General features: G+C 40.3%; 118 protein-coding genes, 1 other RNA gene, 1 pseudogene and 3 other annotated features (1 of these 123 running past the window's edge). Of the genes and pseudogenes, 20 read left to right on the forward strand and 100 right to left on the reverse strand.

Annotation, left to right across the window (positions count from 1 at the left end; genetic code table 11):
- The 6 genes in view from AC0VYJ_RS14905 to mnhG are tightly spaced (at most 5 nt apart) and all read left to right on the forward strand, a layout consistent with a single transcriptional unit that may run on beyond the window.
- Positions 1-2087 carry the 3' portion of a Na+/H+ antiporter subunit A gene (locus tag AC0VYJ_RS14905; protein WP_475365527.1) on the forward strand. Its footprint begins 256 nt before the window's first position, so only the last 2087 of its 2343 coding nucleotides appear in the window; the start codon falls outside the window, past its left edge; it ends in the stop codon at positions 2085-2087.
- Positions 2087-2425, forward strand: a complete 339-nt coding sequence (locus tag AC0VYJ_RS14910; protein WP_194219477.1) for a Na(+)/H(+) antiporter subunit C — start codon at positions 2087-2089, stop codon at positions 2423-2425. Before AC0VYJ_RS14905 ends, AC0VYJ_RS14910 begins: the two co-directional genes overlap by 1 nt.
- On the forward strand, positions 2418-3899 hold the full coding sequence (locus AC0VYJ_RS14915; RefSeq protein ID WP_430244154.1) for a Na+/H+ antiporter subunit D: 1482 nt from the start codon (positions 2418-2420) through the stop codon (positions 3897-3899). The genes AC0VYJ_RS14910 and AC0VYJ_RS14915 overlap by 8 nt, the downstream gene beginning before the upstream one ends.
- Positions 3900-3904: 5 nt before the next feature.
- On the forward strand, positions 3905-4381 hold the full coding sequence (locus AC0VYJ_RS14920; protein WP_475365528.1) for a Na+/H+ antiporter subunit E: 477 nt from the start codon (positions 3905-3907) through the stop codon (positions 4379-4381).
- Complete coding sequence (locus AC0VYJ_RS14925; protein ID WP_194219474.1) at positions 4378-4668, forward strand: Na(+)/H(+) antiporter subunit F1; 291 nt, start codon at positions 4378-4380, stop codon at positions 4666-4668. Before AC0VYJ_RS14920 ends, AC0VYJ_RS14925 begins: the two co-directional genes overlap by 4 nt.
- Complete coding sequence (gene mnhG / locus AC0VYJ_RS14930; RefSeq protein WP_475365529.1) at positions 4640-5005, forward strand: monovalent cation/H(+) antiporter subunit G; 366 nt, start codon at positions 4640-4642, stop codon at positions 5003-5005. The genes AC0VYJ_RS14925 and mnhG overlap by 29 nt, the downstream gene beginning before the upstream one ends.
- Positions 5006-5072: 67 nt before the next feature.
- Here the strand turns inward: mnhG and AC0VYJ_RS14935 are convergent, their stop codons facing one another.
- Positions 5073-5240, reverse strand: coding sequence for a hypothetical protein (locus AC0VYJ_RS14935; RefSeq protein WP_194219472.1), 168 nt, complete (start codon positions 5238-5240; stop codon positions 5073-5075).
- 187 nt (positions 5241-5427) lie between these two features.
- Here AC0VYJ_RS14935 and yfkAB point away from each other — a divergent pair, with 187 nt between their 5' ends.
- Together yfkAB and AC0VYJ_RS14945 are read left to right on the forward strand one after the other, a co-directional pair.
- Positions 5428-6546 (forward strand): radical SAM/CxCxxxxC motif protein YfkAB, encoded by a 1119-nt coding sequence (gene yfkAB / locus AC0VYJ_RS14940; protein ID WP_430244150.1) that lies wholly within the window; start codon positions 5428-5430, stop codon positions 6544-6546.
- 113 nt (positions 6547-6659) lie between these two features.
- Positions 6660-7403 carry a GDSL-type esterase/lipase family protein gene (locus AC0VYJ_RS14945; RefSeq protein ID WP_430244148.1) on the forward strand — a complete coding sequence of 248 codons (744 nt, stop codon included), beginning with the start codon at positions 6660-6662 and terminating at the stop codon, positions 7401-7403.
- A gap of 494 nt (positions 7404-7897) precedes the next feature.
- Here AC0VYJ_RS14945 and sigK read toward each other — a convergent pair whose 3' ends face one another.
- The 3 genes from sigK to AC0VYJ_RS14960 all read right to left on the reverse strand — a co-directional run bounded on the left by sigK (position 7898) and on the right by AC0VYJ_RS14960 (position 9387).
- On the reverse strand, positions 7898-8611 hold the full coding sequence (gene sigK / locus AC0VYJ_RS14950; RefSeq protein WP_404681504.1) for an RNA polymerase sporulation sigma factor SigK: 714 nt from the start codon (positions 8609-8611) through the stop codon (positions 7898-7900).
- Positions 8612-8734: 123 nt separating this feature from the next.
- Positions 8735-8893, reverse strand: a complete 159-nt coding sequence (locus tag AC0VYJ_RS14955; RefSeq protein ID WP_194219468.1) for a hypothetical protein — start codon at positions 8891-8893, stop codon at positions 8735-8737.
- Between the two features lie 53 nt (positions 8894-8946).
- A complete protein-coding gene (locus AC0VYJ_RS14960; protein ID WP_194219467.1) occupies positions 8947-9387 on the reverse strand; it encodes an Rrf2 family transcriptional regulator in 441 nt (146 codons plus the stop codon).
- 197 nt (positions 9388-9584) lie between these two features.
- On the opposite strand from AC0VYJ_RS14960, the gene hmpA reads away from it, so the two are divergent.
- Positions 9585-10799: an NO-inducible flavohemoprotein gene (gene hmpA / locus AC0VYJ_RS14965; protein ID WP_194219466.1), complete on the forward strand. Its 1215-nt coding sequence runs from the start codon at positions 9585-9587 to the stop codon at positions 10797-10799.
- A gap of 42 nt (positions 10800-10841) precedes the next feature.
- Here hmpA and AC0VYJ_RS14970 read toward each other — a convergent pair whose 3' ends face one another.
- From AC0VYJ_RS14970 to AC0VYJ_RS14995, 6 genes are all read right to left on the reverse strand, one after another.
- Complete coding sequence (locus AC0VYJ_RS14970; RefSeq protein WP_475365530.1) at positions 10842-11288, reverse strand: hypothetical protein; 447 nt, start codon at positions 11286-11288, stop codon at positions 10842-10844.
- 107 nt (positions 11289-11395) lie between these two features.
- Complete coding sequence (locus AC0VYJ_RS14975; RefSeq protein WP_430244139.1) at positions 11396-11827, reverse strand: hypothetical protein; 432 nt, start codon at positions 11825-11827, stop codon at positions 11396-11398.
- Positions 11828-11919: 92 nt separating this feature from the next.
- A complete protein-coding gene (nadE, locus tag AC0VYJ_RS14980) occupies positions 11920-12741 on the reverse strand; it encodes an ammonia-dependent NAD(+) synthetase (RefSeq protein WP_194219463.1) in 822 nt (273 codons plus the stop codon).
- A 196-nt stretch (positions 12742-12937) separates the two neighbouring features.
- Positions 12938-13081, reverse strand: coding sequence for a YrzI family small protein (locus AC0VYJ_RS14985; protein ID WP_194219462.1), 144 nt, complete (start codon positions 13079-13081; stop codon positions 12938-12940).
- A gap of 121 nt (positions 13082-13202) precedes the next feature.
- Positions 13203-13337, reverse strand: coding sequence for a hypothetical protein (locus tag AC0VYJ_RS14990; RefSeq protein WP_276511805.1), 135 nt, complete (start codon positions 13335-13337; stop codon positions 13203-13205).
- Positions 13338-13364: 27 nt separating this feature from the next.
- Complete coding sequence (locus AC0VYJ_RS14995) at positions 13365-13511, reverse strand: hypothetical protein (protein WP_194219461.1); 147 nt, start codon at positions 13509-13511, stop codon at positions 13365-13367.
- A gap of 504 nt (positions 13512-14015) precedes the next feature.
- On the opposite strand from AC0VYJ_RS14995, the gene AC0VYJ_RS15000 reads away from it, so the two are divergent.
- A complete protein-coding gene (locus AC0VYJ_RS15000; RefSeq protein ID WP_475365531.1) occupies positions 14016-15557 on the forward strand; it encodes a hypothetical protein in 1542 nt (513 codons plus the stop codon).
- Entirely contained in the window at positions 15554-16243 is a 690-nt protein-coding gene (locus tag AC0VYJ_RS15005; protein ID WP_194219459.1) for an OmpA/MotB family protein, read from the forward strand. The genes AC0VYJ_RS15000 and AC0VYJ_RS15005 overlap by 4 nt, the downstream gene beginning before the upstream one ends.
- A gap of 71 nt (positions 16244-16314) precedes the next feature.
- Here AC0VYJ_RS15005 and AC0VYJ_RS15010 read toward each other — a convergent pair whose 3' ends face one another.
- From AC0VYJ_RS15010 to AC0VYJ_RS15035, 6 genes are all read right to left on the reverse strand, one after another.
- Positions 16315-16545, reverse strand: a complete 231-nt coding sequence (locus AC0VYJ_RS15010; RefSeq protein WP_303531811.1) for a YrhC family protein — start codon at positions 16543-16545, stop codon at positions 16315-16317.
- Between the two features lie 115 nt (positions 16546-16660).
- Positions 16661-17794, reverse strand: a complete 1134-nt coding sequence (locus AC0VYJ_RS15015) for a bifunctional cystathionine gamma-lyase/homocysteine desulfhydrase (RefSeq protein ID WP_194219457.1) — start codon at positions 17792-17794, stop codon at positions 16661-16663.
- Positions 17795-17797: 3 nt separating this feature from the next.
- Positions 17798-18721 (reverse strand): PLP-dependent cysteine synthase family protein, encoded by a 924-nt coding sequence (locus AC0VYJ_RS15020; RefSeq protein ID WP_194219456.1) that lies wholly within the window; start codon positions 18719-18721, stop codon positions 17798-17800.
- A gap of 15 nt (positions 18722-18736) precedes the next feature.
- Positions 18737-19204, reverse strand: a complete 468-nt coding sequence (locus AC0VYJ_RS15025) for an S-ribosylhomocysteine lyase (protein ID WP_194219455.1) — start codon at positions 19202-19204, stop codon at positions 18737-18739.
- Positions 19197-19901, reverse strand: coding sequence for a 5'-methylthioadenosine/S-adenosylhomocysteine nucleosidase (mtnN, locus tag AC0VYJ_RS15030; protein WP_194219454.1), 705 nt, complete (start codon positions 19899-19901; stop codon positions 19197-19199). Before mtnN ends, AC0VYJ_RS15025 begins: the two co-directional genes overlap by 8 nt.
- Before the next feature lie 19 nt (positions 19902-19920).
- Entirely contained in the window at positions 19921-20559 is a 639-nt protein-coding gene (locus AC0VYJ_RS15035) for a class I SAM-dependent DNA methyltransferase (protein ID WP_194219453.1), read from the reverse strand.
- 161 nt (positions 20560-20720) lie between these two features.
- Between AC0VYJ_RS15035 and AC0VYJ_RS15040 the strand changes: the two genes are divergently transcribed.
- Complete coding sequence (locus tag AC0VYJ_RS15040) at positions 20721-20927, forward strand: YrzA family protein (protein ID WP_194219452.1); 207 nt, start codon at positions 20721-20723, stop codon at positions 20925-20927.
- Between the two features lie 31 nt (positions 20928-20958).
- Here AC0VYJ_RS15040 and AC0VYJ_RS15045 read toward each other — a convergent pair whose 3' ends face one another.
- The 18 genes from AC0VYJ_RS15045 to AC0VYJ_RS15130 all read right to left on the reverse strand — a co-directional run bounded on the left by AC0VYJ_RS15045 (position 20959) and on the right by AC0VYJ_RS15130 (position 39025).
- Entirely contained in the window at positions 20959-21639 is a 681-nt protein-coding gene (locus AC0VYJ_RS15045) for a YrrS family protein (RefSeq protein WP_475365532.1), read from the reverse strand.
- A gap of 80 nt (positions 21640-21719) precedes the next feature.
- Positions 21720-23447: a peptidoglycan D,D-transpeptidase FtsI family protein gene (locus tag AC0VYJ_RS15050; RefSeq protein WP_475365533.1), complete on the reverse strand. Its 1728-nt coding sequence runs from the start codon at positions 23445-23447 to the stop codon at positions 21720-21722.
- Positions 23448-23595: 148 nt separating this feature from the next.
- Positions 23596-24072 carry a transcription elongation factor GreA gene (gene greA / locus AC0VYJ_RS15055; RefSeq protein ID WP_194219449.1) on the reverse strand — a complete coding sequence of 159 codons (477 nt, stop codon included), beginning with the start codon at positions 24070-24072 and terminating at the stop codon, positions 23596-23598.
- An 82-nt stretch (positions 24073-24154) separates the two neighbouring features.
- Positions 24155-24790, reverse strand: coding sequence for a uridine kinase (udk, locus tag AC0VYJ_RS15060; RefSeq protein ID WP_194219448.1), 636 nt, complete (start codon positions 24788-24790; stop codon positions 24155-24157).
- 60 nt (positions 24791-24850) lie between these two features.
- Positions 24851-25495 carry an O-methyltransferase gene (locus tag AC0VYJ_RS15065; protein WP_475365534.1) on the reverse strand — a complete coding sequence of 215 codons (645 nt, stop codon included), beginning with the start codon at positions 25493-25495 and terminating at the stop codon, positions 24851-24853.
- Between the two features lie 86 nt (positions 25496-25581).
- Positions 25582-26742, reverse strand: coding sequence for an endolytic transglycosylase MltG (gene mltG, locus AC0VYJ_RS15070; protein ID WP_242057264.1), 1161 nt, complete (start codon positions 26740-26742; stop codon positions 25582-25584).
- Between the two features lie 273 nt (positions 26743-27015).
- On the reverse strand, positions 27016-27306 hold the full coding sequence (locus AC0VYJ_RS15075; protein WP_475365535.1) for a DUF1292 domain-containing protein: 291 nt from the start codon (positions 27304-27306) through the stop codon (positions 27016-27018).
- A 12-nt stretch (positions 27307-27318) separates the two neighbouring features.
- A complete protein-coding gene (gene ruvX / locus AC0VYJ_RS15080) occupies positions 27319-27738 on the reverse strand; it encodes a Holliday junction resolvase RuvX (RefSeq protein ID WP_226614489.1) in 420 nt (139 codons plus the stop codon).
- A gap of 9 nt (positions 27739-27747) precedes the next feature.
- The gene (locus tag AC0VYJ_RS15085; protein WP_048312684.1) at positions 27748-28011 is read right to left on the reverse strand and encodes an IreB family regulatory phosphoprotein; all 264 of its coding nucleotides are present in this window, start codon (positions 28009-28011) and stop codon (positions 27748-27750) included.
- Positions 28012-28090: 79 nt separating this feature from the next.
- Positions 28091-30724: an alanine--tRNA ligase gene (gene alaS / locus AC0VYJ_RS15090; protein WP_475365536.1), complete on the reverse strand. Its 2634-nt coding sequence runs from the start codon at positions 30722-30724 to the stop codon at positions 28091-28093.
- Between the two features lie 375 nt (positions 30725-31099).
- On the reverse strand, positions 31100-32155 hold the full coding sequence (locus AC0VYJ_RS15095) for an AI-2E family transporter (protein ID WP_475365537.1): 1056 nt from the start codon (positions 32153-32155) through the stop codon (positions 31100-31102).
- A gap of 29 nt (positions 32156-32184) precedes the next feature.
- Positions 32185-32373 (reverse strand): hypothetical protein, encoded by a 189-nt coding sequence (locus tag AC0VYJ_RS15100; RefSeq protein ID WP_194219443.1) that lies wholly within the window; start codon positions 32371-32373, stop codon positions 32185-32187.
- A gap of 177 nt (positions 32374-32550) precedes the next feature.
- Positions 32551-34821 carry an SF1B family DNA helicase RecD2 gene (gene recD2 / locus AC0VYJ_RS15105; RefSeq protein WP_194219442.1) on the reverse strand — a complete coding sequence of 757 codons (2271 nt, stop codon included), beginning with the start codon at positions 34819-34821 and terminating at the stop codon, positions 32551-32553.
- Between the two features lie 27 nt (positions 34822-34848).
- Positions 34849-35517, reverse strand: a complete 669-nt coding sequence (locus AC0VYJ_RS15110) for a tetratricopeptide repeat protein (RefSeq protein WP_194219441.1) — start codon at positions 35515-35517, stop codon at positions 34849-34851.
- Between the two features lie 108 nt (positions 35518-35625).
- On the reverse strand, positions 35626-36741 hold the full coding sequence (gene mnmA, locus AC0VYJ_RS15115; RefSeq protein ID WP_194219440.1) for a tRNA 2-thiouridine(34) synthase MnmA: 1116 nt from the start codon (positions 36739-36741) through the stop codon (positions 35626-35628).
- A gap of 44 nt (positions 36742-36785) precedes the next feature.
- Complete coding sequence (locus AC0VYJ_RS15120) at positions 36786-37928, reverse strand: cysteine desulfurase family protein (protein WP_475365538.1); 1143 nt, start codon at positions 37926-37928, stop codon at positions 36786-36788.
- Between the two features lie 37 nt (positions 37929-37965).
- Entirely contained in the window at positions 37966-38385 is a 420-nt protein-coding gene (gene cymR / locus AC0VYJ_RS15125; RefSeq protein WP_160918687.1) for a cysteine metabolism transcriptional regulator CymR, read from the reverse strand.
- On the reverse strand, positions 38318-39025 hold the full coding sequence (locus AC0VYJ_RS15130; RefSeq protein WP_475365539.1) for a YczE/YyaS/YitT family protein: 708 nt from the start codon (positions 39023-39025) through the stop codon (positions 38318-38320). The genes cymR and AC0VYJ_RS15130 overlap by 68 nt, the downstream gene beginning before the upstream one ends.
- A 147-nt stretch (positions 39026-39172) precedes the next feature.
- Between AC0VYJ_RS15130 and AC0VYJ_RS15135 the strand changes: the two genes are divergently transcribed.
- Together AC0VYJ_RS15135 and AC0VYJ_RS15140 are read left to right on the forward strand one after the other, a co-directional pair.
- A complete protein-coding gene (locus tag AC0VYJ_RS15135) occupies positions 39173-40516 on the forward strand; it encodes an AAA family ATPase (protein WP_194219437.1) in 1344 nt (447 codons plus the stop codon).
- Positions 40517-40666: 150 nt separating this feature from the next.
- Positions 40667-41335, forward strand: a complete 669-nt coding sequence (locus AC0VYJ_RS15140) for an RsfA family transcriptional regulator (RefSeq protein WP_430244084.1) — start codon at positions 40667-40669, stop codon at positions 41333-41335.
- Positions 41336-41752: 417 nt separating this feature from the next.
- Here the strand turns inward: AC0VYJ_RS15140 and ssrS are convergent.
- The 4 genes from ssrS to AC0VYJ_RS15160 form a co-directional block, all read right to left on the reverse strand.
- Positions 41753-41936, reverse strand: a non-coding RNA gene (gene ssrS, locus AC0VYJ_RS15145) — 6S RNA.
- Positions 41937-42014: 78 nt separating this feature from the next.
- A complete protein-coding gene (gene aspS / locus AC0VYJ_RS15150; RefSeq protein ID WP_283153941.1) occupies positions 42015-43802 on the reverse strand; it encodes an aspartate--tRNA ligase in 1788 nt (595 codons plus the stop codon).
- Positions 43799-45085, reverse strand: coding sequence for a histidine--tRNA ligase (gene hisS, locus AC0VYJ_RS15155; protein WP_194219433.1), 1287 nt, complete (start codon positions 45083-45085; stop codon positions 43799-43801). Before hisS ends, aspS begins: the two co-directional genes overlap by 4 nt.
- A gap of 106 nt (positions 45086-45191) precedes the next feature.
- Positions 45192-45416, reverse strand: a binding site (T-box leader).
- A gap of 81 nt (positions 45417-45497) precedes the next feature.
- A complete protein-coding gene (locus AC0VYJ_RS15160) occupies positions 45498-45671 on the reverse strand; it encodes an RNA polymerase subunit sigma-70 (RefSeq protein WP_194219659.1) in 174 nt (57 codons plus the stop codon).
- Positions 45672-45820: 149 nt separating this feature from the next.
- Between AC0VYJ_RS15160 and AC0VYJ_RS15165 the strand changes: the two genes are divergently transcribed.
- A complete protein-coding gene (locus AC0VYJ_RS15165; RefSeq protein WP_475367499.1) occupies positions 45821-47242 on the forward strand; it encodes an N-acetylmuramoyl-L-alanine amidase in 1422 nt (473 codons plus the stop codon).
- 93 nt (positions 47243-47335) lie between these two features.
- Here the strand turns inward: AC0VYJ_RS15165 and dtd are convergent, their stop codons facing one another.
- From dtd to AC0VYJ_RS15210, 9 genes and pseudogenes are all read right to left on the reverse strand, one after another.
- The gene (gene dtd / locus AC0VYJ_RS15170) at positions 47336-47779 is read right to left on the reverse strand and encodes a D-aminoacyl-tRNA deacylase (RefSeq protein WP_194219431.1); all 444 of its coding nucleotides are present in this window, start codon (positions 47777-47779) and stop codon (positions 47336-47338) included.
- A 19-nt stretch (positions 47780-47798) separates the two neighbouring features.
- Entirely contained in the window at positions 47799-49961 is a 2163-nt protein-coding gene (locus AC0VYJ_RS15175) for a RelA/SpoT family protein (RefSeq protein WP_371018278.1), read from the reverse strand.
- Between the two features lie 187 nt (positions 49962-50148).
- Positions 50149-50661 (reverse strand): adenine phosphoribosyltransferase, encoded by a 513-nt coding sequence (locus AC0VYJ_RS15180; RefSeq protein WP_194219429.1) that lies wholly within the window; start codon positions 50659-50661, stop codon positions 50149-50151.
- Entirely contained in the window at positions 50662-53019 is a 2358-nt protein-coding gene (gene recJ, locus AC0VYJ_RS15185; RefSeq protein WP_194219428.1) for a single-stranded-DNA-specific exonuclease RecJ, read from the reverse strand.
- Between the two features lie 132 nt (positions 53020-53151).
- Positions 53152-53487, reverse strand: a complete 336-nt coding sequence (locus tag AC0VYJ_RS15190; RefSeq protein WP_430244078.1) for a LapA family protein — start codon at positions 53485-53487, stop codon at positions 53152-53154.
- 38 nt (positions 53488-53525) lie between these two features.
- Positions 53526-54434, reverse strand: a complete 909-nt coding sequence (locus tag AC0VYJ_RS15195) for a cation diffusion facilitator family transporter (RefSeq protein ID WP_475365540.1) — start codon at positions 54432-54434, stop codon at positions 53526-53528.
- Between the two features lie 134 nt (positions 54435-54568).
- Positions 54569-56783: pseudogene (secDF, locus tag AC0VYJ_RS15200) on the reverse strand (protein translocase subunit SecDF).
- 111 nt (positions 56784-56894) lie between these two features.
- Positions 56895-57152: a post-transcriptional regulator gene (locus AC0VYJ_RS15205; RefSeq protein WP_226614507.1), complete on the reverse strand. Its 258-nt coding sequence runs from the start codon at positions 57150-57152 to the stop codon at positions 56895-56897.
- Positions 57153-57241: 89 nt separating this feature from the next.
- On the reverse strand, positions 57242-57727 hold the full coding sequence (locus AC0VYJ_RS15210) for a COG2426 family protein (RefSeq protein ID WP_475365541.1): 486 nt from the start codon (positions 57725-57727) through the stop codon (positions 57242-57244).
- A gap of 120 nt (positions 57728-57847) precedes the next feature.
- On the opposite strand from AC0VYJ_RS15210, the gene spoVB reads away from it, so the two are divergent.
- Entirely contained in the window at positions 57848-59401 is a 1554-nt protein-coding gene (spoVB, locus tag AC0VYJ_RS15215) for a stage V sporulation protein B (RefSeq protein WP_475365542.1), read from the forward strand.
- A 29-nt stretch (positions 59402-59430) separates the two neighbouring features.
- Here spoVB and AC0VYJ_RS15220 read toward each other — a convergent pair whose 3' ends face one another.
- Positions 59431-60096, reverse strand: coding sequence for a YetF domain-containing protein (locus tag AC0VYJ_RS15220; RefSeq protein WP_430244073.1), 666 nt, complete (start codon positions 60094-60096; stop codon positions 59431-59433).
- Positions 60097-60250: 154 nt separating this feature from the next.
- Positions 60251-61600: an ArsB/NhaD family transporter gene (locus AC0VYJ_RS15225; RefSeq protein WP_430244071.1), complete on the reverse strand. Its 1350-nt coding sequence runs from the start codon at positions 61598-61600 to the stop codon at positions 60251-60253.
- A gap of 67 nt (positions 61601-61667) precedes the next feature.
- Between AC0VYJ_RS15225 and AC0VYJ_RS15230 the strand changes: the two genes are divergently transcribed.
- On the forward strand, positions 61668-62057 hold the full coding sequence (locus tag AC0VYJ_RS15230; protein WP_194219419.1) for a TIGR04086 family membrane protein: 390 nt from the start codon (positions 61668-61670) through the stop codon (positions 62055-62057).
- A 42-nt stretch (positions 62058-62099) separates the two neighbouring features.
- On the opposite strand, the gene yajC is transcribed toward AC0VYJ_RS15230, so the two are convergent.
- The 14 genes from yajC to nadB all read right to left on the reverse strand — a co-directional run bounded on the left by yajC (position 62100) and on the right by nadB (position 75289).
- Entirely contained in the window at positions 62100-62372 is a 273-nt protein-coding gene (gene yajC, locus AC0VYJ_RS15235) for a preprotein translocase subunit YajC (RefSeq protein ID WP_194219645.1), read from the reverse strand.
- A 40-nt stretch (positions 62373-62412) separates the two neighbouring features.
- Positions 62413-63555: a tRNA guanosine(34) transglycosylase Tgt gene (gene tgt / locus AC0VYJ_RS15240; RefSeq protein WP_194219418.1), complete on the reverse strand. Its 1143-nt coding sequence runs from the start codon at positions 63553-63555 to the stop codon at positions 62413-62415.
- Positions 63552-64598, reverse strand: a complete 1047-nt coding sequence (gene queA / locus AC0VYJ_RS15245; RefSeq protein ID WP_475365543.1) for a tRNA preQ1(34) S-adenosylmethionine ribosyltransferase-isomerase QueA — start codon at positions 64596-64598, stop codon at positions 63552-63554. Before queA ends, tgt begins: the two co-directional genes overlap by 4 nt.
- Before the next feature lie 127 nt (positions 64599-64725).
- The gene (locus tag AC0VYJ_RS15250) at positions 64726-64923 is read right to left on the reverse strand and encodes a DUF2905 domain-containing protein (protein ID WP_194219416.1); all 198 of its coding nucleotides are present in this window, start codon (positions 64921-64923) and stop codon (positions 64726-64728) included.
- Positions 64924-64925: 2 nt separating this feature from the next.
- Positions 64926-65924, reverse strand: coding sequence for a Holliday junction branch migration DNA helicase RuvB (ruvB, locus tag AC0VYJ_RS15255; protein WP_194219415.1), 999 nt, complete (start codon positions 65922-65924; stop codon positions 64926-64928).
- A gap of 12 nt (positions 65925-65936) precedes the next feature.
- Complete coding sequence (gene ruvA, locus AC0VYJ_RS15260; RefSeq protein ID WP_283153937.1) at positions 65937-66539, reverse strand: Holliday junction branch migration protein RuvA; 603 nt, start codon at positions 66537-66539, stop codon at positions 65937-65939.
- A 127-nt stretch (positions 66540-66666) separates the two neighbouring features.
- A complete protein-coding gene (locus tag AC0VYJ_RS15265) occupies positions 66667-67203 on the reverse strand; it encodes a BofC C-terminal domain-containing protein (protein WP_430244061.1) in 537 nt (178 codons plus the stop codon).
- Between the two features lie 102 nt (positions 67204-67305).
- The gene (locus AC0VYJ_RS15270) at positions 67306-68055 is read right to left on the reverse strand and encodes a YebC/PmpR family DNA-binding transcriptional regulator (protein WP_475365544.1); all 750 of its coding nucleotides are present in this window, start codon (positions 68053-68055) and stop codon (positions 67306-67308) included.
- A 114-nt stretch (positions 68056-68169) separates the two neighbouring features.
- Positions 68170-68796, reverse strand: coding sequence for a YhcN/YlaJ family sporulation lipoprotein (locus AC0VYJ_RS15275; protein ID WP_404681463.1), 627 nt, complete (start codon positions 68794-68796; stop codon positions 68170-68172).
- A gap of 77 nt (positions 68797-68873) precedes the next feature.
- Positions 68874-69785: a phosphotransferase gene (locus tag AC0VYJ_RS15280; protein ID WP_475365545.1), complete on the reverse strand. Its 912-nt coding sequence runs from the start codon at positions 69783-69785 to the stop codon at positions 68874-68876.
- Positions 69769-71655 (reverse strand): SafA/ExsA family spore coat assembly protein, encoded by a 1887-nt coding sequence (safA, locus tag AC0VYJ_RS15285; RefSeq protein WP_475365546.1) that lies wholly within the window; start codon positions 71653-71655, stop codon positions 69769-69771. Before safA ends, AC0VYJ_RS15280 begins: the two co-directional genes overlap by 17 nt.
- 187 nt (positions 71656-71842) lie before the next feature.
- Positions 71843-72946, reverse strand: a complete 1104-nt coding sequence (gene nadA, locus AC0VYJ_RS15290) for a quinolinate synthase NadA (protein ID WP_475365547.1) — start codon at positions 72944-72946, stop codon at positions 71843-71845.
- Positions 72943-73785: a carboxylating nicotinate-nucleotide diphosphorylase gene (gene nadC / locus AC0VYJ_RS15295; protein ID WP_430244046.1), complete on the reverse strand. Its 843-nt coding sequence runs from the start codon at positions 73783-73785 to the stop codon at positions 72943-72945. The genes nadA and nadC overlap by 4 nt, the downstream gene beginning before the upstream one ends.
- Positions 73739-75289: an L-aspartate oxidase gene (gene nadB / locus AC0VYJ_RS15300; protein ID WP_475365548.1), complete on the reverse strand. Its 1551-nt coding sequence runs from the start codon at positions 75287-75289 to the stop codon at positions 73739-73741. The genes nadC and nadB overlap by 47 nt, the downstream gene beginning before the upstream one ends.
- 123 nt (positions 75290-75412) lie before the next feature.
- Between nadB and AC0VYJ_RS15305 the strand changes: the two genes are divergently transcribed.
- Positions 75413-76537 (forward strand): IscS subfamily cysteine desulfurase, encoded by a 1125-nt coding sequence (locus AC0VYJ_RS15305; protein ID WP_475365549.1) that lies wholly within the window; start codon positions 75413-75415, stop codon positions 76535-76537.
- Positions 76538-76577: 40 nt separating this feature from the next.
- A complete protein-coding gene (locus AC0VYJ_RS15310; RefSeq protein WP_370314245.1) occupies positions 76578-77123 on the forward strand; it encodes a transcription repressor NadR in 546 nt (181 codons plus the stop codon).
- A gap of 70 nt (positions 77124-77193) precedes the next feature.
- On the opposite strand, the gene pheA is transcribed toward AC0VYJ_RS15310, so the two are convergent.
- From pheA to hemA, 32 genes are all read right to left on the reverse strand, one after another.
- Positions 77194-78057: a prephenate dehydratase gene (pheA, locus tag AC0VYJ_RS15315; RefSeq protein ID WP_194219405.1), complete on the reverse strand. Its 864-nt coding sequence runs from the start codon at positions 78055-78057 to the stop codon at positions 77194-77196.
- 9 nt (positions 78058-78066) lie between these two features.
- Positions 78067-78516, reverse strand: coding sequence for an ACT domain-containing protein (locus tag AC0VYJ_RS15320; protein ID WP_194219404.1), 450 nt, complete (start codon positions 78514-78516; stop codon positions 78067-78069).
- 126 nt (positions 78517-78642) lie between these two features.
- Positions 78643-79926, reverse strand: a complete 1284-nt coding sequence (obgE, locus tag AC0VYJ_RS15325; protein WP_194219403.1) for a GTPase ObgE — start codon at positions 79924-79926, stop codon at positions 78643-78645.
- A gap of 9 nt (positions 79927-79935) precedes the next feature.
- Entirely contained in the window at positions 79936-80469 is a 534-nt protein-coding gene (locus AC0VYJ_RS15330) for a Spo0B C-terminal domain-containing protein (protein ID WP_226614537.1), read from the reverse strand.
- Positions 80470-80651: 182 nt separating this feature from the next.
- Positions 80652-80942 (reverse strand): 50S ribosomal protein L27, encoded by a 291-nt coding sequence (gene rpmA / locus AC0VYJ_RS15335; protein WP_098444403.1) that lies wholly within the window; start codon positions 80940-80942, stop codon positions 80652-80654.
- A 13-nt stretch (positions 80943-80955) separates the two neighbouring features.
- Positions 80956-81288, reverse strand: a complete 333-nt coding sequence (locus tag AC0VYJ_RS15340; RefSeq protein ID WP_430244036.1) for a ribosomal-processing cysteine protease Prp — start codon at positions 81286-81288, stop codon at positions 80956-80958.
- 11 nt (positions 81289-81299) lie between these two features.
- A complete protein-coding gene (gene rplU / locus AC0VYJ_RS15345; protein ID WP_048312605.1) occupies positions 81300-81608 on the reverse strand; it encodes a 50S ribosomal protein L21 in 309 nt (102 codons plus the stop codon).
- A gap of 12 nt (positions 81609-81620) precedes the next feature.
- Positions 81621-81695: a sequence feature (ribosomal protein L21 leader region), on the reverse strand.
- Between the two features lie 78 nt (positions 81696-81773).
- Positions 81774-82922 carry a ribonuclease E/G gene (locus AC0VYJ_RS15350; RefSeq protein ID WP_475365550.1) on the reverse strand — a complete coding sequence of 383 codons (1149 nt, stop codon included), beginning with the start codon at positions 82920-82922 and terminating at the stop codon, positions 81774-81776.
- A 31-nt stretch (positions 82923-82953) separates the two neighbouring features.
- Complete coding sequence (locus AC0VYJ_RS15355) at positions 82954-83778, reverse strand: M50 family metallopeptidase (RefSeq protein WP_475365551.1); 825 nt, start codon at positions 83776-83778, stop codon at positions 82954-82956.
- Complete coding sequence (locus AC0VYJ_RS15360) at positions 83778-84440, reverse strand: peptidoglycan DD-metalloendopeptidase family protein (protein WP_475365552.1); 663 nt, start codon at positions 84438-84440, stop codon at positions 83778-83780. The genes AC0VYJ_RS15355 and AC0VYJ_RS15360 overlap by 1 nt, the downstream gene beginning before the upstream one ends.
- Before the next feature lie 260 nt (positions 84441-84700).
- Positions 84701-85501 (reverse strand): septum site-determining protein MinD, encoded by an 801-nt coding sequence (gene minD / locus AC0VYJ_RS15365; protein WP_194219398.1) that lies wholly within the window; start codon positions 85499-85501, stop codon positions 84701-84703.
- A gap of 19 nt (positions 85502-85520) precedes the next feature.
- Complete coding sequence (gene minC / locus AC0VYJ_RS15370; protein WP_475367500.1) at positions 85521-86198, reverse strand: septum site-determining protein MinC; 678 nt, start codon at positions 86196-86198, stop codon at positions 85521-85523.
- A 41-nt stretch (positions 86199-86239) separates the two neighbouring features.
- Positions 86240-86785 carry a rod shape-determining protein MreD gene (gene mreD, locus AC0VYJ_RS15375; protein WP_430244027.1) on the reverse strand — a complete coding sequence of 182 codons (546 nt, stop codon included), beginning with the start codon at positions 86783-86785 and terminating at the stop codon, positions 86240-86242.
- Positions 86782-87660: a rod shape-determining protein MreC gene (mreC, locus tag AC0VYJ_RS15380; protein ID WP_475365553.1), complete on the reverse strand. Its 879-nt coding sequence runs from the start codon at positions 87658-87660 to the stop codon at positions 86782-86784. Before mreC ends, mreD begins: the two co-directional genes overlap by 4 nt.
- A 16-nt stretch (positions 87661-87676) precedes the next feature.
- The gene (locus tag AC0VYJ_RS15385; protein ID WP_194219395.1) at positions 87677-88714 is read right to left on the reverse strand and encodes a rod shape-determining protein; all 1038 of its coding nucleotides are present in this window, start codon (positions 88712-88714) and stop codon (positions 87677-87679) included.
- 102 nt (positions 88715-88816) lie between these two features.
- Positions 88817-89488 (reverse strand): RadC family protein, encoded by a 672-nt coding sequence (gene radC / locus AC0VYJ_RS15390; protein ID WP_194219641.1) that lies wholly within the window; start codon positions 89486-89488, stop codon positions 88817-88819.
- A gap of 52 nt (positions 89489-89540) precedes the next feature.
- Positions 89541-90119 (reverse strand): Maf family protein, encoded by a 579-nt coding sequence (locus tag AC0VYJ_RS15395; RefSeq protein ID WP_430244024.1) that lies wholly within the window; start codon positions 90117-90119, stop codon positions 89541-89543.
- Between the two features lie 249 nt (positions 90120-90368).
- The gene (locus AC0VYJ_RS15400; protein ID WP_475365554.1) at positions 90369-91364 is read right to left on the reverse strand and encodes an SPOR domain-containing protein; all 996 of its coding nucleotides are present in this window, start codon (positions 91362-91364) and stop codon (positions 90369-90371) included.
- A gap of 335 nt (positions 91365-91699) precedes the next feature.
- Positions 91700-91936, reverse strand: a complete 237-nt coding sequence (locus AC0VYJ_RS15405; protein WP_475365555.1) for a hypothetical protein — start codon at positions 91934-91936, stop codon at positions 91700-91702.
- Between the two features lie 168 nt (positions 91937-92104).
- On the reverse strand, positions 92105-92860 hold the full coding sequence (locus AC0VYJ_RS15410) for a prepilin peptidase (RefSeq protein WP_475365556.1): 756 nt from the start codon (positions 92858-92860) through the stop codon (positions 92105-92107).
- Between the two features lie 367 nt (positions 92861-93227).
- Complete coding sequence (locus tag AC0VYJ_RS15415; protein ID WP_475365557.1) at positions 93228-94937, reverse strand: sensor domain-containing diguanylate cyclase; 1710 nt, start codon at positions 94935-94937, stop codon at positions 93228-93230.
- 112 nt (positions 94938-95049) lie between these two features.
- Positions 95050-96345, reverse strand: coding sequence for a bifunctional folylpolyglutamate synthase/dihydrofolate synthase (locus tag AC0VYJ_RS15420; RefSeq protein WP_475365558.1), 1296 nt, complete (start codon positions 96343-96345; stop codon positions 95050-95052).
- 56 nt (positions 96346-96401) lie between these two features.
- Complete coding sequence (locus AC0VYJ_RS15425; protein ID WP_430244348.1) at positions 96402-99044, reverse strand: valine--tRNA ligase; 2643 nt, start codon at positions 99042-99044, stop codon at positions 96402-96404.
- 114 nt (positions 99045-99158) lie between these two features.
- Positions 99159-99383: a binding site (T-box leader), on the reverse strand.
- Between the two features lie 359 nt (positions 99384-99742).
- Positions 99743-100708: a phosphotransferase gene (locus AC0VYJ_RS15430; RefSeq protein WP_475365559.1), complete on the reverse strand. Its 966-nt coding sequence runs from the start codon at positions 100706-100708 to the stop codon at positions 99743-99745.
- The gene (locus AC0VYJ_RS15435; RefSeq protein ID WP_430244008.1) at positions 100708-101571 is read right to left on the reverse strand and encodes a hypothetical protein; all 864 of its coding nucleotides are present in this window, start codon (positions 101569-101571) and stop codon (positions 100708-100710) included. Before AC0VYJ_RS15435 ends, AC0VYJ_RS15430 begins: the two co-directional genes overlap by 1 nt.
- 69 nt (positions 101572-101640) lie before the next feature.
- The gene (gene spoVID, locus AC0VYJ_RS15440; RefSeq protein WP_475365560.1) at positions 101641-102675 is read right to left on the reverse strand and encodes a stage VI sporulation protein D; all 1035 of its coding nucleotides are present in this window, start codon (positions 102673-102675) and stop codon (positions 101641-101643) included.
- 142 nt (positions 102676-102817) lie between these two features.
- On the reverse strand, positions 102818-104104 hold the full coding sequence (gene hemL, locus AC0VYJ_RS15445) for a glutamate-1-semialdehyde 2,1-aminomutase (protein ID WP_404681437.1): 1287 nt from the start codon (positions 104102-104104) through the stop codon (positions 102818-102820).
- Between the two features lie 24 nt (positions 104105-104128).
- Positions 104129-105106 carry a porphobilinogen synthase gene (gene hemB, locus AC0VYJ_RS15450; RefSeq protein WP_430244006.1) on the reverse strand — a complete coding sequence of 326 codons (978 nt, stop codon included), beginning with the start codon at positions 105104-105106 and terminating at the stop codon, positions 104129-104131.
- A 12-nt stretch (positions 105107-105118) separates the two neighbouring features.
- Entirely contained in the window at positions 105119-105835 is a 717-nt protein-coding gene (locus AC0VYJ_RS15455) for a uroporphyrinogen-III synthase (RefSeq protein WP_475365561.1), read from the reverse strand.
- 26 nt (positions 105836-105861) lie between these two features.
- A complete protein-coding gene (gene hemC, locus AC0VYJ_RS15460) occupies positions 105862-106791 on the reverse strand; it encodes a hydroxymethylbilane synthase (protein ID WP_475365562.1) in 930 nt (309 codons plus the stop codon).
- 30 nt (positions 106792-106821) lie between these two features.
- A complete protein-coding gene (gene ccsA, locus AC0VYJ_RS15465; RefSeq protein WP_194219380.1) occupies positions 106822-107649 on the reverse strand; it encodes a cytochrome c biogenesis protein in 828 nt (275 codons plus the stop codon).
- Positions 107650-107666: 17 nt separating this feature from the next.
- On the reverse strand, positions 107667-109040 hold the full coding sequence (gene hemA, locus AC0VYJ_RS15470; protein ID WP_475365563.1) for a glutamyl-tRNA reductase: 1374 nt from the start codon (positions 109038-109040) through the stop codon (positions 107667-107669).
- 241 nt (positions 109041-109281) lie between these two features.
- Here hemA and AC0VYJ_RS15475 point away from each other — a divergent pair, with 241 nt between their 5' ends.
- On the forward strand, positions 109282-109758 hold the full coding sequence (locus AC0VYJ_RS15475; RefSeq protein WP_475365564.1) for a LiaI-LiaF-like domain-containing protein: 477 nt from the start codon (positions 109282-109284) through the stop codon (positions 109756-109758).
- 22 nt (positions 109759-109780) lie between these two features.
- On the opposite strand, the gene AC0VYJ_RS15480 is transcribed toward AC0VYJ_RS15475, so the two are convergent.
- The 5 genes from AC0VYJ_RS15480 to lon form a co-directional block, all read right to left on the reverse strand.
- Positions 109781-110521, reverse strand: a complete 741-nt coding sequence (locus AC0VYJ_RS15480) for an amino acid ABC transporter ATP-binding protein (protein WP_276511803.1) — start codon at positions 110519-110521, stop codon at positions 109781-109783.
- Positions 110522-110542: 21 nt separating this feature from the next.
- On the reverse strand, positions 110543-111202 hold the full coding sequence (locus AC0VYJ_RS15485) for an amino acid ABC transporter permease (protein ID WP_160918640.1): 660 nt from the start codon (positions 111200-111202) through the stop codon (positions 110543-110545).
- Positions 111203-111281: 79 nt separating this feature from the next.
- Positions 111282-112097, reverse strand: coding sequence for a transporter substrate-binding domain-containing protein (locus AC0VYJ_RS15490; protein ID WP_430243993.1), 816 nt, complete (start codon positions 112095-112097; stop codon positions 111282-111284).
- A 282-nt stretch (positions 112098-112379) separates the two neighbouring features.
- Positions 112380-112961: a ribosome biogenesis GTP-binding protein YihA/YsxC gene (gene yihA, locus AC0VYJ_RS15495; RefSeq protein WP_194219377.1), complete on the reverse strand. Its 582-nt coding sequence runs from the start codon at positions 112959-112961 to the stop codon at positions 112380-112382.
- On the reverse strand, positions 112958-115279 hold the full coding sequence (gene lon / locus AC0VYJ_RS15500) for an endopeptidase La (RefSeq protein ID WP_194219376.1): 2322 nt from the start codon (positions 115277-115279) through the stop codon (positions 112958-112960). Before lon ends, yihA begins: the two co-directional genes overlap by 4 nt.
- Positions 115280-115343 lie beyond the last annotated feature (64 nt).

Genomic DNA, 115343 nt, shown 5'->3' on the forward strand with positions numbered 1-115343 from the left:
CTGGAATTGGATCACTCGTTGTTCTCTATTCCATTTATTATTTAAGTAAAGCCGAAAAGCTTGGCCATTTTTATGTCTATCTCCTATTGTTTATGGGAGCCATGCTCGGGGTTGTGTTGTCGGATAATTTATTTGTTCTCTACACATTCTGGGAATTAACGAGCATTTCATCATTCCTGCTAATTGGATACTGGTACCAACGAGAGAAATCAACATCTGGTGCCCTTAAATCCATGATGATTACTGTTTTTGGCGGTCTAGCCATGCTCGGTGGTTTTTTACTCATGGCAGATATCACAGGAACGGCAAGTATTAGGGGGATTATTGAAAGCGGAGAGATGATTGTTACGTCTTCCCTTTTCCCATTCATCTTAGTACTCGTACTACTGGGAGCTTTTACGAAATCAGCTCAGTTTCCATTTCATACATGGTTACCTGACGCAATGGAAGCACCAACACCAGTCAGTGCCTTCCTACACTCAGCTACTATGGTTAAAGCTGGTATCTACCTTGTTGCGAGGTTAAGCCTCATCTTCGCAGGTACCGATCTCTTTTTCTTGATTGTTAGTGGATTTGGATTGCTCACGCTATGCTGGGGATCTTATATGGCGGTTAGACAAACAGATCTTAAAGCTATCCTCGCCTATTCGACGATTAGTCAACTGGGTATGATCATGGCTATGTTAGGTTTTGGTACTGAAGTGGCTATTCTTGCAGCGGTATTCCACATTTTGAACCACGCTACGTTCAAAGGGAGTCTCTTTATGGTCGCAGGTATTATTGATCACGAGACAGGCACTCGAGATATTAGAAGGCTCGGAGGCCTATTTACGTTCATGCCAATCACTGCAACCTTAGCATTCTTTGGCACATTCTCAATGGCAGGATTCCCGCTACCTTTTCTAAACGGTTTCCTGAGTAAAGAAATGTTCTTTGAATCGTCCCTGCATTTTGAAAATGCATCTACAATTGTTGAAGCTGTTTCACCTTATTTCCCTTATTTAGCAGTTGGCGGAAGTATCTTCACTTTTGTTTATTCCATTATGCTTTTCTTCCGAACATTTACCGGTAAACAAAGGGATAAATTACCTAAAGAACCACACGAAGCACCGATTGGTATGCTTATCTCGCCAATCATTCTTGTACTTCTTGTGATCGTCATTGCTTTTGTTCCGAACGTTTTTGGGCATTCTCTTCTTTCGCCAATGGTGGATTCCATAGCCGGTTCAGCTGGTGAAACGCATATTAAATTCTGGCACGGATTAGGGCCTGCTCTTTACATGAGTTTAGCTGTACTTTTGCTAGGAACGGTTTTCTATCTGACCCGTACAAAATGGGAACGTATATACAATATTTTACCTGGTAAACTTTCTGCAGCTAAAGCCTATGATGGTATTATAAACGGCATCATAAATGGATCTAAGAAATTAACGAATGGTTATATGACTGGATCTCTCAGGCATTACATGATATATATCCTAATCTTCTTCATAGCTCTTGTCTCCATCACCATAAGTGTTACTGGAGGCTTCGAAATGTCATTTGATGACCTGGCCCCGATTGCTATTCCTGAGTTACTTATAGCGATTGTGATGGCCGGCGCTGCTTTTGGAACGATTTTTATGAAGAATCGTATTGCCGCTATTCTAGTACTTGGAATCGTAGGGTATGGATTATCCCTATTATTCGTCTTCTTCCGAGCACCAGACTTAGCGCTCACTCAGCTTATTGTAGAAACCGTAACGGTTGCACTATTTCTTCTATGTTTTTATCACTTGCCTAATTTTGATAAACAGAAGGAATCCAAAAGAACAAACGCCGTTAACTGGGTCATCTCTATATCTGTAGGGGTTCTTGTAACTATGATAGGAATCGCTTCACACAGTACGAAATTGTTTGAACCAATTTCAGAGTACTTTCTTAAAAACTCCTATAAATTGGGCGGAGGAGACAACGTTGTTAACGTTATTCTTGTTGACTTCCGTGGACTTGATACGATGCTTGAAATCCTTGTACTTGGACTTGCTGCGCTCGGCATCTTCACAATGATTAAATTGCGTCCGAGTAAGAAGGAGGGAAATGATTAATGGAAATTATCATGTCTGTACTTGCAGGTCTGCTTTTTACAGCAGGTGTCTACATGATGCTGCAAAAACAAATTCTTAAAATCATTATCGGTACGGCACTGTTGTCTCATGGAGCACACCTCTTTATTATTACGATGGGAAAGTTAAATCGTGGAAAACCTCCTATCCTTGCAGAAGGCGTAACAAGTTATGTTGATCCGTTACCACAGGCACTTATATTAACTTCCATCGTTATTAGTTTCGGTGTGACATCGTTTCTTCTTGTGCTAGCGTATCGGACATATCAAACGAACGGTACTGATAATATGGAGAAGTTAAGGGGTAACGAAAATGAGTAATCTAGCTATACTACCAATTTTATTACCGTTATTAACTGGAATCATTCTTGTATTCCTCAATAAACGGTTGCCACTTGTACGATTGATTACACGCATTATGGTGCTAGTCAATCTCGCAGTTGTATCTGTCATCGCATTTAATGTGATTCAAAACGGCACGATCGTATTAAAAGCCGGGGATTGGACAGTGCCTTATGGCATTGTTCTGGTCGCCGATCCGCTTGCTATGTTGTTAGTCGTCACTGCGAATATCATTGCGGTTGCATGTGCTTTTTATGCTTTTAATTCGCTTGATGAACAACGCGAACGGTTTTACTTTTATCCGCTTTTTCAACTTCTCATTGCGGGTGTTAGTGGTGCGTTTCTAACAGGAGACCTATTTAACTTATTCGTCTTCTTCGAAGTACTGCTTATTGCTTCATACGGATTAATCGTTCTTGGTGGGACCAAAGAACAATTCAGAGAGTCCTTTAAATACATCATTATCAATCTATTTTCATCTATGCTGTTTGTTACAACGATCGCCTTTCTATATGCAGTAGTTGGGACAGTCAATATGGCTCAGTTAGCTGAACGGATCGGTGAAGTTCAACAGGATGGTGTGTTAACGACCATTGGCATTTTGTTATTGATCGTTTTTGCAACGAAAGGTGCGCTTTTCCCATTATATTTCTGGCTCCCTAAGTCTTATACAGTTCCACCAACTGTTATTTCAGCATTATTTGGAGCGTTACTTACCAAAGTTGGGGTATATTCTATACTAAGAGTTTTCTCTCTGATCTTCGTCTATAACCTTACAGTTACGCATCAAATTTTGCTTGTACTGGCAGGATTCACGCTTGTTTTCGGTGTGATTGGGGCCCTTTCGACGAATAATGTGCAATTGATTATTGCCTATAATATCATTCCAGCAGTTGGTTATATGATTCTTGGTATTGGCACGTTCTCAGCAACTGCTCTTGCAGGCACAATTTATTATTTGCTTCATGATATGATTATTAAAGCAGCACTCTTCTTCCTTGTTGGTGCTATGGTGGCTTACGCCGGCACATCAGATTTAAGAAAGATGGGTGGCATTATTAAAAATCAACCAGTCCTTGGATGGCTCTTTTTCATTGCAGCATTAGCGCTTGCTGGATTACCGCCATTTAGTGGATTTATCGGTAAACTCCTTATTCTAAGAGGTGCTTTCGAGGAAGGACATTATGTACTAGCGATTATAGGATTAGTGACCAGTCTTTTAATTCTTCTTTCTGTTATCCGCATCTTTATTAATGGATTCTGGGGAGAGGCAAAGCAGGAATATGTTTCAACAGTTAACTCTACTAAAGGTAAAATAATGCCTGCTACTTTCTTACTCATTTTCACGATATTTCTTGGATTAGGTGCAGAATTTATTTATCCTACGGTTCAAACAATTGCGGATCAAATGATTGATCCAGCAAATTATATTGATTCGGTTATGAAGGAGTAGATGGCATGCCAATACAAATTATCATAAACCTGATTATTGCCGTTCTCTGGATGTTTCTTTTTGAAAGTTACTCTTTTAGTACGTTCTTTGTAGGCTATTTATTTGGAATCGGATTACTTCTATTAATGGAGCGTTTCATTCCAGACCGCTTTTACTTTTATCGTCTTTGGGCGATTCTTAAGTTATTGTTTTTGTTTATTAAAGAGCTGATTATGGCTAATGTTCAGGTTGTTAAGCTCGTATATAGTCCCAATCTTAAAATGGAACCAGGCATTATCGCTGTACCCATTGATGTTCGAACAAACTGGGAAATTACGATGCTCGCAAATCTCATTACATTAACACCAGGGACACTAACGGTTTCAGTCGCTCCAGATAATATGCACATTTATATCCATGCTATGGACGCACCTGATGCAGATGAGGTTATTAAAGAAATTAAAGGCACATTTGAGAAAGCAATTATGGAGGTGACGAGATGACTTCTCTTTTATCTACTGTATCAACCATTTGTATCGTCATCATCGCAATCTCTACCCTATTTTTACTCTATCGAGCAATAAAAGGACCTTCAAATCCTGACCGTGCTGTTGCACTGGATACAATCGGCATTAATCTTATGGCAATAGCGGGTATTCTAGCAATCAAACTGGAAACAGCGTATTTCAATGATATTATTCTTCTTATTGGAATTCTCGCTTTTATAGGCACAGTAGCTATTGCTAAATTTCTGGAAAAGGGTGTTATCATTGAAAGAAGTCGTGATTAGCATTTTTATGATCATTGGCACGTTTTTCCTTTTTTCTGGAGCACTTGGAATTTTTCGACTTCCTGACGTTTATACTCGTCTACATGCTGCTTCAAAAAGCGCTACTCTAGGAGTAGCTGGAATCCTCATTGCCGCTTTCCTTTATTTTATCTTTGAAGAACAAATGATAAGTGGAAAGCTCATTCTCGGTATTATTTTCATTTTGATGACAGCTCCAGTTTCTGGACATATGATTTCTAGAGCTGCTTATCAAAAAGGTGTTCCGCTCTGGGATAAAACTACGAGAGATGATCTTGATAAAGCACAAAACCAAAAAGCAAGTACGAAAAAGGGTTAAACCCTTTCGTACTTGCTTTTTTACATGTTGACCGTGTCCTTGAAATTATTGTTATAGATTTATCAAATTATTTATAGCTTCCATAATGATTAGCGTAGTAATAGTATCCTCCGCCAATAACAAGTAGTAATACTAGTAGAACAACGATTAAGGCAAAATATCCTCCGCCATAGCCTGGATATGGGTATGGGTAAGGCGGATAAGGATAACCACAACCGGGATAACCGTAACTCATGCTCCCCCTCCTTCTCTCCTTCAAACAATCTATTGGTAGATATTACAGTCTATGATAGGTTGATCAAAAATGTATGGACATTGGCGGAGTTTTCTAAATTCATTACTACATCTGTTCATCCTTCATTTTATGTTCTACAATTATAGAAGGGTGTAAGCCTTGAACTAACACTAAGGGGTCGATTTAAATGATAACACCAATGAAAACAATAACGCCTAGCTATGACCCATGGGAAGCTTATATGGATGTTGAAGAATATGGAAATATGATTCTTTCCAACATAGAACTAACAACGACTACTTTATGTAATATGAGATGTGAACATTGTGCAGTTGGTTATACATTGCAACCAAAGGATCCTGATCCACTTCCTCTAGACCTTATTACTCGTAGTCTTGATGAAGTAGAAAAACTTAGGGCGTTAAGTATTACGGGTGGTGAACCAATGCTTTCCATGAAATCGGTTAAGCAATATGTAGCTCCACTTCTTAAATACGCTCATGAACGCGGAGCGAGAACACAAATCAATTCAAATTTAACGCTTGATCGTAAGCGATATGATTTGATCATACCCTATCTTGATGTTTTACATATTTCACATAATTATGGAAGCATAGACGATTTCACTGACATTGGATTCGCTGTTATGGAAAGGAAGCCATCTCTCAAACAGCGGGAAGCTTATTTCCATCGTATGGTTGAGAATGCAAAAGATTTAACATCTAAAGGTGTCATCGTATCAGCGGAGACAATGATTAATCGTAGAACTCTTCCAAATATCGTGAGCATTCATCAACAAATAGCAGACATGGGGTGCCAGCGTCATGAAGTTCATCCGATGTATCCGTCAGACTTCGCTTCAGGTCTTGATATTGCCTCTTTGGATGAAATTCGAGAAGGAATTCACCGTTTATTAGATAATCGAGATCCAGATGTTTGGCTCTTATTCGGTACCCTTCCATTTTACCCATGCAGTTCCAATCAAGAAGACCTTAGACTTCTCGAAAGATTATATTCAGAACCTAATGTCACTGTTAGAAATGACCCAGATGGACGTTCTAGATTAAATATGAATATTTTCGATGGCGATATTATCGTAACTGATTTTGGAGATACGCCACCACTTGGAAATATTAAAGATACTAATCTGAATGATGCTTACGAAAAATGGCAAGAAAGTAAAATGGCTCAAAGCATAAGTTGTCATTGCCCTGCAGTAAAGTGTCTAGGACCCAACCTTCTTGTAAAGGATGCTTACTATCAGGATGTTGATTTCTTACAAAAAAAGACAAACATCTCGCTATAACCTCCAATTTTGGGGGTTTTTTTACTCATTTTTAAATTTAATACCATTTTCAGCTTTCGCATTAACTCAGATAGGGTATAATACCTATCGTAATCTATAGGAGTGTGATAGTTGTGAAGAAAAAGACATGGATTCTGATTCTAGTTGCGGGATCTCTTGTTATTTTGCTTGCATTGGCTGAGAACCAAACAGATTTTCTAAGAACCAATGCAAATGAAATGCCCGAAAATGATTCAGAATCAAAGAAGAAAAACATTACGTATTATACTAAATATTATCAGACTAAAAAGAGCATTTATGACTCTTATAAACATGAGGAAAGCGAAACCATTTTCCTCGGTGATAGTTTGACTGATTATTATGAGTGGGGGGAAGCTCTTAGTGACCATGAAGTATTAAATCGCGGTATTGCTGGGGATACGACTACAGGAGTTCTAAACAGGATTGAAGAAGTCGTAAAAGCAAAGCCAGATCGGATTTATTTGTTAATTGGTATTAATGATATGATTGCTGGGCAGTCAGTAAACAAAATTGAAACCAATTATAAGCAAATTCTAGATACGCTCAAAACGCAATCACCTAACACAAAAGTTTATGTGCAAAGTTTATTTCCGGTGAACACAGCATTAACTGGTCACCCACTAAATAATTCAATCATTAAGGATTTAAATAAACGCCTAGAAGATCTTTCGAATCTGTATGATTATCAATTTATTGATATTTATCCAGAGCTAGTAGAGTTTGGTCAGTTAAATAAAGATTTCACATTTGATGGGCTTCATCTTAATGGAGAAGGATATAAAATATGGACACGAAAAGTTCTCTCAACATATAACACTAACGCAGAGGAGAAATAATAAACTCTTCAATGCGTTATTGCTTTTTTGCTTTTGTGTGTTAAACTATAAGAGACCAACCTTAAAATGCTTCGGAGGAAAACCTCCGGAGTCCTTTTTTTTGCTCTTTTTAGCTTTTAATTCATTAATGAGTCCTTGCTCCTGGCAAATTGACATGGTTAGTCAACAAAGAGTTGTTCAGTTTTAAACATTCAAACTATCTTTCTTAAATGACAAAATCCAATTGTTTCTTCTACATTTACAACATAAAATGTTACAACTCATTCAGAAAGCTGATTTTCTTTTGATAAATAGACTATTTCGACCGACTGATGATGAGTTAGATACCCTTTTTATTTTTGATACTTCATACACCCCCTCATTCAGATTGTTTGTTCCGATCGTATTACGAACAAACTGCCAATATTTCTCACGAGAAGAGAGAAGTTATTTTTCCTATTAGCGTTATGACCAATTGATGAAACAAACATAAAAAAACCTGCACTTTGGCAGGTTTAGGCTCCACTCTCTTTTTCTTTTCGATTACGATAGAATTCATGAAACAGTTTCATTAGTGCTCGCTTTTCAATTCTAGATACGTAACTTCGTGAGATCCCAAGCTGTCGGGCTATTTCTCGCTGTGTTAATTCCTTCTCAAGATTCAGACCAAATCGCCCAACAATAACTTCCTTTTCTCTGTCATCTAAAATATGAATGTACTCATATATCTTCTTTTTCTCCATGTTTAACTGAATTAATTCAACAATATCTTCCGTTTCTGCTTTTAAGACATCGATCAGAGAAATTTCGTTCCCTTCCTTATCCTGACCTATGGGGTCATGAAGAGATACGTCTTTTTTCGTTTTCTTCAAAGCGCGGAGATGCATCAGAATTTCGTTCTCAATGCATCTTGCAGCATAGGTTGCTAGCTTAGTACCCTTGTCAGTAGAGTAGCTTTCAATTGCTTTAATTAATCCGATTGTCCCTATCGAAATGAGATCTTCAGGGTCTTCACCTGTATTTTCAAACTTCTTCACAATATGAGCGACAAGACGGAGGTTATGCTCGATCAGACGATTTCGTGCATCTTCATCACCTTTTGCCATCAGTTCTAAATACTTTCTTTCGTCCTTTCTTGAGAGAGGCTGAGGAAAAGCATTGTTCTTCACAAACGAGACAAAGAAAAGAACTTCCTTACATACGTAAGCAAGTGCTGCCAGTAATGACACATACTCACCTCCCAAAGATGGGCTTTTACTATATCTTATGTTTATGTGAATGCCTACCCCTACGTGTCTGTCCTTATGGAATTCTAATTAAAAAAATAAGACGCCCCTGACTGGAACGTCTTATCAACCGTTATAATCTCTATTCTTTTCTCTTGCCCACTTCTCAGACATAACTTCTTCCCTTAAATACCGATGATGGGTGGAGTAACGTCCATACTTCAAACGTATAACTGTTAGGATAGCAACGATTCCGCCAAGACCTGTCAGCTCTAACCATTCCATACCTGCCACTCTCCTCTAATGACAGTATATTCATAAATAATTAGATTGCTACGCTATAGATTAGTGTTGAATAGTTTAACGAGCATCTCATCGTTTATAATTAAATCAGACAGCTGATAACCATCCAAAACTTCAAAATAAGCTGATAAGGCATCATGTAGGACATGTTTTAATCGACAAGCAGGACTAATCACACAACTATTATTTTCCTTATCAAAGCACTCCACTAAATTGAAGTCTTCTTCAGTGCTTCTTACAACTTTTCCTACATTAATATCTTCTGGGAGATGAGCGAGTCGCAATCCTCCATTTCGCCCTCTAATCGTTTCGATATATCCATTTTTCCCAAGCTCATGTGCTACTTTCATGAGATGATTTTTTGAAATTTGATAGGCATTAGCGATTTCTTGTATGCTAGCTAACTTATCCTCTTTCATACTACCAAGATAAATCAGCATTCTTAACGAGTAATCCGTGTAATTAGTTAAACGCATGTTCCTTCAACCTCTTTTCGCTCCATTGTTCATGGGTCTATTTTATCATACCTCCTAAAACATAGTGTTCTACAATGCTTTCTATAAGATGTGAACGTTTCTTTAAAGATGTATATTTTATATTGCTTTTCAAATAACAATTCGATACTATAAAGATGTATTAAAAATGCATCTTTAAAATATTGGAGGTTTTATCTATGTTATCACCTAAAACCATTACTACAATTAAATCAACAGTACCTGTCCTCGAAGTTCACGGTACTGAAATTACAAAGCGTTTTTATGAAATGCTATTTGAGAACCATCCTGAACTATTAAATATTTTTAATCACGCTAATCAAAAACAAGGAAGACAACAACAAGCTCTTGCAAATGCAGTTTATGCAGCTGCCAAACATATTGATCAATTAGAAACTATTCTTCCTGTTGTTAAACAAGTTGCTCATAAACACCGTAGCCTTGGTGTTAAACCAGAACATTACCCAATTGTAGGAGAATATTTGCTTAAGGCTATTAAAGAAGTTCTTAAAGAAGATGCAACAGAAGAAATTTTACTTGCATGGGAAGAGGCCTATGGCGTCATAGCTAGCGTTTTCATCGAGGTGGAAGAAGAGATGTATGAAGACGCAGCAAAACAACAGGGTGGTTGGGACCTTGAACGCACTTTTGTTGTCGACAGGAAACAGAAAGAAAGTGATGTAATTACCTCATTCTATTTAAAACCAGCTGACGGGGAGCCAATTGCTTCATTTAAACCTGGTCAATATATTAGTGTCAAAGTTCATATTCCAGGAGATCAATTCACTCATATTCGTCAATACAGTTTATCTGACGTTCCTGGTAAACCTTACTATCGTATATCTGTGAAAAAAGAAGAAAATCCTTCAAAACCTGACGGAATCGTTTCCAACTATTTACACGACAATGTTAAAGAAAATGATGAGTTAAGCTTAACCGCTCCTGCAGGTGACTTTTATTTGGAGGAAGATCAATCTCCAATCGTTCTCTTAAGTGGTGGGGTAGGTATAACACCTATGCTAAGTATGCTGAAGACCAGCGCAGATCAAAATAGAAAAACGACTTTTGTTCATGCAGCACTTAATGGAAATGTCCATGCTTTTGACGAGGAACTTAAGACTCTCAATCATCCATCTATGGACTATTTCGTATGTTACGAATCCCCTACGAAAGAGGATTCTATGAAAAACAGTTATCAAAAAGAAGGATTTGTAACGAGCGAATGGTTAAAAGAAATTCTTCCATTAGAACGCAATACGCATTATTATTTCTGTGGACCACTTCCATTTATGAAGGCTGTTAAAGAAGCATTAACAAAGCTCGGAGTCGATGAAGATAAAATGCATTTCGAGTTTTTCGGTCCAGCCGTCGCTTTAGAACCATCAATGCCATAACCGAACTTCTAAACATTAAAGAAGCGCCAAATAGGCGCTTCTTTAAATTGTTATAATAACCGTGTGATTTCGTTCCTTTATGAAAGAACTAATTTCATCCCAGTCCTTTTCAAATGGAATATAAGGGACAAAGATAGGCTTTTGAGTATTTTCGTTAATAATAGCAATAACTGGGGAACCGTTTATTTTTCCAAACATAACTTCTTTAACGGACGAAAAAGCTACACTTCGACAGCTAAATCCTAGTAACTTGTGTTCGATCCTATATTCTGTTAGTTCGATTCGCTGTGTTCGAATGCAGAAACTAAGAAAGGTACAAAACAAGACATAAATGAGCCCAATTAGCATGAAACTTCGCCAGCGTTCAAATGTTAAATCTTCTTTTAACCACAACAATAGGGTGCCAAAGCAAACGACAATACTATACACAAGCATCATAAAAAATTCGACTGCTTTCACTTTCGGGTAATACGTTTTGATTACCTTCATAAACGTCACACCTTTACGTTAAATGGATGTGAAGCACGTTTTTCACTTATTTTAACAAGGTGTTTATCATCTGTATATGTTTTCAGAAAATTACATATTATAAAGTTTTACTTATAAAGCTTCATAGAGTGTTCTTTTAGAAGCGCTAGAATGTCCTTGAATTGTGGAACAAGATTGTAAGCATAGTTCCAGGCATTATTTTCAATTAGGACGGATACTTGCTTCTTCATTTCTAAACACTCAGTATGTGCCCTCTTACTAGCTAAAATAGGAAGGTTAGAGTCTGCGGCATGACCAAGTTCATGAGCCAAAATCACAGTGAAAAAATCAAGAAATTGTTCCTCTGATCCAATTAACTTAACACACTGCGTTCGTACCTCTTCTACATAAATTGTGACTTGATTCGTTTCTAATGAATATTTTCCTCCTATTAGTCTTCGCTCAGGAAAATAGTCTTTTAATTGAATTTGCACATCTAAACCTGAATCTCTGAGAAGCTTGTGACTAATGTCTTGAAGATAATTTATATTATCGCTCATGTCCCCAAACCCTTTCACCTTGATAGCACCATCTCCTGTTTTATTTATTCATACGCAAAAAAAAGAGACCTTATTCAGGTCTCTTTCTCATCTTACTTCCACCAGCTATCGAATATTGTTGCGGCCATGTTTCGCTTATGCTTTGTTTTAATGAAATGATTCTCAATTGTCTTAGAAGCCTCTTCAGGAACTTCTTTTCCTTCAAGGTAATCATCGATATGCTTATAACTTACTCCTAGCGCTTCTTCATCAGGAAGTGCTGGGCGATCATCTTCTAAATCAGCTGTCGGCACTTTCTCCACAAGATGGTCTGGCATACCGATTTCTTCAAGAATCGCTCTACCTTGACGTTTATTCAAACCAAAAAGAGGCGTGATATCGCATGCCCCATCGCCATGCTTCGTATAGAAGCCCGTCACAGCTTCTGCTGCGTGATCTGTTCCAATAACAAGCTTCTTCTCATCGCCTGCAATGTTATACTGAGCAATCATTCGCTCTCTAGCTTTGTTATTGCCTTTTGTAAAATCAGTAAGGCTATTTCCTGTGGCTTCAAGATATGTTGAGACTGAAGCATCAACGGCAGGTTTAATATTAATCGTAACCGTTTGATCAGGCTTAATGAACTTGAGTGCGGCCTGAGCGTCATCTTCATCACTTTGCTCTCCGTATGGTAGTCGCACAGCAATAAAACTTGCATCAGTTCCTTCTTCACGAAGTTCCTCAACTGCAATTTGTGCAAGACGCCCTGCAAGTGAAGAATCCTGTCCACCTGATATTCCAAGAACAAATCCAGTTGTTCCACTTTTCTTGAGATAATCTTGTAAAAATCCAACGCGCTTTTTGACTTCTTCTTTTACATCAATTGAAGGTTGTACACCAAGCTCTTCAATAATTTCTTTTTGCATTTCTCTCATTATTGTCACTCCTTTTAAATACCACATCTCTTATTTTTATATAATTTTCTCTACTAATCAATACCCCTTTGCCTACTTTTAAAAACAGATTCAGCTATATGTACACTACTATTTTGACTCGCATCTTACCTTTTCATACAAAATAGCGATGCATTCAAGAAAATAGTCATAAGGCAGGGAGCGCCTGCCTTATGACTTATTGATGGATATAGAAACTTTGTTTGTATTGGTTTGAATCAATCAGTTCTTGCCTTCTCTTATGGTCTAATTCCTGATCAAGCGTATGCCGATTACGTTTGATCGAAAAAGTGATTGTAACAAACAATAAATGTAAAGTCATTCCACTTCACTCCTTTCCAGATAGATTACTTCAGGTTAACCCTTTCTCTACTGCGATCCATTTTTGAATGGCTAATTTCTTCTGATCGATAATCATCATTCTCTTCCTTTCCGTTTTGGTATTAATGCATCCAGATTGGTTTTTCACTTCTTACATTCATTTGTCTTTTCACTCGCAAATAATGTTGTTCCTCAGCTAAAGTTCGTTCATGAACGCGAAGACGAATTGTGACAAAAACTAAATGTATCGTTAACATGATCATTTCTCCTTACTGTCTTTTAAATTAGGATAACCACATCGAAGCTCGGTTTCGTTTCATTTCGGCTTCTGACATGCGTTGATGAATGGAGCGCTGATGTAGTTCCGTAGATAAACTACGATGAAAAGCACCCTTCACTTTTGTTATGATCATTAAATGGAATGGCAACATGTTAACGACCTCCTTTCTATTCAATTACTTCTGGGGACCCATTTTTTCCTTTTTAGTTGCTTTACGTTCAACACTTTTCCATTTACCATTTACATTCCTCCTCTCCATTTTTGGACACAAAAAGCCGCAGGATATTAGCCTGCGGCAAAAAAAGCATAGAAAAGCCACAGGCATCGACCTGCGGCTTTTCAATCCGATATTAAAAAGGATTCCTCTTATCGAGGCACTGGTCGAACAGATTGTGCATATTCAGTTACAGTCGTTGCATCTGCTTTCATCATTTTCATCATTCTGTTCGACCTCCTTTTTTCATATTTGTTTACAAAGGTAAGTATATCCAAATCCACCATTTAAGTAAACCTTTTTTACTAAATTTCCTAAATATTTTATTTATATGAATATTTTCGACAATCTTCAACATTGTCCTAAATCCCCTTATATTATAAGAAACCAAGAAAGTTCTGCTAAAGAGGACATACATATATACAAAGTGGAGGTGAACATATGCTGAACGTGACAACAATCGTCCTCTTTATCATTGGATTTCTTGCTGTGTTCGGGGTAACAGCTACGATTCAGATTAGTTTACAAATGAAAAAATGGCTCCGAGATATTGAGAATGCTGAGATACAAAATGATTCAACGACTCATACTGCACCATGGATTCAAAATGTTATGAAAGAATACAAGTCATACCATTTAGCAGGCGTATCTCAAGTCAATACACAAGCTCTTATTGAGAAACATTTCTATAAAGAATCCGTTCCTCTATTTGGCTTTGCTCGTGTTCCAGCAGGTGGAATGATGCGATTCATGCAGCAGCTACCCCCTACCTCCATTATCATAGGAATACTAGGAACTTTTATCGGACTTACACTCGCCATTTCATCGATGCAAGAAACGCTTATGTTTCTTTCACAGAAACCAGAAGATGCAAACCTCAATCTTGCTTCCGTGATTGAAGCGATCTCAAGTCCTTTTCAAGGAATGAGCGTTGCATTCATCACAAGCATAGCCGGGATTGGTAATGCTCTATTTTTAACACTTATCCAAAATGGTGTATTAACAAATGGGCGAACAACTGCTTATTATTTGGAGAAAATCATTTCGGATTGTGAGTCCCTTCTTGATCATAATCTAAATGCAAGCTTAACGCAGGAAAAACCTCACGATGAAATGGAACGCATATTAGATCGCCTTGCATGTAGGATTCAAGATAGTTTTCATGAAACACTTGGAGATTTTTCTACTAATATGGTCCACTTTACAGCTGGTCTTGAACAGGCGATGAAAGACGTTCAAGCTACATTAACAGCTCAACGTGAATATACCGAAAAATTCTCAAGTAGCACCGAGACGTTGGAATCATTCGGGATAAAACTTAAAGACTCATTTACCCAGCTTGACGGTGTTCAAGAAAAAGCAACGAACGGAATTATCGATCTTGGGAATCGATTAAAAACACTCGAAAGTCAACTTCAATCTTTATCTAAACACCATGAATCTGGTCAGCGTAAATTCGAGCAGCTTGTTCAACGATCGGATCAATTAATCAAGGAAACTCAAAAGAAAGCAGAAGAAACAGGTCAACATTACTTAAGAGGCTTAGATGAACAAATGCAGCGGTTCCAAGGCTCGCAGGAGGAGCTTGAGAGGCGCGTTCACCAAATGCAGGATGAATGGTATTACCGCTATCAAGATAAGCAAAATCAATATGGAAGAGCTTCTCAAGAATTCGCTGAATCAGTTTTACAGCTTGAAAAAGCCTGGTATAGCTCTCTCGATAAAATTAAGCGTGAAGCACTGGAGCCAATTATTCATCGAATGGAACGGGACCAGCGTGATCAACCTCTTCAGCATGAAATGAGAGCTATATCAAACAGTCTTGATTCTCTTTACCAAGGTCTAGCTCGAGAGCTAAAAGATATTCAACACCAGCTCTCAGAATCACATCAACTACAGCTACGCTTGTACGAGGAGCAAATGCGTCGTCAATCTATGGCACAGCAGCATGTCCAATCAAGGATGATTGGTGACAATCGATGAAAAATCGAAAAAGGCGATTTCAAATACAGAGTGATGAAGAACATTATTGGCCTAGTTTTGCTGATATGATGGCGATGATCGTTCTTGTCATGCTCTTTATCGCGATCATCGCGTTCGTTCAAATGATCTATGATGCATATGACCAAACGGTTATGAAACAAGAGCTTGCCAAAGTAGCAGATGTCAAAAAGCATATTAGTGATTTAATTGAGGAACAGCTTGAAGAAAACGTTGGCAAAGATAAGATCGTTCGCGGACCAAATAATACGATTTCAGTCGAAGGAGATATTTTATTTGATACAGGAAGCGCCGAAATTAGCCCTCAGGGGAAAAAAGTTTTAAACGACCTGGCGGATGTTTTTGCTAATTTAATCGATGAAGAAGATATTAGTCAGTACCTCTATATCATCTTAATCGAAGGACATACTGATAAAGTTCCCTATGATAACTGGAAACTTTCAGCTGATCGCTCTGTCGCAGTTGTAAAGGAATTGATGAAAGCAAACCCTAAACTAGATACTCCAGAATATGCAAAATATTTAGCGGCAACGGGATATTCAGAATATAAACCAGTTATTGAAGAAGATACAAGTGATGCGTACGAGAAAAACAGAAGAATCTCTTTTCAAATTATTCTTGATGACGAGAAATGGCAGGGACGCCTTAAAGAAATCATGACTTATTAGGAAATACAAAAGCCGCTTCCAAAAAAGAAGCGGCTTTCATTAAAACATATGGATCATTCATCATATATCGTTTAATAGTTTATATCTTGCTCGTTTATTTTTTTTTGAATAGCGATAGCGCGAGAATAGAAGAAAATCGCAATCCCAACGAGTACAAACCCACCACCCGTTAAAATAAGGGCTGCACCATCCGTCTTCCCTTCAACTGGAAGAAAAGAACCAATATATAAGAAAACACTAAGACTAAGCAATACAAACGCAAAACGTTTATAATCTGTCATTTTGTCTTGAAGTTGCTTCATAGCGCTCACCTCTCCCGTCTCTTATTCTACCATAAGAAACGGGTCTACTAGAGATGTAACTCTTTCCAATCATTAAAGAGCCCTTATCCAAATATATCAGATAAGGGTTCTACTATTATCCTAATGCGTTTGAAAGGTCTTCAATTAAATCATCTGCATCCTCAAGTCCAACAGAAATACGTACAAGACCCTCTGTGATGCCGAGCTCATCTCGTCGATCTTTCGGAATAGAAGCGTGAGTCATGCGAGCAGGAACTGAAATTAAACTTTCCACCGCTCCTAAACTTTCAGCAAGAGTAAAATATTTCACTTTGCTTAACAGCTCATCTGCTTTATCAGCACTTCCGATATCAAAAGAGATCATACCACCAAAGCCACGAGACTGATTAACAGCGATATCATTACCTGGATGTGTACTTAGCCCAGGATAATATATTTTCTCGACTGATGGGTGATTACTAAGGAATTGGACAATTTTCGCTGTGTTTTTCTCATGCTCTTCCATACGAACCCCAAGTGTTTTCAATCCTCTAATAAGCAGCCATGAATCCTGCGGTCCAAGAATGGCACCTGCCGAATTTTGAACAAAATGCACTTCTTCCGCCAGCTCTTTTGAATTAACAACAACAAGTCCAGCAACGACATCACTATGCCCGCCTAAATACTTTGTTGCTGAGTGAAGAACGATATCAGCACCATGGTCAATTGGATTTTGCCAATAAGGCGTATTAAACGTATTATCAACGATTGTTAGAAGATTGTGGTCTTTTGCCAATTTGGAGATGGCATTAATATCGGTCACCTTCAACAACGGATTCGTTGGTGTTTCAACGTAAATCGCTTTCGTATTATCCTGAATCGCAGCTTTAACAACAGCTAAATCAGTCGTATCGACAAAAGTTGATTCAATACCAAGACGGTTTAAAACCTTTGTCATTACACGGTAAGTTCCACCGTAAACGTCATCTGTCATAACAACATGATCTCCAGAATTAAACATCATCATAACAGAGGAAATGGCTGCCATTCCGGATCCAAATGCAAATCCTGCGACGCCATTTTCAAGGTCTTTAATCAGCTCTTCTAGTGCATGACGTGTTGGATTCCCTGTTCTGGAATATTCATAGCCGTTGAACTTTCCTACAGCTTCTTGTTTGTAAGTACTTACTTGATAGATCGGTACCGATACAGCTCCAGTTTGTGGATCACCGGTAATCCCACCATGAATAAGTTTTGTTTTTGGCTTCATTGGTTAAATGCCTCCTTGATAAATCTTCTTACTTAAGTATCGTTCACTACTATCTGGAAAAATCGTAGCGATATTTGTTCCGGGACGAGCGTGCTGTGCTTCGATAAGAGCCGCCTCGAGCGCTGCTCCAGAGGAACTTCCAACTAAAAGGCCCTCTTTTTCAGCGAGCTCTTTTACACGTTTGAAGGCTACTTCATCTGTTACGGTATGAATACTATCAAAGTAGGCTTCGTCCATATAATCAGGTAGAAACTCCATACCAATCCCCTCTGTTTTATGAGGACCAGATTCTCCACCATTTAAAATGGATCCCTCGGGTTCTACAATAACGGTTTTCACATTCGCCTTCTGCTCCCTCAAATAGCGAGCTGTACCCATAAATGTTCCACCAGTTCCAGCCCCAGCTACAAAAACATCAAGCTCACCGTCAAGCTGCTTCCACAACTCTGGACCAAGTGTTTTGTAGTAGGTTAGTGGGTTAGCAGGATTACCAAACTGACGAGGCATGTATGAATTAGGGATTTCCTCAATTAGCTCTTCAGCTCGAGCTATTGCCCCTTTCATTCCAAGCTCAGTAGGGGTATTGACAATTTTCGCACCAAGCGCCCTCATTAAATCCTGTTTTTCCATACTGAATTTTTCTGGAACCACAAACATCACGGTGTACCCTCGATTAACCGCTGCAAGAGCAAGACCAATGCCTGTATTTCCAGCTGTAGGCTCAATAAATGTTCCGCCCGGGGCTATTCGATTATGATCAATCGCTTCCTGAAGTAGTTCCTGACCAAGACGATCTTTAATACTTCCCCCAGGATTATAAAACTCTAACTTTGCAAAAAGGCGAACGCCTCCTGGTAGATCAAAATGATGGAGCTCGATGACCGGAGTTCGGCCTACGAGCTCATGAATATTATGAAAGATTTCCATAGCGTGAAATCCTTTCTATTTGGCGAAGATAATGTGCCACTCATCACGATGTGTCAGCATTTCGTCTGCGATTTCTTTTGCTCCTTCTAAACTATGGTTAGCAGCCCAGCCGCATTGTACTTCGTTGCACGCTGGTACTTCTTGTGCATTTAGAACATCCTGCAATGTTTTCTCGAGTACTTCTAGAATCTCGTCGTAGTTTGAATGATTTAGAACCGCAAGATAAAACCCAGTCTGGCATCCCATCGGACCAATATCAACGACGTTTTCCATATGATTACGAATATTTTCTGCCATCAAGTGTTCGATTGAGTGTAGACCAGCCATTTCCATGTGCTCTTTGTTTGGTTGTTTGAAACGAATATCATACTTATAAATCTCATCACCATTTGGTCCTTTTGTTACGCCTACTAGACGAACATATGGTGCTGCTACCTTTGTATGATCAAGATTAAAACTTTCTACATTCATTTTTTTAGCCATTCTTACTCAACTCCTCCACTAGATTTAAAATTAAGTTTGCTGAATTAATTGAAGCTGTCTCAAGAAATTGATCGAAAGAAATATTTGATTCTTTCCCTGCAATATCAGAAAGTGAGCGGATAATCACAAAAGGTGTACCGAACTGATAACAAACTTGTGCAATCGCTCCTGCTTCCATTTCTGCAGCGTCTAGGTTCGCAAGTTTTGACCTGACATAGTCAACTCTCTCCGCATCATCCATAAAGGAATCGCCAGTCGCGATCATTCCTTTTACTACCTGATGTTCCGTTACTTTCTCAGCACTTCGCTCAGCAGCTTCAACAAGCATGCTGTTCGGTTCATAAAGAGCCGGCATTTGAGGAACCTGGCCGTATTCGTAACCAAAAATGGTTGCATCTACATCATGGTAACGAACTTCTGAAGAAATCACGATGTCGCCTACTTTTAATTCAGGATTAAATCCACCCGCAGAGCCTGTATTGAGAATGTAGTCTGGTTTAAATAGTTGATTCATTAATGTTGTTCCGATGGCCGCATTCACTTTACCAATGCCTGATTTTAAGAGAACTACCTCCTGGCCATCTATGCTTCCTGTAGTGAACTCAGATCCTGCAATCACCTGTTCTTCTCTGTGATCGAGACGGTCACGTAAAATTCTAACTTCTTCTTCCATTGCTCCAATAATACCGATCTTCATGACGAACTCCTTTACTTGTTCAATTTTTGATGGCTTCCATCAACCAAACAAAATCGTTTAGTTGAGTAAAAGTAACGTCGAATCCATGCTTTCGAAATAATGTCTCCAACACTGAAATCGTCGTATAATATTCCGACTGTAAATCTTGTAGCAAATTGTAATATCCCTTTGCTTTCACTTTCTCATGCATCTTTACTCTAGCATTGTCATCCTTAAATGCTGTATCCGCAAATACAATTTTATCATTTTGAGCCAGTAGTTGGCTATATTTGTGAATGGCGATACTTTTTTCTTCGTCAGTGAGATGGTGAAATGCATAGGTACTCACGATTGTTTGTACAGGGTTAGTCGGAGTTGGAAAATCCATAAAATCACCATCATGAAGCGTGACATGAGGTAATCTTTCACTCGCCTTTTCTCTCATCGCTTTTGATGGCTCTATACCGGTTACCGACAAGCCTTTCTTAAGTAGAATAGAAGTTAAGTTCCCTGTTCCAACGCCAAATTCTAACACGTGGCCTGAGGAAGCTTGAGCAACTGCAGATAGAATGCCGTCGTATCCCTTAAAGACATCACGATACTCTTCATCTTGACCAGACACCGTTGTGTCATACGAGTCAGCCCAGCGCTCAAATAAATCAATAAACTCTCTTCCCATTGCTGTCACATCGCTTTCCTGTTTTTAATTCATAGTATTAAGGTATGAATAATATGCATTATGGTTCTAACTTATCATATTCTTTTTTGAATATCAATTTGTATGATTTAACAAAAATGTGTACACTGTTATGTGGAAAGTATTTTAAGGAGGAGCAATAAATGAGTTTTTCCCTTGAACGGATAGATGATAAAGTAGAATTTTTCGAAGGATTTTCGCTTGAAGAAATCGAGAATAAAATTCAGACTCAGATCGATAACAACCGTGCACTGCTGCTTCAAGTTCATTCTGTTCAGCATCACGCTCTTACACATGAAAAAACAGGCAGACCTTATTACTCTGCTGTTGTTCATTTTAAAGCTAAATAAAAAAAGCAGGAGCATTTGCTCCTGCTTTTTGTTATTCTGGCTTAACACTAACCGGCTTCCAACCTTCTCCATCAACCCACTCAAGTTCGATGTAATAGACTTGATTTCCAGATCCTGCTTTACTAACACGTGCAAAGGACTTTTGTGGCCCACCATTACCACCTATTCTCCAGATCGTCATTTGATCTTCTGATAGACCCATAACAGATTCTGCAGCTTTTATTTTTTCATTCCAGTCATCAGTACCTTTGGTATAACTGGATTTATGTGGACCTGATTGCACTGTACCCACCGGCTCCCACGGTCCTTCAAGATTTGGTTCACCTGGCTCTTGATCAGCTTCTTCTTTGTCCTGGTCTTCTTTATCTTCTTTCTCTTTATCGTTCTCTTCTTTTTCTTTCTCTTCGTCAGTACTTTCATCTTTTGAACTATCTTGATCAGCGCTACTGTCAGAATCTGAATCATTGGACTCTGAATCCTTTGAGTCGGCTTCATCAGAAGTAATGGAATCGTCACTGCTCTTATTCGATTTTTCATCTGAACTTGTTTGTGCTGTTGGTTGTTCTTCACTTGCTGTTTGTTGAGAGTCGTTACCCGTAAACACAATGTTGGCAACAAGTACAAGTATCACTGCGAGAACAATTCCAATTAAACTATTTAATACGATATTTTGTTTTCTCTTTGAATGTCGGTCCCCATATCGTGATCTCAAACCCATCCACTCCTCTATTTAGCTGTTGCTCTTATTTTATCATCTCTAAATGATTCGTAGAAGGCTTGACTTTTGTTTCGTTATTGTCTCTCAAATTGTTGCAACAGCTTAACGATTGAAGCAAAAGCTTCATAAGTTTTATATTCTTTCTCCTTTCGTTCGAAATCAACAACAACCAAAGCATACTTTGGAGAATCATAAGGAAAGTAACCAGCGAACCACTGATGATCAAATGACAAATCTTCACCAAGTTCAGCAGTACCTGACTTACCAGCTACTTTTACTGGTAAATCAGCTAAATATGTACGACCGGTTCCACTTACAACTACTTCTCGAAGCGATTCTTGTAGTGACTTTACTACCTTATTCGAAAGTTTTCCGTTCAAGTTTCTTTCACTAAAACTAAGGAAAGTTGTGCCATTTTTATAAAGTATGTCACTAACGGCCCTCACCTGTTTTGCTTCTCCCTCTCTTCCAATTGTCGCCATCATATTGGCGATAGCCAGTGGACTTAACTTAACATTTAATTGCCCAATCGCTGTTTGGTCAATCGCCTTAATCACAACTTTATCTTTATCATCTTTAAAAAAGACCGGTTCCGACTCGTCGGGAAACTGTTTAAAATCTTCGTAATGATAGAGCATATCTTCCCAGCCAACAGTTTTGCCAATCCCTAGTTTTGTTGCAGTATTTTCAATCACATCCGGATCAATTTTGATGAGCTCTTCAGCAAGTTCTGTGAAAGCGGCATTGCAGCTAGCTGCAAAGCTACTCTTTAGGTTCATGATTCCTAGGTCACGGTTCCCAGGTCCATCTCGATATAAATTTAGATCACAGTTGAATGTGCGGGTGTCTTTTATCCCGTTCTCATAGGCAGCTGCTAGAATAATCGTTTTAAATACCGAACCTGGAAAATATCCTTTTACCATTTGATTGACTGCGCCTTTTCCAAGTGGATCATCCGATTCAAAGAGAGGACGACTCACCATTCCAATAAGATTGTTCGATTCGATATCAAGTAAAACTGCTCCACCATTTGTAATACCTGCTTCATCTACCGCTTCCTCAAGGCTGTTCTGGATCTCCATATCCAACGTTGTCTTCACTTGAAGGGGGTAGAAAGAGTCTGTTGTTGAAAAAAGCTTCACATCAAGTCCGAGTAGAGGATTTCCCTGACGATCAGCATGATAAAGGAGTGTGGTATCTCCTTCAGATATTAAAAAGGGATCAAAAGCAGCCTGGAGTCCTGAAATACCTAATTTAGTGTGTTCATTAATTATTCCTTCTGCCCATTTCTCAGGATATTTCGATTTGATTAGATCTGGATTTGGTCTTACACTTCCAATAACATGAGCAGCTAACGGATTTTCGTTCAATGGTTTATTTACAGCGTAAACACCCGGAATACTTAATTCGTTTATTTGCCTCATCTGTTCAGATGTTAGTCTTTTTTCATAATTAAATGGTTGCTTTCGCTTATCAAAAGAGCGGTCGATTTCATCAGGAGAAGTCTTTATAATCTTTGCTACCTCTTCAATCGGCCAGTCCCGATCTTTCAAAAACGGAAATAGTACCAAAGCTGGAATGGTCTCACTCATCGGAATACCATTTCGATCTAGCATCGTTCCCCTTCCTTCATCTAGTACATAAGATTGGGTACGCTGATCGATGCTAGCTTCTATTAAATTCACTTCATGCTTTGAATAAGATTCCGTTTCAACTAATTGTAGCTGAATCAATCGCCCAACTAGCACGAACATCAAGCACATAAAGAGGAAACCAACTCCGGTCACCCTTCTCCTACTCATACCACTCACCTCTATATGAGTGTCGACCGATGTCCCCTATTTCAAACATAAGTAACCTGGGACTTGCTGTTGACTTATAACTTTAATTCAATTGATATTCCATAGAAAAAGACAGCCGGATTGGCTGTCTTTTTAAACATTGCATTTATTAGCTAACTTCTAGAATTTCAACGCGAATTTCTCCGCCTGGAGTTTGCACGTTAACCTTTTCTCCAATTTGACGGCCGAGAAGACTTCTTGCCATAGGTGAGTCATTTGAAATTTTCCCTTCAAATGGATCAGCTTCAGCACTACCAACGATAATATATTCTTCTTCATCTCCATCTGGAATCTCAACAAATTTAACCCGCTTACCTATTGATACAACATTCGATGAGCTATTGTCTTCTTCAATAATTTCAGCATTACGAATCATATTTTCAACTGTTTGAATACGCGCCTCGACAAATGCCTGCTCATCTTTTGCAGCGTCATACTCAGAGTTCTCAGATAGATCTCCAAAACTACGAGCAATTTTAATTCGTTCTACTACTTCTTTTCTTTTCTCTGTTTTAAGGGAATCAAGTTCCTTTTCAAGCTTTTCTTTACCATCTTGTGTCATGTAATACTTTTTATCCTCTGCCATTTCTTTCACTCCTTCATCAATTAAGGGCATCAATCGTAATAAACTGTATGAAAAAAAGAGGTAAATATACCTCGTTTAATCGTTATAACATGGCTTTATCTTCGAGTATCGTATGAATCTTCGTTACCATTAGGTCGATGGCTACTCTATTCTGCCCGCCTTCTGGAACAATAATATCTGCGTAACGCTTTGTAGGTTCTATAAACTGAAGATGCATGGGGCGAACAACTGAAGTATATTGCTCTACAACAGAATCAAGCGTTCTCCCTCTGTCACGGATATCCCTAACCATTCTTCTTAAAATACGGAGATCAGCATCCGTGTCTACAAATAGCTTAATATCCATTAAATCACGGAGACGTTCATCTTCAAGAATTAGGATACCTTCCAAAATAATGACATCTTTTGGTTCGACAGGGATAATTTTATCAGATCTTGTGTGAACTGTATAGTCATAGACAGGTTTTTGAATAGGGTTATATAACATTAGTTCTTTCACATGGTCAATTAACAGGTCATTATCGAACGCTAGTGGATGGTCATAGTTTGTACCTAGTCTTTCAGGCATTGACTTTTCACTCTGATCTTTATAATAAGAATCCTGTTCAATGACTAACACTGATTGATCAGCAAACTGTTTAAATATCTCTCTTGTTACAGTGGTTTTACCTGAGCCTGAACCTCCGGCAACACCAATTACTACGGGTCTATTAACCATAATTCTTCCCCTTCTATTATAGAAAAACCGCTCGTACATACGTACGTCGGCTTTTCTTCATCATGAGTTTTTACGCTGACTAACAGCTAATCCATCTCCAATAGGATATATTGTAGTATCTAGTTCGGGATGGGATATTAAAAATTCATTATAAAGACGGAGCTTTTTTACCATTGATCTAAAGCGCTTCTCTTCGATCTCCTCTTCTGCTACCATACCTCTAAAGAGAATATTATCAGAAAACACTACTCCGCCCTTTTCTAATTGATCATAAAATTCATCAAAAAAACGCTGGTACTGACCTTTGGCCGCGTCAATGAAGAGCGCTTGATATGAACCATAGCTCTTAAGCTCATCAGCCAGCTCAAATGCATCCCCAAATAAAACGGTTATTCTATCAGAGTATCCTGCTTTTTCAATATTTGCGATCGCTTCATTATAACGAGTTTCATCTCGTTCAACAGTAAGTATAGCAGTATCTGGCAAACGCTCAGCCATACGGATTGCTGAGTAGCCAATGGCTGCACCAATTTCCAATATTCGGCCCGGTTTCAAAAAGGTCAGGAGTTGAAGCATCACATCAAGACTCGTTTGTTCCATAATTGGAACATGTTTTTCCCGTGCATATTCTTCTATCTCTTTTATTAAGTCTTCTCGATTCGGGCGTAAAGATTCCAGATATTGTTCCACATGATCGGATATCATGATCGGTCCTCCTTCATGTAACCCGAATAATTTTATCATAATCGAAAGGGGAATGGTAGTCTTACTCGCCATTCCCCATAAATTTCTTATTCTTCTTTTTCTTTCTCTTCTTTCTCTTTCTTCTTATAATACTCTGTCCACTCTTCCTTATACTTAGCAACTTTCTTATTGTGCTCTTCATTAGTCTCTGAGAACAGCGTTTCGCCACTCGGTCGAGCATAGAAATAAAGTGCTTCTGTATCGGCTGGTTCTATTGCCGCTATGATTGACGACTCACCAGGGTTGGCAATAGGGCCAATCGGCAGACCTTTTTGCTTATACGTATTATAAGGCGACTTTGCATCAAGATCATCCTGGGTGATTTCTCCTGATTGCTCTCCTCTCGCATATACAACCGTAGGATCTGTTTGTAAGATCATATTCTTATCAAGACGATTATAAAACACCTTCGAAATTTTTGTTCGATCAGCTTTTGCTGACGCTTCTTCTTCAATGATCGAAGCAAGTGTCATCATTTCATGGATGGAATAATCACGATCTTCTATTTCAGAGCGATATTTTTTTAAGACGCTATCAGTTTTGTCTAACATATCTTTCACAACGACTTCCACTGAAGGTTCTTCTTCAAAATCATAAGTAGCAGGGAAGAGATAACCCTCTAACGGATGACGAATGTCTTCATTTAAAATATCTTCTGTTAAAAACCAATATTCATTCACTAAAGCTTTCATGTATTTCTCATCATCTAATTTCTTAATAACATCTTCTTGCTTTAAGTCAAGTTCCTTCGCAATACGAGCAGCTATGTCTTCTAACCAGATTCCTTCTGGTACAGATATAGTGGCAACAGCTTCTTTCATTACTTTCCCACTCTTCATAATGGCAATAATTTCATCCATCGTCATAGAAGGTGAAAGTTCATAATCACCTGCTTGAAAGCCGCTTTCATTCTTATATTTCACGTAATAACGGAAAGCTGTGCCATCTTTAATGATGCCTTCTTCTTCCAGTTTAGCTCCAATTGAAGATGTTGAAGATCCAATTGGAATAGTCACAGCTGCTTTTTCTTTGCTATCAGAATCAACTGGTTCGAGTATGTTTTTTATGTAGAAGTAACCACCTGTTATAACGGCAGCCACCGTTATGGTTAAAAGCAGTAAAATGATAAACACTATTTTTCTTACCGTTTGATTCTCGGTCTGGCGCTTCATAAGCTTCTCTTTATACAAGTCCTTAAAATCAGACAACGCCGTGGCCCCCTTTCATTCTTCATCTATTATACTATATGTCGACATATTGTCGGCAAGGATGCCAACGTTCGCCAAAAATTATCCATTATGTATTATACAAGGTTATTTGAAAGGTTTGTAGTCATTTCCAAAAAACAGTAAGAAGATTCTTTGCCCTAAGGTATCCAAACACATAAGAAATCTTACTCAAACCGATCATGACACAGTAATTCTAAACGTATAATCAAGAAAAAAAGCTGCCGATTTTCACCGGCAGCTTTTGATTGAAATTTACTCGCTATCTTCTTCTTCTTCTTCAGAGAAAGTGTTGAGCATTTCCTCGACCATTTCCCATTCCTTATCTGATTCAATAGGGAAAAGCTTATAGTCTCGCTCTTCATTGTCCTCTTCTTCATAGCGGAAAGCATAAACTTCCACTTCCTCTTCACTATCAGCTTGATCAGCAGGAACTACAGTCATATAAGATTGACCGTTCTCAGCTACATCAAATGTAAAGAGAACTTCAAATAGATGCTCGTCTCCATTTTCATCTGGAATGATAATACGTTCTTTTTCCTCCATGTTTTCACCTCATTAATTTTGCTTGCTGTCTAAGTATCCTTGCAGAATCATAACAGCAGCCATTTTGTCGATCACTTTCTTACGCTTCTTACGACTCACATCAGCACTAATCAGCATGCGTTCTGCAGCGACGGTTGTTAGTCTTTCATCCCACATGTCAACTGGAATATTAGTCGTTGTCTGAATAAGTTCTGCAAATGCCTGACAGGCTTCGCCACTCGGACCAATTGAGCCATTCATGTTCTTAGGAAGTCCAACGACAATCTTGCTGACATCATTCCCATTAATGATTTCCATTAAACGATCAGGAATCACATCCTGCGCTTCCGGGTTACGTTTCACGGTTTCTAATCCCTGTGCCGTCCATCCCATTGCATCGCTTAGCGCTACGCCGATTGTTTTTGTACCGACATCCAATCCAAGTGTTTTCATGCTGTCTCCTTATCCCTGATGATGAGTAAGATACGATTTTACAAGCTCTTCAATTAATTCGTCTCTTTCAAGCTTACGAATTAAGCTTCTCGCATCATTGTGTCTCGGAATGTAAGCCGGATCCCCAGAAAGGAGGTAACCCACGATCTGGTTAATCGGATTATAGCCCTTTTCTTGAAGAGCACTATAGACGGTGAGTAACACTTCCTGGACATCATGATTATATGCGTCGTCTGGAAAATTAAATTTCATTGTTTTGTCCATCGAACTCATTCCTTACACCTCTTTCTCCGATCCCCATCTAGAATCGTAACTAGTCAACTAATTCTTATTGTACACTACTAAAACCAAATTAGGAAATGGATTTCACCCAATCTGTTGTGTAAGCAAGAGCATCATCCAGTTTCTCTGGATTTTTGCCCCCTGCCTGCGCCATATCCGGTCGGCCACCGCCACCGCCGCCACAGCGAGTAGCAAGCTCTTTAATCAATTTCCCTGCATGATATCCCTCTTTTACGAGGTCATCTGTAATTCCAGCAGCTAACTGAACCTTCCCGTCTGCACCGCTACCAAGTACAACAATGACACTGCCAATCTGAGCCTTCAGATCATCGACAATACTACGAAGGTTATTCATATCTGTGTCGATGCGTTTAGCAACTACTTTCACACCGTCTACTTCTTGAACATTTCCTGCCATCTGTTTTGCTTCAACATTTGCAAGTTTTGACGTCAGTGAGTCATTTTGGCGTTGTAAATCTCGAATCTGACCAAGTAGTGCTTCTGTTCTTGATGGAACATCCTTCACATTTGATTTTAACAAGTCAGCCGTATTTTTCAAAATTGATACTTGTTGATTTAAAACCTGGTAAGCTCCTTCGCTTGTTACAGCTTCAATACGACGCGTTCCTGCACCAATACCTGACTCAGAAAGAATTTTAAACAATCCAATTTCTGCTGTATTTTGAACGTGAGTACCGCCACATAGTTCTAGACTATAATCACCAACACGTACAACACGAACAGAATCTCCATACTTTTCACCAAACAACGCCATAGCTCCCATTGCTTTAGCTTCCTCAATAGGCTTTACCATCGTATTCACTGGAATATTAGCCCAAATTTGATCATTCACTTGTTTTTCAATCTCTTCAAGCTCTTCAGATGTAATCTGTCCAAAGTGAGAGAAGTCAAAGCGAAGTCGCTCTGAACCAACGAGTGAACCAGCCTGGTTTACATGCTCACCAAGAACATCTTTTAATGCCTGATGAAGCAGGTGAGTTGCCGTATGATTCTTTACAATTGCAGAACGGTTCGAACGATTGATTTCAGCTATTATTTTTGCTCCAGTTTTTATCGTTCCAGATTCTACAACCGCCGTATGGACGTGTTGGCCATTTGGCGCTTTTTGTACATCCGTTACGCGAAGTTGAACATCCTCGCCACGAATGATACCAGGATCTGCAACTTGCCCGCCGCTTTCAGCATAGAAAGGCGTGCTTTGGAGAATAACCTGGATTTCGTCGCCTTCTGACGCTACCTCAGTCAGCTCTTTATCTTTTATGATTGCGACTACTTCTGTATCAACAGACCGCTCTTCATAACCGACAAAATCGCTTTCGACTGAAATGTCGCCAAGCGCGCCACCTTGAACCTGCATGGAACCTACATCCTGACGAGCATCTCTAGCACGTTTCCGCTGCATTCCCATTTCCTGTTCGAAACCTGTACGATCAATTTCCATGCCTTCTTCTTCAGCATATTCCTCCGTTAATTCCACAGGGAAACCGTACGTATCGTAAAGTCGAAACACATCGCTACCAGAGATGACATGATTACCAGCTTCTTTTTCTTTCTTCATAATGTCTGAAAGAATTGACAGTCCTTCATTTAATGTTTCATAGAAGCGGTCTTCTTCATTCTTAATTACTTTTTGGATGAATTCCTTCTTCGCATTAACTTCAGGATAGAATTCAACCATGATGTCCCCAACGACTGGTACAAGTTCATACATGAATGGACGGTTAATACCAATTTGCTTAGCGAACCGAACTGCTCTTCTAAGTAATCTTCTTAGTACATATCCGCGACCTTCGTTCGATGGAAGGGCACCGTCACCAATGGCAAATGTAACTGTTCGAATATGATCAGCGACTACCTTAAATGCTGTATCTCCCTCTCTGGAATCTCCATAGTTCACTTCTGCCATTCGCTCTGTTTCACGAATGGTTGGCATAAAGAGGTCTGTATCATAGTTTGTTTTTGCATCCTGAATAACCGATACCATCCGTTCAAGTCCCATGCCCGTATCAATATTCTTCTTAGGTAATGGTGTATAAGTACCATCAGGGTTATGATTAAATTGGGAGAAAACAAGGTTCCAGATTTCAAGATAACGCTCATTCTCTCCACCAGGATAAAGTTCTTCTTTAGAATCTTCGAAACCATACTCTTCTCCACGATCATAGAAAATTTCCGTATTCGGTCCACTTGGCCCTTCCCCGATATCCCAGAAGTTACCCTCTAGACGGATGATACGCTCTTCTGGAAGTCCAATTTTCTCTTTCCAAATGGTAAATGCTTCATCATCTTCCGGATGAATTGTGACAGATAATTTATCAGCATCAAAGCCAATCCAATTCTCGCTAGTTAGGAATTCCCATCCCCATTCAATCGCTTCTTCTTTAAAATATTCTCCGATAGAGAAGTTCCCAAGCATTTCAAAGAACGTATGATGGCGTGCTGTTTTGCCTACATTCTCAATATCGTTTGTACGAATTGATTTTTGAGCATTTACAATTCTTGGGTTGTCAGGTGTTACGCGACCGTCAAAATATTTTTTAAGCGTAGCTACACCACTATTGATCCACAGTAAAGTTGGATCTTCATGTGGAACGAGCGATGCACTTGGTTCCACCGAATGACTTTTTTCTTTAAAGAAATCGATAAACATTTGTCTTACATCTGCTGATGATAAGTTCTTCATACTAATTATCCTCCTTTAGTTACTCAGTAATGGATTTTGGGGGTGGTGTTTTTTGAACGCAAAAAAACTCTCACCCCTGAATAAATCAGGGACGAGAGTTTTTTTAAAACGCTCACGCGGTACCACCCTGGTTATAGACAAAACTGTCTATCACCTCAAGCGACCGTAACGAGGTCGAGACGGCGGGGATTAACCCGCACTCAGGATTAGCTTTCTGCTGATCTTGTTCTTAAAGCTCTTACAGCCAGGGAGCTTCTCTCTAACGAATACAGTTCGTATTCAAGAATAGGGGTCAACATACTCGTTCCGTCAATGTGTTTAATTCTTAATCTCTGGGATTATTATAGTCAGAGCAACATTCGTTTGTCAATTGCTTCATTCATCTTCGTTTCGATAGAGAAAGAGTGCTTTTAGAACCGCAAGAGCAGGCACTGCAAGAATTAGTCCGATTACGCCAGCAATCTCTCCCCCTGCAAGAAGTCCAAAAATTATGATGACCGGGTGAATGTGCAGACTTTTCCCAACAATATAGGGTGATAGAATATTACTTTCGATAAACTGAAGAACCACAATAACGATAATCGTAATGATCGTCATTTTAACTGAAACGGTCGATGCAATTAATAGTGCTGGAGCCGCACCAAGAAAAGGTCCAAAGTATGGGATAATATCTGTTATACCAACGATAATCCCCAGTAGAATGGCATATGGAAGCTTAATCAACCAGAACCCCAGTGCCGCAAGAACACCTAACACCGAAATGACAAAAAATTGACCTCGAATATAATTACCAAGTGATTCATCTATTCGGATGAGTAGGTTCTTTCCGGGTGCTCTCCACTTAGGTGGCGTTATTCTCCATGCTGTTTTTTTTAACGTCTCAAAATCCTTCAGTAAATAGAACACGATGAAAGGAATAATCATAATGACAAAAAAAGAACTAAGTAACTTTTTTGCTAATTCAACCGCCAATGTCAATGTATTGTTAACAGCATCTTCAACATCCTGAAAAGTTTGATCAACCTTTCCTTGTAAAGAAGGAGGTAAGTTTGAAGTAAAGTCATATGTATGATGCACAGCATCCCGATACATATCAATGAACATTGGAACGTTCTCCATTAACTCCTGTGACTGTTTCACAATATGAGGAAGCCCCTTAAAAATCGCATAGCCAGTACCTCCAAAAAACAGAACATAGATTAAAAGTACAGCTATCCCTCTTGGCAAACCTTCTTTATGAATTTTCTCTACAATGGGATGAAGCAAATAAGTTATAAGAGAAGCAATTAAAAATGGAACAATTAAAACAGTTAACACATCGATGATCGGAACCCAAATTGGAGAAAGCTTCAGCAATAAATAAATGCATAAAAAAACTAGCAGAAGGGTCGTTAAATAAATGATCCAGTTCAGGTTCCATTCACGCTTCACTGTCAATCCCTCCTGCCAGCAAATACCATCTACAACTCAACTCGCATATCATAGTCTTCAAATAAATCATCCAGGGATGTCAGCGATCCGTCCTCTTCCACCTGGTGTAAGGAAAGAACTCCTTTAATAATCGACATTTCCACAAAACAGTTCCAACAATAGAATTGATTTGCCCCGATTTTCCCTATATTTTTACTTTTACAATTTGGACATTCCATCTCCATATGCCTCCTAATCCAGCTATTTAAGAAGATATACACCATCCTGTCCAGTTTGAAATCATTCTATACGGCATTTGTAAAGTAATCGCTTCTTTTCAACAGAGCCTCATGTTCATAAGGCGTGAATTACCTAGTAAAGCTAAATAGAAAAAAGCCAGAGATTTTCTCTGGCTTCTACATCGACTCTTCAATTGTCTTTTGTTCCCCAATCATTTCTTGCAATTTCTCCGTTAATTGCGTGTTTCGAACCTGATCATCTTCTGTTTGGATAGCTAGTTTAATGGCCTCTTCTTCTCCACATAAAATCAAATAATCCTTACTCCTTGTAACGGCTGTATAAAGAAGATTTTTTCGTAGCATCCGATAATACCCTCTTACAATAGGAAGAACAACAATCGGAAACTCACTACCCTGGGATTTATGAATGGAGCAGCAGTAGGCATGTGTTAATTGATTAAAGTCAGGCCTGTCATAAACTACTTCTTGTCCATCAAATGAAACAACAAGCTGATCCTGCTTTTCAATATTTTCTTTCGCAAAGAATACAGAAACAACTTCGCCCATATCACCATTGTAGACATTGTCTTCAGGATTGTTTACAAGTTGAAGAACTTTATCACCGACTCGATAAACGAGATCTCCATGCAAAAGCTCTCTTCGCTGCTCTGTTGCAGGATTAAACAGCTTTTGAAGCTCCTGATTTAGCCGATCCACTCCTGCCGATCCTCGATACATTGGAGCCAGAACTTGAATATCCCGAGGAGAGTATCCCTTCTTTAATGCATTGCCACACACTTGCGAGACAACCTCTATAATCTGTGCTTGGGAACAAGGAAAGAACCTCCGATCAGGCGTTGGTTTCCGAAACTCTTCTGGAAGCTCTCCTTCTTTAATAGAGTGCGCGAGATCAATAATCGAAGAGCCTTCAGCTTGTCGATAAATGTCCGTCAGTTTACTAACGGGAACTGCATGTGAATCGATCATATCCTTGAGCACCTGTCCTGGCCCTACCGAAGGAAGTTGGTCTTCATCACCAACAACAATCACTTGAATTTGAGATGGTAAGGATTTAAATAATTGATTGGCAAGCCACACGTCAACCATGGATACTTCGTCGACAATTAACAACCTGCCTTCAATCGGATTATTCTCATCATGCTCAAATCCCGCCTCACCTTTCCACCCAAGTAATCTATGTATCGTAAAAGCCGGTAGTCCTGTTGCTTCACTCATCCGTTTCGCTGCTCTTCCTGTTGGTGCTACAAGTAGCACTGGAAACGGCTTATCCTTTGAGTAATCTTTCGGTTCGAGTGAAAGTCCATTTAACTCAGCATAGAGCTCCACAATCCCTTTAATAACCGTGGTTTTCCCCGTACCTGGTCCGCCAGTTAAAATCATAAACGGAGAAGCGATTGCTTTTTGTACCGCTTCACGCTGTGAGGGAGCGTATTGAATACCAAGTCGTTCTTCAAGGTCTCCTAGAGCGCGATAGAATTCAGATTCCGGAAAAGAGTCAGCATACTCCGTTTGCGACATCACATTATTTAATCCAGTCACAAGACCTTTTTCAGCATAGTAAAGTGAATGTAAATAGATTCTCTCTCGATCAAGAATCAATTTATCACTCTCGTAAAGAGAGATCAGTTCCCTTGAAATATCTGCTTCATCAAGCTTATCACCTAGTAACTCATTCACAGATTGAATCAATGCATCGTACTCAAGATACACATGTCCCTCCTGTAACGTTTGTTCATTTAACGTATGAAGACATGCTGCCCGAATGCGATCAGGATGCTTTCCTTCAATACCAATCGATCTCCCTAAATCATCCGCACGTCGAAAACCAATACCTTCCACATCTTGAATAAGCTGATATGGATTTTTCTCAACAATCTCGAGCGTTTCTTGCTTATAGGCTTTAAAAATTTTCATCGATAGTCTCGGTCCAAATCCTAACTCAGTTAATCGAATCATAATTTGGTCAAGCCCCTGATGCTCCATTAGAGAATCATATAGTCCCTTTGCTTTTTCTTCAGATAGCTTTGGAACCTTACTTAATATTGATGGATCACGCATAATTTTAGCTATGGCGCGCTCACCTAACACATCAACAATCGATTCAGCTGTCTTTTCACCAATTCCATGGAATAAATCACTAGATAAATATTGGATAAGCCCTGGCTTTGATTCAGGCATCTGTCTCTCAAATGATTCAACAGCATACTGTTTCCCATAACGGGGATGATCCGTAAAGCGTCCGTAAAATACATACGTCTCATCTTCAAGAAGTCGAGGAATCATTCCATTCACGACGACTTCTTTCTCATCATAAGGTTCGTTCGTTTCAGAAATCCGAAGTCTTGCCACTCCATACAAACTATCTTCATTAAAAAAAATCATTTGAATGGGTCTTCCTTTGATATACCCTTTTTGTGGCTGATCCATAAGATCTTCTCTCCAATAACTTAAAATTTAATTGTTATTGTTCATCGCTTGTTCCATTTGTTTCTTCCCGTTTCCTGCTAAGAGATGATCTGGTTGGATAGCGAGTGCACGATCAAAACAGCTTATTGCTTTCGTCAAATTTTCTTGATAAGCATAGCTCACACCTAAATTAAACCACGCATCGGCATGATCCGGATCCTCTTCAACGACTCTCTCAAACTGAGGAAGCGCTACATCGATTGCCCCATCTTGCGCGAGACAAAGTGCATACTGAAAACGCGCTTCCGTATCTTCCTCATTGAGCTCAACAGCTCTCTGGAAGAAAGGTAATGCTAATCGAAGTGCATCCTGCATCATAAAGCACTGACCAATCATAAAGTGAACATCACTTTGGTCAAGCCCCTGCTGGATTGCTTTCTGGTACATGTCTGCAGCGTCTTTATACTGCTCTAGTTCAAAGAATGCGTTTCCTGCGCCATAATAAGCAGTCCCCTGCGTTTCATCCAAATCAATCGCTTTTTCAAAATATGCGACAGCCTGCTTAATTTCTCCTGCCTGTGCGAGGAGATTTCCAATATTCGTATAAGCAACTGGATCTTTAGGATTCTCTTCTATTGCTTCATAAAGTAGCGTTACAGCTTTTTCTAATTGTCCATTATTCATTGCTTCAATCGCTTGTTCATTTTTATTACTCATTTAAAAAAACTCCTTATTTCTTTAACTTAATCTCTAGTTTAGCATAAGTTAGCGGCGGTTTCTCCACCTAAAAAACAGCCTCATTTCATTTCGAAATGAGGCTAATTGTTAAACGTATGTTAGTTCACTTGCATTCTTAAATACTTGATCAATCGTTGCTCCGCCGAGACACTCATCACCGTTATAGAAAACAACGGCTTGTCCAGGTGTAATAGCGCGTACTGGTTCATCAAATGTTACTTTCAAGCGATCGTCATCCAGCTTTTCCACCGTAACGCCTGAATCTTTTTGACGATAGCGGAATTTCGCTGTGCAAGAGATATGCTCTTCTATCGGAAGATTCGAAACCCAGCTTGAATTCACTGCAATAAGGGAATCAGAGTATAAGAGATCATTATGGAAACCCTGGTCAACATAAAGAACATTATCGTCAAGATTCTTACCTACCACGAACCACGGTTCACCGTCGCCACCAATTCCAAGGCCATGACGCTGACCAATTGTATAATACATCAATCCATCATGTTGTCCTTTTTCTTCTCCACCAAGCGTCATCATTTTGCCTGGTTGAGCAGGAAGATATTGTCCAAGAAATTCTTTGAAATTACGCTCGCCGATAAAGCAAATTCCTGTGCTATCCTTTTTCTTAGCTGTAGCAAGACCCGCTTCTTCCGCAATCTCTCGAACTTTTTTCTTCTCGATGCCTCCAAGCGGGAACATTACTTTAGAAAGTTGCTCTTGCGTGAGCTGATTCAAAAAGTAAGTTTGATCTTTATTGTCGTCTACACCACGAAGCATTTTGACTTCTCCGTCGCGTTCGACCACTTGCGCATAGTGCCCTGTCGCAAGGTAATCTGCTCCAAGCGTTAGTGCATGTTCAAGAAATGCTTTGAATTTAATTTCTTTGTTGCACATAACATCAGGATTTGGTGTACGCCCACCTTTATATTCATCTAGGAAATAAGTAAACACTTTATCCCAGTATTGCTTCTCGAAGTTGACTGCGTAGTACGGAATGCCGATCTGGTTGCATACACGAATAACATCATCGTAATCTTCTGTTGCTGTGCATACCCCGTTTTCGTCGGTGTCGTCCCAGTTTTTCATAAAAATGCCGATCACGTCATAGCCTTGTTCTTTCAACATTAATGCAGCTACTGATGAATCAACACCTCCGGACATTCCAACCACGACTCGTATATCTTCATTCTTACGTGCTGCCATGGTTGCACCTCCTCTTCTTTAACACAAATTGTGTCCTGACTATTTTATAACTTCTTCAAACGATTGACAATCTTAACGACTTCACTCGCAGCTTTTGTGGCATCTTCAATTGCATTTCCATATCCAAAGCTAAAACGAATGGCCGTTTGTGTTCTCTCATTATCACCAAACATCGCTGTCAACACATGTGAAGGTTCATGCGATCCAGCCGTACAGGCCGAACCACTCGATACTGCAATACCTGCAAGATCTAGATTCATTAACATCGGTTCCACTTTTGCATCTAAAAAACTAACATTGAATACATGTGGAAGAATATGATCCTGATCACCGTTGATACGATAAGGAATGGATGCTTCTTCAAAAACACCTAGCATCACTTGCTTCATATTCTGATAAAGCTCCACTTTCGCTTCTCGATCAATCCGCATTAATTCAGCTGCCTTCTCCATTCCTACAATGCCAGCAACGTTCTCCGTACCTGCTCGTCGTTTTCTCTCCTGTTCACCGCCAAATGAATGAGGCAACAGCTTTGTCCCATCCTTAACATAAAGAAAGCCAACGCCCTTTGGACCGTTGATTTTATGTGCTGAAACAGAAAGAAGATCTACGCCAAGTTGCTTTACATCAAGATCGATTAAGCCATACGCTTGAACGGCATCGGTATGAAACAGAATATCAGAATCGTTTGCCAACCTGGCGATCTCTGCAATTGGCTGTACTGTCCCAACTTCATTATTACCATACATAACTGTTATTAAGATTGTCTCTGGCCGAATCGCCTTTTCTAGATCATCTATAGAAATTCTACCATTCTCATCTACAGGTAAGTACGTTACAACATATCCTTCTTTTTCAAGTACTTTACAAGCATTCAGTGCAGCATGATGCTCAATCTCTGTTGTGATAATATGGTTTCCTTTAGCAAGGTTTCCTTTAGCAGCTCCTACAATTGCTAGATTATCTGCTTCTGTACCCCCACTTGTGAAAATAATTTCATTAGCTCGAGCATGAATACTGCTCGCAAGATTGTTTCTCGCTTCATCAAGTGCATGACGCGACTTACGGCCAAACTGATGAATACTTGAAGGATTACCAAAATCACTTTTTAGTGATGAAACCATCGCTTCAATAACATCGGGATGGACCGGAGAGGTCGCAGCATGATCCATATAAATTGCACTCATTATTAGTCACCTCTTACTACCAGCAGTGAGCCGGCTACTAAATATAAAACATATAACTATCTTGCTCTCCTTCACCTTCATAGGTGGCAAGATCTTCTAGCGTTGTAGAATCGAGAACATCTTTCACAGCGTCTCGTATTTTTAACCACAGATCACGTTTAGCAGGTTCTTCATCGTCCATAACTTCAACAGGACTAATGGGTCCTTCTAGAACACGAATGATATCTCCCGCTGTAATTGAACTTGCTTCTTGCGCTAGAATATAACCACCATATGCCCCTCTAACACTCTTAACAAGACCAGCATTTCTTAATGGAGCGACTAGCTGTTCAAGGTAATGCTCTGATAAATCTTTGCTTCTAGCAATGGACTTTAAAGAAATCGGACCATCACCGTGCTTTTTTGCTAACTCCATCATAATTGTTAATCCGTATCTTCCTTTTGTTGATATCTTCAAACCTGCCACCTCTTTCTATCAATCGAGCCACAAGTTTTTTGCACTGTGGCAATGAATAACCCACAATTGGCCCTATCGTAATACAAAACAAAAGTGTTCCCACATGAATAGGACCATTCAAAAGCCATCCAAGAGAAAGGACAACTATTTCCATAGTAAGTCGGATATGTTGTACCTTCCATCCCGTTCGTTCTGTTAATACAAGCATCAAACTATCTCTTGGACCTGCTCCACGATCTGCTGCAATATAGAGACCGATGCCGTACCCCATGATCAGAATACCACTAACAAGCATAACCAATTTGCCTATCAAATGATCCGGAGTTTTAAAAAAAGGAACCCATATATAAATATCGATAAACACACCTACAAGCAGCATGTTTAGAAAAGCACCTAATTTTGGCCAGGTTCGATCTAATAATGAAGTCGAGCCTATAATCAGAAAACCAATTAGAATTGACCATGTGCCAATTGTTAATCCAAACTGCTGATACAGTCCAATATGGAAGACATCCCATGGCGCGCTACCGAATTCAGCTTTAATCATCAGAGAAATGCCAAAAGCCATAACCAAAAGACCTAATACAAATATTCCCCAGCTCATCCAGAACCATGGTATGCCTTTGTTATCTGGTTTCATCTCATCCCTCTTAACTCAATCTTCTCTCATCTATTTAGCCATTGATTCTGTTAGTAAACCTTCGCTATTATAGCACGAACCGGTTTTTCTTGCATTTCCAAAACCCGTATAGTATGTTTCAAATAACTATGAAAGGACGGGTGTTCTATGGATTTATTTGATTACCCAAAAGAAAACAACAATACTTCTTCTGGACCTCTCGCTAGCAGAATGCGACCTAGATCCATTGAAGAATTTATCGGCCAAGACCATATTATTGGTGATGGCAAATTATTGAGAAGAGCCATCCAAGCTGATCAACTTACTCCAATGATTTTTTTCGGTCCACCAGGAACCGGTAAAACAACACTTGCACGTATTATAGCCAACACTACATCTGCTCATTTCGAACAGTTAAATGCTGTTACTTCAGGAGTAGCTGACATTAGAAGACTCACGTCTGAAGCAAAAGATCGCTTAAAGCTTGATGATCAAAAAACGGTGCTCTTTATAGATGAAATCCATCGCTTTAATAAATCACAGCAGGATGCACTTCTTCCTTTTGTTGAAGATGGAACGATCGTGTTAATCGGAGCAACAACAGAAAGCCCAATGTTTGAAATTAATGCGGCTCTTCTTTCTCGTTCAAGATTATTTCGATTTGAACATCTTAATGAAACAACTATTAAAAACATTCTTTATCAGGCGATTAACGACAAGGATCGCGGCTTTGGAAGATACGATGTTGAAATCGAGGATGAAGCCATTGAGCATCTCATAGACGTTTCTAATGGAGACGCTAGAACAGCTCTAAACGCGTTAGAACTCGCCATCCTTACAACGACTCCAAATAAAGATGGGAAGCTTGTAATTAGTCTTGCAATTGCAGAAGAATCCATCCAGCAACGCGTGCTTCAATATGACAAGGATAGCGATAATCACTACGATACCGTTTCGGCCTTTATTAAAAGTATACGAGGATCTGATCCAGACGCTACGCTTTACTGGTTAGCAAAAATGATCTATGCAGGTGAAGATCCTAGATTTATCGCGAGACGCCTTTATGTCCATGCTGCCGAGGATGTTGGATTAGCCGACCCAAACGCACTTCTGATTGCCCATGCGGCCAGCTATGCGGTCGAATTTATCGGTATGCCGGAAGCTAGAATTCCACTAGCCGAAGCAGCGTTATATCTTGCCACCGCTCCAAAAAGCAATGGGGTGATTTCAGGTATAGATGCTGCACTTGCAGCAGTAAAAAAAGAAAAAAACGGAACAGTTCCTATTCATTTACGTGACTCACACTACAAAGGAGCTTCAGAACTAGGGCATGGGATTGACTACAAATTCCCGCATGACTATCCAGGAGGATATGTCCCTCAACAGTACCTTCCTGATCACATGGTCAGAAAAACGTTCTATAAACCTACTGAGCGCGGGCACGAAAGAACGATCCAAAAGAGACTTGATTATTTCGCTGAACGCATCAAATCCGATAGCAAGAAATCTTAACAGCAGGGCTTATGCTCTGCTGTTTTTTCTATTCACTCTTGCAATCTACCTCAAATTTACAAGACTTCTGTATAAATTCTTCCATACTGGCAAAGCTATGATTACTTTCAAAACGCAAAAATGTTAATCACATAAAGGAGCTGAATGAAAATGAAAGTAAGACAAGATGCCTGGTCTCATGAAGATGATTTAATGCTTGCCGAAACAGTGCTGCGGCATGTAAGAGAAGGCAGTACGCAATTAAAAGCCTTTGATGAAGTTGGTGATCGACTAAGTCGCACATCAGCCGCTGTAGGATTCCGCTGGAATGCCATTGTCCGCGAAAGATACGAGCAGGCCTTAAAGCTAGCGAAAAAGCAGCGAAAAGAAATGAAACGAGCCGAACGAAGGCAGCCTGAATACACAAATAAAGAAACACATACGACTGTTTCCACCCAAGAACAACCAATCTCACAACCATTAATTGAAACTTCAATATCATATACCGAACCGGTACAAATGAAAAAAGAAATGACTATGAGAGAAGTAATCTCATTCTTATCAAACTTAGAACAATCCGCTTCCTCAACAAACAGACTTAGAACAAATGTCGAGAAACTAGAATCAGAGAATCAACACCTAAAAGAAGAAAACACCCTTCTTCATCAAAAAATCAAAACACTCGAGAACGAACAACAAATCATGAAAGAAGATTACCAATCCCTCATCCAAATCATGGACCGAGCCAGAAGAATGGTCGTCCTAAACGACAACGAAGACCACAACGTCCCAACATTTAAAATGGATAAGAATGGGAACCTAGAAAAAGTCGCAAGGTGAAAACGAAAAGCAGAAGTGGGCGTTTAGACACGGCAGGCACTGGAGCCTTTTCATTTGAACACGCTCTTTGTGTTCGGATGAAAAGGTGAAGTGACCGAGGGTCTGCCCACTGCAGCTAGATCATGAAAAGCGGAAGCGATCGAGAGGCTGGGCGCTGCAGCTAGACACCAAAAGCGGAAGTGGGCGTTTAGCCTCGACAAGCACTGGAGCCCTCCAAATTGAACACGCCCTTTGTGTTCGATTTGGAGGGTGAAGTGACCGAGTGGCTGCCCACTGCAGCTGGACAAAAAAAGTGGAGACGAGCGTTTAGAAACGGAGATATTGGAACTCTTGAACTAGAACACTTAATAAACCATTCAAACAGAAAAAGCATCCGTTCAAAATGAACGGATGCTTTATTAATTGTCATAAAAATAGAAGAGCCCCAACTGTGCCGTCCTTTCCATAATCGTTGAACCTGCATTGGCAGGTGGGTGCCTTATCCCATTCTCCGTAAGTCCTCAGCTACCGAGGCATGTACTTTGAATGGAAAGAGTCAGGCTCCCGTTGTAAAAGTGTTGGCTCAAATTATTATGGAAGTAAACGAACACTTCAGGACTCTTCGTTAACTTGTAATTGAATTATAGCAGACCTTCAAACCGATTTCAATCATCAGGTATTAGGTCCTTTTTATTATTTTTTACTCTTTCTCAGCACCCACTGGCTTCTTAGCTAGCTCAAGATTCAGCTCCTTTAGTTGATCCTCACTAACTGGAGAAGGAGCTTCTGTTAACAGGCAGCTTGCGCTAGCTGTTTTAGGGAAAGCAATTGTGTCGCGAAGGTTCGTTCTTCCTGCAAGCAACATCACGAGACGATCAAGACCAAATGCAATTCCACCATGTGGTGGGGTACCGTATTCGAACGCTTCAAGAAGGAAACCAAATTCTTCCTCTGCTTCTTCTTTTGTAAATCCTAACGCTTTAAACATTTTTTCCTGAATATCACGCTGGAAAATACGTTGGGAACCTCCACCTAACTCATAACCATTTAGGACAAGGTCATATGCATCTGCACGAACTTTTCCTGGCTCTTCTTCAAGAAGATGAAGGTCTTCTTTCAACGGCATTGTAAACGGATGATGTTCCGCAAAATAACGATCAGCTTCTTCATCGTAACTCATCAGTGGGAAGTCCATGATCCAAAGGAAATTAAACTTGGAATAGTCAATAAGGTCGAGGTCTTTTCCAAGCTTTGAACGAAGAGAACCGAGACTGTCTGATACAACAGATTTACTGTCAGCTACGAACAGAAGAAGGTCACCCGCTTCTGCATCGAATGCTTCTTTTAGTTGAGATGCAAGAGCCTCGTCAAAGAATTTAGAAATAGGGCCTTTCAAACCATCTTCCTCTACTTTTAACCATGCAAGTCCTTTTGCTTTGTACGTTTTCACATACTCTGTTAAAGCATCGATATCTTTACGTGAGTACTTACTTGCTGCACCTTTTGCATTAATACCTTTAACAGCTCCACCAGAAGAAACAGCACTAGAGAATACTTTAAAGTCAGAGTCTTTTACAAGATCAGATACATCCACAAATTCCATTTCAAAACGCGTATCAGGTTTGTCTGATCCGTAGCGATTCATCGCTTCAGCATGAGTCATGCGTTGGAATGGCTTTTCAATTTCTAATCCCTTCGTTTCCTTCAATACCGCACTCATCATTTCTTCCATCATCGCAATTAAATCTTCTTTTGGAAGGAAGGATGTTTCAATGTCGACTTGAGTAAATTCAGGTTGACGGTCCGCTCTAAGATCCTCATCTCGGAAGCAGCGAACGACCTGGTAATAACGTTCAAATCCTGAAACCATTAACAGTTGTTTAAAGAGCTGCGGAGATTGCGGAAGAGCGTAGAACTCTCCTTCGTGCACACGGCTTGGTACCAAGTAATCACGAGCGCCCTCAGGTGTACTTTTTGTTAACATTGGAGTTTCAATTTCAAGAAATTCATTATGATCCAGGAAATCACGAATGACTTTAGTTGTTCGATGACGGAGCTTGAATGTCTCTTGCATCACCGGACGTCTCAAGTCCAGGTAGCGATATTTCAAGCGAATATCTTCTCCAACTTCTACATCGTTCGCAATGCTAATGGGAGGATTCTTCGCAGCATTGAGGATTTCAAGTGATTCAGCATGTACCTCAATCGACCCTGTTGGAAGATTCGGATTAACCGTTCCCTCCGCACGAGATACTACTTTACCAGTAATGCCTAGTACGTATTCACTTCTAACTTTCTCAGCAAGTTCAAGCGCTTCTTTTGAAAGGTCTGGATTGAATACAACCTGTACAATACCTGAACGGTCTCTAAAATCAATGAAGATTAATCCACCAAGATCACGACGCTTTTGAACCCAACCTTTTAATTCTACTGTTTGCCCGATCTCGCTTTCACGAATTTTCCCGCATGAATGGCTTCTTCCGATCATTCTCCAACTTCCTCCTTTAATTTCCCTTTCAGATAAGAATCAACATGTGTTAAATCTATTGATTCTTGCTCACCTGAGTTCATATCTTTAATGTTAATTTCATTCTTTTCAATTTCTTCATCACCTAGAATAGCTACGTACTTTGATTTGAGTCGATTAGCCGCTTTAAACTGACCTTTCATCTTCTTATCAAGGTAGTCTCGCTCTGTGGAAATCCCAGCATTTCTAAGCTTCTGAACAAGGCCATTAGAAACCTTTTGTGCTTCTTCCCCCATTGTGACAACATAACAATCAATTGTCTTTTCAATCGGGAGCTCAACACCTTCTGCTTCCAATGCCATTAATAGACGCTCAATGCTCATTGCAAAACCGATTCCAGGTGTTGATGGGCCACCCATCTCTTCAACAAGTCCATTATAGCGACCACCACCGCTCAACGTCGTAATAGCTCCAAAGCCGTCAGCGTCGCTCATGATTTCAAATGCTGTGTGATTATAATAATCTAATCCGCGTACAAGGCGGTCATCAAGAACATAATCAATTCCCATTTGATCTAAGGCTTCTTTTACTTTTGTAAAGTAAACAGTCGATTCCTCATTTAAATAATCGATGATGGAAGGCGCAGTTCCCATTAATTCATGGTCACGATCCTTTTTACAATCAAGAATACGTAAGGGGTTTTTCTCCAGGCGATTTTGACAATCGCTACAAAACTCTCCGATTCTTGGCTCAAAATGATTAATTAATGCCTGACGGTGTGCCTCACGACTTTCTTTATCACCGAGACTATTCAAATATAGTTTAAGCTTTTTAAGTCCCAATTCTTGATACAAACTCATCGCAAGCGCAATAACCTCGGCATCAATCGAAGGGTCATTACTTCCTAACGCTTCAATTCCGAACTGAACAAATTGTCTCATCCGCCCAGATTGAGGACGTTCATAGCGGAACATAGGGCCGATGTAATACAGTTTAACTGGCTGCTCGGGTAAACCGTACATCTTGTTATTCACATAAGCTCGAACCGCCGAAGCTGTTCCTTCAGGTCGGAGTGTTAAACTACGATTACCGCGGTCTTCAAATGTATACATTTCTTTTTGAACGATATCTGTTGTATCGCCTACTCCGCGTTGAAATAACTCGGTATGCTCAAATATTGGCGTTCGAAGTTCATGATAATTGTATCTGCGGCAAATATCTCTTGCCTTATCTTCAATGTATTGCCATAACTCCGACGTACCAGGAACAATATCCTGAGTACCTCTAGGAATTTGAAAACTCATGTTTATATCCTCCTTTAATCACTAGCAAGAAGCTCTTCTAACGGCTAATTCTAATGGGCTAAATCCTTTTTTTGGATACAAAAAAACTCCCATCCCTGAATCGAAATTCAGGGACGAGAGTTACCCGCGGTGCCACCCTAATGGAAAGATAAATCTTTCCTCTTAAAACAGTTAACGCCTGTCTACGTCGTCCCCTACTGAGTTATCTGTTCGGAGACGATCCTTGGAAGTGTCTTTCAAAAAAGCGGTATCGAGAAATGCTCTCAGCCTAGCGGCATTTCCTCTCTGATCAACCCGGTATTTTTTTACTTTTCTTCCTCATCGGAGCTTCGTATCGATTTACTGAATTGTTTTCTATCATACGAGTCAGTGATTTTTTTGTCAAGTATATTAGGATTGGTTTTACAAAACATTATCGCTTCATTTTTTGTTTCATGATTTTCACACTTTTTAATGACAGTCCAAATTCTTCCGCGAGTTCCATATTTGACAAACACTGTTCTTTTTGTAGAAAATCATGAAAGTCGATACCAAATTCCGGCTGTGACATATGATAGCTCATCATTTCTTTATTAGTTGATCTCACAAGACCCCACCCTTTTATTAGTTCAATTATTTCTTAGTTTCACCAAAAAGAATGCATTTTACTACTTAACGAAGGAATCTTTTTATCCGATAAAGAAATTATCTATGAAAGCAGCAGGCGTCATTGAAAGGAGTCATCACTTGAAAAAAATGATTTTTGCATTTTTATTTTTTGTCATATCCATTATTTTCTCTACTTCTGCTTCGGCTGAGAAAAATGCTTATTTTGAGGAAACTGTAAATGTTCGCGCCGAACCCTCTCTTACTTCATCTGTTATCACACAGGTTCATAAAGGGGATTCAGCCATCGTTCTCGAAAGTAAGACCGATTGGACAAACATTCAACTTCATACTGGGGAAGAAGGTTGGGTTTCAAGTAGACTAGTAAGCATTTCTTATGATTCCAAAGAAAGGAAATCAATACAATCAACCGTGTCTGATCTTCAAGTCCGTGCTGGCCCTGGTAAAGAATACAAAGTTATTGGAAATATCACTCAAGATTCTGAGTGGAATGTGCTTGAGACTGCAGGCGATTGGACCTCCATTCAATTTAAAGGACAGACCGGATGGGTAGCGTCCTGGTTAGTAAGTTCTACAACAGCTAGCCCAGATCAAAAAACAAGCCAGGTAAAAGAAGTAAAGGCGCGTATCTTAAACGTTCGTGACTTCCCAGGAACAGAGAACCGGATCATATCTCAACTCCCTTCAGGAACAATTGTAGAAGAAGTTCGTCAAGAAAAAAACTGGAGCTTCATTCGCTATCAGAATGGACAGACTGGTTGGGTAGACAGTACCTATTTGCAAGAAACAGACAAACAAGAGGAGTCAGAATTTCTTACAATTCTATACCAGGCAACAAACTTAAGAAGTGGGCCGGGGTTGAATTATGAAGTTATTAAACAAGCGCCTGCAAAAGCGCGCTACAAAATAGCTGCAAAAGAAGGCAAATGGTTTCGTATCCTTCTTGACGATGGTCGTTCAGCATACGTTGCTGACTGGGTCGTCTCTACTGCATCTAAACTATCCACTTCGCCTGTCTTGAAATCTGGAAAAACAGTTGTTCTTGATGCTGGTCACGGTGGCTACGACAGTGGTGCCCTAGGCATTACGACACTTGAAAAAATCCTTACATTGAAGACGACAACAACTATCGCGGAAAAATTAAAGAATGCAGGGGTTCAAGTTATTTTAACGAGAGATGATGATACATTTGTCTCTCTTTCTGAACGAACTCTTTTATCAGATCGTTATAAAGCCGACGCATTTGTAAGTATTCATTTCGATAGCACAGTTGATCCAACTGCAAATGGAGCAACAACGTATTATTATGGTGAGAATGATATGCCCCTAGCTTCAGCGATACACGCCAAAATCGGAGATGATACAACTTTGAGAGATCGCGGTATTCGATATGGAAATTATTATGTTCTAAGGAACAATAAGCAGCCTTCTGTCCTTCTTGAACTTGGCTTTCTCTCAAATCCATGGGAAGAGCAATTAGTGAATAGGTTGGATTACCAATCAAAAGTGACTACTGAAATTTCAAATGGCATCCTTACTTTTTTACAGTAGTAACGCTTAAGATGAAGAACAGTTTGACTTGCTTTTCTATCTATATGGATGAACCAAAAAACCGCAATTCCAATTAGGAATTGCGGTTTTTTGTCATTCTTTGCTCTCAATGATAAGAGTTACAGGTCCATCATTCGTAAGCTGTACGTCCATCATCTCACCAAAAACACCTGTCTGCACCTCGAGACTCTCTTCTCTAAGTAAAGCGTTAAACTTATCATAAAGTACGCTGGCTTCAGGAGGTTTTGCCGCCTTCATAAAGTTTGGACGTCGCCCTTTACGACAATCACCATATAACGTGAATTGTGATATAGATAGAATAGCTCCACCTTTGTCTTTCACTGACAGGTTCATTCGATCATTTTCGTCCTCAAATATACGAAGGTTTGCAATTTTAGTGGCAAGATAGCCTGCATCCTCTTCTGTATCCTCGTGCGTGACCCCTAGGAGCACCACAAGGCCATGTTCGATCTCACCTGTAGTTTCTCCATTCACGGTGACTGAGGCTTGCTTTGAACGTTGTATAACGGCTTTCATGGAGAACTTCCTTTCTTAACTACTGCATAATTCTACGAACAGCATAAATATCTGGAATTCGTTTAACGCGCTCAACCACTTTTTGAAGATGAGCTGTGTTCCGAATGGAGACAGTCATACTAATTGTTGCCATCTTGTTATTATCTGATCGACCTGAAACAGACGTCATGTCGGTTTTGGTTTCTGCTACAGCCTGAAGAACCTCATTCAGAAGACCTCTGCGATCAAAACCACTGATTTCGATATCAACATTATAGTTTTTTGGAGAGTCACTTTCCCATTCAACCTCTAAGAGGCGTTCCTGACCATTCTCTTCATTCACATTAGGACAGTCTTTCCTGTGAATCGAGACACCTCTCCCTTTCGTGATATAGCCCACAATATCATCACCTGGAACAGGGTTACAGCATCGTGAAAGGCGGATTAACAGGTTGTCTATCCCTTTCACTCGCACACCCGACTCTGCTCTCTTTGGCGGCCGAGAAGGTGAATGAGTCTTACCTTCAATAATTGATTTTGCTAGCTCTTCTTCCTGCTCTTTCGTCCGTTCTTTACGAGCCTTATCTGTCAGCCTTGTTGCGATTTGTGCAGCTGTAATTCCACCATATCCAACAGCTGCGTACATATCTTCTTCACTTGTAAAGTTAAATTTCTTAGATACATTTGCAATGTTATCTGAAGTCAAAACAGCCTTTAACTCAAAGCCATGGTTTTTAATTTCTTTCTCAACAAGCTCTCGGCCTTTTTCAACGTTTTCTTCACGCTTTTCTTTCTTAAACCATTGCTTAATCTTATTCTTAGCGTGGGAGCTTTGACTGATTTTTAACCAGTCTTTACTTGGACCATAAGAGTGCTTAGAAGTTAGAACTTCAACGATATCCCCTGTTTTCAACCGATGATCTAGTGGTACCATTTTGCCGTTCACTTTTGCGCCAATGCAATGATTCCCAATTTCAGTATGAATGCGGTAGGCGAAATCAAGAGGTACCGAGCCAGTAGGCAATTCAAATACGTCTCCTTTAGGCGTGAAGACAAAAACCATATCACTGAATAGATCAATCTTAAGAGACTCCATAAATTCTTCAGCATTCGAAACATCATTTTGCCATTCAAGAATTTGCCTAAACCATGATAGCTTTTTCTCAAATGAGCTATTCACCTGATTCTCATCGCCTTCTTTGTAGGCCCAATGAGCGGCAATCCCGTATTCAGCAACTTTGTGCATATCAGACGTTCGAATTTGCACCTCGAGAGGATCACCTTTTGGTCCAATGACTGTCGTATGAAGCGATTGGTACATATTCGCTTTTGGCATAGCAATATAATCTTTGAAACGACCAGGCATAGGCTTCCAGCATGTGTGAATAATGCCAAGAACGGCGTAGCAATCCTTGATGCTATTCACAACGATACGTACCGCGAGCAAATCATAAATTTCGTTAAATTGCTTATGTTGCTTAGCCATTTTCCGATAGATACTATAGATATGTTTCGGACGACCTGAAATTTCAGCTTCAATGGAAACTTCTTTCACACGCTCTTGAATTTCGTCCACAACTTCATGGACAAACCCTTCACGCTCAGCCCGTTTCTTTTGCATTAAATTCACGATGCGATAATACTGCTGTGGATTTAAATAACGAAGCGCCGTATCCTCAAGCTCCCACTTAATAGTGGAAATACCTAGACGATGGGCTAGAGGCGCAAATATTTCTAGCGTCTCATTCGCTTTTTGCATTTGTTTTTCTTTTGGCATGTGCTTAAGCGTACGCATGTTATGAAGTCTATCAGCCAATTTAATCAGAATGCACCTAATATCTTGAGCCATAGCGATCATCATCTTCCGGTGATTCTCAGCTTGCTGCTCCCGCTTGGACTTATACTTGATTTTCTTCAGCTTCGTAACGCCATCAACGAGCATGGCAAGTTCCGGGCTGAATTCATCAGAAATTTGTTCAAGCGTCACGTCGGTGTCTTCAACGACATCATGAAGAAAGCCCCCAGCCACTGTCACAGGGTCTACTTCAAGGTTCACAAGAATGCCAGCAACCTCAATAGGATGAATAATATAGGGTTCACCCGATTTGCGGTACTGGCCTTCATGTGCGTTTCGCGCGTATTCAAATGCTCTATTAAGATAAGAGAGATCGTCCTCAGACAGATACTTCTCCGCTCTTTCCATCACTTCTTCTATCGTCATCAAATCACCTTGATTACTGTTGGTATATTGCTTCTATTATCGTTAAAAAAAGTCAGCATGTAAAGAGATTAAGAGAAAAATGTCGTTTTCCCTAATTAGTAAACGCTCAATCTTTGTGTCTAAGGTGCATAAAGAGAAAGAGCGTCCGGCTATTCGGACACTCCATTCTTTAGTATGTCATTAGAGTAAAGATATCATGGCGGTCAAGGTTTTTACGCCCTTCGAGATAGGAAAGCTCAATCATGAAAGCAAGTCCTACAACAACTCCACCAAGCATTTCAACTAGCTCGATCGTTGCATTGATCGTACCACCAGTCGCAAGCAAATCATCCGTAATCAATACTCGTTGACCTGGCTTAATAGCATCCTTATGAATCGTAAGGACGTCTTTACCATATTCAAGACCATAGTCTACTTTAGCTACTTCGCGTGGTAATTTACCTTCTTTTCGAACAGGTACAAAACCGATACCAAGAATATATGAAACCGGACATCCTACGATAAATCCTCTTGCTTCAGGTCCTACAATAACATCAACATCTTTATCTTTCGCAAAATCCGCAATATCATTAACGACTCCTCGGTAAGCTTCGCCGTTTTGCATTAACGGAGTGATGTCTTTAAAACGAATACCCTCTTTCGGATAGTCTTCAACCACTGCGATATAATCTTTATAATTCATTTACTTAATGGCCTCCTCAGTGCTATTGAAACAATTAACTGATTGATCGAACCAACTTTTCAAAGCATGATAGGAGGAATAGCAAAAATCATTTTCGAGCTTTGCTTTTTCAAGCTTACTCCTATACGTTTTAGAAGAAGTTAATTCACTTTTTACAGATTGTGGATTTAGAGAAATCAGTCCATTATCCATTGTAACAAAATCTAGCTCAAAAAACACCTCTGACATAAACGGAACTGTTTCTTTTGACCAACCTTTATGCTTTGCGAGCTTTTCAGCATCGCGTAAGTTAAAGCTACCTCTCTTCATTAAGAAAGCATAGAACCATTTAAAATCCTCACGTGACGGAAGCGTTGAGAAAAAGTGATCCTCCTCATGCTCAAATACCGCATACGTTCGATCTGGTAATCCACCTTTTCGAAACAGATTGACAAGGTCTTCCTCTAAATCCGGAAGATCGAGTAGCATAACATATTTATTCTCAATTGCTAGTTTCTCTTGTTCTGTTGGATCAACAATAATGTAGTCTTTCCAATTCTCAAGTCCAAGCTTTGTCATGGTGTTTTTTTGGAAAGCTACCATAACAAGCTTATCGAGCGGCAACATTTCAAGTCGTTTTTTCAAATCTCGAATGCCACGATAATCAAAGAGCTGCCATTCATTCACAGCGATATCTTTCACAAAGATTTGTGGCTTTCGAAGTCCATTCCACTCGTTGACGGAGAGTTGGCCAATTACGCTTACAGCAGCTCTTGATGCTATTTCTTCAAATGCATAACCGAAATGAAACCCTACGCCATCTAGCGTAGCGCCGTTTTCCTCAAGACCTACCTTGAGGTGATTGTCCTGACTCCCAATCCTTCTGATTTGAGAGAGATGAACGTCTTTTAGCATAACGACTGGTTTCGGATTACTTACTCCAAAAGGAGCCAAAAGATTCATTTCTTCAATTGTCTCAAGAGTAACATCCTCTACACGACAGTGAAGATCTACTTTTGTAAGTGGTGTCAAATCTTCTTCTGTTAATTTATCTAAAGCCTGTTCGTTTAATCTTGAACGCAAATCTTCTAGGTAGCTTAAATCAATGGTCATACCAGCGGCCATTGGATGACCACCGAAGTGAGGGAGAATGTCTCTGCACTCAGAAAGGTTTGCAAACATATCAAAGGCCTCAATACTTCGTGCAGATCCTTTTGCGACACCTTTCTCACGATCAATACTCATCACGATGGTTGGGCGATAATACTTTTCAACAAGTCGTGAAGCCACGATTCCAATGACCCCCGCATTCCATCCTTCCTTAGCAATGATGAGTACACGATTGCTTTCATCACTCAAGTACTTTGACTCAACCTCTTCAATCGCTTCTTTCGTCATTGTATTAACTAGTTCCTGACGATTCTTATTAAGAGCATCAATATCAGATGCCAGCTGTTCAGCAAGAATCGGATCATCTGTTGTCAGCAGTTCAACTGCTGGGTCTGCACTATCAAGACGGCCCGCAGCATTTAGTCTCGGTCCTATCCCAAAACCAAGATGCTCTTCGTTAAGCTCCTGACCCTTTAGACCACATACATCTAGCAAAGCTTTTATTCCTGGCTTATTTGAATTTTGAAGGGCGCGAATACCTTCGCTTGCTAAAAGACGGTTCTCATCCTGAAGTGGCACAAGATCAGCTATGGTACCCATTGCGGCGATCTCTAATAAATCCCCTGGAATTCTTCCAAGCAAAGCCTGCGCAAGTTTAAATGCAACCCCTACTCCTGCTAAACCTTTGAATGGATAACCACACCCTGGCTTTTTAGGGTTTATTGTCGCGTAGGAATCGGGCAGAACCGGAGGAGGCTCATGATGATCAGTAATAATGAGATCAATACCGATTTCTTTAGCAACTTCCGCCTCATGTACACCGGATATCCCTGTATCTACAGTCACTATTAGTTGATACCCATCTTCTTTTGCCTGCCTAAAAGCAGCTTCGTTCGGACCGTATCCCTCTGTAAATCGATTAGGAATATAGTAATCAAATATAGCGCCAAGCTCGCGCAACGTATAGACAAGTACAGTCGTGCTGCTAACGCCATCGGCATCATAGTCACCAAAAATAAGGATTCGCTCACCAGAAGCAATCGCCTGTTGAATTCTTTCGACCGATTCCTTCATACCATCCATTAAATATGGGTCGTGATAAGTTAAATTCTCTTTATATAGAAATCTTTTCGCTTCTTCTTCTCCCTCAATACCTCGATTAACTAAAAGCGAAGCAGCAAGTCGAGAAATTCCAAGTTCACTCTGGAGCCGATCAATGTTTGTTTCATCTGTTTCAGCCAGTTTCCAGCGTGTTTTAGACCTTAACATCGAATCACCTCTTAACTTGTTCATTATATATAGTTTCAGGAGGTTTGACCATAGTTCAAGAAGAGGAATCTTTTACAATCCCTCTTCACTCCACTATAAAAAGCCTTGAACTTAATCAAGGCTTTCTCGTCATTATTCCCCTTCAGTACCGGTGCCCTCATCTGCTGCCTCACCATCAAGTGGAGTATGGACAGCTTTTGATTCATTTGATACTGGTTCTGTTATTAACCTTTCATTTTCTTTTTGTAACTTTCTCAGCTCTCTTTTCAGTCTGTAATACTTAACCATTCCAAAACCAAGCACAAGAATCGCACCCATCAATACAGATCCCAATATAACAAGCACAAGCGGCCAATCCGAAGTTCCAAATACATAGTTCACCTGTACAGGATCTACATTCACGACTGAAAACACCGCTATAATTAAGGCGAAAATAAGTGCTACAACTAATCCCCATTGTCCCTTCATCCTTATCTACCTCCTCTTCTACTACAATACCTATTCCATTACTCTCTCTTTTTTTCCTTCGGTTCATAAGGATTAATGTGGACTAACACATCATGCACGTCATCTTCTTCAAGAAGTCGCTTCTTCACGTCCTTACCGATGTCATGTCCTTCTTTAACAGAAATATCCGGGTCTACACCAAGCTTGATATCAATAATAACATAGTGTCCGTGCTCTCTAGCATAGAACTCATCAAGGTTCACAACCCCTGGCATCCCGGTAATCACTTTTTTATACTCCGTCGTATCCTCCTCATGCAGCACATGATCGAGTGTTGTGTGAATGGATTCGAAACCAAGCTTCACAGCCATTTTAGCAATCAGAACAGAAACGAAAATTCCTGCAATCGGATCGGCATAAATGAGCCATGGCAAGCTAAATTCGCTTCCTAAAATGGCACCTGCAATCCCTATTAAAACAGCAATAGAAGAATAGACATCTGAGCGATGTTCATACGCATTCACGATCAGTGCATCACTTTTTATCTTTTTACCCAACCGATACTTATATCGAAACATCGCTTCTTTGACCACAATCGAGATGAGAGCTGCATAGAGAGCAAGAGTACCGGGGGCCTCAATAGGTTCGAATATCGCCTTCCCTGAACTTATTCCAATTTCAACGCCAACTAATAACAACAACACAGCTACAATAATAGCTGCAATTGACTCTGCTTTACCATGACCGTAGGGATGATCTTTATCGGGTGGTAGCTTAGCGGCTCGCAAACCAACAAAAACAGCAAATGAGCCAGCTACATCTGATGCCGAGTGTGCGGCGTCGGCAATAAGAGCTCGACTATTGGAGATCGACCCAATAACGCCTTTAAGTACTGCTAGGATAATATTTCCTAGTATACCAATGATCGCTGCAATCTCAGCTTTTCGAAACCGCTCTTCTTTATTCATTTTTTCACCTCTTACGTAACAAGTCATTATAGCTTTTCCCTTATTTCAAAATCTCACACCGCACCATTTGGACACGTAAAAGCCATGGCTAAGCCATGGCTTCACTTCATCCGGGCACCCTCAAAGGAATTCTCTTATGCTTCACCTTCAACAGGGGCGAACTTTTTCTTCTTCAATTGTTTCCCCTTCCATACTGCCCAAAGCTGCGAGGCAATGAAGAGAGATGAATACGTACCTGCGACTAGTCCAATCAATAAGGCAATCGCAAATGGTCTAATTGCTTCGCCGCCAAAGGCCGTAAGAGCAGCAGCAGCAAAGACAACCGTTAGCACTGTATTAATGGAACGAGCAAGCGTTTGAACAAGACTTTTATTCACAACACGTGCGACGTCCTCAAATGTTTTAACCTTTTTTTCAAACTTCATATTTTCACGTATGCGATCAAAGGTAACGATCGTATCATTTATGGAATAACCGACAATCGTTAGTACTGCTGCTATAAACGTAATGTTCACTTCAATCTGCAGGATACTGAATACCGCAATTATGAAGAACGCATCATGGAATAACGCAACGACAGCGGCAAGCCCTTGTAACCATTCAAACCTTAGTGCAACGTATACGATAATTCCTATCGAAGCAATAGCAACTGCGATAAACGCATTCTTAGCAAGATCAACTGCTACATCAGGTGAGACCGTACTAATACTTGGTTCAGCACCATAAAGCTCTGTGAAGTGATTTTTAATTTCAGCAACTTCATCTTTGTCAAGCTCATCCTTAAATGCAGCAACGGCAATATCACCACCACCAGCAAGAGTTACTGATTCGGGTTTATATCCAAGTCCATCGAATTCGTCGCTTACTTCTTCTGTTGTTAGTTTACTATCAGATTGGAGATCAACACGTGATCCACTAGAAAAATCAATTCCTAAATTTAGACCAAATATAGCAATCGCTAACCCACCAAGAACGATTAAAGCTAGTGAAATCGCAAAAAACTTATTTCGATGTTTGACAAAATCAAACTTAATGTCTCTTACTTTAGAGCTCATCGATTTCACTCTCCTTTACGCCAAAAAGTCCGGGCTTTTTATTCAGTGCCCTGCTCTTGACCCATAGGCCGAGAAGAATTCGTGAACCCCAAACGGCAGTCAAAAAGCTAACGACGATACTAGTAATTAACATCACTGCAAATCCTTTAACAGAGCTTGTTCCATATGCAAATAGAACTCCTGCTGCAATTAACGTCGTGATGTTTGCGTCAAAAATAGTTGTAAACGAACGTCTTCCCCCAGCCTTGAAGGCCGACATGACGGATTTACCTGAACGAAGCTCTTCCTTAATTCGTTCATACGTAATAATATTCGCATCAACCGCCATCCCTACGCCGAGGATGAGTGCAGCAATACCAGGGAGAGTTAATACTGCGTTCATCCAATTAAAGACAACAAGAATCAAATAGATGTACGTAGTTAACGTAATCACCGCAATTGCTCCCGGCAAACGGTAATAGAACAGCATGAATAAGAAAATCAAACCGACTCCAATAAATCCTGCTATAACCGTTTTATCAAGAGACTGTTCGCCGAACTGTGCACCAACTGAAGTTGAATAAATTTCATCTAGCTGAACCGGTAAAGAACCTGCGTTTAAAAGCTCTTTTAGATTTTCAGCTTCTTCAAGCTGAAATGGTGGTCCTGAAATGACTACAGTATTTTGAGAAAGCACTTGATTGACCGCTGGATCGGAAATAAATTTCTGTTCATCAGCTGGCTTTGTAACTTCCTCTTTATAAGAATCGCCTTCTTCATAATCAAGCCAGATCACTAGTCGATTATCCGGCTGAGGCAATTGACTGAGGTCTCGAGTTATATTTGCAAATTTTTCGGGATCCTTAAGCGTTACCTGAACAACGGGTTGGTTGTTATCAAATACAACCTTCGCGGCGCCTTCTTTAAGATCAGCTCCGCTCATTTTCTCTTCATCATCCGTGGTTCGGAAGGTGAGCTCAGCCTGAGTGGAAAGAAGTTCACGCGCCTGGTTTTGATCTTTCACTCCAGCGAGCTGAACGCGAATGCGATCTTCCCCTTCAATCGTAATACGAGGTTCTGAAACCCCTAATACGTTAATACGCTTGTACAAAGCGCTTACTGTGCTGTTTAACAGGTCCTGACTAAGTTCCTGGCCCTCTTGAGCCGGTTCTACTTCATATAGAACTTCAAATCCACCCTGCAGATCAAGGCCTAATTTAATATCTTTTGTTACACCCATGACGGTTGTTCCAATTAATCCGCCAAGTAAAAGGACGATCAAAAAGAACGCAACGATCCGGCCTTTTTTTACCATGGAATAAAACTCCTCTCTAAACCCCCAACATTAATGCTTATGTAAAACGGATAGCACACAATATTAGCTATTATATCGAAATATGAATTTTTCTGTCAATTTTAGTCTTTTCTAAGTCTGACTTTCAAACGTTTTCGTACCTTTATACGCATGAATGGTTAACCAATTCATATATTCATTCACCGATAAACGCATAATTTCATTCACAAGTCTGTGCAACTTTACTTCTTCTAATTCATTGTTTCTTTCAAGGCGTGCAAGGAGACATTCCCAGATTTCGTCCATGGTCGCTCCACTATACCCTAACAGCAAAAACTCGTCTCTCTTGCTTTCAAGCGCTGGGGATATTTCCTTCTTCCACTCTTTCATCTCGCCGTCTCCTTTCTCAAATAAGCTAGCGTCCAACATAGCATTAAATCAAGAGGCGCTATAACCTTTCAAACATTTTACACTCTGGATTAAAAAATGGAATAAATCGCTGCGCCAACCCCAAGGCCTGCAATAATGACTCCTGTGAGGATGGAAAGAAAAGCATATTTAAAACGAATCGCAAATAAAGCAGCAGCGACACATGCGCTATATGCCCCAGTCGTCGGAAGCGGGACAGCGGTAAAAAGAATAAGCCCGATTGCACCGTACTTATCGACATTTTTACTTTTGCTTATCGTTCTATGATAAAGCCAGTCATAAAATCGTTTATACCAGCCAAATCTCATTAGCCAATTGCTTAACGGCTGAAAAAGAAGAAGCAATGGAATAATCGGTAACACATTTCCTAAAAGACTAAGTGAGAACGCCTTTAAAAATGAAAAATCAAAGGTATACGCGAGAGGTAATCCACCCCTCAGCTCTAATATTGGAAGCGCTGAAACAATAACTACAATCACATCATGAGGTAGAAAACCAAGGTTCTCTACGACAAATTGTTTAATTTCTTCTTTCATTGAAACACTCCTATATGCCTGTCATGCTTTGTCCCCTAATAAGCATATACATAGTGATAAAAAATATCTAGACTTTTCTACAATTTCGCAGGTGCATTCTGGATAGAAAGTAGGGTGAATATGTCAAAGCAAACCTTTCTTAGAGGGACTCTTTTTCTCATTCTCGCCGGGTTAATTACAAAGGTACTAGGCTTTATTAACCGTATAGTGATGGTTCGTGTGATGGGCGAAGAAGGTGTCGGTCTTTATATGATGGCTGTCCCAACGCTAATTCTAACCATTACATTAACACGTATGGGACTCCCCGTTGCAATCTCAAAGATGGTCGCGGAAGCGGATGCCGGTGGAGATCGACAAAAGATTAAACGAATTTTAATTGTATCGCTCTCCATTACCACTGTCCTTAGTGTCATTTTTACGACAATTATGGTACTAGCTGCACCTTTCTTATCAAAAGAAGTTTTCACAGACGACCGTACCTTTTATCCTCTTATTGCTATCGCTCCAGTTGTATCGATTGTAGCTCTTTCCTCTGTGCTAAGAGGCTATTTTCAAGGATTACAAAACATGCGACCTTCTGCTTATTCCCAAGTAATCGAGCAAATTGTCCGCATTTGCCTTGTAGCGGTTCTAACAGGAGCTTTCCTCCCATACGGTGTTGAGTTTGCAGCTGCGGGCGCTATGATTTCCGTTGTTCTCGGAGAACTTGCTTCCTTACTATTTATGTTCTCGATGTTCAAAATGAAGAAGCGCATTAAAATTCGAAGCGGTTTTTTCAATTATTTAAAAGGCGGGAGGGAAACATTTAACAGCTTAATGAAAATTTCCCTACCTACAACAGGAAGCCAGTTAATTGGTTCGTTATCTTATTTCTTTGAGCCAATCATGGTTGCCCGTAGTCTGGCGATGGCTGGTGTTGCGACAACGCTTGCCACCACACAATACGGGCATTTATCAGGCCTTGCCATCCCACTCCTTTTTCTGCCTACTTTTATTACGTATTCCTTACAAGTCTCACTCGTCCCCGCAATCAGTGAGGCTCACGCTCAGAAACAATACAAACAGATTCAGCATCGTCTCAGCCAGGCGATTCGACTATCCATGGTTGCAGGTGGCCTTTCAGTTGTTGTTACGTATATTTTTGCCGTTCCTTTAATGGATATTATGTATCAAGCACCTCATGTAGCTATCTATGTGCAAGTAATGGCTCCTTTCTTTTTCTTCTACTATTTTCAAGGACCACTTGCGGCCGCACTTCAAGCTTTAGATTTAGCTAAAGCAGCGATGATCAATAGCTTCATCGGAGCAGGCGTAAAGCTCACCGCCATCTTCTTCCTAGCTTCAAGACCTGAACTCGGCATTATGGGGGCTGCTCTAGCGATTGTTATTGGGATATTACTTGTAACGCTTCTCCATTTTGCAACACTCGTAAAAGCAATTGGTTTCTCCATCGTAGTGAGTGATTTATTGAAAGGGGTTGCGTCCATTATTGGTGCCGGAGTTGCTGGTCACTTTCTGTATGAGAACCTCGCTTCTTCATCATCAGATATACTCGGTACGTTTGTTGCTATTTGTGTAACATCAATTATTTATTGCATCGTCCTTCTATTACTTGGGTTAATTAATCGAAATGATCTTAGAAGAATCCCTCTTATCGGAAAATATGTGCATTAAATGAAGAGAAAAAAAGGTAACCGCTCTGGTTACCTTTTTTCATTCTTTAAATCAATAAAAAAGCTGCCATTCTTATGAAGAGAACAAAATGAGATACGTTTAATATCCTTATGACCCACTTTTCTTAATTCCTGACGAAGCCATAAAGCTGTTTTTCCAATTCGTTCAAGATGTTCCTCCTGTACTTTCCCGTCGAGAATGAGAGGGAGTGGCATCAATGTCTCTGGATGTTCCTTCTTATCATCTTCCTCTTTTCTAATGACAGATAGCTTTCCAGAAGGCTCAAGGATGGCGAATTCCACGTCCGAAACAGAAGCAACGTTATTTTCTCTCAGTTGAATAAGCAAATCATCAAAGTTATACCGTTGTTTTTTCATTTCGATCTCATCAATTCGACCACGATCAATTAAAACAGACGGCTTTCCATCTACAATTTCTCTAACCTTCTCACTTTTTAATGAAATATAAGCCATAATCATTTGAATAAGTACTAGAATGACCATTGGAACAATTGTATTTATCATTGGCGTTTGAGGGTCTTCAATTGACATAACGGCAAGCTCAGCAATCATAATGGAGACAACAAAATCAAGAATGCTTAACTGACCAATTTCTCGTTTTCCCATGACTCGAAAAACAAAAATGATGACAAAATATAAAACAAGTGTCCTCATTATGACTGTCATAAATTCCATCCCTGAATCCCTCCTTCCAGTCTTGTTTTGATTAGTGTAACCATGTTTCAGCTCAGCATGAGGGAATGTATTGGAAAAACGGATTTTTACATTTCATTAAAATAACGTGTGAACCAAAGATAGGATGATCTTAGCACAAATAAAAAAGCTTCCCTCAATAGTAGGGAAGCAAATAGCGGAAATAAATGTAGATTGTACTAATGGCAAGTGAAACACAAACAACAGGTATTCCGATTTTCAAAAATTCAATAAAGCGAACTTCTTGTTTATCTTTCAGCGCTAGACCTGCTACTACTACGTTTGCTGAAGCACCGATTAACGTTCCGTTCCCCCCAAGACATGAGCCTAAGGCAAGCGACCACCACAATGGATCAAGGTTTGTCATTCCATAACCCGAAAATTCCGTAATGACAGGAATCATCGCTGCTACAAATGGAATATTATCTAAAAAGGCTGAAAGAAAACCAGATCCCCATAAAATCACAAGCGATGTTTTAGGCAAATCGCCGTCCGTGTATAAGAGAATACTTCTCGCCACTTCATCAATAATCCCTACTTCCTCTAATCCACCGATTAAAATGAACAATCCAATAAAGAAGAACAGGGTCACCCATTCAATTGACTCGAAAACCTCTTCAATCTTGTGTTCATTTTGTGTGATGAGTAATAAGAGGACCGCTCCTGCCATCGCAATGTTAGTTAGCTCTGTATGTAAAATAGGATGTAGCAGAAAGCCTGAAATCGTCATTAGCAGAACGACCGACGATTTATAAAGAAGAGGCCCTCTCTTTAAATAATCATCTGCATTAATTCGAAGCAACGTTTGTCGATGGTCGTCATCTACAGTCAATCCCTTTCGATATAAAAATAAAAGACCTGTCATGATCACGGCATAAATGACAACAACCACTGGTGCCAGATTATATAGAAAATCATTAAAGTCTAAATGATCAACAGCCTGCCCGATCATAATGTTCGGCGGATCACCAATCAACGTTGCTGTTCCACCTATATTAGAAGATAAAATAACAGTTACTAAAAAGGGCATGCTTGTAATTTTAAGTATCCTTGTTAAGGTAAGAGTAATTGGTACGAGAAGAAGAACGGTGGTCACATTATCTAATAAAGCTGATCCAACTGCAGTCAATGTCCCTATTACAGCAAGTAGCGGCAGCGGTTTTCCTTGTACCTGTTGCGCAAGTTTGATGGAAATATATTCAAACAATCCATTCTGACTTGTAATGGAGACAAGAATCATCATTGAAAACAATAATGCAATCGTATTCCAATCAACGTGGTTCATGAAAGCAGAATCTGTGGTTGTAATTCCTGAAAGTAGCATGAGAAGACCACCGCCACAGGCAACGATCGCACGATTAATTTTCTCAGTTAATATGCCGACATAAGCAAGAACAAATATGATGAGCGCGATGATCATTTCCAATCCATGCTGCCCCTTCCCTGTCCCGTTTCTAACATCGTATGACGAGCTGTTCGATTTCATGAATAGACTTCTATTTCCTTCTCAAACGAATAGAATGTACAAACTATCTCGTTTAAGGAGGAAGACAATGAGATCGAAACATGCAGTCTCAAGTATGGGCTCAGGGCTATTAGCAATAATCGTGATTGTGCTTGCAACTAGCGTGCTTTTTTCTTTAATTCTTCGTTTCACATCTGTATCAGAAAACGGACTGAGCCCGTTCATTATTGTTGCTACCGTTATTGCATTTTTTATAGGTGGCTTTATTTCAGGTGGGAAAGGAGGAGAACGCGGTTGGCTACTAGGAGGAGGAACAGCCATTATGTACGTCATTCTCCTCTTTCTCATTCAGTATCTGGGTTACAGAATAAACATGAATCTTGAACAATTGCTTTACCATGCTGGTTATGGTCTGATTTGCATTCTAGGAGGAATCATGGGGGTAAATGTTAGAGGCGGAAATCATCGAGAGGCTTAGACGAACAAAGAGCGCCCTCTGATGAGGACGCTCTTTATTATGTTACTTGCTGTTTTCAGTGATTGATTCGCGGATAGCCGCTCGGTCAAACACCATTTTTGTACCGTCTGTAGTACGGATTGTAATTGTACCTTCATCCATTGCATCAATGATGCCATGCATACCACCGATCGTTACAACTTTATTTCCTTTTTCTAAGCTTGCTTGCATTTCTTTCGTTTTCTTTTGACGCTTCTGTTGCGGGCGAATCAAAAGGAAATAGAAAATCGCAAACATTAGTAGAAGCGGGACTATATTCATTAACGTAGAACCCATATTCATTTCACCCCTTTCCAGCAATCATACAATCTATGGATTAAAAGTTTTTCGCATTTGGTTTATTAAACCCATATTGTTCAAAAAACTCATCCTTAAAGTCCAGGAGACGATCATCCATAATCGCCTGCCTAACTTGCTTCATCAAGTTTAACAGAAAATAGAGATTATGGTAAGTCGTTAATCTAAAGCCAAATGTTTCATTGGATTTTACAAGATGACGAATATACGCCCTTGAATAATTGCGGCAGACATGACAATCACAATTCTCGTCAAGCGGACGGAAATCACGTGCATATTTTGCATTTCGAACGACTAGACGACCATTACTAGTCATTAGTGTTCCATTTCGCGCGATACGAGTAGGAAGAACACAATCAAACATATCCACGCCTCGAATAGCTCCGTCAATAAGAGAATCTGGTGAACCAACCCCCATTAAATAACGAGGTTTCTGAGTTGGAAGGTGAGGTGTCGTAAACTCGAGCACGCGATTCATCACGTCTTTCGGTTCACCTACTGAAAGGCCTCCAATAGCATAGCCCGGGAAATCAAGTGAAACAAGATCCTCAGCACTTTGTTTTCTTAACTCTTCATACTCTCCACCTTGAACAATTCCAAACAACCCCTGGATGTCTTTTCGTTCATGAGCTGTCAGGCATCGTTCAGCCCAGCGACTCGTACGCTCAACAGAACTTTTCATGTAATCAAATTCTGCTGGGTATGGAGGACACTCATCGAATGCCATCATAATATCAGAACCGAGTGCATTTTGGATTTCCATTGCGCCTTCTGGAGATAAGAATAACTTCTCACCGCTCATGTGATTCCGAAAATGAACGCCTTTTTCCTCAATCTGTCTCAGGTCACTTAAGCTAAAGACCTGAAATCCTCCAGAATCCGTAAGAATCGGCTGATCCCAGTTCATAAATTTATGAAGGCCCCCAGCTTCTTTGACAATATCATGACCAGGACGAAGCCAAAGATGATACGTGTTACTAAGGATAACGCCAGCGCCCATTTCTTTTAGTTCTTCTGGACTCATCGTTTTCACTGTCGCAAGTGTTCCAACAGGCATAAACATCGGTGTATCAAACGTACCATGTGGCGTGTGCAACTTTCCAAGACGTGCCCCACTTTGTTTACACGTTTTTATTAATTCATAGCGAATTGGTTCTGTCATTCTTTCATACTCCCTTCCAAAATCAACATTGCATCACCAAAACTGAAGAAGCGATACTCTTCCTCAACAGCCGTGCGATAAGCAGAAAGCACAAAATCTCTTCCCGCAAGGGCACTCACGAGCATGATCAATGTTGACTGAGGCAGGTGAAAGTTTGTAATCAGCCCATCGATTGCTTTAAAAGTATAACCCGGATAAATAAAAATGTCGGTCCAACCAGAAGCTTCTTCAAATTGTCCATCATGTGCTGATGCCACGGTTTCAAGTGTTCTCGTTGAAGTAGTACCGACAGAAATGATTCGGCCTCCCGATTCCCTTACACTGTTCAACAGTTCAGCGGTGCCCTTTGTCAGTTGATAAAATTCCCCGTGCATTTCATGTTCAAGAATATTATCGACGGAAACTGGTCGGAAAGTGCCAAGACCCACATGAAGTGTGATAAATGCGACATGAACACCTTTATCTTCAAGACGCTGAAGCATTTCTTCTGTGAAGTGGAGGCCAGCAGTTGGTGCTGCTGCAGATCCTCTATGCTTAGCAAAAACGGTTTGATATCGTTCTTGATCATCGAGCGTTTCAGTAATATATGGTGGAAGAGGCATTTCGCCAAGCTGATCAAGAATTTCATAGAAAACGCCTTCGTATTGAAACTCTAATACTCGTCCGCCATGTTCAAGTGACTCTTTGCATACGGCTGTTAGACGTCCATCGCCAAATGAAATCACAGTGCCTGGCTTCACTCGCTTAGCCGGTTTAACAAGAGTCTCCCATTGATCCTCTTCCATTTGCTTAAGAAGCAGCACTTCAATTTTAGCTCCTGTTTCTTCTTTTAATCCATACAATCTAGCTGGCATGACTCGTGTATCATTCAACACAAGACAATCACCGGGATTTATGTAATCCTCTAAATTGGAGAATTCGCGATGCTGAAGCTTTTGCTTTAATGGATCTAATACCATCAATCTGGACTTAGTCCGTTCCTTTAACGGCGTTTGAGCAATTAACCGTTCTGGAAGTTCAAAATCAAAATCATTTACGTTCATTTTATTCACCACTGTTTCTAGAAAGTGTTCAACTTTATTGATTTTACCACAGCTCTACCTGTTGGCGCACCCTTAAGGGGCAGTTCCCCTTCTACCATGTTGAAAATGGCGTTTGGAAAGCTGCCCCTTATCTGAACTTACCTATAATAAAAAAGAGTAAAGACAAGGCAATACTAACGACTATTGAGGTTACAATCGGGAAAAAAAACGTAGTGTTTCCTTTTTTGATTACGATGTCACCAGGTAATTTCCCAATAAAGGACCACAACACACCAATGGCCAAGAAGGCGATCCCTAAGATAATAAACAGTTTTGAAATTCCCATCGCTATTGAGGAATCTCCATACCAAAGTGATCATATACCTGATGAGTAACCATACGTCCACGAGGTGTACGCTGAAGAAATCCAATTTGAAGAAGATAGGGTTCATACACGTCTTCAATGGTATGACTTTCTTCACCAATCGTTGCTGCAATTGTATCTACTCCTACAGGACCTCCACGGAATTTCTCTATGATGGCTAATAGAAGCTTGTGATCGATATGATCAAGTCCAAGAGGATCGACTTGCATCATCTCAAGAGCCTGAGAAGCAAGCGAATGCGAAATGACGCCATCCCCTTTCACCTGTGCAAAATCCCTTACACGTTTTAGCAAGCGATTGGCAATTCTAGGGGTCCCTCGCGATCTTCGGGCAAGTTCAACAGCAGCAGCGTGGTCCATTTCAACATCGAAAATGTCAGCTGTTCTCATTAAAATAGTTTGAAGTTCATCTTCAAGATAATACTCTAATCTACTCAGTACGCCGAAACGATCTCGTAAAGGCGCCGTTAATAGTCCAGCCCTTGTCGTAGCGCCTACTAGGGTGAACGGTGGCAGATCCAAACGAACAGATCTTGCCGTTTCGCCTTTTCCTATTACAATATCTAGACAGTAGTCTTCCATCGCAGGATAAAGAACTTCTTCAACACTTCGAGGTAGTCGATGTATTTCATCGATAAATAAAACATCCCCAGGTTCAAGGGCGGTTAATATAGCTGCAAGATCACCAGGTCTTTCAATCGCAGGACCTGATGTTGTACGCAAATTCACTTCCATCTCGTTTGCAATAATGGCCGAGAGAGTCGTTTTACCTAGACCAGGAGGGCCGTACAACAGCACATGATCTAAGGGCTCTTCACGCATTTTAGCCGCTTCAATAAACACTTCAAGATTTCGCTTTACCTTTTCTTGTCCAATATATTGACTTAATCGCTGAGGACGGAGGCTATATTCTACGGATGAGTCGTCACCGACCTGCTCTCCTGATAGAATTCGATCTTCCACTTTACTCCCTCCTTATTGCTTCAGCATAAGCTGAAGGGCTTTTTTAATATACTGATCTGTCGTTAACGTTTCTTCAACTAGCTTTGGTTTAATCTTCTTAATTTCTCGTTCAGCATACCCAAGAGCTTTCAATGCTTCTAGCGCTTCTTCTAGCTCATGAGCACCCTCTTCTTGAACTTCATCCACTGCAAACAATCCCTCAGTGGGAGCGCCAAAGCCTTTAAGCTTACCTTTTAGATCTAGAATGATTTGTCTGGCAGTTTTCTTACCAACGCCAGGAAACTTTGTTAGAAATTTCTCATCTTCCATTTCAATGGCACTCACAACTTTATCAGGTTCACCAGTCGCTAAAATGGCCACAGCTCCCTTAGGACCGATACCGGAAACATTTAGAAGCTTCTCAAACAAAAGTCGCTCTTCCCGTGTTGGAAATCCATAAAGGGCAATGAGATCTTCTCTAACGTAATGATGCGTAAAAATTTGAATCGATTGATTACGGTACTTCTGAAATTCAAAAGGATTCCCACAATAAATTTTATATCCTATCGCATTCGATTCTACAACAATGTATTCTGTATCAATATATTCAACCGTGCCTTTAATATATTCTATCAAAGCTACTCTCTCCCCTGTACATACGAACATGTATTTCTATCTCTCCATTCTACCATAAAAAGATGAAAAGCGGAGACGAGCGTTTAGAAACGGAGATAAGCGTCTAAATCAAAAGAAGAACCTGCCCTTACTGGACAGGTTCTTCTTTTTTAATTTTAGAAAAAGACTGGATGACGTCTTCAAACTGATACCATGACTCTACTGGAATTCCTTCCATAAGCTGCTCTCTTCTTTGACTTTCTAGCTTTCCTACATCAATTTGAAAAAATGTTTGAATGACTTTCTCTTCTGCCGGAATTCCATCAAATATCGTAAGAATGCCATCCTCTGTTAATCCAAAATGTCCATTTTGTTTACTCGCAGGCGAAATATCTTCTAGATTCCGTTCAAATATCATTCGTCCTTCTTCTTGATCTACAAGTTGCCAATCAGCGTATTGACTCCAAAAGTCTTCCATTGCCCATATGGTTTCATATACAGATTGGTTCGTTGAAACACCGTCCGCATAATTTGTTCTCAATACAACTTCAACAACTAGTGGTCCTTTTTCTTGAGTTTTGGTTCCTGTAACCGGTGATATGCCATCTCCTTCATAAGCCACGGCCGATGTTCCTCCAAGAACAAGAAGTATACCTAATAGAAGGAGTGGATAAAGGCTTTTCATATGTTTCCAACACCTTTCTTCCATTTTCAAGAAGTTCATGCCGTTAGCGTTTCCATTTTATTGAGGAATATGCATCAAAAAAAGCTACAGAAAAACTGTAGCTCACAATTGATCATAAACATCATCATTTATTTCAGCATTATGATAAACATCTTGCACATCATCGTTATCTTCAAGCATATCAATTAGCTTTAACATATGAAGCCCATCTTCATCTTCTAGTGGAGCATACGTTTCTGGAATCATCGTGACTTCAGTGGAAGAGAAACTTAATCCGCTCGCTTGTAATTGGTGCTTTACATCTTGGAATTCCTGGGGATCGGTATAAATCTCATAAGCATCCTCATTTGTTTCCATTTCTTCAGCCCCGGCTTCAATAACCTGAAGCATCAATTCATCTCCATCGAGATCATTTTCGGAACGATCGATCACAAGGAGACCTTTTCGGTTAAATAAGAATGAAACACAGCCATTTTCGCCCATATTCCCTTTATTTTTACTAAAGGCATGACGCACATCTGCTGCAGCTCGATTTTTATTATCGGTAAGTAGTTGAACCATAATGGCGGCACCACCTGGGCCATATCCTTCGTATGTCACGTTATCATATTGAACACCGTCTAAATCCCCTGTAGCTTTCTTAATTGCTCGATCAATGTTTTCGTTAGGCATATTTGATGATTTAGCCTTGTCCACAGCAAGCCTTAATGAGGGATTCGTTTCCGGATCGCCCCCTCCTTGCTTGGCAGCTACAAAGATTTCCTTAGCTAGCTTCATAAATACTTTTCCACGTTTAGCATCTTGAGCGTTTTTTCTACGCTGTATATTTTTCCATTTGGAATGTCCTGCCATCTAAGAGAACTCCTTTCAAATGAACTGATTTCCCAACTATATCATAGGGCTCAAGTCTCCGAAAAGAGTTTTGCATATGTAGTCGAGCAGGCTACTGCCCGCTCGTTATTTTTATTATTTATTGTTTTCAAATGGACGTTTTGCAGCATTTCCGATGTCATCTAATATGCCATTCACATCTGCCTGTACCTCTTCAAAACCATCTCCATCTTCGAGACGGTTATTAACATCGCCCATTCGACCAAACACATTTTCATCTGTTGAAATTGACACATTCTTTTGCTTTGTTACTTTTGCTACCTCGCTGCGAACCTTGTCTTTAACATCTGCATCGTTTTGGTCGTTTGTATCAACGGCAATCATAATTTGATCACCATATACGATAACTCGAGCATCATCCACGTTCTTAAGCTTATTGATTCGTTTAGCTAGTCGTGTAGAAAGCTCATTATCATAACCTGAATAATTGTTATCTGTACGCATATATCCAGGGCCATTCATGCCATTTCGCTTATCGATTTGCTTTTTGTCAGGGGCCTTAACTCCGTTTGAATAGTCACGATCAATCATATCCGTTACTGCACCTTCACGGTAATCACCGTTATTATCTTCACTCGTGTAGTAACCAATTGGACGTGCGGAGTCGTTATAACGCGTATCCATCGCCTCATTATCAGCTGTACAGCCGATCAAACCACCTGCGAGCATCATCGTTGAAAGCGTCAAGACTGTTTTCTTCATATTTAAAACCTCCTTTCACCTTTAGAATGTGAGGAGGCTTATCATTTTAATCTGTTAGTTCTAGGTAACACAGGGACCTACTTCAGAATCGAATTAATAAACCGTGATCTAAGGTTGTTTTGTTGTCTCATTTTAACTAATAGGGCACTTCTTCCATTTGGATTCATCAACCATTCTCGGTAGAAATCGGCAGGATAGGCTAGAAGCCTACACAACAAAGGGTTCTCTAAGCAATGTCGAACAGTCGGGATATGAGATCGTGACCATTCATCCAGTGACCAGTTAGAGTGAGGCAGCATTCGATTCATTAACTGCAAAAAGTCATATTCATGAGGGGCATAGTTCGCTAGGTCACCATCAATCAATAATAATGTATCCGTACGAAAGATAAAATTATGATGTGCGGGGTCGCCGTGAACAATGCATTTATCACGGAGAGCATTTCGTTCCAATTCTTCGATCGGTGTCATACCCGAAATGACTTCTTCCCCTACAGAAATATAATACTGAATGAATTGTTTTTCATTTGCAGATATTAGAGAAGATCCTACTTCATTCTTGAAGCGAATTAAACGGTTCGTCCACTTACGAGTAAGTGATACGGGAAAAATATCCTTACTGACTAATCCTATACTTTCTTGATGAAAGTGTGCTACTTTCTCAATCGCTAAAAGCCGATCTTCTTTCAATGAGTAATTGAGCGTTCGTCCCTCCATTGTTTTCATACAGGCAAAATATACTCCCCCGTCTTCCTTAAGCCAATCGCCATCTGGAAATGGAATGAAAGTAATAAAAGAATCTGAACAGTGATGTGAGAGGTGTATTTGTTTTCTTAACGTTTCCTTTTTTACAGATCCTTTCATATAAACCGATACGCCAGTAATCAATCTGCCCTTCCAAACAAATGAATTAACACGTTCTAAATGAAGAAAAAAAGGACGTACCCTTTCCAGGATACCGTCCTCTTTTTCCTTAGCGTGATTCTGCATAGCTACTTTCCATGCCCATGTAATCATCCATCATTGGCGCTTTATTCGCTCCCTGAACAAATCCCGGATTCGCATATTGCGGCATTTGGTGATATGGTGAAACGTTCGGATTCCCACCACATCCACAGTCGTGCTGTTGATAAGGTGATACCATTGGCTGGTTCGGATAACCCGGAGGCATCATCATGCCTGCTACGTTCTCATTTGGATAGCCATAAGCTCCCATTACAGCTTCAGGATATTCTTCATTTCCTTTATGGCCATAAGGTGATGGCATACCATTCCCATTCATTGAAGCACCTGCGACGTTTGGGTAGCCCATATTCATTTGCGGATAACCGGAAGCTGCACCTGCTACAGCACCTGGGTATCCACCATTGTTCCCTTTGTGTCCGTAACCTTCATACGCACCCGCTACGTTTTGATTTGAATAACCCAGGTTCCCATCATATTGCATGCCACCTACTGAGCCTGGGTACCCACCATTGTTATCTTTGTGCCCATAACCATCATACGCACCCGCTACGTTTTGATTTGGGTAACCCTGATTCCCATCATATTGCATGCCACCTACTGAGCCTGGGTACCCACCATTGTTATCTTTGTGCCCATAACCATCATACGCACCCGCTACGTTTTGATTTGGATAACCCTGGTTCCCATCATATTGCATGCCACCTACTGAGCCTGGGTACCCACCATTGTTATCTTTGTGCCCATAACCATCATACGCACCCGCTACGTTTTGATTTGGGTAACCCTGATTCCCATCATATTGCATGCCACCTACTGAGCCTGGATAGCCTGACATTTGTTGATTGGCTTTATGACCGTAGCTTGCTCCTGCTACATCTGAACTTTCTTCGCCCATTCCATAATTACTTTTATTGGCCCCACCGACCGAACTTTTATTTCCATATTGATATGCGCCTGCTACATTCTGATTAGGATAGCCGTTACCTTGATTATACGCGCCTGCTACATTCCCAGAAGGCGCACCGAAATTCGGCTGACCATACCCTTCATAAGCCCCAGCTACTTCAGAGCTTTCCTCTCCTTTATGGCCGTAATTATTCATTTCTGCTCCTGCAACTGAACCTGGATAGCCACCTTTATTTCCATAGCCTTGATACATCCCAGCCACTTCTCCTGGAGAGGCATTTTGATTACTTTTGTTCCCATAACCATCATATACACCAGCAATATTCTGGTTGTTAGGGAAGCCCATATGCGCTCCGCCTACAGAAGTTGGATACCCCGGGTAACCTCCATTGTATTCTTTGTTCGCATAATTCGTTGCACCCGCTACATTATTAGGATAGCCCTGGTTCATTGGCGGTGGGGGCATTTCCATTGATGAGGATTCAAATTCGCTCAGCACTTCTTCGTCATTCATTGGATAGAATAAATTTTCTGCTTTCTTCGCTTTCTCAACAGGTTTCTTCGCAGCTGCCTTTTTCTCTTCTACTTTCTTCTCAGCCTTCTTTTCAATAGGCTTCATTTTCTTTTCAGGCTTTATTTCTTTTGGCTTAACCTTTTTAGGCTTCTCTTCTTGAGGCATCATGTTCATATTCATGTTCATGTTCATATTCAATTCATTGTTGATCGGCATTGTCATTGAAGGCTTCTCTTTCGGCTTCATCATTGGCTTTTCTTTTTTCTTAGGCATTTCTTTTTTCATTTCTTTAATCGGCATTTCCTTCTTCTTTACCGGAACACCGCCAGATGGTATTTTCACTTTCATACCAGGCATAATCATATTAGGATTGTTAAGCTGTGAATTAACAGCTTTTAGTTGTTCAAAATCAACACCATATTTTTTAGCGATTTTCCACAAAGTATCGCCTTTTTGAACGACATGTATTTTCAAGCTAAAAAACTCCCTCCTGTAATCAGTACAATGAAATTCAGTACAGTGTATGCGTGACTGGGCAGATTGCTACCTTTTTTAAAGGATAAGATCATCACATTAATATGCAGGAGTAAGTGTAGCTATGTATAGTGTCTCTCTCTTCAATAAAAAAAGGAATCAAACATCAAGTCTGATTCCTTATCCATCATGCTCGATCAAGCATTCGATTCAATGATTTAATTGCGTAGAAAGATGTTTCTTGATCAACGATTATTTGATTCGTTTTCTTTCCACTTTGTACTTCTTCAAGCGCCCAAAGAAGGTGGGGCATATCGATTCGATTCATTGTAAGACAAGGACACATATTTGGGTTTAAAGAAACAATTCTTTTATCTGGATGTTGTTGAATGATCCGATTCACAAGATTCATTTCTGTTCCGATTGCCCATTTCGTACCTGGCTCTGCTTCCTCAATGGTTTCAATAATCATTTTAGTAGATCCTGATAAGTCAGAACGTTTAACAACGTCAAAACTGCATTCTGGATGAACAATGACGGACATATCAGGATCATTCTCTCGAATTTGTGCGATGTTTTGAACTGTAAACTTTTCATGGACGGAACAATGACCTTTCCAAAGAATCACCTTAATTGCATCATAATCTCCTTTATATTCAAGCGTATCCGTTATTGGATCCCACACTGCCATCGCTTCAAGTGGAACACCAAGGTCGTAAGCTGTATTCCGCCCAAGATGCTGATCAGGTAAAAATAGGATACGTTCTTTTTGAGTAAAACCCCACTCAACCATTGCTACAGCATTTGAAGATGTAACAGTTGCCCCTCCGTTTCTTCCAACGAATCCTTTAATAGCTGCCGTTGAATTTACATAAGTTAGGGGGAGAATGGTCTCTCCAAAAAGATTAATGAGATGGCTCCAAGCACGTTCAGTTTGATAAATATTCGCCATATCAGCCATCGAACACCCCGCTCGCATATCAGGTAAAATAACCGTTTGATCTTCTTCAGTTAAAATATCTGCTGTTTCGGCCATAAAATGAACACCACAAAAGACTATTGCTTCTGCCTTCTTATTCCGAGCGGCAAGCTGGGCAAGTTGAAGTGAATCTCCGGTATCATCTGCAAATTGAATGACTTCATCTTTTTGATAGTGATGGGCAGGTAAATACAAACGATCCCCCATCTCTGCTTTAATCGCTGTGATTTTTTCTACCATCTCTTGATCTGATAGTTCTTTGTATCGATCAGGAAGTCCGTTCGATCGCTTCAACGCATCTAAAATACTCATTTCTCTTCCCCTTTCATTCGTAAGCTAATATCAAGGCTTTTAACAGAGTGTGTTAAGCAGCCGAGTGAAATAAACTGAACACCTGAATCACGATAAGTTGCAAGGTTCTTAAGCGTGATGCCCCCAGAAGCTTCAGTTATAATGTGGTCAGGTACTAACTGCGCGTATGAAGAGACTTCTGTAGGAGAACAATTATCAAACATAATAATATCTGCTCCCGCATTCACCGCTTGACGAACTTCTATTTCAGATGACGTCTCAACTTCAATTTTGGTCATATGCCCTAAGCGACCTTTCACATGTGCTACAGCCTGTTCGATACTACCAAACTGGGCAATGTGATTATCTTTTAACATTACCCCGCTATCAAGTGTCATTCGATGATTAAATCCTCCTCCACTCCTTACTGCATACTTCTCATACATTCTTAACCCAGGCGTCGTTTTGCGTGTATCACAGATCCGAATCGATGAATCCCCCAAAATTTCCACAGCATGAGAAGTCATCGTTGCAATACCGCTCATTCGCTGTATCATATTTAAAACAACCCGTTCTCCCGTTAATATTGTGCGAACATTTCCTTTCACAGAAGCAATTACTTCACCAGTTTGAACGTGATCGCCATCTTCGACGTAAACCTCGACACAAATATCCCGATCAAGAAGTTCAAACCCGGTCTCGATTACCTGATGCCCACAAAAAACGCCAGCCTCTTTCATTACAAATAACGCCTCAGCTTGATCCTCTGAACGAAATAACAACTCACTTGATAAATCAACATTTCCAATGTCTTCAATAAAAAACTGTTCGAGATCTTTTTTGACTTTCAGCCCAATCATCGTAATATATCCCCCTGAGTATTCTTTTTTGCTTCCACTCTTGCTTCTGATCTGGATAATCTGCGCGATAATGCCCTCCTCTGCTTTCTTCACGAAGAAAAGCTGAAGTTGCCATTAACCACCCTACCTGAAACATATTGTATCGCTCGATTGACTCTATTTTTAAATCCTCAACTAGCCTCATTTCATCCAGCTGAAGCATTCTTAGCGAGTAAGCTAACCCATCACTTGTTCTCACCATTCCTACATGTTGCTCCATTATGTTTTTTAACTCATTTGTTGTTAACAAAGGTTCATGAAGTTGAAAATGTGAGCTCTCCAATTTACCTTCCGTAACGTTCCGTTTATTTTGAAGAATCCACTCCGACGCTTCACTAGCAAATACAATTCCCTCCAAAAGAGAATTGCTTGCAAGACGGTTAGCACCGTGCACACCTGTATGAGCGACCTCACCAAGAGCAAATAAACCTTCTATGGATGTTCTACCAACCTGGTCCGTCATTACTCCGCCCATAAGAAAATGGGCGCCTGGTTTCACGGGAATGAGTCCCTCAGCTAATCTTACGGCATGACTTTGACACTGCTTAGCGATTGTTGGAAATCGTTCTTCAAACTGTGAAACCTTTGATATGTCAAGGTATACAGTCGAAGCCTCTTGTTGAATCTCTCTCGCAACGACATCTCTTGGGGCGAGATCTAATTGGTCATGCTTACCTTCCATTAAACGCTTGCCTTCAACCGTTACTAAAATGCCGCCTTCTCCTCGGACAGCTTCTGAAATAAGGAACGATTGCTCGGTGTCTCCTGCATACATTGTAGGATGAAACTGCATAAATTCTAGGTCGGCTAGAACGGCTCCGGCACGATAAGCCATCGCAAGACCATCGCCCGTTATTGATAGTTCATTTGAAGTAACAGGGTAAAGTTGCCCCGCTCCTCCGGTAGCGAGAATAGTGTACGCTGCATTAATAAGCATTCTTTCACCTTCTTGATTGATCGCTTCAGCTCCAATACACTGCCCATCTTTCATTGTTAAGTCAACGATTTGATGATGCTCAATGATCGTACACTTTCTTTGAACACGCTTCATTAGCGTTAAAACAATTTCTCTCCCCGTCGCATCTCCCCCAGAATGATAAATACGTGAAACACTATGAGCTCCTTCTTTACACCTTTTATACTTTCCATCAGCTTCTTGATCAAAATGAACCCCTAAGTTTATGAGCTGATCGATTTGATCTGGTCCTTTTCTGACCAAAAGTTCCGTTAGTTCTTCATTATTATGAAAAACCCCAGCACGAATCGTATCAAAAAAATGATTTGTCCAGCTGTCTTCATCAGCTGTAGCTGCGGCAATTCCTCCTTGTGCAAGCATTGAATTGCTTTGTCCAAACTTAGACTTTGTGATAATAGTCACATTCTTTTGCGCCGAAAGAAGTTCGGCCACCATCAATCCACTCACGCCACTTCCAATTACTAATACATCTGTTTTTAGCTGATTCATGAAATCCCTTCTCTCGCTGAACAATATGGAGATTACACCAAAGTAAATTAACATGTGTCTTGACACCTATATTTACATATATTTAAATAAATAACAAGACAGAATATAAGCGAGGAGATTAAAATGATTTATTTAGACTACGCAGCTTCAACACCGATGTCAGAAGCTGCAATTGAGGCATATACTCATGCCGCACAGCATTTCTATGCAAATACACAAAGTTCTCATGATGCTGGCACCAACGCTTCTCATTTACTAGAAGCTGCGCGTAGTTCAATCGCCTCTCACATAAATGGCGAACCATCAGGAGTTTATTTTACATCTGGTGGAACAGAATCAAATATACTTGCTCTTAGAAGTTTAGTAAAAATGTATGCTAAAGGACATTTGATTACTTGTGCTGCAGAGCATTCTTCCGTTTTGCATACATTCTCTCAGCTAGAACAGGAAGGATATGAGGTAACATATCTTTCTTATGATCATAATGGGCATGTATTACTTAGTGAATTGTTAAAGACTATTCGTGAAGACACGATTTTAGTATCGGTCGCCTTTGGCAATAGTGAAATAGGATCCGTTCAGTCAATGAAAGAAATCGGAGAAGAACTTGCGAAGCGTCACATTCTTTTCCATACAGATGCGGTACAGGCTTTCGGCAAAATCGCGATTAATGTCAAGGAGATGCATATCTCTGCATTATCCGTTTCATCCCATAAGGTATATGGACCAAAAGGTGTCGGTGCATGCTATATTGCACCGTCTTTAGCATGGAGGCAGAATTTACCCGGAACCGTTCATGAAAAAGGATTTCGCCCTGGTACCGTAAATGTTCCAGGCATTATGTCCTTTGCTGCAGCAGCAGAAGAAACGATTCATGCGTTGAACTCGAACCAAACAAAATATACAAACTTACGTGCCTACCTCGTGAATAAACTTACTCATCCGAATATTGTCATCGAGGGAGAGCAAGGACTACCACATATTATCGGACTTCGAATCAAAGGGATGGAAGGACAATATGTCATGCTAGAGCTGAATCGCAAAGGAATTGCTATTTCAACTGGATCAGCCTGTTCAGTTGGCCAACAGCAGGCTTCAAAGACATTGCGAGCAATGGGAAGATCGGATGATGAAGCTAGAGAGTTAATTCGTATAAGCTTTGGAAAAAGAACTACACAGAAAGAAATAGAGAAAATAGCAGACGTATTTAATGAAATCCTTACACGCACTTCCGTAACAAAGATATAATAAGGGTACACATCGTGGTCTTCGAAAGGAGTTTTCAATAGTGGGACAAGAAGGAGAAAAAATACTGGGTGAGAACAGGAGGTTACTCATTCTTCAATGGCTGAAAGAGAGCGAAAAGCCTTTAACAGGAAGTGATTTATCAAAACGAACCAATGTCAGCAGACAAGTGATTGTCCAGGATATTTCTTTGTTAAAAGCAAGAAATGAACCGATTATCGCTACTTCCCAAGGATATGTCATGTTCTCTTCAGATCGGAAAGATACAAAGCAAGAACAAGTGATTGCATGCAAGCATTTACCAGAAGATACAAAGAATGAACTCTATACAATAGTTGATAACGGAGGGACTGTGAAAGACGTCACCGTTGAGCATCCTCTTTATGGACACTTAACAGCTTCACTTTACGTTGGAAATCGCTTTGAAGCAGATCAATTTCTTTCTAAGCTCTCTATGACAAATGCTTCTCTTTTGTCCGAGCTTACTTCTGGTGTTCATCTTCATACAATCGAAGCAAACTCTAAATCACAGCTTGAGGCTGTTATCAACGCATTAAAACACGAAGGGTTTCTTTTAGAACAGGACTAATTCTAAAAACTTTATTTTCCAATAAAAAAGAACGGCTCAGATGCCGTTCCTTTTTATTGCATTCCTATCGCTATTTATTCGTTACAACAAAGCAGGGGTACTCTCCTAATACAGAAATACCAATACCAAGCGCTTGAATTTCTTCCATTACACCTTTTAAGAGTACATCGCGGTTAGGACGTTCGACATCAATAATAAAGAAATAGTTACCAAGTCCTGTTTTCATTGGGCGAGACTCGATTTTCGTTAAATTGAGATTACGCCATGCAAATGCCGCAAGCACTTGATGGAGGGCTCCAGGATAATCTGAAGGAAGAATAATCTTGTAAGTGACGCGGTCTTCCCGAAATAGGTTAGTTCTCGGGAGTGGTTCAGCCGTTTGATGTAAAACAAGAAAGCGAGTATCATTATCTTCTGTATCATGTATGTCAGCCTGTGCAATGGTTAATCCGTATTTTTCTGCAGCAAGTTCATTACCAATTGCTGCCTCTTCGATCTTTCCGGTACTCTGCACATATTCCGCTGCAGCACTTGTAGACGCTGCATTACTAAGCTCAGCTTGAGCTAACTCCTTTTGGAGAAAAACATGGCATTGGGCTATCGCGTGCGGATGCGAAAGAACTCGAGTAATCTTTGTCCAATCGTTTTGATCAGGATGGATCAGTAAGTGCTGTCGAATTGGCAATACAAGCTCTCCTACGATTGGAAGTGAAACTTGCTGCGAAAGAAGATCAAGCGTCATATTAACGGAGCCTTCAATCGTATTCTCTAGAGGAACAACGCCATAGTCAACAGAACCATTTTCTACTGCTTCAAGGCATGCGCGAATCGTAGGAAAAGGTGTCCGATCCTCGTCTTGAAATAACGTTTTTGCTGCGATTTCTGTAAAAGTTCCTTCTGGTCCAAGAAAACCTATCTTCTTTTGATTATCCATTTTCTCCCCCTATGCTCCAGATCCAATAATTTCAGCATTGTTTACGGCTTCGATGTCTTTAATTTTCTCAAGTAAATTGCTTAAGCGTAAGTTTGTTTCACCAATTTCCATTGTTAAAATAACCGTAGCATAGCCCTGTAGGGGAATCGTCTGGTTAATCGTCAATAAATTGCAACCAAGTGAGGCTACTGTGCTAAGCACTCTAGAAAGCGCTCCTGAACGATCTTCCAAATGAACCGAGAGCGTTACGATCTGTTCAATGATCATCGTATGAAACGGTAAGATTGTGTCACGATATTTATAGAATGCACTCCGACTTACGCCAACTTCATCAATGGCTTCTCGAACTGATTCCACAGTGCCACTTTCAAGAAGAAGCTTGGCTTGCAGCGTTTTCAACATCGAATCAGATAGGACATCTTCCCGAACGAGATAAAAATTCTTATCGTCTTTGCTCATTCTTCCCCTCTCCTCTATCGCGGCCAGCTACGACCGATAATCGTATACCATTCACAGGTTTGCTATGTTCATGTAGCTCTATGTAAAAAAAGACCGCCCTTCCATGAGGACAGTCTTCTCCGTTTATCAGTCTACGAACTCAAATTCGAACTCCAGAATTCGAACCGCATCTCCATCCTCAGCTCCACGCTCTCTTAGCGCATCATCAATTCCCATGCTACGCATTTGTTGCGCGAACCTGCGAACATTGTCTTCTCGGTTAAAGTCTGTCATCTTGAATAGCTTTTCAATTCGTGGTCCGTTAACAACGAATGTTCCGTCGCTATCACGCGTTACAAAGAACTCAGGTGCACCTTTTTCGTGACGGTACATCACGCGAGTCTCTTCTTCCTTCTCTTCATCAAGAGGGAACTCAGGTGTTGTCTCAAGCTTGTCTGCAATTTCAAACAATACTTCCTGGACACCTTGTCGCGTTACAGCAGAAATCGGATAAATCGGGAAATCTTCCTCAAGCTTTTCCTTGAAAATTTCAAGATTTTCTTCAGAATCTGGAAGATCCATTTTATTAGCGACAATGATTTGCGGACGTTCCATTAGACGCATTTTATATTGCTTTAACTCATCATTGATCTTCAAGTAGTCTTCATAAGGGTCTCGCCCTTCCATACCAGACATATCAATGACGTGAACGATAACTCGTGTTCGTTCAATGTGTCGAAGGAACTGATGGCCAAGGCCAACGCCTTCATGAGCGCCCTCAATTAATCCAGGTAAATCAGCCATAACGAAACTGCGTCCATCTTTTGTATCAACAACACCTAGATTGGGTGCAATCGTTGTAAAATGGTATGCTGCAATCTTGGGCTTCGCTGCTGATACTACGGATAGAAGCGTTGACTTACCTACACTAGGAAACCCAACAAGTCCAACATCAGCTAGAACCTTAAGCTCTAAAGTAACATCTTTTTCTTCCCCAGGTTCACCATTCTCTGAAAGCTCTGGTGCCGGGTTAGAAGGTGATGCAAAACGTGAATTCCCACGTCCGCCTCGACCGCCACGCGCTACAGTTGCTCGTTGCCCATGCTCAGTTAGATCCGCAATAACTTCTCCCGTTTCCGCATTAGATACAATTGTACCAGGTGGGACCTTTACAACCATATCTTCTGAATTACGGCCATGCTGATTCTTCGAGCGACCATGCTCACCTGTTTTGGCTTTAAAATGACGATTGTAACGGAAATCCATAAGCGTACGAAGACCTTCTTCTACTTCGAAAATGACGCTTGCGCCTTTTCCTCCATCGCCTCCTGCTGGACCGCCATCCGGTACATATTTCTCTCGACGGAAGGCAACCATACCATTTCCGCCATCGCCTGCTTTAACAAATACTTTGACCTGATCTACAAACATACTTTCACCTCATTTAATCAAAAACGTGCTAACTAGCTCCTGACCCGTTTGCTCTAATTCAATCAATTTAGCGCTTTTCACCTCAGGATTTTCGAACGCCAGCTTGAGCTTGTTTTGATCGGAAACTTCACCTTGAAAATCAAAAACAAGATGAATTTCTTCGTGGTACAACTGAAGCGTTAATAACAAGTGATGATCTGATGGAACTTTCACATGAGAATCAAGCACTGTTGTACATCGAGAGATTAACTCGATAAGATCCGCTTCATAAACGCAAATATCATACTCGTCTCCGATCACTTCAAAATCCAACTGAAATAAATGGTTACACCAGTTAAACGTTAATATATATTCTGCAAGTTTCGGAGCATTTAAATTCGATAATTTTGCTTCCTGTCTCGACTGGATAATAATTTCTTCGATAATTTCCTTTGCCCTGTCTACATGATCCAGCGCAAGGTTTCCCTTGATCAGCTGCAAACGATTTAACCAATCATGACGAGAATGGCGCAGAACGTCAAAGGTATTCCAATTTTTAGACATAATTGCACTCCCAATGCTCTAACCATTTCCTTCATTATAACAATAGATCTTTTCTGTATGTTACTTTGGATTAAAAGAAAACAATCTTACGCGAATTCATTGTGCATCGTCACTTATCCATCTCATTTTCTCCATTATATCAAAAAACTCTAACCGTTCGGTTAGAGTTTTTCTTAAGTTGCTTACGCTTCCTTAGCAACTGGATATACACTTACTTGTTTACGGTCACGTCCAAGACGCTCGAATTTCACGACGCCGTCGATTTTCGCATATAGAGTGTCGTCTCCACCGCGGCCAACGTTTGTACCAGGGTAGATCTTAGTTCCGCGTTGACGGAAAAGAATCGAACCGCCGGATACGAACTCGCCGTCTGCGCTCTTCGCGCCAAGACGCTTGGAGATTGAATCACGGCCGTTTTTTGTACTACCTACACCCTTTTTCGATGCGAAAAACTGTAGATTCATTTTCAACATATTGTCCCACCTCCTATGTGTGAGTAATTTGGATGTGCTTGCCATATTCCTCGGCAATAGCAGAAATGGATACTTCCATTCCTTGAAGGAGAAGTTGAACATTCTCATCTATACGTTGTTCCAGATGATCCGGAACAGTACAGCTGAGGTAGCCGCCTTCATCCTCCATATCAACTATGAGAGTTACATCGCAAAGGGATTCAATCGCATTCACCGTCCCAATCGACACAGCAGAAACACCTGCACAAACTAAATCATAGCCATAAGGGCCAGAATCAGCGTGTCCAGAAAGGGAAAATGAAAGGATGCGATTGTTAGAATCTCGCTTCACCTTGAAACGTATCATCTTAGATATCCTTAAGCGTTAATTTTGTCGATAACTACTTTAGTGTAAGGTTGACGGTGTCCTTGCTTACGACGGTAGTTTTTCTTTGGCTTATATTTATAAACCGTGATTTTCTTACCTTTACCGTGCTTATCAACTTTACCAGTTACAGTAGCGCCATCTAGCATAGGAGAACCAACTTTAATGTCATCTCCACCTACCATTAGCACACGGTCAAAAGTAACCGTTTCACCAGCTTCAGTGTTTAGAAGCTCGATGTAGATTTCTTGACCTTCAGTAACCTTGATTTGTTTACCACCAGTTTCAATAATTGCGTACATACGTGCACCTCCTCTAATACTAAGACTCGCCATTGCAGGTGCTAGAAACTAGCTTAAAAACCTGTTCTTGAGCGGTTGTAGCTCTTTGGGTGCTTCCAAACGAACTAACCACTAAATCATACCACAGCTAAAATTGCCATGTCAATGCGATTAACGTGACTTATTTTACACAAACCGACTTAACGGAAGTCCGGACTTTTTACGTTGCATCTCAAATAGTCCTAGCTTTGTAAATCCTCCAACTTTTAAGCGTTTATCTGTTTCTTCTTTGCTTTTCATTAACGCATGAAGGTTCTGTTGCTCTTCTTTCTCGACTCGTAAAAAATCGACGACAATCAATCCACTAATGTTGCGAAGTCGAAGCTGTTTCGCAATTTCGTCCACCGCTAATCGATTCACTTCGAAATGAGTTTCATTTTTCGTCCCAAGCTTTACTCCTCCAGTATCGACGTCAATAGCTGTCAATGCATGCGTTTCTTCAATATGAAGATTCGCTTTCCCCATTTTAATGGTTTTCTTCATATTCAGAATGGTATCTTCAAGCTTATCAAGCTTTTTTTTCTTCTCATTCAATTCCATCAGGGTCGCATTCTTTGATAAAAGCGGAAAAAACGAGCTAACCGCTTCGGAGGAATTTGCCGCTAAACTACTCACCCGATGAAGGGGGTATAGTTTGCTCACTTCCTCCCCAAGGCCACTGTTTTTTTTCACCATACTAGGCGCTCGTTGTGAAGAGGATTGTTCGAGAATACGCAGCCATTCTTTACGATGAGACTGTAATTCCGCTAAAAGAGCTTCTTCCTTTATGTATCCTGCACTAGTTCTAAAGATAACACCTTCTTGCTCTATACAATATTTATCTGCAAATTGGAGTAGTTCTTCACGATTTGTAGTTAACTGCTTCGATACAGCTGAGTATCCTGCATAAGGCATGTAGACTAAGTGACCCAACGTCAGCTTAATTAGCTCTGTAACAATTGGGCCCTTCCGATCAACGCCTGGATGCTTTACTTGAACAAGAATAGCCTGTCCTTCTTGAACGCATTCAGAAACAGCCGGTAATGGTTCTCCAGCTGTCTTTTTCCCTTGCGCTAAAACAAATTCTTCTCCATTTAATAACCCGGGTTTTCCACTGCCTAAAGAGATAAAGGCGGCGTTTTTGCCATCTAATACGGAAGACACTTTTCCGAGAATAATATCTCCTTGAGAAGGCTTCCTATTCGTCAACGTTTCCGCCCATATATCTGTAAGTTCATTATTTATTTCAATAGCTGCTGCCCGCAATTGATTTCTCTCAAGAACAATTAATCGCATAGCCGTTCTCCTTTAGTAGCTTTTCTTTAGTTTACCTAAATAGCGTTCCCACTGCACAGGCAATTTGATTTTTTTTGAAATAAGCCTCCAGTAAGAAATGTTCATCTGTTTCAATATTCAAATCTTGTATGAGGATATGGTAATGCTTCCCTCGTGAAAAGGTTGCTAGCAAGTCATTTAAGCGCATATCTGGAGCAATTGTAACAACCTGTTTTTTCCCATTAAACGATTTAGAATAGCGTTCAAGTAAAAATCTAAAATAAATATAAGGATGATGTTTCCATTCTTTAAATTGTGATACAGACAGAAACACAATCACCATCCACAAATTAAGATGAAAAGGAAATAATATCGCTGTTAAAATAATAAGAAGTGAAAAGCAAAACAACGAAGAATATAGCATCATTTTGTGAGCCGATTTAAAGGGAAGACGCAAAGAATAAAGAAGAAAGAGGAGCTTCCCGCCATCGAGTGGCCAAATCGGCAGCAAATTAAACAAAAGAATCATGATATTATGAAGCATAAAGAGAGCGAACATGTCATTCCATATTCCCATATAATGGAGCGTCGCGCCAACCCCCATCATCCAAACATGCTGTAACGGCCCTGCGAGAATGACAATAAGCTCTTCTTTCAAGGGACGATTCCCATGTTCATCAACTACGGCTACGCCCCCAAATGGTAATAAAACGATCTCATTGATACGCCATCCTAAAATACGGGCTGCCCCCGCATGCCCTAACTCGTGAATGAGGACAACTAAGAAGAGCAGCAGCATCTCTCTAAACCTACCTGTTAAGATGGAAAGACCAATCGTCATCCAAAATAGTGGATGGATCGTTATCATTTTCACCATTATTTGATTGGCACAACTTGAAGCGGATCAATAAATGCTTCGTTCTTCTTAATGGCAAAATAGAACGTTCCTGTCTTCCCATCATCAGAATTCGACACGCTTCCAAGTTGATCCTTTGTTTGAACAAAATCATAGATCGATACATCCACCGAATCTAGCATCCCATACCATGATTCACTACCATCCGTATGCTGAATCACTACTGTTTGGCCAATTCCTTCTTTCTCACCTGCATATGTCACTACTCCTGCATCGATTGCTTCAACATCGGAGCTTAAAACCGTTTCAACCATGATTCCTTTGCCCGTCGATTCAAAGCTTTCAAGTACTTTTCCGCTCGCAGGAAGGGCATAGCTTGGTGCTTCCCCTACTGAATCAGTTTCAGGCGCTGTCGGGAACAATGCCACAGGATTCCCAAACTTTCCTTCATACCAACTTTTCACAGTGGCAAACTGAAATTCTTCTACCATCATGTCTGACACATACTCCTGAACAGGCGCAACCTTATCGCTCTCTGCTTTAAATAGTATTCCTGCAGCAAGAAACAAGCATGCCGCAACCATCGAGCGCATTAAAAAACTTTGCCTGTTAAAGAGAGGATGGATTTTGACCTCCGTGTTTTGAAAAGAAGATGAAGGGATAGCATCATGACGTCTTTCCATTTGGGGAACTGCTCGCCGCTGTCTTTTTCTTGAATGAAGTCGTTTCCTTACATCATCTAGGTCTCTCCGCATTCTTCACCCAACCTTCCTATAAGTAGTACTCAGTTTATGACTTGTCCTGTGGGGATATGTCATTGAGAATACTTTCTTTCACAAGGAATTGAATGAAATGAAGATCACACAACCGATCAAAAGCCGTCTTACTTTGATAAGGAAGAAGGAATAGCAAGAAACAAAAAAATCCCGGCCGCAGCCGAGATTTAGGAACGCATTCCAAAGAATTTCTTCACTTTACTAAACATCCCTCGTTCTTCCTGGAGAGAAAGAAGCGGAACAGATTCACCTAAAATTCGTCTCGCGATATTGCGATAGGCAATGGATGCTTTTGAACTAGGGTCGAGCGCAATGGGCTCTCCTTTGTTAGATGCTGTAATAACTGTATCGTCATCGCCAACAATGCCAAGTAGATCGATAGCAAGAATAGAAACGATTTCATCTACATCTAGCATTTCTCCACTTTCCATCATATGGTTTCGGATACGATTAACAACAAGTTTTGGTGCTTCAATACCTTCTTCTTTTTCAAGAAGGCCTATAATACGATCAGCATCTCGAACAGCCGACGTTTCGGGAGTTGTGACTACAACCGATTTATCCGCGCCTGCAATCGCATTCTTAAAGCCCTGCTCAATGCCAGCAGGACAGTCAATGAGAACATAGTCATAATCCTGCTTTAACTCACCAATAATCTTCTTCATTTGCTCTGGCTGCACAGCAGATTTATCTTTCGTTTGAGCTGCAGGTAGCATATAAAGCGCTTCAAAACGCTTATCTTTTATTAACGCTTGATGTAGTCGACATCGCTCTTCAGCAACATCGACAAGATCGTAAATAATACGATTTTCAAGTCCCATGACTACATCAAGATTTCGAAGACCTATATCTGTATCTACCAGACATACTTTTTTCCCCGATAGTGCAAGAGCTGTCCCAATGTTTGCTGTCGTTGTGGTCTTACCCACACCACCTTTTCCGGAAGTAATGACGATAGCGTCTCCCACACAACATTCCCCTTTCTGTCTACAACCTAGTCAAATTCGGTCGAACTTTAGTCAGTATTTGAACGCGATCAACGCTAATTTCAGATTGCCCGTCCTTAACAAAAGCACATTCTGCTTCATGAATACTTACTCCTGCTTGATCAGGTGGCCTGCTTATTAGTTCAGCGATTTTCAACTGAGATGGCTTCATAACAGATGCCGTAATCACGGCATTTATATCGCCATAAGCCCCTGCATGTGCGATGCCTCTAAGCGAACCCATTACGAATATATTCCCTGCAGCTATTACGGTGCCACCAGGATTAACGTCGCCAATCAAAAGAAGGTCTCCTTCTACTTCAAGTACCTGTCCGGAACGAACGGTTCTCGAAACAGATGTTACAGTTGTTCTTTTTCGCTCTGCTTCCGCTTCACTCCGAGAGATGACATTTGAATCAATCCGATCAACTTCAAGGTTTTGCTTAGATTGAATCATGGCACGAAGCTCTTCTTCTTGTTTGTCTGTTAAATATCGATTACCCAATTTAAGGGTAACAGTAATCGTATGACCTTCCGTCTGCTGTATATGACGAGCGGAAAGTTTTTCATCAAGTTCATTTATAACATCACGAAAAGCGCAAGAATCATCTAGAATCAGATTCAAGCCATCTTTCGTTCCTTTAATCGTGACAAAATGCTGTGTTTGCTTTTGTACCATAGACAATTTCATTCACCTCAACATAGAATAATTCAACGTTGCTAAAGGAAACTCCTTCTTTTGGCCTGATTTTCTTGTCTACGGTTTTCCGATAAATCATCCAGCAACCGTTTAACAGGATAGTAAACAATAAGCAAAAAGATTCCATTTAAAAGTAATGAAGGAAGATAGCGTTTGTAGAAAAAGGAAGAGAAAGAAAGATCCGTTACATTAATAAGTGAAAATAGTTCATACACATAGAATTCCACCAATGATACGCCCAGTAAACCGAGGATAAGCGTTGTAAACCAATTCAGGTGAAATACTTTCGATAAATAACCGATTATGTAGGCTGCAACAGACATTCCAAACATATAGACACCAACAAGATCCGTGTAGATCAAATCGTGCAATAGACCAAATACGACACCGTACACTACACCATAAGCAGGGGAGAGAATCATTCCAATCATAATCACAATCACCGTAACAAAACGTGGGATTAATTGAAATTCAAATCCAAATTGCTCAGGGGCAAACACCTGAAAAACGGTACCTTCAAGAAGAAAAAGAACAAATAGCGTTCCAATTAGAAGAAAACGCCTCATTCCTCTTCACCTTCTCCGTCATCAGGCGTAACATCCTGCGCTCCACGATCGATTACCATAACATTGTTAATATCATATAAATCGGCCGCTGGTTTCACATAAGCCGTCTGAGTCGTTCCAACGTTGTCTGTTTCAACATCTACAATTTCCCCGATGACAATACCTCGTGGAAAAATGCCTCCATTACCTGCCGTAATAACAGTTTGACCTTTTTCAACCTTTGTATCTACTGGAATTTTCGAGAACATAAGCACTTCTTTTTCAGTATCATAACCTTCTATTGTACCGAAAACGTTCTTATCTTCTTGAGTCATAGCAGCGATTCGATTCGTCCGGTCTACATCACTCACTAGCTGGACAGTCGATGAAAAAGGCTGAACGTTTTTCACTTTACCGATTAATCCATCCGGTGTGGCAACAGCCATATCCGCTTCTACCCCGTCCTGTTTACCTTTATCAATCGTTAATAAATCATTCCACCGATCTGGAGATCTTGCAATCATATTTGCGTGAAATGTTTGATAGCTAGCTAACCCAGTTGATGAATCGATGTTTAATTCGCTTTTTAAGTCTTCATTTTCCTTCTTCACTGTTTTGAGCTCTTCTGAGACAGCAACAAATTCATTAAGTCTCGATTTCAATAGCTCATTTTCTTCGTACATGTCCTTCATATCACCAATACTCTCAAATAAACCCGCTACTGAATTAGCGGGTTTATAGAAGATTGATTGAAGCCAGCCAACGGAATCTTTGAAAAATTGCTCCGGCATCGTGAGAGCATCACGTTCTTTCATAGACGTCCCAATTAACGCTACAAGAATAATGATACTGACAAGTAATACAATGAGTCGTTTATTCGAAAAAAATTGTGGCATGCCTTACACCTTCCAACTACTTCTGTTTTGAGCGGGAAGTAATACCAGCTCTAGATTTGAACAGATGAATATTTTCTAGCGCACGCCCAGTACCAATCGCTACGCACTCAAGCGGATTCTCAGCTACAATAACAGGCATTTTTGTTTCATCGCTAATCACCTGATCCAAGTTACGAAGCAATGCACCACCGCCTGTAAGAACAATTCCACGATCCATAATATCTGCTGCAAGTTCTGGCGGTGTTTTCTCAAGTGTTACTTTAACAGCTTCCATAATGCTATTAACCGTATCACGAAGAGCGCCCGACACTTCATCAGCGGATACGCTGATCGTCTTTGGAAGACCCGTTACAAGGTCACGTCCACGAATATCCATCGCTTCAATACCTTCTGTCGTTCCAGCAGATCCGATTTCAAGCTTAAGCTGTTCAGCTGTACGCTCACCAATCATTAAATTGTATGTTTTCTTCACATATTGAATGATAGACTCGTCCATCTCATCACCAGCAATGCGAATCGATTCACTTGTAACGATTCCACCTAATGAGATGATCGCAACTTCTGTTGTTCCTCCACCAATATCGACAACCATACTACCAGTTGGTTCCCAAACTGGTAGATCAGCTCCGATTGCGGCTGCAAACGGCTCTTCAATTGTATAAGGTTCACGTGCTCCAGCTTGACGAGTTGCATCTTCTACTGCTCTTTTTTCGACAGCCGTGATCCCTGAAGGTACACAAACCATCACGTTTGGCTTACGTGCGAACACAGAACGGTTTTTCTGTGCCTGTTGAATAAAATATTTTAGCATTGTAGCCGTTGTTTCAAAATCAGCAATAACGCCATCTTTCATTGGACGAAGTGCAACGATATTACCCGGTGTACGTCCAATCATGTTCTTTGCGTCGTTTCCGACTGCTTCAATAGAACCTGTATCTGTACGAAGTGCCACAACTGATGGCTCTCGAACAACAACGCCTTTTCCTTTTACATATGCCAGCGTATTAGCTGTACCTAAATCTATTCCCATATCTCTTGAAAATCCACCAAACATTTATGTTAAATCTCCCTTCAATTCAAGCAAAACTCATAAATATGATTATACTGCATCAGTATTGAAAACGGTAGTGGGAATACGTGCTATCCCACGTCCGATTTATACATACCCTTTTTCTTTTAAACTAATAAACTTCTGATCTCCGATAATAATATGATCTAGCATATCAATACCAAGCATTTTACCACATTCTGCAAGACGTTTTGTCACTTCAATATCTTCTCTGCTCGGTGTTGGATCACCGCTCGGATGATTATGAAAACAAATTAATGAAGCTGCCGACCGCCTAAATGCTTCACGAAAGACCTCACGCGGATGAACAATCGATGCGTTTAGACTTCCAACAAAGACAGTTTGACGATGCAGTACCTGATTCTTCGTATTTAAGTATAAGCAAACAAAATGTTCTTGTGATAGGAAGCGCATGTCTTCCATCACATAATTCGCACCATCTTCAGGAGAACGAATCGTATAGCGCTCTTCTAATTGAAGGCGGCTAACTCTTCTACCGAGCTCCATCGCTGCGATTAGCTGAACCGCTTTAGCAGTTCCAACGCCGTTTAGAGACGTTAACTCTTCAATACTTGCATCTTTCAGAAGTCGAAGTCCTTCAAAGTTCTGGATAATGCGATAAGAAAGCTGAAGTACTGACTCCTGCTTTGTTCCTGTCCTGAGGATAATAGCTAATAATTCTTGATTGGATAAGGTCTCAGGACCATCCTTCATCAGACGCTCTCTCGGGCGCTCTTCTTCAGGATAATCTCGAATCATTAAAGGTGTTTTCAACAACACGCTTCCTCCCTGGATTCATCTTCATGACTGACTACCGCTGAATCTCCGGAACAATTCCAAACGCACGAAGCTCTCGTAGCGTTTTCGAAATAGGAAGCCCTACCACACTATAATAATCACCATGAATTCGCTTCACAAAGGCGGCACCGAAACCCTGTATGCCATAACCTCCCGCTTTATCAAAAGGCTCTCCTGTATCCAGATAATTCTCAATCTCCTGATCTGTTAACTCCCAGAATTCTACTTCAGTTGCTTCAAAGAATTGAGAACTTCGTTCACTGGATAGAATGGCCACACCTGAATAAACGACGTGAGATCGTCCTGATAAGGCTTTAAGCATCTGCCTCGCATGCTCGCGGCTATCAGGTTTTCCAAGGACCTCATGGTCGAGTGTAACAACCGTATCTGCACCTAGCACGACAGCATCTGAAGTATTTGTATACACTTCATTTGCTTTCCCTAAGGCAAGCTGTTTCACAAGTTCTGAAGGTGGGACAGATTGAGAGAGATGCTCTTCAAAGCGGCTAACGATAATCTCAAATTGGAGATTCATTTGATCTAGAAGTTCTTTTCTTCGTGGAGACCCTGAGGCTAAGACGAGGCGCTTCATTTTACCACCCTTTTTGTAAATGATTCATAAGTGGGAAAAGGGCTTGATAACAGCTTATCAAATCCCTTTTCTTTCCACAATTTAATTTTCTAACGTTCCTCTACATTTTTCGTTTTCTTTCGTTTCTGTATGTGCATACAGTTTAAATTTGTTTAATCTTATTTTAATTCGTTAAGAAAAAGTCGTTAGGGAGGGTCGCTCCCAATACTCATATCGTACCGTTAATTGAGAATCTCCGCAAATAACTGATTATTTCAACCTTTCCACTACATTTTGAAATGCTACCATCCCGTCTAATAAATGCTGCTGAGCAACCCATAAAGACGGTACTGTTTCGTCAGAAGCGTACATTTCAAGTTCCTCCAAAGCACTGTTCAGACTTTGTTCAAGCTCTTTCCCGCCGATTTTATCCCACTCTTTTCTCCCCGAGCCACTCTCATTCCAGGCTTCAACTTCTTTTTTTATGTCACTCATTTCAGCTTCTTTCAGCTTTCCATCAGATAATGCGACAAGATCTAGCGTCGTTAATTTTTCGAGCAACGCTTTGCCTTCCTTCATCTGACCCGCCATTTCGTCACTCACAGATGCTTTCTGACCATCAATCGACCACACCTTCTTATAGACATCCTGTCCTTTTCCTTCATAATAAGCTCCAAGTGCATCCTGTCCTTCAGCAGAAGGAGATACACCTATAAACAAATAGTATTTCTCTCCTTTAAAAATAGCTGCCGGAAATCCATTCTCTTTTAACTTGTCTTGAAACTCCTTCGCAGACTCCTCTGTTTCATAAGCTCCAGATTGAACTACGTGAAAATCTAATGATAAGTCCAAATCCGTGGTCGTTGTAGCTGCTTCTTCATATCCATCATCTATCGTCGCCACGCTATCCCCACTGAATACCATTAATAAACCAAATCCAAATAAAATCCCAAGAATAATAGCAAAAGCAGCGGAAGCCACCACTTTCTTTTGTAGTGTAATAATAGGTTTCTTATTAACTAAGTGTTTTTTCTTTTTGCGTCCAACTGGGAGCCTTGGACTTTTCTTTTCATAAAAAGCTCCAGCTTTTTTTTGAATGTGCCTCTTTTTAAGTTCTACTATTTTCCTCGAATCACGCCGTTCGGGTAAAATCCACTCAAATTCCTTCTCCTCAGCTGCTGCGCTTTCTTCTTTATGTGTTTCGGGAGGCTCGCTTTTCTCCTCATCATTTAATCGGATTGAAATCGTCCGTCTCTCCTTATCCATAATCATCCTCCTCGGTACCGGCTTGTACTACAGTCTATGAATTCTGACGAAATACTAGAACTGAAAATACTAGAGTAGATCAGGATAATTCAGACGATAAAAAGAAGCCTCCGTTAACCGACAAAGGCTTCCTCCACTTGCTATATCACTTGTGATTATAAAAACATCATTACTCCGAAGCTTCTTCTTTATCAACCTTTTCATACAATGGATTGTCTTTATCTGCAGGTTCTGGATAATCAATCGATGGCGTTTGCTCTGCTAGATCCGTTAAGGTGGGATGTGAAAAGTAGCTACATTCGCCGTATATGTTAACTCATTTTTCTCAGCTTCATCTAGCAACACAGCATCCGTTTCACTAATCTACTCATAATCAAAACGAAATTCAGAAAAAGAAACGTGATGCTCGCCCCAAATTCAAGGTACAAGTAGCCTTTAATGTCATCGTTAGAAATGGCTCGCGGGATCTTCTCATAACGGAAAACAAGATAGGCATTAGGCACAAGAAAAACGACCCGCTTCCCTTTAATTCCCCACTCTTCTAAAATCACGAAGAGCGTATCACACTCCATAATTTTCCGTCCTTAACAAACCCTTCAGGTATAAATCGTTCCTGATAAGAACGAATCCCCATCGTAGAAGGCGCGAGCTCTACCACCCGAATCACATGATCATGCAGAATCAAACTAATCTGCTTTTTTTGGCTTGAAATTAAAAAGTCCTATCGTTTATTCCCTCCATCATGAAAGAAAACTAAAATACCAGCGCAAAATTTGTTCGCCATAAAAATACGTTAAGATCGCGCCTAGCGCTATCGATGGCCCAAACGGAATGTGCTGCTTTCGCTTTACTCTTCCAGTCGATAGCGCTGTTACGCCAATGATCGTGCCACATAAAGTAGAAAAGAAAAACACAAGAAGTAATTCCTGATAACCAAATACGAAGCCTAGTACCGCAAATAATTTAATGTCACCGCCCCCCATTCCCCCTTTACTAATAACAGCAATGAGAAGGAGTAATAAAAATCCTCCAGCCGCTCCAATAAAAGGGCTATACCACGGATCCATTGGAACAAGGATTCGACCAACAATAAAGTAAGCAGCAAAAAAGAGAAGAATACGATCTGGAATAAGCATATAGGTGATATCTGAAACAAAAATAATCACAAGAAGCGAAATCAATCCATAAGAAATGATCAATTCTTTTGACCATCCCACTAAAAACGGTGCAATCGTAAAAAGAAGTGCCGTAGCGAATTCAACACTGGCGTAAATAGGTGAAATGCGTGACGCACAGCCTTTGCATTTCCCGCGCTGGAATAAATATGAGAAAACCGGCACAAGCTCAAGCAGTGAAAGCTCTCGTTCACATGTTGGACAGGATGAGCGAGGGGCCACAATCGATCGTTTGACAGGCACCCGCAGACCTACGACATTATAAAAAGACCCAAGCGCAAGCCCAACTAGAAATAAATAACTATGTAAAATGCCCCCCATATGTTCCCCCCCCCCTCTTCGAAAGAGTTTAGTAGGTTAAGAAAAACGGTATGTATATAAAGTGATTTCAGGATTAATAGTTGTTTTAATGCTATTAAAGTGAAACGAAAATCACCTTACCCATATATCAACAAATATTAGAAATGCGGTTATGGCTATTTCCAACAAAGAAATTTTCAAGAAAATGTACCCCCACCGACTACAAATCACTTACCAACCAACGATACTCAGAACATCTTCCTACTTCAAGACCGTACAACCCTGTGTTTTAAGTAAATTGTTGAACCCGTTCCAATTGAACGTTCCAAAAGGAATTCTTATAAAATCCCCGTTCTTCACAATTCGTGAAGAACGGGGATTTTCTTATTTATCCAACATAGCTCGCAACGCGGTTTCGCCCCTGCTGCTTTGCTCCAGTGTACATCGCTCGATCCGCGTTTCGTATCAACGTTTGCGCATCCTCTCCCTGATCAGGAGCCGTGGCCACACCAATACTAGCCGTTACGTAAATAACCTGGCGATTGCCGTTATCGAGATCATTATAAATTTCAAATGGACGATCCGCGATGGAACATCGTAAATCTTCTGCTACTTGAACACTCTTCTTATGAGAATGATTTTCTAGCAAAACGACAAACTCTTCTCCACCAAATCTTGCAACGGTGCCTCTGCCTCCAATTTCTTCTTCAAGTCGATTTGCTACCCCACAAAGCACTTCATTTCCACTAGGATGACCAAACGTGTCATTCACTTTCTTGAAATGATCCAGGTCGAGCAGAATGATAGAGAACGGATCAGGCGTTTTGTCAAAACGCTTGTATTTCTCATCCAATAACTCCCCAAAAAACCTGAAGTTGTATAAATTCGTTAATGGACATCGTTCACTTCGCCTTTTCGTCTCTTCATAATGCCTAGCATTATCAACAGCAACGGCTAAATAGTTAGCTAGTATTTGCAGGACAAGAATGTGATGTTTCTCATAAGAACGGACGCGGTCTGAAGCAAGAGTAATGATGCCTACAACATTTTTATTCCGCTTCATTGGGACGGAAATTACTGAGTTGGCAGCATCAGAAAGCACACCTTCCGTAAGATTCTTCCACTGAGACCTCTTCGTATACAAGCGGCTTCGTCCGCTTCGCCACACCCTTGAACTGATACCTTCCTGGTATAGGTTACTTTCTTCTTTTGAAACGATGCCACGCTCATTCTCATATCGTTTAATAACCGTTAGTCGCTTCACATGTTCGGCATCCATAATATAAGCATAATCCACAAGAAACATATCTTTCACTTCATTTAAGAAGACATTTAATATTTCATCAGTATCGAGAGATTGTGTGATTTGCTGTCCTATTTCACTTGTCTGCTGAAGAAGATTATTTACTTTTTGGCTGGAATAATAGAGCCTGAGCATAAGAGAAGCCAGTATAAATGGTACGCCTACAAAGAAAATAGCGACTGTACCTAGATATGTATGTAGCATATATAGTAAGAAGCCAACAGGAAGAGTCACCCCAGTTGATATCGCTTCCCAGAGCATATCTTTACCAAAAAATTTAGTATCAGCTTCTTTGTAAATATAAATTTTTAAAAAATGTAGGAGAATTTGATTTACAACTATAAGCGATAAGATGTATGCAATTGAAGGAACGAGCTGCGTAATCGCATCACCAGAGAATTCACCTACTGAACCACCGAGTAAATAGAAAAGTCCTCCGGAAACGAGTGAAACAAGCATAAACATCAGCATGTTAACAGGATAACGATGACTATCTTTTTTTGTGACACGTAAGTTTAAAAGAAAAACGAGTATCGCTAACTGAGTTAAGATCATTTCGACAAATAGACCATACCTTAAGAACACAGCAAGCGAGATCCCCTGGATAAAAAAAAGGTCAGTCCCCTTTACATTAATTGGCATCATAGCAACAACAGCAAGAAGCACAAACAATGCAAGAACATCTGCCCAATTTCCTGATAATACAGGAGGAAAGAAATAGAACGTTGCAAAAATGAGTAGTGGCCAGAACAAAAGCCATACCAACCAAACTTTACGTTTCATTAATGCAGTCAATTGTTTCCCCCTCCATCTTCCAAACTCAGGAAGAATATTTTTCCATATTAATGTGGTTAAGTTCTATTTTAGCAAAAAATGGCGAAAAAGTCCTAGCTTTTTCTATAAAATTCTAATTTTTTAGAAAACGGCGAACTTCAGAGACAAAGTAAAGAGAGCCCGTTATCAGAAGCAGGTCATTTTCAATCATCTCATCCATCATCACCTGGATGGCTTTCCGCCAGTTTTCCTCATATCTCTTATTAGCAAAAGTCGCTTTATTCGACAACTCCTCACCTGATATAGCTCTTGGAAATTCAAAGGTAGTAAACGAAATAGTCTCAATTAGAAGATAAAGTGGTTTTAGCATCGATTCAATATCTTTATCACCAAGAGCACTAAAGATAACATGTATGCGTGTCTCAGGGTAATGCTGCTTAAGCGTGTTAGCAAGACTTTCGACACCTTCCGGATTGTGCGCACCGTCCACAACAATAGTCGGATTTGAACGAAGCTGTTCAAATCGACCTGGCCACGTTGCTCTCTCCAGTCCGCGCTGAATCATATCCTGTTCAATATGTAGACCATAGAAAACACGTAAATATTCAAGTGTCATAAGCGCTGCGCCTGCATTTTTTACCTGGTGCTCACCCTTCATCTGAATGTGTAGATTTTCTAGTTTACGGTAAGGTGATTGAAAAGAAAAACGCTCCCCTTCCTTATCACTCATTTGCTCCTTAATAGAAAACTCTTCATTCAATCGATAAATTTTCGTCTTTTTCAATTTGGTCGTTTCATGTAAAAGAGTGAGTACCTCTTCTTTTTCAGCAGTTGTCACAAGAGGAACCCCTGACTTAATGATCCCCGCTTTTTCATAAGCAATTTGCTTAATATCACTCCCAAGGATGTGCGTATGATCGTATCCGACATTTGTAATCACACTTACAAGCGGGTTAATAATATTGGTTGAATCAAATCGTCCGCCAAGACCAACTTCCATCAAAACAAGGTCTGGATAGGCAATTGTCCCAAAATATAAGAGAGCGATAACCGTAATCACTTCAAATTCAGTTGGTGACCCAAGCGGAGAGACAGCAGCCATCTCAACAAGAGGCTGAACACGATTGCATAGAGCAACTAAGTCTTCTTCATTAATCGGTTGTCCATTAATAGCGATTCGTTCGCTAAACGATTCAATATAAGGAGAAGTAAAGCTTCCTACTTCATATCCTGACTCTTCGAGCACCGTCCGCAAGTACGTAACGGTTGATCCTTTTCCGTTCGTTCCGCCAACGTGTACCGTTTTTAACCGTCTTTCTGGATGATCGAGCTGATCCAGCATCCATTCCATACGCTCTAAACCTGGTTTTATGCCATGATTTAATAAACTATGAATCCAACTCACCGCTTCGTCATATGAGTGAAACATGCGTCCCGCTCCTTCCTTAAAAGAAGACGAATCTCTAAAAGAGATTCGTCATTTTCTTATTTTTTTAGTTCGTTTATACGAGCTTCTACGTTGCTTCGTCTCTCAAGATAATCCTTTTCTTTCGCTCGTTCTTCTTCGACGACTTTCTCAGGAGCTTTGCTAATAAAGCGTTCATTAGCGAGCTTCTTCTGAACACGATCAACTTCAGAATCTAGCTTCTTCATTTCTCCTTTTAGACGCTCGATTTCTTCATCAATATTGATTAACCCTTCAAGCGGCAAGAATAATTCAGCTCCAGATACAACAGCCGTCATCGATTTTTCCGGTGCCTGAAGTTCCGCTGAAATAGTCAAGGTTTCTGGGTTACAGAAGCGTTCGATGTATTGACTATTTTGCTCAAGCTGTTTCTGAGTATCAGCTGATTTCGGCTTAATACGAAGTTCAATCGGCTTGCTTGGTGCCACATTCATTTCAGCTCGAATGTTACGTACTGAACGAATAACTTCCGTTAGAAGCGCCATATCAGCAGCAGCTTCTTGGAAGTGAAGTTCTTCGTTCTTTACTGGCCAGCTTGCAACGGTAATCGATTCACCTTCATGAGGAAGGTGTTGCCAGATTTCTTCAGTAAGATAAGGCATGAATGGATGCAGAAGACGCATCGTTTGATCAAGTACATAAGCTAGAACAGAACGAGTTGTTTTCTTAGCTACTTCGTCTTCACCATAGAGCGGTAGTTTAGCCATTTCAATATACCAATCACAGAAGTCATCCCAGATAAAGTTGTAAAGGTAGCGACCCACTTCACCAAACTCATAGTTATTAATCAGGCGCGTCACTTGTTCAATCGTATCGTTTAAGCGAGTTAAAATCCATTTATCAGCTGTCGATTTTTCACCTGTTAAATCAAGTTCTTCATACGTCATGCCATCCATATTCATTAAAGCAAAACGAGAAGCGTTCCAAATTTTATTAGCAAAGTTCCACGTAGACTCTACCTTTTCCCAATAGAAACGGAGATCCTGACCTGGTGATGAGCCAGTGGATAGGAAGAAACGAAGGGAATCAGCACCGTACTTCTCAATGACATCCATTGGATCGACACCGTTACCGAGCGATTTACTCATCTTACGTCCTTCAGAATCACGTACAAGTCCATGAATGAGGACGTCGTTAAACGGGCGCTGCTCTGTAAATTCAATACCCTGGAAGATCATACGAGCTACCCAGAAATAAATAATGTCATAACCCGTTACTAGAACGTTTGTTGGGTAGAAACGGTTAAAGTCTTCAGCGTCTTCGTTTGGCCATCCCATTGTAGAAAAAGGCCAAAGCGCTGAACTAAACCACGTATCTAGAACATCAACGTCTTGCTCCCAGTTTTCAATATCAGCTGGCTCTTCCAGTCCAACGTGGATCTCTCCAGTTTCTTTATGATGCCACGCCGGAATACGATGCCCCCACCAAAGCTGTCTTGAAATACACCAGTCACGAATGTTCTCAATCCAATTTAAATACGTTTTTTCAAAACGCTCAGGTACAAAGTTCACTTTGTCGTCTGACTTCTGAAGAGCAATCGCCTGCTCAGCAAGAGGCCCCATTTTAACAAACCACTGTGTTGAAAGATAAGGTTCGACAACAGCACCGCTTCGCTCAGAATGACCTACGGAATGAACGTGCTCTTCAATGTTAAATAAGATTCCTTTATCCTGTAAATCTTTCACAAGTTTCTTACGGCATTCAAATCGGTCCATGCCCTTGTACTCTCCGGCATTCTCATTCATTGACCCATCTTCATTCATTACGAGAATGCGCTCAAGGTTATGACGGTTACCAATTTCGAAGTCATTCGGATCGTGAGCTGGAGTGATTTTCACAGCGCCTGAACCAAATTCCATATCAACGTAATCATCCGCAACAATTTCAATTTCACGACCTACAATTGGCAAAATCGCTTTCTTGCCAACTAGGTGCTTGTAGCGCTCATCTTTTGGATGAACCGCAATACCTGAGTCACCTAGCATTGTTTCAGGACGCGTTGTTGCAATTTCGATATGTCCTGAGCCATCTGCAAGAGGATAGCGCATATGATAGAAGTGACCAGTTACTTCCTGGTGAATAACTTCAATATCTGAAAGGGCCGTTTTTGTTTGTGGGTCCCAGTTGATAATATATTCACCGCGATAAATTAAGCCCTTCTCATATAGCTTCACAAATACTTCACGTACTGCATCAGAAAGACCGTTATCAAGTGTAAAACGCTCTCTTGAATAATCTAGAGAAAGACCAAGCTTCGCCCACTGGCTACGAATAAAATCCGCATACTCTTCTTTCCATTCCCACGACTTCTCTAGGAACTTCTCTCGGCCAAGGTCATAGCGCGAGGTACCTTCTTCGCGGAGCTTCCCTTCAACTTTTGCCTGTGTCGCAATCCCAGCATGGTCCATTCCTGGAAGCCAGAGAACATCATATCCCTGCATACGCTTTACACGCGATAGAATATCTTGAAGCGTTGTATCCCAAGCATGCCCGAGGTGTAGTTTACCTGTAACGTTCGGCGGGGGGATTACAATTGTATAAGGTTCTTTATCTTTATCACCTGTTGCCTCAAAAAATTTGCCATCTACCCAATACGGGTACCATTTCTGCTCTGTTGCCTTCGGGTCGTACTTCGTCGGCATCGTTAGCTCTTTATTCGCCATTGTCACTCTTCCTTTCCATTCAATAAGTCTCAGGACATTTCTTCGGCTTTCCTTGTTCTCTTTCCACGAAGGTGTAAGCTTTTTAGACAACAAAAAAACTTCCTCCATCCTTAGGAAAAGGACGAAAGAAGTATTTTCGCGGTACCACCTTTATTTACAGCTAAATAAACGTTAGCTGTACGCTTCATTCGAATAACGGGATTACCGGATTCTCCTACTACTCGTTCAGAGAAACAGCTCAAGGGCGACTTCGAATGCTACGATCCTGAGAAATCTTTCAGCAAATGACTTCTCTCTCTGAAGGGTTCACATTCTACTACTCCCTATCTTTGCCTGTCGACTATTTGTATCACTAAGTTTACCTTTTTGATTCGAGATCGTCAAGATCATAAGAGCCCTTTTTCTTAGCTTAGCCAGTTCGCTCCCGCCTTAATCACCCAATTCCAACTTCCCACATAGTCTATTTGTAACAATAACTGAAAACAAAGGGGAATACCTGATATGAAAAAACGGTTTGGTGGAATGAATCGCTTTCAGATCCCACCCTCGTTATATAAGTTCAGAGATATTTGCGCTCAGTTCGTACCTCCGTTTATTGTGTTTCAAACGATCCGAACAATCCTTTTTCCAACATCTATAGATGTACTCATATTAATAATCCTTGTTGCCTTAGAAGTGTGCTTTTACTTTGAATGGATCTAGAAGCTTTCTAGAACGTTATTTATCCCATTCATCACTTCTATTTTTTTCGTAAATAGGCGGACATGCTTAATATGTGGCCATTGTTGTCGGTTTTCATTAAATAATGACACGCTATTAAAAACCGACTCTGGAAAATATAAATAGCTTGCAAGAAGCTCCTTTTCCTCATCATTAAGAGAAAATTGGGCTTCATATCTGGCAAGATGAGCAGTTGTGGCAGCAGGGTTGAATTGAAAAGGTTGAATAGATGAGCGAATAAAATAAGCAACATCCCTTATAGGAGTATCGCTAACTGACTTTTCGAAATTAATGAAATACCCTCTCCCCCCGCTTGATACATAATGAGAAGGAGAGCATTTTCCGTGACAGAGAACACTTCGATACCGTTTTGTTTCCAGAATTTGCTCATACCAGTCATCTAATCTTCTTTTCGCGAGCTCACAATACCTCATCAGCATGTGAAAATGTGATACAAAGGTAAGCTCAAATGGCGAAAGATAAATGCGTTTTTCAATTTGACTTACGTATTTCTCCATTTCAAATTGTCTACTTTCTCTTAATAAAACCATTTTCTGATACGACTGTTTGATCACTTCTTCAGAAAAAGCTTGCTCTTTAGCAGTATAGCCATGTAATTCAGCTAGGTTATGAACGAGAAGCTCATTTTTCTGAGCCGGACTTGTTTCCCTTTCATCTACCCATGGCGTTAAATAAACGATGTTGTTCCCTTGATAAACGAAGGAATCCCCATACTTTGTTCGAACAAGCGGTACATAACCTTCGAATTTCAGCTGTTTAAACCGCTCCTCTAGATAAAGCATACGATCCATCTGTTCTTTACTAAGCTTCGTTTTTTTTAAAGCAAACGCGCCTCTCTCTGTTTCGATCTTTGTGATTTTCCCCATTTGTACAACCCGTTCAGGATATAAATCATATTGAAATAAGAGTGCTGGATCGCTCATTAGAAGGTAACCCTCCTATCTGAAAGGGAGAGCTCAAGTTCCCTTAACATATCTCTATTTGCTTCCCACTTATCAATAAACTCTTTCATGACCTGATCAGGGTCATTCATATTCGATTGCAATGCCTGAATACACTCCTGCCACTCCCATGGAGCAAAAATAGCCTGAATAAGTCTGTGTTTCATATCGTCTTCCACGCCATTCACTAACGCTTCAAAGCATTTTACAAAATGATGGGAGTTTTTAAGAGCATACCAGGATTGAACTTCTTTCCTAATAACTTCGGAAGCAGAAACAGGTGATTCGTCGCTACTTTCAAAGTAGATTTGGCCTAAAACCTCTTTTAAAACTTGGTGAGTAAATGGAATGAATGGAAGCGAATAACACACCTCAAAATTCAGACGCTTTTTCACTTCTGGAATAAGGTTAACAAGTAACAAGTATTGTTCCTTATACGTTAATTTTATAGATGATAACTCTTCTAACGTCTTACGATAAGGGAAATCTAATGTAAGAGTAGCCTTCTCATCTCCGGTACTTAGTAGTGTCGCAAGTAAATATCCTTTCATTTCAGGAACGACGTCCAATGGGTAAACTTCTTCTACATGATCATGTATAGTCAAATAATCGTTTTCTATTCGGATAAATCCTTTCCCTTCACTTGTTCGAATCATTCGATTACAAAGAAGTCCATGTTGAGAAAAAAGACGGTCACGGAAGTTGAGATGATACTCAAGCAAATCCCGATCCCGCCAGTATGATAGTTTTCTTTTACCTAAATGGGTCATGATCAATTGTGGTTTCTCTAACCATTGGACAACTTTTAGATCATACTTCTCTTCAATGATCGCTACGAGATCCATTTCAATTACCCCTTTATCCCCTACCTTATTTGCAACATTCCAAAAGGTAGGGGCAGCAAACAATTTAAGTTAACGATTGACAGGAATATATAAGATCTGTCCTTCCTTCACTTCATCTTCCTCAAGTCGATTAACGCGCGCAAGATGACTTGGTAGGACTCGATAGCGTTCCGCTATTTCGGTTAACGAATCCCCAGGCTGGATAATACACATCTTCATTCTCGAAAATTGTTCTTCTTCTTTTGTCAGCATACTTGTAAGATAGAGCGCATTTTCTTCGCGCGGTGCTTGATTCCGGTTTTCCTGACGCTCTTGTTCCTCCTCTTCATAGTTATAATGATCGTCTTGATATGACCTCGTTTCTTCTACGATTGGCTGGTTATTATATTCATTGGAACCATCCATTTGCCTAGCCATTCTCGTGAGAAAGTCATACGTGGGTTCCGGCTGCTCTTGATCATCGTTCTCTAGTTCATTTACTTCATATGAGTCTGACTTAGCTCTCATACCTACTTGTGGAGCGCGTAAATGATAGGCCTGTTCCAATGATTCTTCCTCATTGTCATCAACGTATTTAATATCATTCTCCCAGATTGCATCTTCCTCTGTTGTATAATCCTCTGTCCCTTCGTCCTCTTCTACAACGTATAGTTCAGCTTCGTCCTCTTCCACACGATTTTGATCCCCCTGAATGCCACTAATGGAAATATCTGCTTTCAACTGAAGGCAATTCTCTTCCACTAGAGAGTAATCAAACGTGTCAACCGTAACGAAAATTTCCTCGAGACTCCTTATACGGCTTGCTGGAATCGTAATATCAACAGGGAAACGATGCCCCATTGACGCTGTACCATCTTCTCTAACGTTCACCTCATGAATGGAACGATAAGGGGAAGCTTCGTTAATAACTTCCTCATCTGTTTGGTCACGCTGCAAATATTCACCCGTTAAATATAAACAGCCTTTCACAGCTACATAATCCTCATACTCTTCAATCGAAATTTCAGGGTCAAGTGAGATAGATAGAACCTCTTCAACTTCCTGTCCTTTCTTTAACCAGACCTGCTCCTCCACGGAGAAATGCAAATATGAGCCTTCAGGCATGCCTTCTCCTCCTTTCAAACATTATCCATACATTACACATGTATGAGTGATTCACAGGATTATGTCTAAATTGAAAAAGAATGAAGAAGTTTTCAATTTCTTATCATAGAAAAAGCTACCGGCAAATGCCGGTAGCTTTAGGTTAGACTAGTTTAGAGAAAGCCGCTTCTGCAGCCGCAATCGTTTCATCAATATCGTGATCTGTATGGGCGGTTGACAAGAACATTCCTTCAAATTGAGAAGGGGGAAGTGAAATCCCTTGTTCAAGCATTTCTTTAAAATAGTTTGTAAAATGTTCAAGATTTGAAGAGGATGCTGTTTCAAAATTAATCACATCTTCATTAGTAAAGAAGAAACCAACCATCGATCCTGCACGATTTACTGTATGAGGGATATTGTATTTTGCAGCAGCTTTTGAAAGTCCTTCTCCAAGTCGCTCTGCTTTCCGTTCAAATTCCTCATAACTTTCTGGTGTGAGTTGCGATAAGGTTTCATACCCAGCCGTCATAGCTAGCGGATTTCCACTTAACGTTCCCGCTTGATAAATCGGACCGCTTGGTGCGATTTGGTCCATGATTTCTTTCTTACCGCCGTAAGCGCCAACAGGGAGCCCACCGCCAATAACTTTACCTAGACACGTAAGATCGGGTGTAACATTGTAATATCCTTGAGCGCAATTATACCCAACGCGGAAGCCTGTCATAACTTCATCAAAAATAAGAAGTGTGCCATTCTCTTCCGTTATCTTACGAATTTCTTCAAGATAGCCCTGCTGTGGTGGGACGACCCCCATGTTACCTGCTACAGGTTCAATAATGACGCCGGCAATGTCATCTCCAAATTCTTTGAATGCGTAACGTAAGCTTTCAAGATCATTATATGGAACCGTAATCGTGTTTTTCGCAATTCCCTCAGGTACGCCAGGACTGTCAGGTAGCCCAAGCGTTGCAACACCTGAACCTGCTTTTATTAATAACGAATCCCCATGACCATGATAGCAGCCTTCAAACTTAAGGATTTTATTACGGCCAGTATATCCTCTAGCTAAACGTAAAGCACTCATAGTGGCTTCCGTTCCTGAATTCACCATACGAACAATTTCAATAGATGGGACTCGATCAATCACTAGTTCAGCTAGTTTCGTTTCATACTTACTTGGTGCACCAAAGCTCGTTCCAAGCTCTGTCACAGCTTTAAGGCGATCAACAACCTGTTCATCAGCATGACCGAGAATAAGTGGTCCGTACGAAAGGACGTAATCAATATACTCATTTTGGTCGATATCATAAATTTTAGATCCTTTTCCTTTTTCCATAAAAATAGGATCCATACCAACTGATTTAAACGCCCTAACTGGACTGTTCACACCACCTGGCATTACTTTAGATGCTTCTTGAAAAGCTTCCTTAGAACGATCAAAATTACCCATTTTTACAACCCCTCTCTTTCAGTTCTATTGATCTAGCCAGCGAGCAGCATCTTTCGCAAAATATGTGATAATTAAATCTGCTCCTGCGCGCTTCATGCTTGTTAATTTCTCAAGGACAACCTCTTGTTCATTTAGCCACCCGTTCTGACTCGCAGCCTTTATCATGGAATATTCCCCACTTACATTATAGGCAACCATCGGTAGAGGATAACGATCTTTCAGTTCACGAATGATATCAAGATAAGAAAGAGCCGGTTTAACCATTAAGAAATCTGCCCCTTCTGCGATATCGCTCTCTGCTTCTCGAATAGCTTCGAGTCGATTAGCAGGATCCATTTGATACGTTTTACGATCTCCGAACTGCGGAGTACTATGAGCCGCATCGCGGAAAGGACCATAGAAAGCAGATGAGAATTTCACAGCATAGCTCATCACCGGGACGTCAACAAAGCCCGCTTCATCAAGACCCTTGCGAATAGCTGATACAAACCCATCCATCATATTCGACGGTGCAATCATATCTGCTCCAGCTTTCGCTTGAGAAACCGCTGTTTTAGTAAGTAACTCTAGAGACTGGTCATTTTGTACATACCCGTTTTCGATCACACCACAATGGCCATGATCCGTATATTGACAAAGACATGTATCTGCAATAACAGTTAATTCAGGAAACGCTTCTTTAATTTGTGCAATAGCTCTTTGCACGATTCCAGTATCACAGTATGCTTCTGATCCAACCGCATCCTTGTGATTTGGTACACCAAACATCATAATTGACTTAATGCCAAGGTCAACAACTTCCTGTACCTCTTCATTCAAACGGTCTAATGAATAGTGATAAACACCAGGCATAGAAGGAATTTCGCGTTTTACATTCTCTTCTTCAACTGCAAATATGGGATAGATGAAATCCTCTTTATGTAAATAGGTTTCTCTCACGAGTGATCTCATTGATTCAGATCGTCTTAAACGACGATGACGATGAAAGTTTCCTGTTTCCATTATACTTTCCTCCTATTTTTCAAAGAAATGCTCAAGGCTATCAAGCATTCCTTCAATTGTATATTGATCAGGGACTACCTGAGGTACGATCCCATAAGACAGTAGCGTCTTTTCAGTAATAGGTCCGATTACCACTATTGTGATCCCTTTAAGCTTATCTTTCAAATTCTCGGCTTGAAGAAGTTGATTAAAATGGTGGACCGTTGACGAAGAAGTGAACGTAATCACATCACACTCCCGCTCTTCAATCACTCTTTTCAATGCTGCCCTGGACTCGTAAGGAATGACTGTGTCATAGATAGGTAAGTCAGTTACGTTAAATCCAAGATCCCTTAATTGCCCCGGCAATACTGCTCGACCAAGATTCCCTCTTGGTAATAGCATCTTCTCATTTGGGTCAGCCTTGCGAGACAAAGCAGCTACAAGCCCTTCTGCTATAAAATCCTTTGGCATAAGATTGATTTCAATCCCATATCGCTTTAGGGCCTTAGCTGTTTTACTTCCAACCGCTGCAACCTTTACACCTATTGGAACCTTCGCTTGCTTCAAAAAAAACCGCACACCATTCGCACTTGTAAACACAATCCAGCTATATTCACTCAACGTGATCGAATTCAACAATTGATTCCGAGATTCGAATGAAATAAGAGGGATTTCAATAGAAATCCCCTCTTTTTCTTCAATTAATTTCGTAAATGATGTTGCCTGCTCCCGAGCTCTCGTGACCAATACACGCTTTCCTGAGAGCGGCGAGATCATTGGTCTAATTCTTCTTTCACACGGTCGAGGATATCCTTAGCTCCCTGTTCTTTCATTCTATTTGCAAGTGTGTTCCCTACCTGGATAGGATCATCACCAATTTCCATTTCTTTAATAATGATCGAACCATCAGGTTCTCCCACTAATCCAGTAACCGTAAGCGTCTCATCCTTAAGCGTCGCATGACCGGCAATCGGCACCTGACATCCACCTTCGAGGGTATGAAGAAAAGCTCGCTCCGCTAATACTGTTTTCGTCGTTTCATAATCACTGAATTGATTTAAAATAGCTCGTAGCTCATCATCACTTTCTCGACATTCAATCGATAAAGCACCTTGTCCAACAGCCGGTACACACAAATCAGGATCAAGGTATTCTGTAACAATCTCCTTTGACCACCCCATACGGTGTAGACCCGCTGCAGCTAGTACAATGGCGTCAAAATCTTCATCTGTAAGCTTACGTATACGCGTGTCAATATTTCCGCGAATCCACTTAATCTCCACATCCGGACGAATGGCTTTCAACTGTGCACCACGTCTCAAACTGCTAGTTCCTATTACGGCACCTTCTGGAAGCTCTCTGAACGTCTTCTTCGATTCAGAAATAATCACATCTCGATGATCTTCACGTTCAGGTATACACCCAATCATTAATCCTTCAGGCAAAATAGAAGGCATATCCTTCATACTATGAACCGCCATATCAATATCTCCTCTTAACATGGCGTCTTCAATTTCCTTCACAAATAGTCCTTTTCCCCCAACTTTTGAGAGCGTAACATCAAGAATTTTATCACCACGAGTGACAATCTCTTTGATTTCAAAATCAACATCCGGATTTAATTCCTTTAGTTTACTGATCACCCATTTTGTTTGAGTGATCGCTAATTTACTTCTTCTTGAACCAACTACGATTTTACGCATTATTTATCCTCCAAACTTTCAGTGCTCCCCTTATACATACCAGAAATGGAATTCTGAAAATGTTCCAGAAAGGAAGACATTAATTAAAACGATAAGAAACGCCGCTACGTTCCATAAAGCAAGGGATTTCCCTTCCATATCTCTAGCTACCTTTTGATATAAATACGTACTATATGCGCCAAGAACAAAGAAAGAGATAATAACCTTTGCATCCAGTAAGCTGAATGTATCTACTTTCAAGATCGCCCATACGATTCCTAAAATCAGGCTCAGTAACAAAAGCGGCACACCCAGAACGCTACATAAATAAGACAATTTCTCAAGCTGTGACAAATCCCCAAATCTTCTCAGTCGTTTGCTCCACTTCTTGCCTTTTAACATTTGATAGAGAGTTAAATACATAATCGAGAAAATAAAGGAAAGTGAAAATGCTCCATATGATAAGAAAGCCATCGTAATATGAATAATCGAAAGCTCAGACATAAGCTGTTCTGTGAGTAAACTCGATGCCTGCTCTCGAGTAGCAAATAAGTTGATGGCCATGATACTGAAACCGAGTACATTTGCAAAAAAGACAAAGAAATCGACTCGAAAAAACCAATTAATTAAGAGTGATAGTGAGACAATCACCCACGCATAAAAAAATAACCCCTCAAAAGGTGTTAAAATCGGGAAGCCGCCAATTTCAATAATCTGCGTTACAAGAAACGCACTTTGCAGGATCCAGACAATAGAAAGCAACCAGAAAGCAAACTGATTTACTTTCCGGTTGTTCTGCAAGAAATCAATAAAATACCCAAGTACACTAAGTGCATAAAGTAATATCGTTATATCATAAAGCCAGCTGGCGTTCGTCACAAATCATGTCTCCTCTCCTAGGAGCGCAACTGCGATACCTGTAATAAAGGGGAGTAGTCAACGGATTCATGCTGTCTTTTTTCTTCGTTTTCTTTCACTCTTTGCTTATGGAGTTCTCTCTCAATCTCTTCTTCAATCGCAAATATTTTAGTGAAGATCTCAAGCGACTCTTCTGCATTTGGCTCTGCAGCCATCTCCTTCACTCGCACTATAGGATCACGTAGCAGCTGGTTCACTATACTTTTCGTATGCTTACTCAATACTTTTCGTTCCCGATCTGTTAAATTAGGCAGTTTGCGTTCAATACTATTCATTGTTTCTGCTTGAATCGCAAGTGCCTTCGTACGTAATGCTGTAATCATCGGTACAACTCCAAGTGTATTGAGCCAATCTCTAAATTGAACTAGATCTTCTTCAATCATAAGTTCAATTTTCTCTGCTTCCTTCTTACGCTCTGCAATGTTTGTTTCGACAATCCCTTCTAGATCGTCAATATCGTATAAGAAAACAGAGTCCATATTATTAAGTGATGGATCTAGATCTCTTGGAACAGCAATATCTACCATAAACAATGGACGACCTCTTCGCTTTTTAAGTAGAGGTTTGACATTTTGTTCTGTTAGAACATAACTTGTTGAGCCTGTTGAACTGATTAGAATGTCTGCATCAGCAAGCGCAGTTTCTACTTCATCCATAGAACGAGCCTGTCCTTTAAAACGCGAAGCAAGCTCTGTCGCTTTCTCAAGCGTTCGATTTACGACCGTCACTTGGTCTACACCGTTGCTTTGCAAATTCTTAGCAGTGAGTTCCCCCATTTTGCCTGCGCCAAGAATGACAACGTGTTTATTTTGAAGTCCACCAAAGATCTTCTTGGCTAATTCGACCGCAGCATAGCTCACCGAAACGGCATTTTCTCCAATTTCGGTTTCGGAATGTGATCGTTTAGCAAGAGTAATCGCTTGTTTAAAAAGCTGGTTAAAAATCGTTCCTGTTGTCTCTGAATCCTGAGCAAGCAAGAAAGCATCACGAACTTGTCCAAGGATTTGCGTCTCCCCGATGACAAGCGAATCAAGTCCAGCGGCTACACGATAAAGATGTTCTGTTGCCGCATCGTTTTCGCGAATCACTAGATATGGTGAAAATTCTTCTTTCTCAATTCCAAACCATTCAGATAGAAAAGCTTTTGAATAATATCTCCCTGTATGAAGCTGATCAGCAACAACATATAACTCTGTACGGTTACATGTTGATAAGATCACCGCTTCTAGAATACTTTTAGAGTGACGCAACTTATCTAGCGCTTCAGGCAATTCGTTCTCCTGAAAGGAAAGTTTCTCTCGTATTTCAACAGGGGCTGTTTTGTGGTTCAACCCTACGACCAGGATGTGCATCGTTCCACCCCCAAAAAATTGTTAGCTAAAACTAATCTTTTGCTATCATACCGTCTCTAATTATTGTAACATGTGACAAAACTCACAGAGTTATGAAATGTGAACAGACTATGAAAGCAATTATGATATGATGAAGAAAGTATTATCTCTGCATATTATTAGTAGTCATACAACTATTAATGTACCAGAAAATCAATTGTATAGCAAAAAATGCGTATTTCTGACAATAGGAGGATTTTCATTGAAACGTCAAAGTATTTTTCCGGGTGTTTTATTTATTGGAATCGGCCTTTATTATCTCTCACAAACGTTAAATCTGCCTTTTTCTGAACAACTAATGAATTGGCAAATAATCCTAATCGTTATCGGTGTAGCGATGATGATTCAAGGCTTTATTGCGAGAGAAGGAAACATGCTTTTTCCTGGAGTACTCCTACTTGGCCTTGGTGTCCATTTCTACTTCGTCAATAAACTCGCTATCTGGCCAGACAGCTGGGGCATGTATACCCTTATATTAAGTGCTGCCTATCTCGTTACATATTATAAGACCAAGAAAACAGGCCTCATTCCAGGTTTAATTCTACTTGCCATATCCATTATTGAACTTCTATACACCGGGTTAGAAATTTGGCTTACGACTACTTTTTCTTTCGTAGGAAAATTCTGGCCTCTTGCTTTAATTGCAATCGGTATCTATCTTGTAACAAAAAAAAAGTAAGGAGCAGCAGCTCCTTACTTTTTTATAGAATTGAACTTAAAAAGTCTTGTGTTCTCTGTTCTTTTGGATCGTTGAACAGTTCGTTCGGGTGACCCTTCTCTACAATTTTACCGTCGTGCATGTATACGACCCAGTCTCCCACTTCGCGTGCAAAGCCCATTTCATGTGTGACCACCACCATGGTCATTCCCTCTTTCGCTAATTCCTTCATAGTTGAAAGAACCTCTCCTACAAGTTCAGGATCTAGCGCCGAAGTCGGCTCATCAAAAAGCATAATGTCTGGCTTCATCGCGAGTGAACGTGCTATTGCAACTCGCTGCTTTTGCCCACCTGAAAGTTTGTTCGGATACACATTTGCTTTATCAGCTAGCCCTACTTTCGCAAGAAGTTCTTTGCCTTCTTTCTCAGCCTCAGCACGCTTCAATTTCTTAACCATTAACGGTGCTTCGATAACGTTTTCTAAAACGGATTTATGGGGGAATAAGTTGAAATGTTGAAATACCATTCCAACACGCTGCCTTACTTTATTTAGATCATTTCTTTTAGGATCGATTGTTTCACCCTCAATGATGACATTCCCGCTATTCTTGATTTCAAGAAAATTCATACAGCGTAGCAATGTGCTTTTACCTGAACCACTAGCTCCAATCAGAACAACAACGTCACTTTCATTAACTTCAAGATCAATATCCTTAAGGACATGGAGGTCACCAAAGGATTTGTTCAATTTCTCTACTCGAATCATTTCAGCTTTTTCGGCCATTTCTAACACCTCTCTGGTTTCTTAATCACTAGCTGATAGTCGTTTCTCAAGAAGGTTAACTAAGAACGTAAAGATTAGAACCAACACAAGATAATATACAGCAACTATAAGTAAATACGTCATTTCATCAAACGTTCTTGCTCCCTGCGTAGTCGCAACGCTAAACAATTCTGGTAGAGCAATAAAGGCTGCTAGAGAGGAATCTTTCAAACCAATGATAAATTGGTTACCCAGTGGCGGAAGTGCTCGTCTGAATGCTTGTGGAAGGATAATCCGTCTCATAGCAAGAGTATGACTCATTCCAAGAGAGCGTCCTGCTTCCATCTGACCTTTGTCGATTGATTGAATCGAACCTCGAAAGATCTCTGCAATATAAGCCCCATTATGGAGAGCAAGTCCGATCGAAGCAGCCCAGAATTTCGGAATGTTGAATTCAGTTAAACCAAAATAGAAAATAAAGATTTGCACAATAAGTGGTGTACCTCGAATGACAGCGATATACACATTCGCAATCCAATTAAGTATTTTTGATTGAGATATTTTAAAAAGTGCAAAAAACAGTCCAATAAAAACAGCTATCAAAACAGATACAAATGTAACTCGAATCGTTAGCCATAAACCTTCAAAGAAAACTGGGTAGCTTTCTAATAATGTTTCAAAAAAATGAGCAAAAGTTGGCAAGTGCGATCAGCTCCTTAGAATTCGGTAACGTAACAGGTTAAAAAAAGGAATGTGCGCACATCGCACACATTCCTTTTCCTTACTCACTGTCAGGACTCTGGGTGATGTCTACTCCGATGTATTCCTCACTTAGCTTTGTTAGTGTTCCATCTTCTTTTAACTCTTCTAAAGCTTTGTTAACGGCTTCAAGAAGATTTGAGTTCTCTTTCTTAATGGCAACAGCTTGTTCACTTGTACCAAGTTGCTCAACCTTCTCAATCTTGAAACCTTCTTCGATTGCTTGTTTACCTGTAATGTCATCTGTAATAACTGCATCATGCTTTCCTTCACTTAATGCACGCAGTGCAGTTTGATCACTATCGTAATTTGAAATCTTATCAGTGTACTCTTCGGCTGATTTTTCGTAAGTGGAACCTTTAGATACAGCGACATCTTTGCCACTTAGATCTTCTACACTCTTAATATCGCTCCCAGGCTGAACATAAAGTACAGGTCCCGAATAGTAGTATGGTTCACTAAAATTAACTGCTTCTTTACGCTCATCCGTAATCGTATGACTAGCTACTGCCGCATCATAACGACCTGACTGAATGGCCGATACCATACCGCTAAATTTAAATTTCTCTACAGCGGGTTCAAGATCTAACTTTTCTGCGATGGCTTTACCAACTGCTACGTCAAAGCCATCAAGATCTCCATTCTTATCTACTGTACTAAACGGTGGGAATTCACCCGAAACGACGTAGCTGAATTTACCGTCTTCTGTTAATTCTAGACCGTCGTCTCCTTCAGAACCAGATGATCCACTTTCTTCTTCGTTCCCTCCACAAGCGGCTAAAACAAGCACAAACAATAACATTATTGCGGTTAGAAAACTCCATTTTCTTTTCATCATCACGTGTCCCCCTTGAACGACTTTTCAAACTTGCAGTTATGATTATGTAAACTGCGATACTTTTATAATACCAATTTTTAGACATTTCTATCAATTCTGACTTGTGGCTTGTACACCTCCTAATTCCTCCTAAGAGTGGATAACAGAAAACCAGCCTCTATATCCTTCTGTTTGCTTCATTTTATTTCCATTCCCTTTCTATTTGAATTAAAAACCTTAAATTGCTAATTATCTGAAAAATAATCATAAAGAAAAACCCGATCTATTGACCGGGCTTGATAACTACAAATAAGATTTAATTGCACCCCATACATTTTCTTTACCTTGTCCAGTATGAGAAGAAAACGTGACGAGCTTGTCGGATGGTTCAATTTTCAGCGTCTGGTTAACAACTTTTAAATGTTTATCCCATTTTCCTTTAGGGATTTTATCCGATTTCGTCGCTACAACAATTACTGGTATTTCATAGTGCTTTAACCAGTCGTACATCACGACATCATCATTAGATGGAGAGTGACGTAAATCAACAATTTGAATGACCGCTTTAAGCTGATCTCGATCAGTTAAATAAGTCTCAATCATACGCCCCCAGGCATCTCTTTCTTTCTTGGATACTTTAGCAAAGCCATAACCAGGAACATCCACAAAATACAAAAGCTCATTAATCAAATAAAAATTAAGCGTTTGGGTTTTACCAGGTCTTTGTGATGTTCTAGCAAGATTCTTTCGATTAATTAGCGTGTTAATAAGAGAAGATTTCCCTACGTTAGATCGGCCAGCTAAGCCAATCTCAGGTAAACCATCTACAGGATATTGCTCTGGCTTAACAGCACTAATTATAAAATCTGATTTCGTTACTTTCATTTATTCTCCCCCACAAGTGCGGTTTTTAACACTTCATCCAAATGTGAGACTGGAAGGAATGTTAAATCTTTGCGAATGCTTTCTGGAATATCATCCAGATCTTTTTCATTTTCCTTTGGCATGATGATAGTGGTTAAACCAGCTCGATGCGCACTAAGCGATTTTTCTTTAAGTCCACCAATCGGCAGAACACGTCCACGTAACGTAATCTCACCGGTCATCCCTACATCTCTTCGAACAGCCTTGCCTGTTAATGCGGATACAAGAGCCGTGGCAATTGTAATCCCTGCTGATGGACCATCTTTTGGAGTAGCCCCTTCTGGTACGTGAATATGAATGTCGTTCGACTCATGGAACGACGGGTCAATGGATAGCTCTTCTGACTTAGAGCGAATATAACTAAACGCAGCTTGAGCTGATTCTTTCATCACATCGCCAAGTTTCCCTGTTAGAATGAGCTTACCTTTACCAGGTGATAGGGAAACTTCAATAGCAAGGGTGTCTCCACCAGCCGTCGTATAAGCTAGACCCGTGGCCGTTCCAATTTGATCTTCCTTCTCAGCTTCACCATAACGAAATTTCGGATGTCCAAGCAGCTCTTCAAGCATAGTTTCAGTAACAATAACGCGTTTTTTCTTACCTGAAACAATTAATTTCGTTGCTTTTCGACAAACCGTAGCAATTTGGCGCTCAAGATTACGAACACCAGCTTCCCTCGTATAGTGACGCACAAGCTTATAAAGACTCTCTTCTCTGAGCTGAAGATTTCCTTTTTTCAATCCGTGCTCTTCAAGCTGTCTTGGTACAAGATAATTCTTAGCAATATTCACTTTTTCAATTTCAGTGTACCCTGCAATTTGAATGACTTCCATACGATCAAGAAGTGGTTCCGGTATCGTTGCAAGATTATTAGCTGTTGTTACGAACATCACTTTCGACAGATCATACGGCTCTTCAATATAGTGATCACTAAATGTGTTGTTTTGTTGCGGATCAAGCACTTCCAATAAGGCAGATGATGGATCACCACGGAAGTCATTAGACATTTTATCGATTTCATCTAATAGAAAAACAGGGTTAACAGTGCCTGCTTTTTTCATCCCTCTGATGATTCGACCTGGCATAGCTCCAACATAGGTTCTACGATGACCTCGTATTTCAGCCTCGTCACGCACACCACCAAGAGAAATTCGCACAAACTCTCGTCCAATGGAACGAGCGACAGATCTTGCAAGTGATGTTTTACCTACACCAGGTGGTCCAACAAGACAAAGAATTGGTCCTTTGAGCGATTTGGTGAGTTGCTGAACAGCAAGATATTCTAGCACACGTTCTTTTACTTTCTCAAGACCGTAATGATCTTCATCAAGAATCTTTTCTGCATGATTAATATCTAGGTTATCCGTCGTTTCTTTTGACCAGGGTACTTGAATTAACCAATCAATATAATTACGAATAACAGAACTTTCAGCAGAGCTTTGCGGAATTTTCTCATACCGATCAAGCTCTTTATACGCCATTTCTTGAACGGATTCGGGCATATCCGCTTCTTCAATTTTCTCTTTCAGTGTTGCGATCTCACCAGTTTTACCTTCTTTTTCACCCAGTTCGTTTTGAATCGCCTTCATTTGTTCGCGAAGATAATACTCTTTTTGTGTTTTCTCCATCGACCGTTTTACACGCTGACCAATTTTCTTTTCAAGATCGATTACATCTTTTTCATTTTGAAGAATTTCAATCAGCTTATTTAATCGTTCTTGTGAACTATAGGTTTCTAGAATTTCTTGCTTTTGGCGAATCTTTAATGAAAGATGAGAAGCAATAATATCAGCAAGCCGTCCGGGCTGCTCGATATCACTTACAGAAGCAAATGTTTCCGCGGTCACTTTCTTCGAAACTTTAATGTATTGTTCAAATAAATCAAGAACTGTTCGCATTAATGCCTCTTCTTCAACATTCTTATCTGCGCTTTCATTAATTTGCTCTACTTCAACCTCATAAAACTCTTCTGTATCTTTAAATTCTACAATTTTTCCTCGTTGGAGCCCTTCAACAAGCACTCTTATTGTGCCATTTGGCAATTTCAGCATTTGCTTAACCGTTGCAAGTGTTCCAATTTCGTAGATATCTTTTACTTCAGGTGTTTCAATTTCCACCTCTTTTTGTGTAGATAGAAAAATTTTCTGGTCATCCATCATAACCTTCTCAAGTGCTTGTACAGACTTCTCACGTCCTACATCAAGATGTAAAACCATTGATGGGTAAACAAGCAAACCTCTTAAAGGCAGCAATGGCAATGTTTTATGTTCATTCTTCAATCACGGCACCTCCAGACAACAAACTAAAAAACGTTATGATTCGCAATTATCCGAGCTTATTCTA

It is taken from the genome of Anaerobacillus sp. 63XJN7_5_ISO-PGPR-S23-430, assembly GCF_056173695.1.

Excerpts from the sequence above, each read along its gene's own strand:
- yfkAB (WP_430244150.1), top strand. The coding sequence starts at position 5,428 with ATGATAACACCAATGAAAACAATAACGCCTAGCTATGACCCATGGGAA.
- ruvX (WP_226614489.1), bottom strand. The coding sequence starts at position 27,738 with ATGAAAACACTTGGATTGGATGTCGGTACAAAAACAATCGGCGTAGCG.
- AC0VYJ_RS15360 (WP_475365552.1), bottom strand. The coding sequence starts at position 84,440 with ATGGAAAGACGTCATGATGCTATCCCTTCATCTTCTTTTCAAAACACG.
- AC0VYJ_RS14960 (WP_194219467.1), bottom strand. The coding sequence starts at position 9,387 with ATGCGTTTAACTAATTACACGGATTACTCGTTAAGAATGCTGATTTAT.
- AC0VYJ_RS15120 (WP_475365538.1), bottom strand. The coding sequence starts at position 37,928 with ATGAGTGCAATTTATATGGATCATGCTGCGACCTCTCCGGTCCATCCC.
- AC0VYJ_RS15135 (WP_194219437.1), top strand. The coding sequence starts at position 39,173 with ATGGATTTATTTGATTACCCAAAAGAAAACAACAATACTTCTTCTGGA.
- recJ (WP_194219428.1), bottom strand. The coding sequence starts at position 53,019 with ATGTTAAGGTCTAAAACACGCTGGAAACTGGCTGAAACAGATGAAACA.
- AC0VYJ_RS15275 (WP_404681463.1), bottom strand. The coding sequence starts at position 68,796 with ATGAAGAAAACAGTCTTGACGCTTTCAACGATGATGCTCGCAGGTGGT.
- AC0VYJ_RS15330 (WP_226614537.1), bottom strand. The coding sequence starts at position 80,469 with ATGTCTAAAAATTGGAATACCTTTGACGTTCTGCGCCATTCTCGTCAT.
- AC0VYJ_RS15405 (WP_475365555.1), bottom strand. The coding sequence starts at position 91,936 with ATGGAGTGTGATACGCTCTTCGTGATTTTAGAAGAGTGGGGAATTAAA.
- obgE (WP_194219403.1), bottom strand. The coding sequence starts at position 79,926 with ATGTTTGTAGATCAGGTCAAAGTATTTGTTAAAGCAGGCGATGGCGGA.
- AC0VYJ_RS15220 (WP_430244073.1), bottom strand. The coding sequence starts at position 60,096 with ATGGAATTTATGACAGTCATAATGAGGACACTTGTTTTATATTTTGTC.
- AC0VYJ_RS14995 (WP_194219461.1), bottom strand. The coding sequence starts at position 13,511 with ATGTTGCCATTCCATTTAATGATCATAACAAAAGTGAAGGGTGCTTTT.
- AC0VYJ_RS15065 (WP_475365534.1), bottom strand. The coding sequence starts at position 25,495 with ATGATATCCGATCATGTGGAACAATATCTGGAATCTTTACGCCCGAAT.
- AC0VYJ_RS15250 (WP_194219416.1), bottom strand. The coding sequence starts at position 64,923 with ATGGGAATTTCAAAACTGTTTATTATCTTAGGGATCGCCTTCTTGGCC.
- AC0VYJ_RS14955 (WP_194219468.1), bottom strand. The coding sequence starts at position 8,893 with ATGGAATGGTTAGAGCTGACAGGTCTTGGCGGAATCGTTGCTATCCTA.
- rplU (WP_048312605.1), bottom strand. The coding sequence starts at position 81,608 with ATGTACGCAATTATTGAAACTGGTGGTAAACAAATCAAGGTTACTGAA.
- hemA (WP_475365563.1), bottom strand. The coding sequence starts at position 109,040 with ATGCACATCCTGGTCGTAGGGTTGAACCACAAAACAGCCCCTGTTGAA.
- AC0VYJ_RS15130 (WP_475365539.1), bottom strand. The coding sequence starts at position 39,025 with ATGAAACCAGATAACAAAGGCATACCATGGTTCTGGATGAGCTGGGGA.
- AC0VYJ_RS15175 (WP_371018278.1), bottom strand. The coding sequence starts at position 49,961 with ATGGAAAGAGCGGAGAAGTATCTGTCTGAGGACGATCTCTCTTATCTT.
- recD2 (WP_194219442.1), bottom strand. The coding sequence starts at position 34,821 with ATGGATCAGCCACAAAAAGGGTATATCAAAGGAAGACCCATTCAAATG.
- AC0VYJ_RS15425 (WP_430244348.1), bottom strand. The coding sequence starts at position 99,044 with ATGGCGAATAAAGAGCTAACGATGCCGACGAAGTACGACCCGAAGGCA.
- pheA (WP_194219405.1), bottom strand. The coding sequence starts at position 78,057 with ATGGATAATCAAAAGAAGATAGGTTTTCTTGGACCAGAAGGAACTTTT.
- mnmA (WP_194219440.1), bottom strand. The coding sequence starts at position 36,741 with ATGGCAGCACGTAAGAATGAAGATATACGAGTCGTGGTTGGAATGTCC.
- AC0VYJ_RS15280 (WP_475365545.1), bottom strand. The coding sequence starts at position 69,785 with ATGCAGAATCACGCTAAGGAAAAAGAGGACGGTATCCTGGAAAGGGTA.
- AC0VYJ_RS15265 (WP_430244061.1), bottom strand. The coding sequence starts at position 67,203 with ATGAAAAGCCTTTATCCACTCCTTCTATTAGGTATACTTCTTGTTCTT.
- spoVB (WP_475365542.1), top strand. The coding sequence starts at position 57,848 with ATGTCAAAGCAAACCTTTCTTAGAGGGACTCTTTTTCTCATTCTCGCC.
- AC0VYJ_RS15410 (WP_475365556.1), bottom strand. The coding sequence starts at position 92,860 with ATGGGGGGCATTTTACATAGTTATTTATTTCTAGTTGGGCTTGCGCTT.
- AC0VYJ_RS15100 (WP_194219443.1), bottom strand. The coding sequence starts at position 32,373 with ATGGAATGTCCAAATTGTAAAAGTAAAAATATAGGGAAAATCGGGGCA.
- AC0VYJ_RS14970 (WP_475365530.1), bottom strand. The coding sequence starts at position 11,288 with ATGAAGGTAATCAAAACGTATTACCCGAAAGTGAAAGCAGTCGAATTT.
- udk (WP_194219448.1), bottom strand. The coding sequence starts at position 24,790 with ATGGTTAATAGACCCGTAGTAATTGGTGTTGCCGGAGGTTCAGGCTCA.
- AC0VYJ_RS15010 (WP_303531811.1), bottom strand. The coding sequence starts at position 16,545 with ATGAAGCAACTTCAAGACAAAATGACAGATTATAAACGTTTTGCGTTT.
- hmpA (WP_194219466.1), top strand. The coding sequence starts at position 9,585 with ATGTTATCACCTAAAACCATTACTACAATTAAATCAACAGTACCTGTC.
- AC0VYJ_RS15035 (WP_194219453.1), bottom strand. The coding sequence starts at position 20,559 with ATGGGAAGAGAGTTTATTGATTTATTTGAGCGCTGGGCTGACTCGTAT.
- mreC (WP_475365553.1), bottom strand. The coding sequence starts at position 87,660 with ATGCCACAATTTTTTTCGAATAAACGACTCATTGTATTACTTGTCAGT.
- AC0VYJ_RS15050 (WP_475365533.1), bottom strand. The coding sequence starts at position 23,447 with ATGAGTAGGAGAAGGGTGACCGGAGTTGGTTTCCTCTTTATGTGCTTG.
- hemB (WP_430244006.1), bottom strand. The coding sequence starts at position 105,106 with ATGGAAACAGGAAACTTTCATCGTCATCGTCGTTTAAGACGATCTGAA.
- AC0VYJ_RS15385 (WP_194219395.1), bottom strand. The coding sequence starts at position 88,714 with ATGTTTGGTGGATTTTCAAGAGATATGGGAATAGATTTAGGTACAGCT.
- alaS (WP_475365536.1), bottom strand. The coding sequence starts at position 30,724 with ATGAAGAACTTATCATCAGCAGATGTAAGACAAATGTTTATCGATTTC.
- AC0VYJ_RS15400 (WP_475365554.1), bottom strand. The coding sequence starts at position 91,364 with ATGGATAAGGAGAGACGGACGATTTCAATCCGATTAAATGATGAGGAG.
- AC0VYJ_RS14925 (WP_194219474.1), top strand. The coding sequence starts at position 4,378 with ATGACTTCTCTTTTATCTACTGTATCAACCATTTGTATCGTCATCATC.
- yajC (WP_194219645.1), bottom strand. The coding sequence starts at position 62,372 with ATGGGTTCTACGTTAATGAATATAGTCCCGCTTCTACTAATGTTTGCG.
- AC0VYJ_RS14920 (WP_475365528.1), top strand. The coding sequence starts at position 3,905 with ATGCCAATACAAATTATCATAAACCTGATTATTGCCGTTCTCTGGATG.
- AC0VYJ_RS15075 (WP_475365535.1), bottom strand. The coding sequence starts at position 27,306 with ATGGAGGAAAAAGAACGTATTATCATTCCAGATGAAAATGGAGACGAG.
- AC0VYJ_RS15195 (WP_475365540.1), bottom strand. The coding sequence starts at position 54,434 with ATGAATAAAGAAGAGCGGTTTCGAAAAGCTGAGATTGCAGCGATCATT.
- AC0VYJ_RS15165 (WP_475367499.1), top strand. The coding sequence starts at position 45,821 with ATGATTTTTGCATTTTTATTTTTTGTCATATCCATTATTTTCTCTACT.
- AC0VYJ_RS14910 (WP_194219477.1), top strand. The coding sequence starts at position 2,087 with ATGGAAATTATCATGTCTGTACTTGCAGGTCTGCTTTTTACAGCAGGT.
- AC0VYJ_RS14915 (WP_430244154.1), top strand. The coding sequence starts at position 2,418 with ATGAGTAATCTAGCTATACTACCAATTTTATTACCGTTATTAACTGGA.
- AC0VYJ_RS15225 (WP_430244071.1), bottom strand. The coding sequence starts at position 61,600 with ATGAAATCGAACAGCTCGTCATACGATGTTAGAAACGGGACAGGGAAG.
- rpmA (WP_098444403.1), bottom strand. The coding sequence starts at position 80,942 with ATGTTGAAAATGAATCTACAGTTTTTCGCATCGAAAAAGGGTGTAGGT.
- AC0VYJ_RS15340 (WP_430244036.1), bottom strand. The coding sequence starts at position 81,288 with ATGATACGTTTCAAGGTGAAGCGAGATTCTAACAATCGCATCCTTTCA.
- spoVID (WP_475365560.1), bottom strand. The coding sequence starts at position 102,675 with ATGCCTGAAGGCTCATATTTGCATTTCTCCGTGGAGGAGCAGGTCTGG.
- AC0VYJ_RS15490 (WP_430243993.1), bottom strand. The coding sequence starts at position 112,097 with ATGATGAAAAGAAAATGGAGTTTTCTAACCGCAATAATGTTATTGTTT.
- AC0VYJ_RS15480 (WP_276511803.1), bottom strand. The coding sequence starts at position 110,521 with ATGGCCGAAAAAGCTGAAATGATTCGAGTAGAGAAATTGAACAAATCC.
- AC0VYJ_RS15435 (WP_430244008.1), bottom strand. The coding sequence starts at position 101,571 with ATGGATCTCGTAGCGATCATTGAAGAGAAGTATGATCTAAAAGTTGTC.
- AC0VYJ_RS15395 (WP_430244024.1), bottom strand. The coding sequence starts at position 90,119 with ATGAAGCGCCTCGTCTTAGCCTCAGGGTCTCCACGAAGAAAAGAACTT.
- AC0VYJ_RS15190 (WP_430244078.1), bottom strand. The coding sequence starts at position 53,487 with ATGAAGGGACAATGGGGATTAGTTGTAGCACTTATTTTCGCCTTAATT.
- mreD (WP_430244027.1), bottom strand. The coding sequence starts at position 86,785 with ATGAGGCGTTTTCTTCTAATTGGAACGCTATTTGTTCTTTTTCTTCTT.
- AC0VYJ_RS14935 (WP_194219472.1), bottom strand. The coding sequence starts at position 5,240 with ATGAGTTACGGTTATCCCGGTTGTGGTTATCCTTATCCGCCTTACCCA.
- greA (WP_194219449.1), bottom strand. The coding sequence starts at position 24,072 with ATGGCAGAGGATAAAAAGTATTACATGACACAAGATGGTAAAGAAAAG.
- AC0VYJ_RS15000 (WP_475365531.1), top strand. The coding sequence starts at position 14,016 with ATGCTGAACGTGACAACAATCGTCCTCTTTATCATTGGATTTCTTGCT.
- AC0VYJ_RS14975 (WP_430244139.1), bottom strand. The coding sequence starts at position 11,827 with ATGAGCGATAATATAAATTATCTTCAAGACATTAGTCACAAGCTTCTC.
- AC0VYJ_RS15210 (WP_475365541.1), bottom strand. The coding sequence starts at position 57,727 with ATGAAAGAAGAAATTAAACAATTTGTCGTAGAGAACCTTGGTTTTCTA.
- AC0VYJ_RS15270 (WP_475365544.1), bottom strand. The coding sequence starts at position 68,055 with ATGGCAGGACATTCCAAATGGAAAAATATACAGCGTAGAAAAAACGCT.
- AC0VYJ_RS15355 (WP_475365551.1), bottom strand. The coding sequence starts at position 83,778 with ATGGTGAAAATGATAACGATCCATCCACTATTTTGGATGACGATTGGT.
- AC0VYJ_RS15025 (WP_194219455.1), bottom strand. The coding sequence starts at position 19,204 with ATGGCTAAAAAAATGAATGTAGAAAGTTTTAATCTTGATCATACAAAG.
- AC0VYJ_RS15005 (WP_194219459.1), top strand. The coding sequence starts at position 15,554 with ATGAAAAATCGAAAAAGGCGATTTCAAATACAGAGTGATGAAGAACAT.
- AC0VYJ_RS15020 (WP_194219456.1), bottom strand. The coding sequence starts at position 18,721 with ATGGAAATCTTTCATAATATTCATGAGCTCGTAGGCCGAACTCCGGTC.
- mtnN (WP_194219454.1), bottom strand. The coding sequence starts at position 19,901 with ATGAAGATCGGTATTATTGGAGCAATGGAAGAAGAAGTTAGAATTTTA.
- tgt (WP_194219418.1), bottom strand. The coding sequence starts at position 63,555 with ATGACAGAACCAATTCGCTATGAATTAATAAAAACGTGTAAACAAAGT.
- nadA (WP_475365547.1), bottom strand. The coding sequence starts at position 72,946 with ATGAGTATTTTAGATGCGTTGAAGCGATCGAACGGACTTCCTGATCGA.
- queA (WP_475365543.1), bottom strand. The coding sequence starts at position 64,598 with ATGAACGTAAATGATTTTGATTTTGAACTTCCAGAACGGTTAATTGCT.
- radC (WP_194219641.1), bottom strand. The coding sequence starts at position 89,488 with ATGATTCGAGATTATCCTGAAGAAGAGCGCCCGAGAGAGCGTCTGATG.
- nadC (WP_430244046.1), bottom strand. The coding sequence starts at position 73,785 with ATGATTGGGCTGAAAGTCAAAAAAGATCTCGAACAGTTTTTTATTGAA.
- aspS (WP_283153941.1), bottom strand. The coding sequence starts at position 43,802 with ATGATCGGAAGAAGCCATTCATGCGGGAAAATTCGTGAAAGCGAGATC.
- dtd (WP_194219431.1), bottom strand. The coding sequence starts at position 47,779 with ATGAAAGCCGTTATACAACGTTCAAAGCAAGCCTCAGTCACCGTGAAT.
- AC0VYJ_RS15420 (WP_475365558.1), bottom strand. The coding sequence starts at position 96,345 with ATGTTTCACTCATATGACGAAGCGGTGAGTTGGATTCATAGTTTATTA.
- AC0VYJ_RS15320 (WP_194219404.1), bottom strand. The coding sequence starts at position 78,516 with ATGAGCAAAGACGATAAGAATTTTTATCTCGTTCGGGAAGATGTCCTA.
- hemL (WP_404681437.1), bottom strand. The coding sequence starts at position 104,104 with ATGGGTAATTTTGATCGTTCTAAGGAAGCTTTTCAAGAAGCATCTAAA.
- AC0VYJ_RS15430 (WP_475365559.1), bottom strand. The coding sequence starts at position 100,708 with ATGAGCGATCCAGCACTCTTATTTCAATATGATTTATATCCTGAACGG.
- AC0VYJ_RS15350 (WP_475365550.1), bottom strand. The coding sequence starts at position 82,922 with ATGCGATTAATTGTTCTTGAGAGAAATCAATTGCGGGCAGCAGCTATT.
- AC0VYJ_RS15085 (WP_048312684.1), bottom strand. The coding sequence starts at position 28,011 with ATGAGTTCGATGGACAAAACAATGAAATTTAATTTTCCAGACGACGCA.
- nadE (WP_194219463.1), bottom strand. The coding sequence starts at position 12,741 with ATGAGAGAAATGCAAAAAGAAATTATTGAAGAGCTTGGTGTACAACCT.
- AC0VYJ_RS15140 (WP_430244084.1), top strand. The coding sequence starts at position 40,667 with ATGAAAGTAAGACAAGATGCCTGGTCTCATGAAGATGATTTAATGCTT.
- AC0VYJ_RS14990 (WP_276511805.1), bottom strand. The coding sequence starts at position 13,337 with ATGTTAACGATACATTTAGTTTTTGTCACAATTCGTCTTCGCGTTCAT.
- hisS (WP_194219433.1), bottom strand. The coding sequence starts at position 45,085 with ATGAGTTTTCAAATTCCTAGAGGTACTCAGGATATTGTTCCTGGTACG.
- AC0VYJ_RS15015 (WP_194219457.1), bottom strand. The coding sequence starts at position 17,794 with ATGAAGCCAAAAACAAAACTTATTCATGGTGGGATTACCGGTGATCCA.
- AC0VYJ_RS15305 (WP_475365549.1), top strand. The coding sequence starts at position 75,413 with ATGATTTATTTAGACTACGCAGCTTCAACACCGATGTCAGAAGCTGCA.
- AC0VYJ_RS15180 (WP_194219429.1), bottom strand. The coding sequence starts at position 50,661 with ATGAATTATAAAGATTATATCGCAGTGGTTGAAGACTATCCGAAAGAG.
- AC0VYJ_RS15040 (WP_194219452.1), top strand. The coding sequence starts at position 20,721 with ATGAGTTTTTCCCTTGAACGGATAGATGATAAAGTAGAATTTTTCGAA.
- yihA (WP_194219377.1), bottom strand. The coding sequence starts at position 112,961 with ATGAAAGTAACGAAATCAGATTTTATAATTAGTGCTGTTAAGCCAGAG.
- hemC (WP_475365562.1), bottom strand. The coding sequence starts at position 106,791 with ATGCGTAAAATCGTAGTTGGTTCAAGAAGAAGTAAATTAGCGATCACT.
- nadB (WP_475365548.1), bottom strand. The coding sequence starts at position 75,289 with ATGAATCAGCTAAAAACAGATGTATTAGTAATTGGAAGTGGCGTGAGT.
- AC0VYJ_RS15110 (WP_194219441.1), bottom strand. The coding sequence starts at position 35,517 with ATGAGTAATAAAAATGAACAAGCGATTGAAGCAATGAATAATGGACAA.
- AC0VYJ_RS15205 (WP_226614507.1), bottom strand. The coding sequence starts at position 57,152 with ATGAAAGAGTGGAAGAAGGAAATATCCCCAGCGCTTGAAAGCAAGAGA.
- AC0VYJ_RS15230 (WP_194219419.1), top strand. The coding sequence starts at position 61,668 with ATGAGATCGAAACATGCAGTCTCAAGTATGGGCTCAGGGCTATTAGCA.
- AC0VYJ_RS14985 (WP_194219462.1), bottom strand. The coding sequence starts at position 13,081 with ATGACTTTACATTTATTGTTTGTTACAATCACTTTTTCGATCAAACGT.
- minC (WP_475367500.1), bottom strand. The coding sequence starts at position 86,198 with ATGGTACAAAAGCAAACACAGCATTTTGTCACGATTAAAGGAACGAAA.